We start from the raw sequence: 115,343 nt of genomic DNA, 5'->3' as shown, positions 1-115,343 counted from the left end.
GCGCATGACGCCACCGACCATCAACGTCTACACGCGCATCATCAAGACCAGCTCGCTGGCGGTGCTGATCGGTGTGGTGGACGTGATCAAGGTTGGCCAGCAAATCATCGAACGCACCTACGAGTCAGTGCTGATCTACGGCGTGCTGTTCCTGTTTTTCTTCTTTATCTGCTACCCGTTGTCGGCCGCCTCCAAGGTGCTGGAACGGCGCTGGGCCCAAGCATGAGCGCATTGATCGAGTTCCAGGGTTTCAATAAATACTTCGGCGACCAGCAGGTGCTCAAAGGCATCGACCTGAGCGTGCAAAGCGGCGAAGTGGTGGTGATTCTCGGCCCCAGCGGCTGCGGCAAAAGCACCTTGCTGCGTTGCCTTAACGGGCTAGAAGTGGCCCACAGCGGCAGCCTGCGTTTCGCTGGCAACGAGTTGCTGGATAAAAAAACCGACTGGCGCCAAGTGCGCCAGGACATCGGCATGGTGTTCCAGAGCTACCACTTGTTCCCGCACATGAGCGTGCTCGACAACATCCTGCTCGGCCCACTGAAAGTGCAGAAGCGTGATCCTCGCGAAGCCCGCGAGCAAGCCGAAAAACTCCTGGATCGCGTGGGCTTGGCCGACAAGCGCGACGCCTTCCCGCGCCAGCTCTCCGGCGGCCAGCAGCAGCGCATCGCCATCGTGCGTTCGCTGTGCATGAACCCCCAGGTGATGCTGTTTGATGAAGTCACCGCCGCCCTCGACCCGGAAATGGTCAAGGAGGTGCTGGAAGTGATCCAGGGCCTGGCCCGCGATGGCATGACCCTGTTGATCGTCACCCACGAAATGGCCTTTGCCCGCGCCGTCGCCGACCGCGTGGTGTTCATGGAGGCCGGTCGCATCCTCGAACACAACACCCCCGAAGAATTCTTTACGAACCCGCAAACCGCACGCGCGCAGCAGTTCCTGGAGAAGTTCTCCTTTGTGTCAACACTGCCCAAGAAAACCAAGGAACTGGAGCTGCTATGAAAAAGTTACTGCTGCCACTGTTGGCCGTCGCCGTACTGGCCGGCTGCGATAAAAAGGCCGAAGAGCCTGCTAAACCCGTTGCCGCCGCGAGCTACATCGACAAGATCAAGGCGCGTGACAAGCTGATCGTCGGCGTATTCACCGACAAGCCGCCGTTTGGCTTTGTGAACGAAGCAGGCCGTTACGTGGGCTTCGATACCGACATCGGCCGTCAATTCGCCAAGGACTTGCTGGGCGATGAAAACAAAGTCGAGTTCGTCGCGGTCGAGCCAGCCAGCCGCATTCCGTTCCTGCAGAGCGACAAGGTCGACCTGATCCTCGCCAACATGACCGTGACCCCTGAGCGCAAGGAAGCGGTGGACTTCACCAACCCCAACCTGAAAGTCGCGGTACAGGCCCTGGTGCCGAATGACAGCGCGGTGAAAAGCCTGGATGACCTGGCCACCCGCACCACCATCGTTACCACCGGCACCACCGCCGATATCTGGCTGACCAAGAACCACCCGGACTGGAAACTGCTCAAGTTCGAGAAAAACTCCGAGTCCCTGCAAGCGCTGTCCGCTGGCCGTGGCGATGCCTATGCCCAAGACAACCTGGTGCTGTTCAGCTGGGCCAAGCAGAACCCAGGCTACCGCGTGTTGGAAGAAAAACTCGGCGACGAAGCGCCGATCGCCCCAGCGGTGAAGAAGGGCAACATCGAGCTGCGTGACTGGGTGAATGCCGAGTTGGCGAAGTTGGGTGAGGAGAAATTCTTGCTCAAGCTGTATGACCAATATGTGCGTAAAGAGCTGAGCGATGACACCAAGCCTGAGAGCGTGATTGTTGAAGGCGGTAAGTGGCAGGGTTGATTGGTGTCTGGGTCGAGGGCTCCCCTCGACCTGTCCTCCGAACTGGCGGACTTGCCTATTAGAGGAGCGTGCATCGATTGGGTATCGGTCACTCAGTTCTCCGGGCAACGGTTGGTTGGAGGCATCATGGCTCCTCATCAACGTAATGACCTACCAACCCAAGCCAACGCCAGACTACCTTCTCACCGCCAACCCAAGGCATCTGGGGTTCATCGTCAAACAATTGCAGAGTCCTGGGCTTGTACTCGCAGACCCACAACCCCGGATAGGGACAAGGTTCGCCACTGCGTGCACGAAGGCCACTCACAGCCCAGATCCAGCGAACGACCTGACCTTGATGAAGAGGGAGCCGCTCGTTCAACGTAACTTCACAATCTACACAGCGATCGCGCTCCATTTCCCAGCGACCTGCACGAGGTGCCGGTTCAAGGCTGTTGGCGAAACTGGAAGGTGTTTGATCAAGGTCGCGCTGCCAAAAAACCGCTTCGTCGCCTGACTCGCTGGCGAGGGCTGGCAGGATATCGCCCTGCTTGAAGGCGCGGCGGGAGTACGCCTGATCAGGGACGAACCACAAGCCGGATTGGGTGCACGCCATGCCTGAAACAATGCTAAGCGGCATCACTTTGCTGGAGACCTGTGCTGGAGATATCTCCGGCGGCCTCTTAAATCGTGCTGCCGGCGTCGGCCAATCACTCTCGGTGTCGAAACGAGCCATCCAGCGGCGGCTGTCAGCATCGGTGAAGCGCTCGTTGGGGTCGCCGTCCCATTGGCCGAAGCCGAGCAATCCCAAGTCGTCGTAGCGGATAGGTTTGAGGAGTTTGTTCAGGAGCATGGGCAATTCGGGCACGCCTTGCTCGACGGGGTATAGCTCGGGTTGTTCGCCCAGTTCGATCCACTGGCCGCTGTGTAATTCGGTAATGCTGATGCGAGGGTGGGCGAGTGCTGCGCGTACTTGCTCGCGGGTGAGGTCAAGTTTTTCGCGCCAGTGGTCGGCGAGCAGGAAGGCCCAGGTGGGGGGGCGGATGCCGTTGAGTAGTTCGCTCTGCATACCAAAAGGGAAATCAATATCCAGACCATAGAAGCTGGGAGCCAACGCTCGCTCCCAAGTAGTGATGGCGGACCGTGTGCCGAACTGAAGCGGATTGGCCATGGCAAAGCCGCTGTAGACCTGATGTGCCTTGAGCAGGTCAATGGTCTTGAGTACAAAGCGGCGCCATGCTTCGCGGTTTTCCAACCACCATTGCCAACGGTAATAGAACAAGATGTAGGAATATTCGGTTCTTCTACCCTCATATCTTATGAACCATGTTCGCCAAAAATAACCCGCTGTCGTCGGTGAGGAGGCATGGTTTTTTTCATCGGTGAATTTAAAAACAAAATCCTCTGAGCGGGAGGCTTTCTTGGCCTGCTCGCGTAGATCCGGCAAGCGTGACGAACCGTAAGGATGTGGACGTTCTGAAATCGGATGGGTCCCTATGGTGTAGGGCTTTCCAAGTAATTGCTCAAAAGCTTCGTGAATATCCACCATCAGCAGTGCCGCTTCTTGGTGATTGTCCGGGCCTGGGGGGAAATAGAAACTGATGAAGGGGCTGACGCTGTGCCGCGCTTCGTCAGTGCCCCAATCGGTATTAGGCCATTCCTTTAGTCCCTCAATAAATTCTTCGCGTTCTTCCTCATCAAACAGGTTATGTGTAGTGCTCATACTTACCTCTTGTTCTTGTTACCTTTCACGGTTGACGGCGTCGGCCAATCACTGTCGGTGTCGAAACGGGCCATCCAGCGGCGGCTGTCAGCATCGGTGAAGCGCTCGTTGGGGTCGCCGTCCCATTGGCCGAAGCCGAGCAATCCCAAGTCGTCGTAGCGGATAGGTTTGAGGAGTTTGTTCAGGAGCATGGGCAATTCGGGCACGCTTTGCTCGACGGGATATAGCTCGGGTTGTTCGCCCAGTTCGATCCACTGGCCGCTGTGTAATTCGGTAATGCTGATGCGAGGGTGGGCGAGTGCTGCGCGTACTTGCTCGCGGGTGAGGTCAAGTTTTTCACGCCAGTGGTCGGCGAGGAGAAAGGCCCAGGTGGGAGGGCGGATGCCGTTAAGCAGTTCGCGTTGCATACCAAAAGCATAATCAATATCCAGGCCATAGAAGCTTGGAGCTAATGCCCGCTCCCATGTGGTGACAGCGGAACGGGTACCAAATTCAAGCGGGTTGGTCATGGCAAAGCCGCTGTAAACCTGATGTGCCTTGAGCAGATCAATGGTCTTGAGCACAAAGCGGCGCCATGCATCGCGGTTGTCCAACCACCATTGCCAACGGTAATAGAAGACGATGGATGAATAGCTGGATCTCCTGTGCTCATCTCTTATAAACCACGTGCGCCAGAAGTACCCCGCCGTAGTCGGTGAGGAAGCATGGTTTTTTTTATCGGTGAATTTGAAAACAAAGTGCTCGTAATGCTTGGCTTTCCTGGCCTGCTCACGTAGATCCGGCAAACGTGACGAGCCGTAAGGATGTGGACGCTCTGAAATTGGGTGGGTCCCAATGGTGTAGGGCTTTCCAAGCAATTGCTCAAAGGCTTCGTGAATATCCACCATCAGCAGTGCTACTTCTTGGTGGTTATCCGGGCCAGGGGGGAAATAGAAGCTGATGAAGGGGCTGATGCCATGGGAAGCTTCTTCAGTGCCGGACTCTGAATTGGGCCACTCTTTCAGTAACTCGACAAACAGATCTCGTTCTTCGGAAGTAAACATCTGATGAGTTGTACTCATAAATTAGCTCTTCTTCCTTACCTGTTGGTGTTGCGCCGATTTCTTTTCATCCGCTTCAAAGCCGGTGCAATCTTCCGGCACCCGCAGCAGCACTACTTTTTCTGTGCCGATTTTGTCCCGATTAATGCCGGTTTTCGGTGTCATGAGCTCTACGTAATCCATCATTTGCTTGTTTTTAACCCAATCCCCCGGAAACTTGATCTCAATCGCCGCAAACACATTGTCCGTTTCAAACGCCTCCTGCCGGTACTCAACCACCACCAAGTCCGGAGCCAGACTCTCCCAAGGCCGCGGCCAGAACGGAAACACTTTGCCGAACCGCTTCGGTCGAGTCTCAGGTTCGCCTAACAGGGCTTTTGAGCTGTTACGGTTGTAATTGGGCTCGGCCTTGAGCGGGCTACGCCACTCCAGCACTTCGTCTATCGCCTCAAACAGCAACGAAGCGGTGGTTTGCTTGAGCGCCACCTCGATGGTGGTGGTCACACTGTCGCCGGCGACGCTCTTGCGCAGGCGACGTGGCACCTTGATCGGCATCTGCAGGGCGACGTTGCACACCTGGCTGATGGCCGGGCGGAACGGTACTTTGCGTTCGATGTATTCCCTGAAATTCACGTTTTCATTACCGCGTCGCGAAACGGTGCTATTGCCGCCCCGGTCCACCAGGGCAAAGGTTGAACTCTTGATTTCGATTTCACGGGTCAGCGCTTCAATAGCCTGCTGCAAGACTTGCTTGATAGTGCTTTTGCATTCAGCAATTTCACTGGCGAGCCGCGCCAGGTCGGCTGTGCTCATGGCTGCTTCGTGGGCCTGATATACCCGATAGGCGCGGTATGCACCTGCAAGAAGGGCTGCGGCGGCTGGGGCTGGCATCAGTCAAGGTCTTCCATGTATTGATCAAGAAAATCATCGGGGAAAAGCCCGACGCCATCGTGAACCACGGCTTGCTCTTCAATGAGTACGACGCTGGGTTGCCAGGTTTCAGTGATACGCTGATCATCACGTACGATTGCTTTATGGGCTTGCACGGCGTGGGTCGTTTGCGTCATAGCCCAGTCTGTTTCGCCGGACGAGTGAGTCAGGCCCTCGGCGAGTACGGCAGCGCCATCGGTTATGCGATACCGATAGCCAGAGAAAGCGCGTTGATCGTTCTTGAGCAGCGTATAGCGCCCCAGGAAGTCGCCAGGTGGAGGTGCCGGCGAGCGCTCAAGACTTGCGAATGGATTACCGGTGCCTTTGGCCTCTGCGGTCACCGGTCCTTTGATTTTGATGGTCAGCCCATCAAGGGTAATTCCATCGCCATCAATCGTTATGCTGCCTCCGGGCGCCTTCAGGACGATTCGTTGGCCCGCTGCAACCTCAAACACCGTGGTTTTCTGCGCGATGCCTTCTCCGGCAGCCAGCCGGTAGTGACTCTTTACACAATGATCAACACTCCCGCCGATGCGGATGTCGTGATCAGCGGTGACCGTGTCGAATCGGTTGTTTCCGACTTCCTCGACACGGTCCCTACCGATGTGGGTCCGGTGGTCGCGGCCCAGCGTCTGAAAGCGATCCTGCGCCACCTCAATTCGCTCATCGTTGCCTACCCTTTCACTACGATCGTGGCCAATTTCAATATGCTCGTCGTGCCCGACCTTCTCGCGGCGGTCATTTCCGACGTAAATGCCGTTGTTGTGTTTTATATGGACGTTCTTGTCTTTTTCGGCGTGGATGTACACCTCCTGCTGTCCTTGCTCATCCTCAAAGCGCAGCTCATTGAAACCTGAACCTTTGTGGGTTCGGCTCTTGATGGTCATCCGCGTTTTGTGTTTCGGCAGCTCGTAGGGCGGCAAATTGGTCTCGCGGTAGGTGCGACCCGTGGCAATTGGTTGGTCAGGATCACCATCTTGATAGCTGATAATCAGCTCCTGACCGACCCGCGGCACGGCCATGGCGCCCCAGGTCGCGCCAGCCCAGGACTGAGCCACACGAATCCAGCACGAGCTCTGATCGTTGTTTTTGTCAGAACGGTCCCACGGGAATTGCACCTTCACCCGGCCCCATTTATCGCAATAGATCTCTTCATTCGGAGGGCCGACTACGGTGGCGATCTGCGGGCCGTCGATACAAGGCTTGTCGCGCAGCGGGGCTTTCCAGTCAGAGGTCCAACGAATAGCGGTGGCTTTCATCTCATAAAACGTGCCGGCATTACTGCCGAACGCTTCTTCCTCAAGGCTGGTGTGCTGTTTGCCTTCATGTTCGATGGTGATGGTGCGCCAGCGGTCGTTGAAGTCATCGCGCGGATGACCATTCAAATCGAAAGCCAGCCCCGTTTGCAGGCGCGCATCGTCGCCTTGCAGATGCGCCATCTTGGCGTCACTGCGCAGAGCACTCAGGCGGGTTTTGGTGAAGGGTTTACCAGCAATATCGCGCTTGTAGCGGCCGGGGTAGTCGTAGCGCTCGTAATCCTTGTGCTGGTGGTTCAAATCCTGGTCGCCGGTGGCGGTGTGTTGTTGGCTGTAGCGAGGGTGAGTGAAGGTGTAGTCGCGCTGCACCTGGACGGCGGTGCGCACTTGTTCGGTGTAGTGGAAGCGGTGCAAGGCCGGTTCCATGGAGTCGCCACCGCCCATAGGTTGGTAGGCAACCGGGCAGTGTTGGTGAGTGCCAATGGTGCCCAGGCCGCCAACGCGGTCGGTGAACCACAGCGTGTGGCCATCGGCGCAATGTTCGAAGGTGTAGAGCAGACCTTCTTCGGCGGCGAGGCGGGCGATGAAGTCGAGGTCGGTTTCGCCAGCCTGCACGCAATATTCGCGGGGTTGATGATCGAAGCAGAGATAAGTTTTGACGTCCGTCAGGCGTTGCTCCTTGAGCACGTCAAGGATGATGTCGGGCACGTTTTTGCCCTGGAAGATGCGCCAGTTGGAACGCAGTTCGAAACGCTTCAGCGTCGGTTCTAGCACTACGCTGTAACGGGTACGTCGAAAACCGGTATCGCCTTGGGTGAACAGGCTGACCAGACCGTGGACGTAACGCACCGGTGTTTCACCGCGCCAAATCGTGAACAACGCCGCCAGATCCAGCACACGATTGAAGTCGATGGCGGCGTTGTGGCTGGCAAGTTCCAGCTCTAGTTTAAATGGCTGGGACAGGCCTTCTTCGAACTTGAACGACACTACGTCGAAGGCATCCCCTTTCAAGGGTTCGAAGGTGTAGCGCAGGTCGCTTTGGCGGGGCATCGGAATTCCTTGTCGATCTGTGGTAGCCAGTCGATCACGCACGAAGCGTCTTGGGATCGTGGGTTGCAACGTCTTGACAGCTTCGTTATGCGAGCCACTCTACGCAGGCGTGATTTGAGGCCTCAATAGCGTGGAGACAATCAAGAGGCATCCGACATTGCCGACTGTGATGAGCTGTCGGACATATCCCATCAGTTGCACAAACCGCAACCGACTACCCCGTCCTGTTGATCGACAGCGATGCTCCGCTCTGCACCCGATGGCCTGTTCAAACGTGTCCGACTATGCCGAGCACGACATCAATACCGTCGCCAATACCGCCCGGATCATGGTCCAGGATGTAGCAGATGTGTTTACTGTGATTGAGCGGCGCGGGTTTGATTCACCTGCGGTGAGTTGATGTGATTTGAGCTGTGAGAAAACCCGCTTCGGCGGGGTTTCTGGTTTTTGGGTGGCATGACAGGGTTGATGTTGCTGTACCGCCGTCATCACGCACTCGCTGGGCTCGACGGCTTCCACAACAGTGGTGATCGCGAGGTTGCGATCCTCATTGGCACACTTCAATCACTCCGGCCAATGCCAAGCCGGCGCATCCAGAATCCCTTGCCCCACAATCCGCGTTTCCCCCAACACCTTCTCCAACACAATCGAATTGCACCCTTCATCCTGCTGCAAGGCCGCAATCAACCGACTCGCATGGGACACCACCCACACCTGGCACTGCCGGGATGCCTGGATAATCAAGCGCGCCAACGCCGGCAGCAGGTCGGGATGCAGACTGGTCTCGGGCTCGTTCAGTACCATCATCGTCGGCGGCCTAGGTGTGAGCAGCGCGGCGATCAGCAGCAGGTAACGCAATGTGCCGTCCGACAGCTCCGCTGCCGACAATGGCCGCAGCAACCCTTCCTGGTAAAACTCAATTGCAAAGCGTCCGCCCTGCAACGGTTGGATGTTCAAGCGCGCGCCGGGGAACGCATCGCTTACGGCTTGCTGCAAGGCGTCGGGATCACCGATCTCGCGGATGGTCTGCAACGCTGCTGCCAAATCGCGCCCATCGTGATGCAGCACCGGTGTGCGCGTGCCCAGTTGTGGCTGGCGCACGGGTGCGTCGACATCGCTGCGAAAGTGATCATAAAAACGCCAGCCACGGATGCTTTCGCGCAGTAGCAACACCTCTGGCGAACCACGCAGGCTGCCGACCTGGTCGAACAGGCTGTGGTAGTTGGGCGTGTGCTGGGCCAGTACGTCCCAATTGCGCCCGTCACGTGCCCGCACCATTGGCCCGGAACGCTGCACCAGCAGGCTGGCCGGGCGGTAGATGTGGCCGGCCCAGATGCATTCCTTCTTCACTTCCGGGTCCAGGGAGAAAAAGGACAGGCTCGGCTCGGGCAAACCCAGGGAAATGGCGTAGCTGAAATCTTCCCCGGCAAAACCCAGGCGCAGGCGCTTGACACCTTGGCGCACCGACGACTCTATCGGCACCTCGCCCTGGCGCATGCGTCGGCTGATGCTTTCCGGCCCGGCCCAGAAGGTGGAGTCCAGGCCACCCTCACGGGCCAGCGCGTTGATCACCCCACCTTGGGCAGTTTCCGCTAGCAGGCGCAGGGCGCGGTACAGGTTGGACTTACCGCTGCCATTGGGACCCGTGACCAGATTCAGCCGGTCCAAGGGCACTACCAATTTATTGATCGAGCGGTAATTGGCCACCGCGAGGGTCTTGAGCATGGGCATTCAATCGGCGTGGGAACCATTGGAGTATGGGAGCCTCCATGCAGATAAGGAACCCTGAACTAAGCTCACAGTCGCATACACACTGGCAAGTCGGCATCACGCAAAAGGAGCCTGCATGGGCGGTCGTATTTCCACCTGTATTTTCGGACTTGGCCTACTGACGCTGCTAAGCGGCTGTGGCCAGGAAAAGGCTGAGCCCAAGCAGCATTCACGGGTCTTTGTGCAGACCGTGCAGTCAGCGGATTTTGCTGCAGCGGTCACACTGACCGGGGATATCCAGGCCCGTGTGCAAACCGATTTATCCTTCCGCGTGGGTGGCAAGATCATCCAGCGCATGGTGGATGTGGGCGACCGTGTTACCGCCAAGCAAGTGCTGGCCAAGCTCGATCCCAAGGACTTGCAAACCAACGTCGATTCGGCCCAAGCCCAAGTCGTGGCCGAACAGGCACGTGTCAAACAGACTGCTGCCGCTTTTGTACGCCAGGAAAAGCTCTTGCCCAAGGGCTACACCAGCCGCAGCGAATACGATGCCGCCCAGGCCGCGTTGCGCAGCAGTCAAAGTGCGCTGGCCGCCGCCCAGGCCCAACTGGCCAACGCCCGCGAACAACTCGGCTACACCGCGTTGATTGCCGACGCGCCGGGTGTGATTACTGCGCGCCAGGCGGAAGTGGGCCAAGTAGTGCAAGCCACCGTGCCGATTTTCAGCCTGGCCCAGGACGGCGAGCGAGATGCCGTGTTCAACGTCTATGAGTCGTTGTTGGTGGAGCCGCCGCCTGATGCGCCGATCACCGTCAGCCTGCTGGATAACCCCAGCATCAAGGCCCAGGGCAAAGTTCGCGAAGTGACACCCGCCGTGGCGGCCAACACCGGCACTGTGCAGGTCAAGATCGCCCTGGAGGCGTTGCCCAAAGGCATGCAGCTGGGGTCGGTGGTGAGTGCCACGGCCAACGGCCCGGCCAAGCCCAGCATCGAGCTGCCGTGGTCGGCCCTGACCAAAGACCTCAACGAACCCGCCGTATGGTTGATCGACAGCGACGGCAAGGCGCAATTGCACAAGGTCAGCGTGGCGCGTTACCTCACCGGCAAAGTCATCCTCAGCGACGGCCTCAAGGGCGGCGAAAAAGTCGTGGTCGCCGGCGGGCAATTGCTCCACCCCGGCATGCTCGTGGAAATCGCCCAGCAAGGAGCCCAGCCATGAAGCGCCTGACGGTGTTACTCGCCGCCAGCCTGTTGCTGGTGGCCTGCTCCAAGGAAGAAGCGCCGCCGGAGCCCGTGCGACCGGTGCTGTCCATGGAAGTGAAAGCCGAGGACCAGGAAACCCTCGGCCGCTTCGCCGGTACCATCCAGGCCCGCTATGAAAGCAACCTGGGTTTCCGCGTGCCTGGCCGCATCGCCCGTCGCGCTGTGGATGTGGGCGCCGAAGTGGAGAAGGGGGCCTTGCTCGCGGTACTCGACCCCACCGATCAACAGAACCAACTGCGTGCCGCCCAGGGCGATCTGGCCAAGGTGCAGGCGCAATTTATCAACGCCCAGGCCAATGCGCGCCGCCAGCAGGAATTGTTCAACCGTGGCGTCGGTGCCCAGGCCCAGTTGGATGTCGCCCAGACCGACCTGAAAACCACCCAGGCGTCCCTCGACCAGGCCCAGGCTTCGGTCAACCAGGCCAAGGACCAACTCAACTACGCCGAGTTGCGCACCGACCACGCAGGCATTGTCACTGCTTGGAATGCCGAGGCTGGCCAGGTGGTCAGCGCCGGCCAGCAAGTGGTGACCCTGGCCCGCCCCGATATCAAGGAAGCCGTGATCGACCTGCCCGCCGGCCTTGCCGAACGCTTGCCGCCGGACGTGGTGTTCCTGGTCGCCGAGCAGCTCAACCCCAACGTGCACACCACCGCCATCGTGCGCGAGATCGAACCCCAGGCCCAAAGCGCCACGCGTACCCGGCGCGCACGCTTGACCCTGGCCGAGACACCACCTGCGTTCCGCCTTGGCACGGCGATCAGTGTGACGTTGAGCACCGCCATCGCGCCACGCATCGAAGTGCCCCTAAGCGCCTTGCAGGAGGTCGACGGCAAGACCCGCATCTGGCTGCTCGACACCCAGAGCCAGACCGTGCAGCCGCGTGATGTAACCGTCATCAGCCGTGACGCCAGCAGCGCGTTGCTCAACGGCGGCGTCAAACCCGGCGAACGCATCGTCACCGCTGGCGTGAACAGCCTGAAACCCGGGCAAAAAGTCAAAATCGACGAGGACAGCCCGCGATGAAAGGCAGCTTCAACTTATCTGACTGGGCCCTCAAGCATCAGTCCTTCGTCTGGTACCTGATGTTCGTTGCGCTGCTGATGGGCGTGTTCTCCTACATGAACCTGGGGCGCGAGGAAGACCCTTCCTTCACCATCAAGACCATGGTGATCCAGACCCGTTGGCCGGGCGCGACCCAGGAAGAAACCCTCAAGCAAGTCACCGACCGCATCGAGAAGAAGCTCGAAGAGCTGGACTCCCTCGACTACGTGAAAAGCTACACCCGGCCCGGTGAGTCCACGGTGTTTGTGTTCTTGAAGGACACCACCAGCGCCAAGGACATTCCTCATATCTGGTACCTGGTGCACAAGAAGATTGATGATATCCGCGGCAGCTTCCCCCAGGGTTTACAGGGGCCGTCGTTCAACGATGAGTTCGGTGATGTGTTCGGTTCGGTGTACGCCTTTACCGGCGATGGCCTGACGATGCGCCAACTGCGTGACTACGTGGAGCAAGTGCGTGCCGAGATCCGTTCGGTGCCGGGGCTGGGCAAGGTCGAGATGATCGGCCAGCAGGACGAAGTGATCTATCTGAATTTCTCCACGCGCAAACTCGCGGCGTTGGGGATTGATCAACGCCAGGTCGTACAAAGCCTGCAATCGCAGAACGCAGTGACGCCCGCCGGGGTGATCGAGGCTGGGCCGGAGAGAATTTCGGTGCGCACGTCGGGGCAGTTCGCTTCGGAGAAAGACCTGGCCAACGTCAACCTGCGGCTCAATGACCGCTTCTATCGGCTGGCAGATATCGCTGACATCAGCCGTGGCTACGTCGACCCGGCGCGGCCGATGTTCCGCTTCAATGGCAAACCGGCGATTGGCCTGGCGATTGCCATGCAGAAGGGCGGCAATATCCAGGCGTTTGGCAAGGCCCTGCATGAACGCATGGACGAACTGACCGCCGACCTGCCGGTGGGCGTTGGCGTGCATAAGGTGTCGGACCAGGCGGAAGTGGTGGAAGAAGCCGTCGGTGGCTTTACCAGTGCGCTGTTTGAGGCGGTGATCATTGTGCTGGTGGTGAGTTTTATCAGCCTGGGCATGCGCGCCGGTTTGGTGGTGGCGTGTTCGATCCCGTTGGTGCTGGCGCTGGTGTTCGTGTTCATGGAATACAGCGGCATCACCATGCAGCGGGTGTCGCTGGGCGCATTGATCATCGCCCTCGGCCTGTTGGTGGACGACGCGATGATTACCGTGGAGATGATGATCACGCGCCTGGAAAAAGGCGAAACCAAGGAGCAGGCGGCGACCTACGCCTATACGTCCACGGCGTTCCCGATGCTTACCGGTACGTTGGTGACGGTCGCCGGCTTCGTGCCGATTGGCCTCAACGCCAGCTCGGCCGGCGAATACACCTTCACCCTGTTCGCGGTGATTGCCGTGGCGATGCTGGTGTCGTGGGTGGTGGCGGTGCTGTTTGCGCCGGTGATTGGCGTGCACATCCTCAGCGCCAACGTGAAACCCCACAACGCCGAACCGGGCCGGGTCGGCCGTGCGTTCAATGGCGGCATGCTGTGGGCCATGCGTAACCGTTGGTGGGCCATCGGCATCACCGTGGCGTTGTTCGTGGCGTCGGTGTTTTCCATGCAGTTCGTGCAGAACCAGTTCTTCCCGTCGTCGGACCGTCCGGAAATCCTCGTCGACCTGAACCTGCCGCAAAACGCCTCGATCAACGAGACCCGCAAGGCTGTCGACCGCCTGGAGGCGATCATCAAGGACGACCCGGACATTGCGCGCTGGAGCACCTACATCGGCCAGGGCGCGATCCGGTTCTACCTGCCGCTGGACCAACAACTGGAAAACCCCTACTACGCGCAGTTGGTGATTGTCAGCAAAGGCCTGGAAGAGCGCGGCGAGTTGATCAAGCGCCTGCAAAAACGCCTGCGCGATGACTTCGTGGGTATCGGCAGTTTTGTGCAACCCTTGGAAATGGGCCCTCCGGTGGGGCGACCGATCCAGTACCGAGTGTCTGGCAAGGACATCGACCAGGTGCGCAAACACGCCATTGAACTGGCGACGTTGCTCGATCAAAACACCCACCTGGGCGAGATCATCTATGACTGGAACGAGCCCGGCAAAGTGCTGCGCGTGGACATTGCCCAGGACAAGGCGCGGCAACTGGGGCTGTCGTCCGAAGACGTGGCGCAACTGATGAACAGCGTGGTCAGCGGCGCCTCGGTGACCCAGGTGCACGACGATATCTACCTGATCAACGTGGTTGGGCGTGCCGAAGACGCCGAGCGCGGCACCCCGGAAACCCTGCAGAACCTGCAGATCGTCACGCCTAACGGCACCTCGATTCCATTGCTGGCGTTCGCCACCGTGCGTTATGAGTTGGAGCAGCCGCTGGTGTGGCGCCGCGACCGCAAGCCGACCATCACCATCAAGGCCTCGGTGCGTGATGAGATGCAGCCGACGGACCTGGTCAAGCAGTTGGCGCCGACCATCGACAAGTTCAATGCCGAGTTGCCGGTGGGTTACAAGGTCGCCACCGGCGGCACCGTGGAAGAAAGCGGCAAGGCCCAGGGCCCGATTGCCAGCGTGGTGCCGTTGATGCTGTTCCTGATGGCCACGTTCCTGATGATCCAACTGCACAGCGTGCAGAAGATGTTCCTGGTGGCGAGCGTCGCGCCGCTGGGGCTGATTGGTGTGGTCCTGGCGCTGATCCCCACGGGCACGCCGATGGGCTTTGTGGCGATCCTGGGCATCTTGGCGCTGATCGGCATCATCATCCGCAACTCGGTGATCCTGGTGACGCAAATAGATGCGTACGAGCGCGACGGCTACACGCCGTGGGACGCGGTGGTAGAAGCCACCGAACACAGACGCCGGCCAATCCTGCTAACGGCTGCTGCGGCGAGCCTGGGCATGATCCCCATCGCCCGCGAAGTGTTCTGGGGGCCGATGGCCTACGCGATGATTGGCGGGATTATCATCGCCACATTGCTGACGCTGCTGTTCCTGCCAGCGCTGTATGTGGCCTGGTACAAGATCCGCGAGCCGAAGCCAGACCAACAGGAAAAACACGGTTAAAAATGTGGGAGCGGGCTTGCTCGCGAAGGCGGTGTATCAGTATCAGATGTACTGACTGACACACTGCATTCGCCAGCAAGCCCGCTCCCACATTGGGATCTCCACATGCCATATGGTTTGTGCGAAACCTCCTGGAATCTTTGCCACTGTCGTTTGAGGCCGGGCTGTGTTCTACCCTCCCGACCTCCACCCCAACCGGTCGAACACCATGAACTGGCAACGTCCTATCTTACTGGCCTGCACTTTTCTGCTTTCACCGCTGGCCTGCGCCACTACCGTCCTGGAAAACCCCCTGTGGCGCGTCGAACTCGACCCCGCCACCCTCGCCATTCGCGTCACGCCCAGCGGCCAATCGCCGGTGCAGGCCTCCAGCGGCGTAGCGGCCCGCGTTGTCAGCGAGCTTTCGCAAAGTGCCTTGCAAGCGGATTGGCAATGGGATGAAGGCGCCTTTCGCGTGAACGCCAGCCTTGAACAACGTGACTTAACGCTAACCATCCGCGCGCGGGAGCCCAGCGAACTGCCGATCCTTCAACAACCGGCCAGTGCCATGGGCAAGGGTTTGATCTGGCCGTTAGCTGAAGGCCATTACGTGCCGGCGGGCAATGCAACATGGACGGCATTTCTGCAAGCGCAAGGCAACCTCAACACCACTCAGGACCTGAGCCTGCCGCTGTGGGGTATGGACCACGGTAGCTTCACCTTGAATTGGCTGCTGACCAACCCCTACAACAACCGCCTGCACTGGCAGGACGGCCAGGCCCTGTCAGTGGCTCATGAGTTTACGGCGCTCGACCCTGCTGCGCCCATGACGCTGTTGTTGCACCTGGGCGATGCCGATCCCTTGGCCGGCGCCAAGCGTTATCGCCAGTGGTTGGTGGAGCAGGGGCGCTATGAACCCCTGGCGGACAAGCTGCGCCAGACACCCGAAGCGCGAAAGCTGCTGGGCGCGAGCCATGTTTATGTGTGGGGTAATGATCTTTTGGCCGCGCAGGACGTGCGCGATTGGCCGCTGCTGCTCAAGCGGCTGCGCAATCACGAACTCAAGGGCTTGCTGGACAAGGAAGCCACGAAAGTCCTGGTGCAAAACACTGCGTTGAATCGCTATGAGCAAACGGTGCTGCTGCGTGGGCTCAATGGAGCGATCAACAAAAAAGCACGCCAGAGTTGGCAGGTAGACGAGCCTGATATGTCGCGCCTCGCTGCGCGTTATGGTGAGCTACGCGATCAACTGGCGGTCGTGTTTGCCGGCGCGTTGAGTGATGCCCCTGATACCTGGGGTAGCACGACGATTCAATCGTTGGTCAACGCTGACCTTTCACGCTTGCTGGTGACCCTGGGCGAGGGCTGGGAGGGTGGGCTCTGGCACCCGGAAGCGATCCGCGCGGGTGTCGCTGCAGGGTTTTTGATGGCGCCTTACGACTCTTACGAAACGGCCTTGTCCGCCACGGAAAACCCCGACTGGACCACGGCCCACCTGGGCAGCAAGGCCTATCGCGACTGCGCGATTGTGTTGAGCACCGGCAAGCTGAAAACCGGCTTCCAGCAATCGGGTCACTACACCGACCCGCGCTGTGTGCGGCCGTTGCTCGAAGCCAGGGTGAAGGCAGTCCAAGTCAAGGCTGGCTTCAACGCCTGGTTCCTGGATGCCTACGCCACCAGCATGGTGTTCGACAGCTATCGCCATGGCGCCTCAATGACCCAGGCGCAAAACGCCGAAGGCAATATCGATGCGTCCCGTTGGCTCAATACCACGCTCAAACTGCCCGCCGGCTCTGAAGACGGTAACGCCATCACCGCACAGGGCATTCTGTTCGCCCATGGCATGCAGACGCCGGTGATTGGCTGGGGTGATCCTGCCATGACCCAGGACAAGCAATCGCCCTACTACGTGGGCAACTGGTACCCGCCCGAGCAGCCGACGGTGTTCTTTAAACCGGTACCGCTCAACGAGCCGTTCCGCACCGTGCATTTCGAGCCGAGCATGCGTCTGCCGTTATACCAGGCCGTGTTTCACGGTTCGGTGATCACCACCCATCATTGGCTGTTCGACAGCCTGAAACTCAGCAATGTGTTGGCTGAGAATGAACTGACCCAACTGCTCTACAACGTGCCCCCGCTGTATCACTTGAGTGCGGAGACGGTTAAGCAGCGATTGCCGGTGATTGAGCGCCAGGACCGGTTTTTCCGACCGTTGCATCAGCGCTTGGCGACGCAGGCGATGACCGGGTTTCGGTGGTTGACGGCGGATAGGCAGGTGCAGGAAACCACGTTTGCGGATGGTACGCGGTTGGTGGCGAATTTTGCTGCGATGCCGAGAGAAGGGTATGCCGGGCATAGTGTGACGGCGTTGGTGGAGGGTGAAAAACCTGTGGTGTATCAGGTGAAATAGCGATCGCAGGCAAGCCAGCTCCCACAGGTAACTGCATTCCAAAGTGGAAACTCGGTCAACTGTGGGAGCTGGCTTGCCTGCGATGGGGCCGGTTCAGTCGACACTCATCTACACCTTGCGCCAGACGCTGGCCAGCCAGGGTTGCTGGTCGCGGGGCAATCCCGCCGGCCGATAGTAATGCTCCAACTCCACAAACCCCGCCTCGGCCAGCAGTGCCTGCCACGCCGTCAGGTCGTGATAAGACCCATACCGCGGCCCATTCCAACCCTCCTGGTTCTCACCCCGAGGGTTGGAACTGAACAACACACCCTCAGGTTTCAACGCCCCCTGCAATTGCTTGAGTACACGCGGCAGTTCCTGCTTGGGGATATGAAACAGCACGGCGTTGGCGAAGATTCCATCGAAGCGTTCAGCCGGAAGATCCAGCTTCAGGAAGTCTTGTTGCAGCACCTCACACCCACTGTCCTCGCGTGCCATCTGCGCAAACCGCTCCGAGCCATCCAGGCCCACGGCGATATGCCCCATGCGGGTAAAGGTCTGCAAATCCCGCCCCGGCCCGCAGCCGAAATCCAGCACGGTAAACGGCGCTGAGCCTTGTATATGCCGCAACAGCGCGTCGATGTTCTGACTCACATCGTGGTCGCGGGTGCCTTCGCGGAAGTCCTCGGCAACCTTGTTGTAGTGGCCGAGGGTGGTGGAGGTGATCTGGTCGAGGTCGTCGAGGGCGAGCTTCATGAGGAGTGCGCAGGTAATGGACGTCTCGCGAATATACGTGAATGGGCAGCTTTTGAAGACTTACCTGTTAGTTTTCACAGTATCGCCGTCGCTGCAACCGGGCCATAGTGAGTCGATCCCGCGTCAGTAGCGTAGCCCTCCCATGTCGCTGCACGACACCGCCACACCCACGCTGTTGGTACACGACCCCCGCGCCTTGGTGGTGCGTGGTGTGGGCTACTGCCGTCAACAGCCAGACGAGCTTTTACAGCCGCGCATTACGCGCCAGTGTTTCGATGCTGCCGGTCGCCTGGCGCAGAGTTGGGACCCGCGTCTCTCCAATCCCAACCTGAGCACGGGATACGGCCTCGCAGGCCAGTCGTTGCTTACCGACAGCGTTGACGCAGGCTGGCAACTGACATTGTTCAACGAGGCCCGCCTACCGGTGCTTGCCTGGGACAGCCGAGACAGTGAGTGTCACACCGAGTACGACCCCCTTCAGCGAGTCACTGCGATCCATGAGCGCTGCGGCGAAGGCAGCCTGCAAACGGTCGAACGCATGCTCTACGGTGATGCCGACGCGACCCACAATCGGCGCGGGCAATTGCTGCGCCATGACACACCGGCCAGCAGCCTGAGCATCGCAGGCTACAGCCTTCTCGGACTGCCAATCACCCAGGCCACGCGTGTGCTCAAGTCCCTGGACGCGCCGCATTGGCCAGCGGAACTGCCGGCCCGAGACGATTTACTCGACGATGAGACATTTGTGACGGAGCAGACCTACACCAGCCTTGGCGAATCGCAGGCGCAAACGGATGCCATGGGCAACCTCAGCCTCTTCACGTACACCGTGGCAGGTCAAACCAAAAAGGTGGGTTTGCGCCTGACGGGCGCGGCCCTCGAATGGCTGGTCAGCGTTATTAGCTACAACGCATCCGGCCAGGTCGAGCAGGAAACTGCCGGCAATGGTGTCATCACTACGGCACGCTATGCCGAGGAAAACGGACGTCTTCAACACCTGCTGAGCGAAGACGGTGCAGGCAAGCGGCTTCAGGACCTGCACTACACCTACGACCCGGTCGGCAATATCCTACGCCTAGAAGACCGCGCGCAGCCGATCCGCCACTTCAACAACCGCAAGCTCGAACCGATTAACGACTACCGCTACGACAGCCTTTACCAACTGGTCGAAGCCCGTGGCCTTGAAGTGGTGACGCCCGGCTACGGCCCTGAACTGCCGGTGCTGCAACCGACGCCCCTGGACCCCGCGCAACTGCGCCCCTACACCCAAACCTTCGACTATGACGTAGCGGGCAACCTGAAAGAGCGCCATCACAGCAACGCGCCGACCTTTCGTATGTTCACCTCGGCTACTAGCAACCGCAGCCTGGCGCAGCGCAACGACGGTTCATTGCCGACCGAAGCCGACATCGCCCTAGGCTTCGACGCCAACGGCAACCAGCGGCAACTGATGCCCGGCCAGCAGATGGACTGGGATGCGCGCAACCAATTGAGCCGGGTCACGCAAGTGGCACGTGAAGAAGAGCCGGACGATGACGAGCATTATCGCTATGACCGCCCGGGGCATCGCCTGCGCACAGTGCGCATGGCACATACCCCGCGCCGAACCTTGCGCAGCGAAGTGCTGTATTTGCCTGGCCTGGAACTCCATCGCGACAGCGCCAGCGGCAAAGAGCATCACGTGATCAGTCTGCAAGCCGGGCGCAACCAGGTGCGCGTGTTGCACTGGACCTCTGCGCCACCGGACGGTTTGGTGAATGATCAGCTTCGCTACAGCCTTACGGATCATCTGGGGTCATGTGCGGTGGAACTTGATCACTTGGGCAGGCTGATCAGCCAGGAATGGTATTACGCATTTGGCGGCACGGCATGCTGGGTGGGGCGTAATGGGATGGAGGCCAAGTACAAGACGATTCGGTATTCGGGGAAAAAGCGGGATGCGACGGGGCTTTATTATTATGGGTATCGGTATTACGCGCCGTGGTTGCAGCGGTGGGTTAGTCCTGATCCATTTCTCGCGTTGGACGGGTTAAACCTGTTTTGTATGTTGACCAACAATCCGATCAAGTTTGTGGATGGGGGAGGCTTGATGCGTAGGCTATTTGGTTTGGTTAGCTCAAATGGCCCCATCAGTGACAGCGAAGCAATCGCCGGGCGCATCGAACACTTCAAGCTGTATTTGGTGCCCATGATTCAGCAGCGTCGGGAGAGCGACAAAGAGAGAGCGTTGAAGATGGCAATGAAGATGGAGCGAACCACCGATGTAAAAACGGCAAATGATGCGTTGGCCACTGCTGTACAAGGCTTGGCCGAGGCGCCCCTGACATACAACTTGCCTTCTATGAGTGTCGCCGATCTACAGGAAAGTGGGATGCAAAATGTTTGGGAGCGCGGGACTGCCGAAGAAGACTCTTTGGTGTTCAGAGACGGCTTCGAAACCGGAATATTCAATTATGAACACTCTGACTCGAAAGTGGTGCGCAAGTACGGTGATCGACAGCACAAACGCTTCAACCCTAAGCTACGTCCTCTTTATGGTGCGTTACAGGTGGTCACAGATTCGGCGGCCGGTGGCGCTAAGTCCTATGGAGATGCTGCCTTCGTATTGCACGATGAATCCAGGGAAAGTGTGACCTTACTGGGTAGGGACAGCTTTGACATGGCAGCGTCCCCTGACAATCTAGGAACGTTCAACAATCCATATCCAGTGTTTTTTGAAATGGATCGAGATATGTGGACGGCCTTGACGCAAGGGACTGTTGGGGGGGCCAGGAGACCTGTTGAATACATCGAGTGGCAATCACACGCACCTGTCGAATGGAATGACATGAGCGAGTTGGTGGTTAGCGATTCAACGGTCCTGAGTCAACTATTAAGCCAGGGTGGAGCCAGCAGGTTTCTCGTAGGTCACTCTATTAGAGCGCATGCGCTGAACTAGCGAACTTTACGTCACACGCCAGCAAATTCCGCCCCGGCTTTCAGCGTTTATTCAACACCCGCGCCAACCGATCTCCACCTAACTGAATGAACGCCACCAGCACCACCAGCAACACGATCACCGTCAGCATGATCTGCGTGTCAAACCGCTGGTAGCCATAGCGGTAGGCAATGTCGCCCAGGCCACCCGCACCAATTGCACCGGCCATGGCCGACGAGTTGATCATGGTCACCAACGTAATCGTGAACCCACCGACGATTCCTGGCAGCGCTTCCGGCAACAGCACATGCCAGATGATGTGCCAGCGGCGGCAGCCCATGGCCTGCGCAGCTTCGATCAAGCCGTGATCGACCTCGCGCAAACTCACTTCGGCAATCCGCGCAAAGAACGGCGTAGCGGCAATGGTCAGCGGTACGACGGCGGCCCACACACCGTAGGTGGTGCCAACAATCAGCCGGGTGAAGGGAATCAACGCCACCATCAAGATCAAAAACGGAATCGAGCGGAACAGATTGACGAACGCTCCCAGCACACGATTCAGCGCCGGGGCCTGGTAGATGCCGCCCTTGTCGCTGGTGACCAAAAACACCGCCAGCGGAATGCCCACCAGCAACGCGATCAGCGACGACACGCCGACCATCAACAGGGTGTCGATGGCGCCCTGCAATAAACGATCAAACCACATAGCCCAGCACCTCCGCCTGTTGTGCCCAATTGCCGGCGCGGTTGCGCAGTTCCTCAGCGCTGTGGGTCGAGCCACTCACCGCCAACAATAGTTGCCCCAGGGCGTGCCCCTGGATGCGTTCCACGCCGCCTTGCAGCAAGCGCACGCGGCCACCGAGGGCGCTGAACAGTGCCGCCAGGTCTGGCTCATCGGTATCGCTGCCGGTGAACTGCAAGCGCAGCACCACGGCGGCATCGGCTGATGCCGGTGTAGCCTGCAAACGGCTTTGCAGTTCTTCCGGCAGGCCGTGCTGCAGCGGTGCCAGCAAGGTCTTGCTGACTTCATGCTGCGGGTTGCCAAACACTTGCCACACCGGGCCTTGCTCGACGATACGGCCGTGCTCCAGCACCACCACGCGGTCGCAGATCTCGCGGATCACCGCCATCTCGTGGGTGATCAACACGATGGTCAAACCCAGCCGTTGGTTGATCTCGCGCAGCAGGCCGAGGATCGACTGGGTGGTCTCCGGGTCGAGGGCCGAAGTGGCCTCGTCGCACAGCAGAATCTGTGGGTCATGCACCAGCGAACGGGCGATGCCCACGCGCTGCTTCTGCCCACCGGACAACTGCGCCGGATATGACTTGTGCTTGTCTTGCAAACCCACCAGCTCCAGCAGTTCACGCACCTTTTGCTCGCGTTGCAGCTTGGGCACGCCGGCCACTTTCAGCGGCAACTCGACGTTCTGCCACACGGTCTTGGCCGACATCAGGTTGAAGTGCTGGAAGATCATGCCAATGCGCCGACGCAGGGCTACAAGGTGGTCTTCGTCGTAGTCGCCGATGTCCACTTGATCGATCAGCACTCGCCCGCTGCTGGGTTGCTCCAGGCGGTTGATGGTGCGGATCAGCGAGGACTTACCGGCGCCGCTGCGGCCGATGATGCCGAACACCTCACCGCGCTGGATCGCCAGGTCGATGCCTTGCAGGGCATGTACCTTGCCGTCGTAGGTCTTGCCCAGGTTAATGAAGCGCACGTGGGCGCGGTTTAGGTCAGGGTGCAGTTCTGTCTGCTCGGCGTCCCTGGGCGGCAGGCCCAGGTCGCGCAGTTGAGAGTGGGCGGCGGTCATTTTTTAGCTTCCCAGCCGACTTGGTAGAGCTTGCCGAGGGATTTATCCAACGCGGCGCGCACCACCGGCGAGTGCTGGTAAATGTCGACGAACTTGATCACCCGTGGGTCGGTGGTGCCTTTGGGTTGGGTGACGAACTGAATCACGTATTCCGGATGGTCCAGGCCGTCGAACAGCAGCGCCGACTCGGCATCGAAGGTCTTGGACAGGCGGATATACGCCGGGTAGCCCTGCACGAGGTCGGCATCGTCATAGGCGCGTACCAGTTGCACGGCCTCGACCTGCAGGATCTTGATCTTCTTCGGGTTGCTGACGATGTCTTCTTCGGTGGCCTTGTAGCCCACGCCCGGCTTGAGGGTGATCAAGCCAGCCTTGGCCAGCAGTTGCAGGCCGCGACCGCTGTTGATCGGGTCGTTGGCGATGGCCACGCTGGCGCCTTGGGGCAGGTCATTGATGCTTTTGTACTTCTTCGAGTACAGGCCGACGTTGTTGATGATGCCCGGTGCATACGGCACCAGGTCGAACCCAGCGGCGGCCTTGGCGTTTTCCAGGAACGGGATGTGCTGGAAGTAGTTCACGTCGATATCACCGGCGGCGAGGCTGACGTTCGGTGCGATCCAGTCGGTGAATTCCACCAGTTCGACTTTCAGGCCTTGCTTGCCGGCTTCGGCCACGGCGGCTTCCAACGGGATGGCGAAAGCGGCAGTGGTGCCGACTTTCAACGGCGCGTCGCTGGCGAATACAACCGAGCTGAACAGTCCAAAAGCCAGGGCCAGTGCTTTGACTGGGTGGGAGAGCAGTGTCTTTTTCATTATCAATTTCCAGTCATAAGATTTAGGTCAGAACAATGCGGTCTACTGTGGGAGCTGGCTTGCCTGCGATAGCGGTCTGTCAGGCAACTCTTTTTTGCTGACCTACCGCTATCGCAGGCAAGCCAGCTCCCACATTTTGATTAGTGTCGGTAGGTAGAGCCGGTGTGCTGTTCGGGCAGGCGCGCGGTGTTGTGGAAGACTTTTTCACGCAACGTGCCGGTCTCATACGCGGTCTTGTACGACCCGCGCTTCTGCAACTCCGGCACCACCAGATCGATAAAGTCCACATAGCTTTCCGGCGTCACAATCCGCGTCAGGTTGAAGCCATCCAACCCGGTCTCGCTGATCCACGATTCCAGTTCATCCGCCACCTGTTCAGGCGAACCGACCAGGGTGATATAGCGACCGCCCAAGGCGTGTTGCTCCAGCAATTTGCGCCGGGTCCAGTCGTTGTTCTGCAAGTTCTTGGTGGCCGACTGGATCGCGTTGCTCTTCACGTACTGGATCGGTTCGTCCAGTTCGTATTGGGCAAAATCGATCGCCGTCGACGCCGAAAAATGCGCCACGCCGGCTTCCGCGCTGGCGTAGCTCAGGTACTCGGCGTGCTTGGCCCAGGCCAATTCTTCGGTGGCGCCCACGATCACGTTGAGCCCCATGAACACCTTGATGTCGTCTGGATTACGCCCGGCCTCGACCGCGCTGGCGCGCACTTTGTCCACCTGGATCTTGGTCGAGGCCTTGTTCTGCCCGCTGATGAATACGCACTCGGCATGGCGCCCGGCGAACAGCAAGCCGCGATCCGAGCTGCCGGCCTGGAACAGCACCGGCGTACGTTGCGGTGAGGGTTCGCACAGGTGATAACCCTCCACCTGGTAGAACTCGCCGTGGTGCTCGACCTTGTGCACCTTGCCCGGCTGGGCGTACACCCGCGCCTGTGGATCATTGACCACGGCGCCGTCTTCCCAACTGCCTTCCCAGAGCTTGTAGAGCACTTCCAGGTATTCGTCGGCCTGGTCGTAGCGGCGGTCGTGCTCAACCTGTTCGGTCAGGCCCATGGCCTTGGCGGCGCTGTCGAGGTAGCCGGTGACGATGTTCCAGCCCACTCGGCCACGGCTCAGGTGGTCGAGGGTGGACATGCGCCGCGCGAACAGATACGGCGGCTCGTAGGTAAGGTTGGCGGTGAGGCCGAAGCCGAGATTTTTGGTCACGGCAGCCATCGCCGACACCAGCAACAACGGGTCATTGACCGGCAGTTGGATCGACTCTTTAAGCGGCACGTCGATGGAGTTTTGGTAGACGTCGTACACGCCGACGATGTCGGCGATGAACAAGCCATCGAACAAGCCGCGCTCCAGGGTTTGCGCCAATTCGGTCCAGTATTCAATGGTCTTGTACTGGGTGGACGTGTCCCGTGGATGCGTCCACATCCCGTGGTTGATATGCCCGATGCAGTTCATGTTGAAGGCATTGAGCAGGATTTTTTTCTTGGCCATTTAGATGGTCCCCCGCAGTGGCGGGTTTTCATCGTTGAGGTAGTAATTGCCCACTGCGTGGTACTTCCAGCGCACCGGGTCGTGCAGGGTGTGCACGCGGGCGTTGCGCCAGTGGCGGTCCAGGCCATGTTCGGCCAGGGTTGCCTGGCTGCCGGCGAGTTCAAACAAGGTGCTGCCAGCGGCCAGCGAAATCTCGGTGCTCAAGGCACGCACTTCGGCGACGGCAATCGAGGCAGCAGCGACGGTCTCGGCGTTGCTGTCGGCCTGGGCGCGGTCGAGAAATTCACCTGAGCGTTCCAGCAGCGCTTCGGCGGCGTGCAGGCGGATGCTCAGGTGGCCGAAGCTTTTCAGGGTCAGCGGGTCTTCGGTGGCTTTGTCGTTGCCGGAATCGATCCAGGGGCGGGTCTTGGTGCGCACAAAGTGCAGCGCATCCTCAAAGGCGGCGCGGGCGATGCCGGTGTCGATGGCGGCGTGAAGAATCTGCGCCAGCGGGCCGACAGTGGTCGGACGCTCGAAGGCGCTCTGGAATGGAATCACATCGTGGGCGGCGACCCACACGTTGTCGAACACCACCGAACCGCTGCCGGTGGTGCGCTGGCCGAAGCCGCTCCAGTCGTCGATCACCGTCAAGCCTTCGCTGTTACGCGGCACGAACGCCAGTTGCTGCACACCCTGTTCATCCACTACGGACGTTGGGATGCGCTGGGCATAGATCGCACCGGTGGAGTAGAACTTGCGGCCGCTGATGCGAAAACCATCGCCGTCGCGGGTGATGGAGGTGACGCGGTCGTGGGCGGTCTTGGTGCCCAGTTCGGCCAGCGCATTGCCGAAACGCTGGCCAGCCAGCACCTCGGCGTACAGGCGTTTTTGCTGCGCTGGCGTGCCGTTCACGCGCAGCACTTCGAGTGCGTAGAAATGGTTTTGCGGGATCTGGCCCAACGAGGCGTCCGCCTGGGCGATCAGCGCAATCACCTTGGCCAGGGTGACGTTGGACACGCCTGCGCCGCCGTATTCCTTCGGCACGCTGATGCCCCACAGGCCGGAGCGTGAAAACACGTCCAGTTCGGGTAGGGGCAGGCGGCGTTCGCGGTCGCGCTGGACACTGTCGCGACGGAAGTCTTCGGCCAGGTCGCTGGCGACAATAAGGGCTTGTTCGTCGCTGGTTATGACCGCGACGTGGTGAGAAAGGGTCATGCGTATTTCTCCAGAGGTCTGGTCGGTTAAATCCAGGAATGGCGGGCCGGAAGGGTGCCATTGAGTCGGAAGGCGCCGATGGCGTGATACTTCCACCGCACCGGGTCGTGCAGGGTGTGCACCCGGGCGTTGCGCCAATGACGGTCGAGGTTGAATTCAGCGAGGGTGGCGCGGCTGCCGGCCAGTTCGAAGAGCTTTTCGCTGACCAGCAGCGACACCTCGGTGGTCAGCACTTTTGCTTCGGCCACGGCGATCGAGGCACGGGCTGCGGATTGCGCGGTGATCGGCGCAGCGCTGACCTGGTCGAGCACCTGGCCGGCCTTGCGCAGCAGCGCTTCGGCGGCGTGCAATTCAATCTTCAACTTGCCGATGTCGGCGATCACATACAGGTCATCGCTGGCGCGTTCGACCTTGGCGTCGACCCAGGGGCGCGAGCGCTCGCGGACGAAGGCGATGGTGTCATCCAGCGCACCCCGTGCAATGCCGGCGTCGATGGCGGCCTGGATCAGTTGCGAAACAGCGCCCTGGATATTCGGCGTTTCGCCGATGCGCCAGTTTTCAACGACCAGCTCTGCGTCCACCGGCACTTGGTCCAACAGCACTGTGCCGCTGGCGGTGGTGCGTTGGCCAAAGCCGGACCAGTCGTCCACGATGCGCAGCCCTTCGGTACCACGGCGTACAAAGGCCATGACCTGCTTGCCGTCATCGTTCAGCGCCTTGACCGCGACCCAGTGGGCAAACAGCGCGCCGGTGGAATAGAACTTCTGGCCGCTGATCACATAACCGTCACCCTGGGCAGTGATACGCGCCTTGAGTTCCAGGGTGTTCTTGGTGCCACGCTCCGGGCCGCCATTGCCGATGCGCCAGCCGTCGAGGACGCTCTGGAACAGCTGCTTTTTCTGGCGCTCGGTGGCGGCACCCTGCAACAGGTGCAGGATGCCGAAATGGTTCTGCGGGATCTGGCCGAGGGCCGGGTCTGCCGCGCTGATGATCGCGAACACCTCGGCCAGGGTCACGAAAGACACATGGGGGCCGCCGTATTCACGGGGAATGGAAATACTGCCCAGCCCACTGCGGGTGAACTGCTCGATCTGTGCCCATGGCAGCTTGCGTTGCTGATCGCGCTTGGCGGCTTGCAGGCGCGCCGCCTCGGCCAGCGTATGAGCTGCGTTCAGGGCCTCGGCGTCGTTGCGCAGCACGGTGGCAGGCAACAACAGCGGGGCTACATCCAGATCGCTCTGGTGGGGTGTTTGAGCCAAGTTAGACATCAGCGCCGCTCCTTGGCTGCACGTAATGCCCTGGCGTTATGCACCGGGGTAATTCTGACCATACCGACCTCGCATTCAATGAAATAAAAACAGAAAAATCAGAGATGTCCGGTGGTCCGGTGCATATACCTTAAGCGCGTTAAATATTTAAATAAACGTGCGTTTTGGAATAAGCATAGAAGGTCTGTTACCCCGGCTCACACGGTGAGCCGAGCGTGCGAGGCTGGTAGATCAACATCGCCCCGGCCCTGCGGGATGATGCTGTGGCGGCGATGCGCAACGTGCGCGCCGGCGCCCAGCGTGAGTTATTGCCCACGCGATCCAGAATGCAGTAGGTGACGTCCAGCCGACTGTCATCGCCGGCTTCGATGATGAGCGCCCCAGGCACCCACACCTGTACGGCCAAGCCGACGTTCTTGGCCTGGATCTTCGGCAAATCCAGGCGCGCATCACCCCAGCGCAGGGTGATGGCGTCACCGGTGCTCATGTTCAGATAGGGTTCGATGGTCAGCGGAATACCGCGCCCGACCTGGCTGGCGTTGACGCCGTAACGGCGAATGCTGTCGGGCAGGCCCACAGGCGCGAGGCTCTGGTTTTCATCGCTGTACAACGGCAAGGGCTGGCCACCCGGATACTGGGTCTTCACGCGCACCCGGGTCACTGCCGAACGGGCAGGACTGCGGCCGACCTGCATGACCTGGTAATGCACCTGCGCTGCGCCATCCAGCACGAAACTCTCTGGCACCCGCAGATGGGTAGGCATACCGACCTTGCATGCGGTTACCCGCCGTGAGGCGGCAAAGCAGTTGTTCCAGAACAGCTCGATCAAGTCACCTTCATCCATGCCGGGATAGGGCGCGATGTCGACCTGCAGTTGGGCGGCGGCGAGGGCATTGATGCCGTTGCGCAGGGCTTGGGGCAGCGTCGGGGCGGTGAGCGGGGTGTGCGTCATAAGTAATCTCCTTGATGCAGCCAGCAGCAATCGTTCCGGCTTTTGGCGCGGGTGCGCGAAGGGGCCGAAAAGAACGATTCAGTGAATAGCCGGGATAGGATCCAATCCTCTGGGCGTTAGATAAGAGGGTTGGCAGAGGAGCGTCAATGGAGGCAAAGGGCTAAACGGCGGGTATGGAGATATTCAGAAGGGTCTGACTGGCGGGGGGATCTTAAGAGGCAGGCAGCGGGTTGTTTTACCGTTGGATACGCAGACTTGTTGTAGCGAGCGGGCTTGCCCCGCGCTGGGGGGCGAAGCCGCCCTAAACTCTGGCCGCGAGGTTTAATGGGATAAATTCGGTGCCTGGGTTGGGGCGGCTTCGCCCCCCAGCGCGGGGCAAGCCCGCTCACTACAGAAGCTGCGCAGCATCCGGCTCAGTGAGCGAGGAATTTGCTTAGGAACTGCTTGGTGCGTTCTTCCTTGGGGTTGGCAAACAGCGCCTTGGCTTCGCCTTGCTCAACGATCACGCCCTTGTCGAAGAAGATCACGCGGTTGGCCACATCCCGCGCAAAACTCATCTCGTGGGTGACGATGACCATGGTGCGGTTTTCTTCGGCGAGGCTGCGGATAGTCGCCAGCACTTCACCCACCAATTCCGGGTCCAGGGCAGAGGTGGGTTCGTCGAACAGAATCACCTCCGGTTCCATGGCCAACGCCCGGGCAATCGCCACGCGCTGTTGCTGGCCACCGGAGAGGCGCCGTGGGTATGAGTCCTCCTTGCCCGCCAGGCCCACCCGAGCCAGTAACTTGCGGCCGAGGGCGACCGCCGCATCGTGCGGCATCTTCTTGACCACGGTAGGGCCTTCGATGACGTTTTCCAGCGCCGTGCGGTGGGGGAACAGGTTGAAGTTCTGGAATACAAAACCCACATGCTGGCGCAAGCGCCGCACCAGGCCTTGCTGCTGGTTGATCGGCTTGCTGGTGTCGATCTCGATGTCGCCCACCTTGATGCGACCGCTGGTGGGTTGTTCGAGGAAGTTCAGGCAGCGCAGGAAGGTGGTCTTGCCGGAACCGCTGGGGCCGATGATGGCGATGACTTCGCCTTCCTTGACCTCAAGGTCGATGCCGTTGAGCACCACCTGACCCTTGAATTGTTTGGTCAGTTTTTCAACCACTATCATGCTTCAAGACTCCAGGTCATGCCGGTTGACCCGGTCTTCCAGACGATTTTGCAAATGCGCCAGGAGGCTCGCCAGGATCCAGTAGATCAGGGCGGCGGACAGGTACATGGTGAAGATTTCGAAGGTTCGTGCAGACACCAGTTGAGCCTGGCGGAACAGCTCGGGCACCTGGATGGTGGCGGCTAGCGCGGTGTCCTTGACCAGCGAAATAAAGCTGTTGCCCAACGGCGGCAAGGCCGTGCGCATGGCTTGCGGCAGGATGGCCCGGCGCAGGGTCTGCGCGCGGGTCATGCCGATACTGGCCGCAGCTTCCCACTGGCCGCGCTCGATGGAACCGATGGCGGCACGCAGGATTTCACAGGCGTAAGCGGCCATGTTCAGCGAAAAGCCGATCATGGCCGCCGGGATCGGATCCAGCTCGATGCCCACTTGCGGCAAGCCGTAGTAGATCAAGAACAGCTGTACCAGCAAGGGCGTGCCGCGAAAGAACGACACGTAGACTCGGGCGAGCCAGCTCACCAGCTTGAAGCGCGAAAGACGCATCAAGGCCAGGCCGAAGCCCAGCAGCAAACCGAAGAACATCCCGCCGAGGCTGAGGATCACCGTGTAATACGCGCCCTTGAGCAGAAAGGGCGCGGAGTCCAGCGCGAGTTGGAAACCTGCTTCCATTATTGAGTGACGTCAGCGTTGAAGTACTTCTCGGACAGCTTCTTCAAGGTGCCATCAGCGCGCAGCTTGTCGAGGGCCTTGTTCACCGCGTCGAGCAGTTCTGGCTCGCCTTTGCGCAGGGCGATACCGGCTTCCTGGCGGGAGAAGGCAGCACCGGCGGCGGCAGTGTCCGTGGCTTTCTTGGCGTATTCCAGGGCGGCCAGGCGGTCGATCAGGATGGCGTCGGTACGGCCGATGCGCAGGTCCTGGAACTTGGTTGGGTCATCGTTGTAGGTCTTGATGATGGCTTTAGGCTGATTGTCCTTGAGCCATTGTTCGTAGTTGGTGCCCAGGCCCACACCGACTTTCTTGCCAGCCAGGTCGTCGGCGGTCTTGATGGTGTCGACGTTCTTTTTCAGGGTCAGCGCTTGAATGCCGGAGACGGTGTACGGCTTGGAGAAGTCATACTTCTTCTTGCGCTCTTCGGAGATGGTCACTTGGTTGACCACAGCGTCCAGGCGCTTGGATTCCAGGGCCGCGAGGATCCCGTCCCAAGGCGTGGCTTGTAGCTTGACCTTCACCCCCAGCTCCTTGGCCAGGGCTTCGGACAGTTCCACTTCGAAGCCGCTGAGCTTGCCGCTTTCATCGACGAAGCTGAACGGCGGGTAGGTGCCTTCCAGGCCGATCTTGATCTCGCCTGCTTTCTTGATGTTGTCCAGCTGTTCACCCGCGACCGCTTGGCCGATCAGGCCAGCGCCGAGTGCCAGGCCCAAAGTGCCCACCAGCAATGTGCGACGGAATACAGAAATAGTCATGAAGAGCCCCTGTGTTTTTTGTGTTGTGCGAAGCAGGTGACGCAGTAGTCGTATCCTGCCTTAAAGCGCGTAGCGCGTCTTCGCCTACGGCGCGATGATAGAGCGGGTTTTTAAGACTTGAAAATAATATAAATCTTATTTGATATTCTTTTATTGAATATGTCGCGATTCTAATGTGGGAGCGGGCTGGCTCGCGAAAGCGGTGGATCAGTCAATACATCTGGTGACTGCCAGTCCGTCTTCGCGAGCAAGCCCGCTCCCACATTTGATCCCTGTTCCTTCAGCTGAATGCGGCGCCATAAGCAAACAACGCCGGTGCCCCGCCGGTATGCAGGAAAATGATCGGCCCGTCCTCAAAGCGCTGACGCCCAATGCCATCCAGCAAACCCGCCATGGCCTTGCCAGTGTAGACCGGGTCCAGCAGCAGGCCTTCCTGGCTCGCCAGCAGCTTGATCGCCGCCAAGGTGCCCGCATTCGGTTCGCCGTATCGCGGGCCGAAGTATTCGTCCCACAGGATCACCTTGAACGCCTCGGGAATATCCACGCCCAGCAACTCAGCCGTGCGCTGCGCCAAGCCTTCAACTTTAGGGCGCTGGGTTTCGTCGGTACGGGACACGGTGACGCCAATCACCGGCAGGTTCGGCAGTACTTCGCTCAAGGCCAGCGCCAGGCCGCTGTGGGTGCCGGCACTGCCGGAGGCGAGTACCACGGCGGCAAATTCGATCCCGCTGTCTTCGATCTGTGCGGCCAATTCCAGCCCGGCGCGTACATAGCCCAGCGCGCCGAGGGCATTGGAGCCGCCGATAGGCACCAGGTATGGTTTTTTACCGTTGCTGCGCAGGCGGTCGGCGAGGGCGTTGAGTTGGTCGTCAACGTTGTCCAGGTTCTCGACCAGTTCGACTTTGGCGTCGAACAACTCCAGCAACAGGCGGTTGCCGTTGCCCAGGTAGTTGGGGTCTTCGGTGCCGGTGGGGTTTTCCAGCAGGGCGACGCAGCCCAGGCCGAGCTTGGCGGCCAGTGCGGCGGTCTGGCGCACGTGGTTGGATTGGATCGCGCCAGCGGTCACCAGGGTGTCGGCGCCTTGGGCAATGGCATCGGCGGCGAGGTATTCGAGCTTGCGCAGCTTGTTGCCGCCCATGGCCAGGGGCGTGGTGTCGTCGCGCTTGACGTAGATGTCCCGGCCCAGCCAGGCCGATAGCCGTTCAAGTTTTTCCAGGCCAGTGGCGCCGCCCAGCAGTTCCAGACGGTTAAAGCGGTCGAGCTGTTGTTTGATCATGGCTACGCACGGTTGCTAAGTGATGGGGCGACTATAGGCAGGCACTTTTCATCGGGCAACCGCCAATCACGTTATGCCGGATGGTTCTTAGCATCACACCATTGGTTCTTAAGGGCGGCCAGGGTGCATACCGTAAAGTGATGGGCATTTCGTCAGGAGTGAATACCGTGAGTGAGCGTTCCAGTCATTGGCAATTACAGACCATCGTCAGCCAGTTGCGCGGCGCCCGGGACCAGTGGCGAACGCGCAATGGCCGTTTGAGCGGCGAGCATGGCGGGCGTGAGCTGCCGTCGCGCGAAGCGGTGGCGCAGATTCTTGAATCGCTGTGCGGTGCGCTGTTCCCGATGCGCCTGGGGCCGGTGGACCTGCGTGAAGAAAGTGAAGACTTCTACGTCGGCCACACCTTGGATGTGGCGTTGAATGCGCTGCTCGCCCAAGCCCGCCTGGAGCTGCGCTACGCCGCGCGACAAGGCGCCAAGGATGACAGCGAAGTCGATGCCCTGGCCATCCGCCTGATCCAGGACTTTGCCCTGGCCTTGCCCTCCCTGCGCAGCCTGTTGGACACCGACGTACTCGCCGCTTACCACGGCGACCCGGCCGCGCGCAGCGTGGATGAAGTGCTGCTGTGCTACCCCGGCATCCTGGCGGTGATTCACCATCGCCTGGCGCACCACCTGTACCGCGCCGGGCTGCCGTTGCTGGCGCGCATCAGTGCGGAGATTGCTCACTCGGCGACGGGAATCGATATCCACCCTGGCGCGCAGATCGGCCCGAGTTTTTTTATCGACCACGGGACCGGCGTGGTGATCGGCGAGACCGCGATCATCGGCGAGCGTGTGCGCATCTACCAGGCCGTGACGTTGGGCGCCAAGCGCTTCCCGGCGGACGAGGACGGGCAGTTGCAGAAGGGCCACCCGCGTCACCCGATTGTCGAGGACGATGTGGTGATCTACGCCGGGGCAACTATTTTGGGGCGCATCACCATCGGCAAGGGCTCGACGATTGGCGGCAACGTATGGCTGACCCGGAGCGTGCCGGCAGGGGCGAATATCACCCAGGCCAATCTGCAACACGATGACGGTACGCAAAAGTAAGACGAACACAGACTCAATGTGGGAGCTGGCTTGCCTGCGATATCGGTGGGTCAGCAACTCATGCACTCGCTGGCTCACTGCTATCGCAGGCAAGCCAGCTCCCACATTTTGATTGCATTCCAAGTTTGAGTCAGCAATCGCTGAACGATTTGTCATCCACACACGTCATACCTTTCCTTGAGCTAGTGTAGGAATTACCTACCACTCAGCCCTGCGATTAGTCCCAAACCGCCTATCCATGTTTAACTTGAATGCTCGTTCAAGTTAAACCCGGTGGTTCGCTGCCCGCTCACAACAGGAGGCTTACCTTTGCTGAGTCCGTTTTATACAGCCACATTCCCTACCCTCGGGGTGCACCGTTCATGAGTGCATCGTCCACCCCTGCAAGCGGCCTGGTGCGCATGAATGCGCCGGTCTTCTACTTCGCTGCAACGTTCATTTTGCTGTTCGGTGTCATTGTCATCGCTATCCCGCAACAGGCTGGCGCTTGGCTGCTGGCCGCGCAAAACTGGGCGGCCAACACGGTCGGCTGGTACTACATGCTGGCGATGACCCTGTATCTGGTCTTCGTGGTGGTCACCGCGCTATCGGGCTACGGCAAGATAAAACTCGGTGCCGACCACGACGAGCCCGAATTCAGTTACCTGTCCTGGGCCGGCATGCTGTTCGCCGCCGGGATCAGCATCACGCTGTTTTTCTTCTGTGTCTCCGAGCCGCTGACCCACCTGGTGCAACCACCCCAGGGCGCGCCGATGAACGCCGATGCCGCACGCCAGGCCATGCAGATTCTGTTTCTGCACTGGGGCCTGCACGGCTGGGGCGTATTTGCGTTTGTCGGCATGGCCCTGGCGTATTTTGCCTACCGGCATAACCTGCCGCTGGCGCTGCGTTCGGCGCTGTACCCACTGATTGGCAAGCGCATCAACGGGCCCATCGGCTACGCGGTGGATGGCTTCGGCATCATCGCCACGGTGTTCGGCCTGGGCGCCGACATGGGCTTTGGCGTGCTGCACCTCAACTCCGGTCTCGACTACCTGTTTGGCATTGCCCATACCCAGTGGATTCAGGTCGGCTTGATCACCCTGATGATGGGCGCCGCGATCATTGTCGCGGTGGCGGGCGTCGACAAGGGCGTGCGGGTCATGTCCGACATCAACATGTTGCTGGCCTGTGCGCTGCTGTTGTTCGTGTTGTTCGCCGGGCCTACCCAGCACTTGCTCAACACCCTGATCCAGAACCTGGGCGACTACCTGGGCGCATTGCCGACCAAGAGTTTCGACGTGTACGCCTACGACAAACCCAGTGACTGGCTGGGCGGTTGGACGGTGTTCTACTGGGCTTGGTGGATCGCTTGGTCGCCCTTCGTGGGCCTGTTTATCGCGCGCATTTCCCGGGGCCGTACCATCCGTGAATTCGTGTTCGGCGTGCTGTTGATCCCGCTGGGTTTCACCCTGGCGTGGATGTCGATCTTCGGCAACAGCGCCATCGACCAAGTGCTCAACCACGGCATGGCGGCGCTCGGTCAGTCGGCCATTGATGATCCGTCGATGAGCCTTTACCTGCTGCTGGAAACCTACCCGTGGAGCAAGGTCGTGATCGCGGTCACGGTGTTTATCAGCTTCGTGTTCTTCGTCACCTCGGCCGACTCCGGCACGGTGGTGCTGTCGACCCTCTCGTCCAAAGGCGGCAACGCCGATGAAGACGGGCCCAAATGGCTGCGGGTGTTCTGGGGTGTGATGACCGGGCTGGTCACCAGTGCACTGCTGTTTGCCGGCAGCATCGATTCGTTGAAGTCCGCGGTGGTGCTGACCTCGTTGCCGTTCTCGATGATCCTGTTGTTGATGATGTGGGGGCTGCACAAGGCGTTCTACCTGGAGTCGCAAAAGCAGATTGCCCAACTGCATTCGCTGGCACCGGTCTCGGCCTCACGCAAAGGCCGTGGCGGCTGGCGCCAGCGCTTGAGCCAGGCGGTGCACTTCCCGTCGCGGGATGAGGTGTATCGCTTCCTCGAATCGACAGTGCGCCCGGCCATTGAAGAAGTGACCGCGGTGTTCGTCGAAAAAGGCCTGAATGTGGTGACGCAACCCGACCCGTCCAACGACAGTGTCAGCCTGGAAATCGGCCATGGCGAGGAGCATCCGTTCGTCTACCAGGTACAGATGCGCGGCTACTTCACGCCGTCGTTTGCCCGGGGTGGCATGGGCTCCAAAGAGATCAACAACCGTCGCTATTACCGTGCAGAAGTGCACTTGGCCGAGGGCAGTCAGGACTACGATCTGGTGGGTTACACCAAGGAGCAGATCATCAACGACATCCTCGACCAGTACGAACGACACCTGCAGTTTTTGCACTTGGTGCGCTAGGTTAATAACCTGTTAAAAACCTCGCAAAGCCCCGTTCTACGGGGCTTTCTTAAATATAATTTCATCCGTCATAACCGCGTTTTGACGCGCAACTGTCATCTGGCCACTGCGTAATTGTGTGAAGCGTTTGACGCTTTCATTTCAGAACAGTGACGGAGACCGGTAACAATGAAGACGTTATTAAGCCCTATGGTGGGTGCCGCCATGGCGAGCTTTATGCTGTCCGCCCATGCCGATTTTATCGATGACAGCCACGCCGATGTGACCCTGCTCAATCGCTATCTCAACCAGCAAGGTCGTGATGTGGTGAACAGCAACGCCAAGGCTCACAGCATTCGGGATTGGGGCCAGGGGTTCGAGTTCAACTTCAAGTCCGGCTACACCGACGGACCAGTGGGTTTTGGTCTTGATTTGCAGGCGTTCTACGGGTTGAAACTGGATTCCGGCGGCGACCTCAACGACAAGGATCACCAGGGCCGTTACCCCGGCAGCATGTTCCCGCTGGACAACGGTAAATCCGCCGACCAGTTCGGCGTGCTCAGCCCGACGTTCAAGATGCGTTTCGCCAAGGATGAATTGCGCATCGGTACGCTGTACGGCAACAACCCGGTACTGGCCAACACCGACGGTCGCCTGTACCAACAGACCAACACCGGTGTGCAGTTGGTGTCCAAGGACCTCAGCGACTTCACCTTCACCGGCGGCGATATCCTCAAGACCAAGATCCGCAACGAAACCGGCGACCAGGGCATGATCACGGCCGGCGGCACCAAAGAAAGCGACCGCTTCCTGTTCGGCGGCGCTGACTACACCGGCATCCAGAACACCACGGTCAGCCTGTGGTATTCGAACCTTGAGGACTACTACCAGCAGTTCTTCCTCGGCGCCAAGCGCCATGACGCATTGTCGGTGGGCGCGATCGACACGGATATCCGCGTGTTCCGCAGCCTCGGCGTGGGTGGCAACGCCGATGGCGACAAGGACTATGCAGCCAGCGGTCTCTACGAGGACGGCGTGAACAAGGGCCGCATCAACCAGACCACCGCCAGCTTGCTTGAGAGCTACAGCCTGGACGGGCATACCGTCGGCCTGGGTATCCAGAAGAACAGCGGCGACAGCGACTTCCCGTACCTCGACTCCGGCCTGAACAGCGGCGATAACCGCCAGGGCCCAGGCTCAGGCGCCGACACGCCGGCACTGACCAACATGCAGTTGAACAAATTCCAGCACGCGGGTGAGCGCACCTGGCTGGCTCAGTACAAGTATGACTTCGGCAAGCTCGGCCTAAACGGCCTGACGTTCTCCGCCGCCTACGCCCATGGCGACGACATCCGCACCGCGCAAGGCAACACCAGCGAATGGGAACGCAACGTTGCAGTGGCGTACCAAGTGCCCACAGGTACCCTCAAAGGCCTCGGCGTGACCTGGAAAAATGCCCATGCCAGCCCGGACATTACCGGTGCCACCGTGCAGGATGAAAACCGCTTTTATGTCAGCTACGTCGTTCCACTCTGGTAGGAAATTGCTGTAAAACGGAAGGGCAGACTTAAGCGATTCAGCGGCTTAAAAGGCCTGGGAATAACCTTATTCCCAGGCCTTATTTGCCCTAAGCCCAGAGAGGATTCGATGACGTACATTGCTGCCGAAAACCGCTATGAATCTATCCCGTATCGCCGCGTAGGCCGCAGTGGATTGGTGCTGCCTGCACTGTCCCTGGGGCTGTGGCACAACTTTGGCGACAGCACCCCGATCGACACCCAGCGCGCGCTGCTGCGCACCGCGTTCGACCTGGGTATCAACCACTTCGACCTGGCCAACAACTACGGCCCACCGTACGGCAGCGCCGAGATCAATTTCGGCCGTTTGCTGCGCGAAGATTTCAAGCAGTACCGCGATGAGTTGATCATCTCCAGCAAGGCAGGTTGGGACATGTGGCCAGGCCCTTACGGCCAGGGCGGCGGTTCGCGCAAATACATCCTGGCGAGCCTGGACCAGAGCCTGCAACGCCTGGGCGTCGACTACGTGGACATCTTCTACTCCCACCGTTTTGACGCCGACACCCCGCTGGAAGAAACCGCCAGCGCCCTCGCCACTGCCGTGCAACAAGGCAAGGCGTTGTACATCGGTATCTCGTCGTATTCCGGGGTGAAAACCCGCGAAATCGCGGCCCTGCTCAAAGAGTGGAAAGTGCCGCTGCTGATCCACCAGCCGGCCTACAACCTGCTCAACCGCTGGGTGGAAAAAGACCTGCTGGACACCACCGAAGAGCTCGGTGCCGGGGTGATTGCATTCACGCCGTTGGCGCAGGGTTTGTTGACCGACAAATACCTCAACGGCGTACCGGCGGATGCACGCGTGAACCGCCCGGGCGGCGGGTCGTTGCAGGCCAAGCACTTGTCCGAAGCGAACATTGCCCACGTGCGTGCACTGAATGAAATCGCCCAGCGTCGTGGCCAGAGTTTGGCGCAATTGGCCCTGGCCTGGACCCTGCGTGATCCACGGGTGACCAGTGCACTGATCGGCGCCAGCCGACCGGAGCAGATCATCGAGAACGTCGGTGCGTTGAAGAACTTGAGCTTCAGTGCAGAAGAGCTGGCGGAGATCGACCGGTTTGCCCAGGAAGGCGGGATCAACTTGTGGGAAAAGCCATCCACTGCTGAGTAAAAGGCAGAACGCGGTCAATGTGGGAGCGGGCTTGCTCGCGAATGCGGTGTATCAGTCGCTGAATCTGTTGACTGACACGCCGCCTTCGCGAGCAAGCCCGCTCCCACATTTGTTCTTCAGTGTGGCTTAGAACGGTACGTCGCCCAGAATCGTCGCCCGGTGCATCACCCGCCGCTGGGGCCGGTAATCATCCACCGCGTAATGTTGGGTCACGCGGTTGTCCCAGAACGCTACGTCGTTTTCCTGCCAGCGCCAGCGGATGGTGAACTCTGGCCGTGTCGCGTGGGCGAACAGCAGCTTGAGAATCGCCTCGCTTTCCGCCGGCTCCAGCTCGTTGATCTTGGTGGTAAACCCATCACTGACGAACAGCGACTTGCGCCCGCTCACCGGGTGCGTTCGCACCACTGGGTGTGACAACGGTGGGTTCTTCTTGCGGGTTTCTTCCCAGCGCGCCAGGTCTTCGGCGGTGTTGCCAAAGCGCTCCAAGGGAAAGGATTTGGTGAAATCATGGGTAGCGGTCAGCCCGTCGAGCAAGCGCTTCAACGGCTCCGACAGCGCCTCATACGCGGCAATCCCACTGGCCCACAGCGTGTCGCCGCCAAATGCCGGCAGCAGCTTGGCGCTGAGCACCGCGCCGAGCGCCGGGGTGGGCAGGAAGGTGACGTCGGTGTGCCACACGGCGTTGTCGCGCACGTCGGTGACGGCGGTGTCGAGGATCAGCACTTCGGGCTGTTCCGGCACGTTGGGGTAGATCGGGTGAATATGCAGGTCACCGAAATTCGCCGCGAACCGCGCCTGCTGCTGCGGGGTAATTGGCTGGCCGCGAAAGAACAGTACCGAGTGCGTGAGCAACGCCTGTTCGATGGCGTCGCGCTGTTCGAGGTTCAGCGGCTGGGTGATATCGACGCCACTGATCTGGGCGCCCAGGGCGGTGCTTATTGGGGTAACGGTCAGGCTGCTCATGCGGTTCTCACTCAATGTGCCTGGCCATGCCACGGCACCAATTTACGCTGCAGGGCACGCAGGCCCATTTCCATGGCGAAGGCGATCAGGGCGATAACCAGAATGCCCAGCACCACCACATCTGTGACCAGGAACTGCGCCGCCGACTGCACCATAAAACCCAGCCCACTGGTGGCCGCGATCAATTCGGCGGCGACCAAAGTGGACCAGCCCACGCCCAGCCCGATGCGCACGCCCGTGAGGATGTCGGGCAGGGCGCTCGGCAGGATCACATGGCGAATCAGCTGGGCGCGGGTGGCGCCCAGCGACTGCGCTGCGCGCAGCTTGGCTGGGTCGACGGTGCGCACGCCGGTCGCGGTGGCGATGGCTATCGGTGCAAAGATCGCGAGGTAAATCAGCAGCACCTTGGACAGTTCGCCGATGCCGCACCAGATCACGATCAACGGCAGGTAGGCCAAGGGCGGGATCGGCCGGTAAAACTCGATCAGTGGGTCGAGAATGCCACGGGCGATACGATTGGAACCGATGGCAATCCCCACCGGCACGGCGGTCAGTACGGCAAAACCGAGGCCCAGCCCGATACGGCCCAGGCTCGCACCCAAGTGCTGCCACAGGGTGGAATCCATATAGCCGGTGGTCACCAGCAGCCAGCCTTTTTGCAGCACGGCAGACGGTGGTGGCAGAAACAGCGGTTCGATCAACCCCGTGGCGGTCACGGCCCACCAGAGCGCCAACAAAGTGACCAGCGTCAGCACGCTGATCCACCGCGTGCTCAGGCTGCGACGTACCGGAATAACCGCGTGTACCACCGGCTTGGCGGCGGTGGCGGGAAGTTCGTAGCTGCTCATGCGGACACCTGCCGTTGGGAGAACACTTTGCCCAGTACGTGTTCGCGGGTTTCGATAAAGCGCGGGTCGGACTTGATCGCCCGTGCCGACTCACCGGCGGCGTAGCGCTGGCCAAAGTCCAGGCTCAGGCGTTCGACGATTTGCCCTGGGTTGGGTGCCAGCAGGATCAGGTCGGTGGCGAGGAATACCGCTTCTTCGATGTCGTGGGTAATCAGGAACACCGGCTTGGCCGTGCGCCGCCAGACTTGCAGCAACAGCTCCTGCATCTGTTCACGGGTGAAAGCGTCGAGGGCGCCGAAGGGTTCATCCATCAGCAGCACGCGCGGGTCGGCGGCCAAGGCGCGGGCCAAGCCGACGCGTTGCTTCTGCCCGCCTGAGAGCTGCCAGATACGGCGGCTGTCGAAACCGGCCAGGTCAACCAATGCCAGCATTTCCCGGGCACGTACTTCTCGCTGCGCCTTGGGCACGCCGGCCAGTTCGAGGCCGAAGCCGACGTTGGCCAGCACGTCCTGCCAGGGCAGCAGGGCGTCGTCCTGGAATACCACGCCACGTTCGGCGCTGGGGCCCTTGACCGGCACGCCGTCGAGGGTAATGCGCCCGGAGGAGGGTTCGACAAAGCCGGCAATCAGGTTCAACAGCGAAGTCTTGCCACTGCCGGACGGGCCGAGGGCCACCAGCAATTGCTGGGGCCCCAGGTCGATTGAGATGTCAGACAGTACCGGTTCTGTGGCGCCTGGGTACTGTGCGCTGATGCGCTCCAGTTGTAGCAAGGCCATCGCGATGAACTCCTGATCAGTTAGTAATGAACTTGGCGCTGACGTAAGGGGCGTAGTCCGGCAGCACAGCGTCGACCTTGCCTTGTTCCTTGAGGAACGCAGCGGTATCGGTCACGGCCTTGGTGGTCGGGGCGCCCAACAGGGTCACCTGGTCAGCGGCCAGTGGGTAGACGTTGCCTTGTAGCAGCAGCGGAATATCGCTGGCCTTGGCGCCGGAGAGTTTCACCAGCTTGTCGACGTTGCCTTTGTCGGCGATCCAGGCCTGTGGGTCTTTGCGGTAGGCGGCGTAGGCATCCAGTGTGACCTTGGCGAAGGCGGTGACGATTTCCGGGTGCTTCTCGGCGAAGTCTTTACGCACGATCCAGGCATCGAAGGTCGGCGCGCCGAACTTGGCCAGTTCGCCGGAGGTGATCAGCACCTTGCCGTTTTCCTTGGCCACACCCAGGGCCGGGTCCCATACGTAGGTTGCGTCGATATCACCACGTTTCCAGGCGGCGATGATTGCCGGCGGAGCCAGGTTGAGGATGGTCACTTTCGACGGGTCGATGTTCCAGTGTTTCAAGGCTGCCAGCAGGCTGTAGTGGCCGGTGGACACGAACGGCACGGCGACTTTCTTGCCGATCAGGTCCTGCGGGCTGTTGATCCCCGAGCCGTTGCGGGCGACCAGGGCTTCGGCACCACCGATCTGGGTGGCGACGAGGAAGGTTTCCACCGGCACTTTACGGGTGATCGCAGCGGTCAGCGGGCTGGAACCGAGGTAGCCGATCTGCACGTCGCCGGAGGCGATGGCGGCGATGATGTCGGCGCCATTGTCGAATTTGCGCCAGTTGATCTTGGCGTTGGTGGCTTTTTCATACGCGCCGTCGGCCTGGGCAACTTTGGCCGGGTCTACGGTGGTCTGGTAAGCGACGGTCACATCCGCCGCCTGGGCAAACAGGCTGGCACCGGCCAGGGACAGCGCCGCCAAGAGGCGCAGAGGGGTCAGTAGTTTCAAGGGGGAAGCTCCTCAATCAGGCGGCCGAGGGTCGGCGTGTGAGGAGACTAAATGATCTAAGAACTCGAAAATAAATAACATTTTCGAATTAGCTTATGAGAAGAAAAGTGGACCTCTGTAGTGAGCGGGCTTGCCCCGCGCTGGGTGGCGAAGCCGCCCTATAATCAGGCGCCGCGTTTTTTCAAACTGAATGCGGCGTCCTTATTGGGGCGGCTTCGCCACCCAGCGCGGGGCAAGCCCGCTCACTACAGTCAGTACGTCAGGGTGTTAGTTACTGATCGCCAGGATGCTTGCCTGGTACGACCCTACAAACACATCAAAATCGCCCACTTCGTTCTGCTCCAGCTCCGCCTGCTGCGCCAGCGATGTACGCGCCAGCGTTTCAAAACGTGCCTGCTCCTCTGCCGGCAGCGGTTCGCTGCGGAAATGTTCGGCATGCACCTGGCTCTGGTGCAGGGAGAATTGCGCAAAGCTCTCTTTACGCTCGGCCATCGCTGCCAGCACCTGGGCCGACGGCGTCAGTGAGGGATCCTTGACCTTCGCCAGTTGGGCGTCCAGTGCCTGGCTGTGCTCGGTGATGCCGTGGCTTTCATCCAGCAGCGCAGCCAGCGGTGCGATTTTTTCCAGCAGCTCGGTAGCCCATTCCTTCATGTCCACAGGCTGGCCCTGACGCTGCAATTGCAGGCCCGGACGACGGCCTTCCTTAACCACACTGAGGAAGTTGGAGGTAGCGTTGCCGCACTCATTGCTGGCAAACAGCGGGCTGTCGTTCAGCGCGCAATACAGCAGGAACGCGTCGAGGAAGCGCGACTCTTGCAGGTCGATACCCATCGGCAGGAACGGGTTGATGTCCAGGCAACGCACTTCGATGTACTGGATGCCGCGCGCCATCAGCGCCTGGATCGGCCGCTCGCCGGTGTAGGTCACGCGCTTGGGGCGGATGTTGGAGTAGTACTCGTTTTCGATCTGCAGGATGTTGGTGTTGAGCTGAACCCACTCACCGTCTTTATGCGTGCCGATTTCGACGTACGGCGCGTAGGGCGTTGCCACTGCTTCGCGCAGGCTGTCGGTGTAGCTGTTCAAATCGTTGTAGCACGGCGTGAGGCCGGCTTGGGCATTGCTCTGGTAACCCAGGTCACTCATGCGCAAGCTGGTGGCGTACGGCAGGTAGAGGGTGTCGGGGTCTAGCACTTCCAACTGATGCGAGCGACCACGCAGGAAGCCGGCGTCCAGGGCTGGCGAAGCACCAAACAGGTACATCAGCAGCCAGCTGTAACGACGGAAGTTACGGATCAGTGCGATGTAGGCCGTGGACTGGTAATCGCGGTCGGTGCCGACAAATCCTTCAGTCTCCTTGAGCAATGGCCACAACTGTTCCGGCAGGGAAAAGTTGTAATGGATGCCGGCGATGCACTGCATGGTCTTGCCATAGCGCAGGGCCAGGCCCTTGCGGTACACGTACTTGAGCTGTCCGATATTGGAGGTGCCGTAGTAGGCAATCGGAATGTCTTCCTCGGCCGGCAACGGGCACGGCATCGATGGGCTCCACAGGTACTCGCTGCCGAGCTTGCTGTAGGCAAAACGGTGGATCTTGTCCAGGCTGCTCAGGGTGTCGGCCGGGTTGGGCAGGGCGGGAGTGATGAACTCCAGCAGCGATTCCGAATAGTCGGTGGTGATCTGTTCGTGGGTCAACGCGGCGCCCAGTGCTTCAGGGTGCGGCGTTTGTGCCAGGCGACCTTCACCTGTCACGCGTAGGCATTCACGCTCGATGCCGTGCAAGCACTGCTCTAGCAGGGAGAGGTGTTCGCGCTTGCCAAGCAGAGCCAGGCGGCGGTTGAGAAGTTCGCTCAAGTTGGATTCCTTCACGCGTCAGTCGCCCCAATATGGGGGTGGGCAGGACGGTCTACAAGGGTGAAGTTAAAACTGGCGTTTTCGCCTGGTTAACAGTCGATTTGACCCGCTCTGAAAAAGCCGACTTCACTCCATGAATTGGGCTATAGCGCAGCAAGAAAATTCCGACGCCGTGTGTGCAGCGCCGAAATTAACTCAAATCGAGGGTGGGGAGCTATAGGACAGCGAAGGTGCCTTGTGCTTTTGCGACCAGTTTTTCATCCTGGTACACATCCGCTTCGACCACCAAGGTGCGTCGGCCAGCGTGAATCACCCGGCTGATGCACAACACGTCACCGTTTTCCACGGCACGGATGTAGTTGATTTTGCATTCGATGGTCGCGCTCTGCTGGTCGAAACCATGGGAGCTGGAACAGGCCAGTCCCATCGTTATGTCCACCAGGCTGAAAATCGCCCCGCCATGGAGCTTGCCCGCGCGGTTGCGCAGGTGCGGCTCCAAGGTCAGGGCCACCTCGGCAACACCTTCTTCAAGGCGTTGCAGGCGGCAGCCGATCAGTTCGCTGAACGCGCTCTGGGTCAAACCGGCCGGCATCTCCATCAGCGTTTCTTCAGCTGTTTGGCGTTGGCGAACAGCGAGGCCATGGCGTTGTTGCTCGGCGCGGCAGCTGTCGTTTCCTTGCGCGGCGCATTGTTTTGCGACTGGCGCGGTGCAGAACCTGGGCGGGCGCCACGGGCACCGTCGATTTTCTCGCCGGGGGTGTCGCTCATGCGCATCGACAGGCCAACGCGTTTGCGCGGGATGTCGACTTCCATGACCTTGACCTTGACCACGTCGCCGGCTTTGACCGCTTCACGTGGGTCCTTGATGAATTTCTCCGAAAGCGCGGAGATATGCACCAAACCGTCCTGATGCACGCCGATGTCCACAAACGCGCCGAAGTTGGTCACGTTGGTCACCACACCTTCGAGGATCATGCCCAACTGCAGGTCCTTGAGGTCTTCGACACCGTCCTGGAACTCGGCGGTCTTGAACTCGGGGCGCGGATCGCGGCCAGGTTTTTCCAGCTCTTGCAGGATGTCGGTGATGGTGGGCACGCCGAAGGTTTCGTCGGTGTACTTCTTCGGGTCCAGGCGCTTGAGGAACGCGGCGTCGCCGATCAGCGAGCGAATGTCACGGTCGGTCTCGGCGGCGATGCGTTGCACCAGGGGATAGGCTTCCGGGTGAACGGCGGACGAATCCAGCGGGTTGTCGCCGTTCATCACGCGTAGGAAGCCGGCAGCTTGTTCGAAGGTTTTTTCGCCCAAACGCGCGACCTTTTTCAGCGCGGCGCGGGTTTTGAACGCGCCGTTCTCGTCGCGGTGGGTCACGATGTTCTGCGCCAGGGTCGCGTTAAGGCCGGAGATACGCGCCAGCAGCGCCACGGACGCGGTGTTCACGTCCACGCCGACGGCGTTCACGCAGTCTTCCACCACCGCGTCCAGGCCGCGGGCCAGTTTCAATTGCGACACGTCGTGTTGATATTGGCCGACACCGATGGATTTGGGGTCGATCTTCACTAGTTCGGCCAGCGGGTCCTGCAGACGACGGGCGATGGACACAGCGCCGCGGATCGACACGTCCAGGTCCGGGAATTCCTTGGAGGCCAGTTCCGACGCCGAGTACACCGATGCGCCGGCTTCGGAGACCATGACCTTGGTCATCTTCATGGCTGGGTATTTTTTGATCAGTTCGGCGGCGAGCTTGTCAGTCTCGCGGCTAGCCGTGCCGTTGCCGATGGCGATCAAGTCCACGGCGTGCTTGGCGCACAGCGCAGCCAGGATTGCCAGGGTTTGGTCCCACTTGTTGTGTGGCACATGCGGGTACACGGTGGCGTGATCCAGCAGCTTGCCGGTGGAGTCGACCACGGCGACCTTGCAACCGGTGCGCAGGCCCGGGTCCAGGCCCAGGGTGGCACGCGGGCCGGCCGGTGCGGCCAGCAGCAGGTCGTGCAGGTTATGCGCGAATACGTTGATCGCCTCGGTTTCTGCGCCGTCGCGCAGCTCACCCAGCAGGTCGGTTTCCAGGTGGGTATAGAGCTTGACCTTCCAGGTCCAACGCACGACTTCACCCAGCCACTTGTCCGCAGGACGGTTCTGATTCTGGATGCCGAATTGTTGACCGATCATGCCTTCGCATGGGTGCATGGTGCCCGGCAGTTCGTCGCCGACTTTGAGCGCAGAGCTGAGAATGCCTTCGTTGCGGCCACGGAAAATCGCCAGCGCACGGTGGGACGGCATGCTCTTGAGCGGTTCGTCGTGCTCGAAGTAGTCGCGGAACTTGGCGCCTTCTTCCTCTTTGCCGGCGATAACGCGGGCGCTGAGGATGGCTTCCTGCTTGAGGTAGGTACGCAATTTTTCCAGGAGGCTGGCGTTTTCGGCAAAGCGCTCCATGAGGATGTACTTGGCGCCTTCGAGGGCAGCCTTGACGTCGGCAACGCCTTTTTCAGCGTCGATGAAGCGTGCGGCTTCGGTGTCCGGGGTCAGCGACGGGTCGTTGAACAGGCCGTCGGCCAGCTCGCCCAGGCCAGCTTCCAGGGCGATCTGGCCCTTGGTGCGACGCTTCTGTTTATAGGGCAGGTACAGGTCTTCGAGGCGGGTCTTGGTGTCGGCGAGCTTGATGTCGCGCTCAAGCTGCGGGGTCAACTTGCCCTGTTCCTCGATGCTGGCGAGGATGCTGATGCGCCGTTCGTCGAGTTCTCGCAGGTAGCGCAGGCGCTCTTCCAGGTGACGCAGTTGGGTGTCGTCGAGGCTGCCGGTCACTTCTTTACGGTAACGGGCAATGAAAGGCACCGTGGAGCCTTCATCCAGTAGAGCGACGGCCGCTTCGACCTGTTGTGGGCGTACGCCGAGTTCCTCGGCGATGCGGCTGTTGATGCTGTCCATAAAACCACCTGAAATTCTGAAAGCAGCCCGGCAGGCCCGGAAAACAAGGCCCGGCGGTGCTGGTTGAGCGGCCCGACTGGCGCCGCTGCCTGGGTCAAGAGGCAGCCTATTGACCCTCGAAATCGAAAAAATCACGACAAGCGGGTGAAAAAAAGCCCGGCAGTAAAGGGTAACGATCTGACGTTGCCCTGCACGAAGGCGCCGCATTATAACCAGCGTTCTGCCCTTGGGGGGGATTGCGCCAGCGGTTGCAGGGCACGTGTTCGCTGGCGGTAGAGGAAAAATCTGCTAACAATGCACACGGTGCGTATAACGGCAGCTACGCCATAATGCGCGCCGAGATAAGAGGAGCATCCAATGAGCAGCACTGTACAAACTGCTGAAGGCGAAAAAATTCTCATCGTTGATGACGATCCTGGGCTGAGCAGCCTGCTGGAGCGTTTCTTCAACTCCAAGGGCTACCGTGCCCGCGCGGTGCCAAACACCGAGCAGATGGACCGCCTGTTGGGGCGTGAAGTCTTCAATCTGGTCGTGCTCGACCTGATGCTGCCCGGCGAAGACGGCCTGACCGCCTGCAAGCGCCTGCGCGGCGCGAACAACCAGATTCCAATCATCATGCTCACCGCCAAAGGCGATGAACTGAGCCGCATCAAGGGCCTGGAACTGGGCGCTGATGACTACCTGGCCAAGCCATTCAACCCTGACGAGTTGATGGCGCGTGTCAAAGCTGTACTGCGCCGCCAGGCGCCGCCAGTGCCGGGTGCGCCAGGTAGCGAAGATGAAAGCGTCACGTTTGGCGACTACGAACTGTCGCTGGCAACTCGTGAGCTCAAGCGTGGCGATGAAGTGCACATGCTGACCACCGGCGAATTCGCGGTGCTCAAGGCCTTGGTGATGAACGCACGCCAACCGCTGACCCGCGACAAGCTGATGAACCTGGCCCGTGGTCGCGAATGGGACGCCCTGGAGCGCTCCATCGACGTGCAGATCTCCCGTTTGCGCCGGATGATCGAGCCGGACCCGTCCAAGCCGCGTTATATCCAGACGGTTTGGGGCGTGGGTTATGTGTTTGTGCCGGATGGCACCGCAACCAAGTGACCGATGATTTGCAGAGACGGGTATCCTGGCGTTTGGCTCCATGAGGGGCGACGGGGTGCCCGGCGTCTGCAATTCTGCGAGCGCCGCTCGTTCCTGCAAGGTGTCTAGCTGTCTTCTATGAAAACCCCTCTGTGGTTCCCGCAAAGTTTCTTCTCCCGCACCCTTTGGCTGGTGCTGATCGTCGTTCTGTTTTCCAAGGCACTCACGTTGGTTTATCTGCTGATGAACGAAGACGTGTTGGTGGACCGACAGTACAGCCACGGCGTGGCGCTGACGCTGCGCGCGTATTGGGCCGCCGACCCTGAAAATCGCGAGAAAATCGCCAAGGCAGCGACGTTGGTACGTGTCGCTGGCGCCGGCGTGCCAGAGGGCGAGCAGCACTGGCCCTACAGCGAGATTTACCAACGCCAGATGCAGGCTGAACTCGGTGAAGACACCGAGGTGCGGTTGCGGATGCATGTGTCCCCCGCGCTGTGGGTGCGTGCGCCGAGTCTGGGTGAGGACTGGCTGAAAGTGCCGTTGTATCCGCACCCGCTGCGGGGACAGAAGATCTGGAACGTGCTGGGTTGGTTCCTGGCGATTGGGTTGTTATCCACGGCGTCCGCGTGGATTTTTGTGCGTCAGCTCAACCAGCCGCTTAAACGCCTGGTATTTGCAGCGCGCCAACTCGGGCAGGGGCGTAGCGTGCGTCTTCCGGTCAGTGATACGCCCAGTGAAATGACCGAGGTATACGGCGCCTTCAATCAAATGGCGGAAGACGTCGAACAGGCCGGGCGCGAGCGCGAACTGATGCTGGCGGGGGTGTCCCACGATTTACGCACTCCCCTGACGCGTTTACGGCTGTCCTTGGAGCTGATGGGCAACCATAACGACCTCACCGACGATATGGTTCGCGACATCGAGGACATGGACGCGATTCTTGACCAGTTCCTGGCATTTATTCGCGATGGCCGTGATGAGGTCGTTGAGGAAGTCGACCTTACCGATTTGGTTCGCGAGGTAGTTGCGCCTTACAACCAGAATGGCGAACAGGTGCGCACGCGCCTGGAGCCGATCCAGCCGTTTGCCTTGCGCCGGGTGTCGATGAAACGCCTGCTGAACAACCTGATCGGCAACGCTTTGCACCATGCCGGCTCGGATGTGGAAGTGGCGGCGTACGTGTCCGGTGACAGTGCCGCGCCCTATGTGGTGCTGAGTGTCATGGACCGCGGGGCGGGTATCGACCCTGATGAGCTGGAAGGTATCTTCAACCCGTTTACCCGTGGCGACCGAGCCCGGGGTGGCAAGGGCACAGGCCTGGGCCTGGCGATTGTGCGGCGGATTGCGTCGATGCATGGCGGCAATGTTGAATTGCGCAACCGTGAAGGCGGGGGCCTGGAAGCGCGGGTGCGCTTGCCGCTTGGGTTGATGCTGCCCAGGGATGCGGTCTAAGCAACACACACACAGGTCAAATGTGGGAGCGGGCTTGCTCGCGAATACGGAGTGTCAGTCAACAGATCCATCGACTGAACCACTGCATTCGCGAGCAAGCCCGCTCCCACATTGATTTGCAGTGTTTCAAAAGCTGTGTGTTGTCAGCCCTTACCTTTGGTCCGAGTCATATTCGGCCCACCATTCTTCTCCAGATGCTGAATGATGATCCCCGCCACATCCTTGCCCGTGGTGGTTTCAATCCCCTCCAGCCCCGGCGATGAGTTCACCTCCATCACCAGCGGCCCGTGGTTGGAACGCAAGATATCCACGCCCGCCACACTCAACCCCATCACCTTGGCCGCCCGCAGTGCGGTCATGCGTTCTTCCGGGGTGATCTTGATCAGGCTGGCACTGCCGCCACGGTGCAGGTTGGAGCGGAATTCACCCGGCTTGGCCTGGCGTTTCATAGCGGCGATCACCTTGTCGCCCACCACGAAGCAGCGGATATCCGCACCGCCGGCTTCCTTGATGTATTCCTGCACCATGATGTTCTGCTTGAGGCCCATGAACGCTTCGATCACGGACTCCGCCGCTGTTGCGGTTTCACACAACACCACGCCGATGCCCTGAGTGCCCTCCAGCACCTTGATCACCAATGGCGCACCGTTGACCATCTCGATCAGGTCGGGGATGTCGTCCGGGGAGTGGGCAAAACCGGTGACCGGCAAGCCGATGCCACGGCGCGACAGCAGTTGCAGCGAGCGCAACTTGTCCCGCGAGCGCGCGATGGCCACGGATTCATTGAGGGGAAATACCCCCATCATTTCAAACTGGCGCAATACGGCGCAGCCGTAGAAGGTGACCGAGGCGCCGATGCGCGGGATCACCGCATCGAAGCCTTCCAGCGGCTTGCCCCGGTAATGGATCTGCGGCTTGTGGCTGGCAATGTTCATATAGGCACGCAGCGTGTCGATCACCACCATTTCGTGGCCACGCTCGGTGCCGGCCTCGACCAGGCGGCGGGTGGAATACAGACGCGGGTTTCGCGACAGCACAGCAATCTTCATGCAGCACCTGGGGCAGAAATAGTAGAGACCGGGAACACCGGCTTGTCTTGAACGTACTTGACGCCGGGGTTGACCACCAATTGGCCGTCAATCAGCGCCTTGGAGCCGAGCAACAGGCGGTAACGCATGGCTTTGCGGCAGGCCAGGGTGAACTCCACCCGCCATACCCGATCACCCAACGCCAGGGTGGTGCTGATCACATAGCGCACCTGCGCATGGCCGTTGGAGCTCTTGATGGTTTTCATTGTCACCAGGGGCGCTTCGCAGCGACGGTGACGCAGTTGCACCACGCTGCCCAGGTGCGCGGTAAAGCGCACCCACTTTTCACCGTCGCGCTCAAACGGCTCGATATCGGTGGCGTGCAGGCTGGAGGTGCTGGCGCCGGTGTCGATCTTCGCGCGCAGGCCAGCCACCCCCAAATCGGGAAGTGCCACCCACTCACGCAGACCGACAACGGTCAAATGGTCAAATGTCTTCAATATGGGTAACCGGTAATTCAGAAATGTTTCGTAGTCGTCGAGGACAGTAACGTCCAACTGCTCACGGATTGTGACAATCGCCAAACCTTCGTTGAGGGTTTGGTGCCGAATTCGCGGTATTCACGCAGAATATTCGGTAAATGGCGACAGATATCTCTCAGGCTGCGGTAATCAGCCGCCGGATGGGAAAGCCGCGCAAATCTCGCGGTGTCTGGCGTATCTTAGGTGAGCCTTGAGGTTTATGCGTCGAAGGGTTTCAACGGTAAAGTTGCGACATTTTTCAGAGCGAGGAATTCAAGTGGCTCAAAAGCAGGAAGAGGAAGAGAAGGTCCGTTTGGACAAGTGGTTGTGGGCGGCGCGTTTTTATAAAACCCGTGCCCTGGCCAAGGCCGCCATCGAGAGCGGCAAGGTGCACCATCGCGGTGAACGCTGCAAGCCGGGCAAAGAGCCGCGTATCGGCGATGAGTTCCAGATTCGTACTGGCTTCGATGAAAAAACCGTCGTAGTGCAGGCACTTTCCATCGTGCGCCGCGGCGCGCCCGAGGCGCAGGCGTTGTACGCTGAAACAGAAGCCAGCATCGCCAAGCGCGAAAATGCGGCGGCGATGCGCAAGGCTGGCGCCATGGGTTTGAGCACCGACGGCAAACCGAGCAAAAAGCAACGCCGCGACCTGTTCAAGTTCCGCGGCAGCGGCAACGACGACTGACCTTGTAGTGAGCGGGCTTGCCCGCGCTGGGTGGTGCGACGATTCGACAAGCCCGCTCACTACACGCGTATGACGTTCAGTCGGTTGATCATTGGCACGCGCTTAAGTATTCCAAACACCGGTGCCGTCAGCCGCAACAACCCCTGCGACACCTTCGCCGCAAACGGCGTGTAGTACCCCCACCCTAGCGCCAACAGTGCTAACAGCACCCCACCGATGTAGTCGTCCTGCCCCCAATGCGCACCTGCCACCAGGCGGGGCATCATGAACAGCAACGCCAGGCCCCAGATCACCAGTACCTGGCCCATCCGCTTGGCGAACACCGTCATGAACATTCCCCAGATCAACAACACCGAGGCGTGATCCCCGGGAAAGCTCTGGCTCGAACGGTCCTTCAATTCCCAGGTCTTTTCCAACCCAGGGAAATAGTCACTCATCTGGATTGCGCCGCTGATCACCATCGACGGGCTATGGTGTTGCCAGCCCATTTGCGCGGCGAGTTTGGAAAACAGCATGCGGATGAACAGCAGCAGCAACAAAATGCCGACAAAACCTAACACCGCCTGACGCACCTGCACGGCCTTGAATACCCAATCTGCGCGAATCAGCAGCGTCAGCAGGATCACGCCGACCACCGCATCAAACGGTCGCAAACTGGCGACAGCCCACACGTGTAGCCAGGTTGTATTGCTCGCCAGCGGGTCATTGAGCAGATGAAACAGCCACTCGTCGAATACCACACATAGCATCTGGCCTGTGGGCCATAGCCAAAAACACAACAACCCGATTGCGAGTAGATTGCAAACGGCCCATCGCCCGAGGTTCCACTTGGCTTGGAACAAACCCGGATTGTTCATAAACTGTCCCTCTGTGCTTTAAAAAAACCGCACCAAATTGGTGCTAAAGCGTTTCATTCTATAAACCTTGTAATCAATTTGTCATCAATTCAGATACCCAGACCTATGACTGATCTACCGGATACCGACTTCACCCAACGCTTCATCTTCGACGAGACCGACGCCCGCGGCGAACTGGTGTCGCTGGAGCGCAGCTACGCCGAAGTCCTTGCCAAGCACCCTTATCCGGAGCCGGTCGCGCAACTGCTCGGTGAGCTGATGGCGGCGGCTGCGCTGCTGGTAGGCACCATGAAGTTCGACGGTTTGCTGATCTTGCAGGCGCGCTCCGAAGGTCCGATCCCGTTGCTGATGATCGAGTGTTCCAGCGAGCGTGACATCCGTGGTTTGGCCCGTTACGAGGCTGACCTGATTGCCCCGGATGCCACCCTGTCGGACCTGATGCCTAACGGCGTCCTGGCGCTCACCGTCGACCCGACTGAAGGCCAGCGCTACCAGGGCATTGTCGACCTCGATGGCGAAACCCTGTCGGACTGCTTCACCAACTATTTCGTGATGTCCCAGCAGGTTGGCACGCGTTTCTGGCTCAACGCCGATGGCCACCGCGCCCGCGGCCTGTTGCTGCAGCAGTTGCCGGCCGACCGGATCAAGGATGACGACGATCGTGCGGAAAGCTGGCGCGGCCTCACTGCCCTGGCCGGCACCCTCACGGCCGAAGAATTGCTGGGCCTGAGCAACGAAACCATCCTGCACCGTCTCTATCATGAGGAAGCCGTGCGGCTGTTTGACGCACAGAACCTGCGCTTCCACTGCAGCTGCTCGCGCGAGCGTTCGGCCAATGCACTGGTAAGCTTGGGCCTGGAAGACGCGCAGAACCTGGTGGTGGAGCATGGTGGCAACATCGAGATCGACTGCCAGTTCTGCAACCAGCGCTACCTATTCGATGCGGCCGATGTAGTGCAATTGTTTGCAGGGGCTGGCATCGACACCCCTTCCGACACCCGCCACTAAAACGTTTAAGCACAGGTAAATCACCTGACAAACGCCGGATTAGCGCAGTTCTGACGGGAGGGCCCTACTCTTTTTGGGCTTTTCTGGCATAATCCGGCCCACTTTTTTCGCGGTAGTAGTGCGCAACTTTCTACTACAAAACGTTTGGAGCACTCGGCCATAGGCCGACGGGGAACCTCATGACGCAAGCCAATAACGCCGTATACACCGATCTGAGTGTTGACGATCTGGTCAAAGAAGCCCTGCAGCGCGGTGAAGGCGTGCTTGCCGATACTGGCGCGCTGGTCGTAGAAACCGGTCACCGTACCGGTCGTTCGCCAGTCGACCGTTTCATCGTTGAAGAGCCGACTACCCAGGATGCTATCGCCTGGGGCCCGATCAACCGCAAGTTCCCGGCCGACAAGTTCGATGCCCTGTGGGCTCGTGTCGAGGCCTTCAATAACGCGCAAGAGCATTTCGTTTCCCACGTTCACGTAGGTGCTGCCGAAGATCACTACCTGGCCGTGAAAATGACCACCCAGACTGCCTGGCAGAACCTGTTCGGTCGTTGCCTGTTCATCAACCCGGCACAGTACAACCCGGCCGGTCGTGAAGAATGGCAAGTGCTCAACGTGGCCAACTTCGAATGCGTGCCAGAACGTGACGGCACCAATTCCGACGGTTGCGTGATCCTCAACTTCGCCCAGAAGAAAGTGCTGATTGCCGGCATGCGTTACGCCGGTGAAATGAAGAAAGCCATGTTCTCGGTGCAGAACTTCCTGCTGCCGGCTTCCGACGTGCTGCCGATGCACTGCGCCGCCAACATTGGTGAAGCAGGCGACGTGACCCTGTTCTTCGGTCTGTCGGGCACCGGTAAAACCACCCTGTCCGCCGACGAAAGCCGTTACCTGATCGGTGACGACGAACACGGTTGGGGCGAAGGCGTGGTGTTCAACATCGAAGGCGGTTGCTATGCCAAGTGCATCGACCTCTCCGAGAAGAACGAGCCGGTTATCTGGAAAGCCATCAAGCATGGCGCTGTGCTGGAAAACGTCGTGATCAACGACGCCAAGCACGCCGACTACACCGATGTCAGCCTGACCCAGAACAGCCGTGCCGCCTACCCGCTGGAACACGTTGCCAAGCGTTCCGAGAAGAACCTGGGCGGCGAGCCAAACGCTGTGATCTTCCTGACCTGCGACCTGACTGGCGTGCTGCCACCGGTGTCGATCCTCAGCGAAGAGCAAGCGGCCTACCACTTCCTGTCCGGCTACACCGCTCTGGTGGGCTCGACTGAAATGGGTTCCGGCGGCGGCATCAAGTCGACCTTCTCCACCTGCTTCGGCGCGCCATTCTTCCCGCGCCCAGCTGGCGAATACGCTGAGCTGCTGATCAAGCGCATTCGTGGTTTCGGTTCCAAGGTCTACCTGGTCAACACCGGCTGGACCGGCGGCGGCTACGGCGTCGGCAACCGCTTCAACATCCCGACCACTCGCGGCGTGATCGCAGCGATCCAGAGCGGCGCGTTGATCGGTGCTGAAACCGAACACCTCGACACCATCAACCTCGACGTGCCGTTGGCCGTACCGGGCGTTGAGACTGGCCTGTTGAACCCACGTAACACCTGGGCTGACAAAGCTGCCTACGATGAAGCTGCGAAGGCACTGGCTGGCTTGTTCATCGAGAACTTCAAGAAGTTTGAAGTGAGCGATGCGATCAAGGCTGCCGGTCCTAAGTTGTAAGATTCAGTCGTTGTGAAAAAGCCGCCTCTTGTGGGCGGCTTTTTTGTGCGCGAGAGGTTAGTCAGCGACGTGCAAGACCACCGCGCCGACCAGCACTAATACGACCCCCAGCACTTGCACCGCCGATAGCCGCTCCTTGAAAAACACAAACCCCAGAATTGCCGCGATCCCGCCCGACAACGTACTGATCACCGTCACCACCGAAACCGACCCCGCCATCGCCCCCCATGAAAACGCCGAGAACCCACCCAGGTTCATCAAGCTGGCACCGGTCAACGTCGCGCAGTTTTTCAGTGGCGGGATTTTCAGGCCGTCTTTGACCTTCAATACCATCACTACCAATATGCACAGGCCGACCAGGTAGCCTAGCCACAGCATGGTGATCGGCCCAAGCGCCGGCAGTGTGTAGCGGCCTTGCAACCAGAAACTGGTGCCATACAGCAAAGCGGCGAGCATGGCGTAGGCGATGGACAGGCGTGGGTTCTTGTGGGGCGTGCCGTTGTCCTTGTGGATGCTGGAGAGTATTACGCCTACCACGCACAGGGCGATGCAGCCGAGTTGGATCAGGCTGATGTGTTCGCCGCTGGCCCACGACAGCAGCGTGGTCACTACGCCGTAGGACGTCACCAGCGGCGCGACGATGGCGGCCTTGCCCAGGGCGAAGGCCTTGGACAATGCGAGGGCACCAGACACCGTGAGCAGGGCGGCGGTAATACCCAGCAGCCAGACGCTTAGAGGGGCGTCGAGGGATTTGGACAGGAAGGTAGGAACGATGACCAACAGCAGGGTCATGATCAGGAAGCCTAGGGCTTGGCCGAAGTACACGGCGCGCTTGACGCCCACGGCGCGAGCATTGAGGCCCACGAGAAAATCCGTACCGCCCCAGAGCAGGGCGGCCAGCAGGCCCATTGTTACGTCCATGTAAGGTCCTTGGTGTTGTAAGCGCGGCTCGTCAGGTTAACGCAAAACAAGTGTGGGAGCGGGCTTGCTCGCGAATGCGCAGTTTCAGTCACTGAACAGGTCGACTGATCCACCGCATTCGCGAGCAAGCCCGCTCCCACATTCGATCTACGTTGTGCTTTGGATTAGCACAGTTTTTCGAGAGTCTGCGTGTCCCAGCCATGGGCCTTGATAGCCAGGTGCAGCATGCCAATGGTCAGCGGGATTTTTTTACCGCGGCCCTTGGCGCGGTGTTTGAGGAATACATCGAATACCGGTGGGTTGAAGTAACGGTAAGCATCGTAGTCGCCGAGGTCGAGCTCAAACGCTTGCTCCACGGCTTCCATGAATTGCTTGGTCTCGGCACCGTCGCAGCCCAGGTCGAAGTTGATCGAGGTTTGCAGACGGACGGCCTTGTGTTGGGGCAAGCCGACTTCTTCGTGGAGCAACTGCAGGAGTTGCTGTAACTCGTGGTCATCGGGGAGGTCGGGAGCCAGGTTCATGGTGGGTCACGCAGGAGTGGGTGAGGGCGGTATTTGTTTCGAGTGATGAAGAGTGCCAAGCCTATCAGGAATACACACACAGTTAGGTAGAACCACTGACCAGGGTTCTGTGCGTGAACATACGTAAGGGTCGATTTAAGGCCGTGAAGCCGCCTCCAAGTCCATCAAGCCGCGCCCATAGGCTTCGCTGTTGGCGTAGATACCCGTTCGATTGGCGGTGCTGAGCAGGCGCTCGCGTAGTTGTTGGGGCGTCATTTGCGGGTAGCGACTTTGCAGTGCGGCCAATGCTCCGCTGACCAGCGCAGCGGCTGGCGAGGTGCCCGCAGTCGGGCCATAGCCTCCGTCCTTGCTGGTAGTTAATAAACCTGCGCGGCCATCACCCCCCGGTACGGCGATGCACCATCGAGCGGCCAGGCCACAGTAATTGGACTTCTGGTTGATAGCAGTGCCATCGCTGTTGAGTGCCATGACGGCGATCCAGCCCTTTTCCAATTCGGGCACCAGTGCGGGAAGGCCGGGCTCGGCGAGGGGTTCGCGCTTGATTTCATTTCCGGTGGAAAAGACGAACACGGCGCCATTGGCCACTAGCTTCTTGGCGACCTCCAGCGAATCGCCCATCAGTCGTTCATAGATCGGCAGTTCGTTGGTATTGGCTTCAATAGGGTTGGCCCATGAGTTGCTGAATATGCGTGCGCCTTTTTCATAAGCCTGGGTCCAGGCTTGAGCGATTTCCGTGTCGAAGTAGAAGGGTTCTTTATCGTCGCCAAACCGCATGGGGATCAGTTGGGCCTGGAAGGCAATGCCGTGCATGCCTTGGTCATCTTTGTTGGCGGCAAGAATACCGGCCATTTGGGTGCCGTGGCCCTTGGTGTCGAGGGTGCCGGGCACCTTGCGCACAAAGTCAAAGCCCGGATCGGCAACGCGCCCCTCGAACTCGGGCAATTGCCTGTTCAAGCCCGAATCTATCAGCGCCACCTTGACGCCCTGGCCAGTCCCGCCGCGGGCATATAGGGAGGAGGCCTTGACGATGGGCAAGGCTCTTTGCGCGAAATATTCGGGGGTTTCAAAAGCGCGGGTGTCGAGCTTCTCAGGTGCAGATATCGGAGGGTTGGCGCATCCGAGCAGAACCAGGGGCAGGGCGAACAGACTGGCACGTCGTAGTGTGTTGTAGAGCGGTGGGTGCATGGCTGACTCCTTGTGAGCCGGTTGATCAGGCGTGCTACTGTCTGCGTTTTTGCGCGGGCCTGCTGGTTTTCTCTGTATCAGTTTGTAGCGTTTTATCCCCAGCCTTTCTCGGTCGCTGATCTATGTTTTTGACTCGATACAGCGGTCAACGGAGTGACAGCCTATGCACGACACCCTCCAACAGGTCTTTGGTTATCCACAGTTTCGTTTGGGCCAGGAAAAAACCGTCAGTGCCGTATTGGCCGGCCGTTCGGCGGCAGCCATTTTCCCTACGGGTTCAGGCAAATCCCTTTGTTACCAACTGTCTGCGGTGTTATTGCCACACCTGACACTGGTGGTTTCACCGCTATTGGCGTTGATGCAAGATCAGTTGGACTTCCTGCAGCGTCACGGTATTTCGGCAGGGAGTATCGATTCGGCCCAGAGCCGCGATGCGGCCAACGACGTAATGGCCCGTGCACGTTCCGGTGAGCTGAAGATCCTGATGGTTTCAGTGGAGCGCTTGAAGAACGAGCGCTTTCGTAACTTCCTGCAAAGTGTGCGGATCTCGCTGCTGGTGGTGGATGAGGCGCACTGCATTTCCGAGTGGGGCCACAACTTCCGCCCGGACTATCTAAAACTGCCGGACTACCAGCGTCAGTTCAATATCCCACAAGCACTGCTGCTGACGGCTACGGCAACGCCTAAGGTGATTGCCGACATGCAGGCGAAGTTCGCCATTGCGCCCGACGATGTGGTGACCACGGGCTTCTACCGGCCCAATCTCAACCTGCTGGTGGAGCCGGTGTCCGGTGCGGACAAACGCCGCAGGCTGGTGCAATGGATGAGCGAGCGTGCGGATCAACCGAGCATCGTCTATGTCACTCTGCAAAAAACCGCTGAGCAGATTGCCGAGCATTTGAACCGTAACGGCATCCAGGCCGAGGCTTACCACGCAGGTTTACCCTTTGATAAGCGTGAGGGTATCCAGCAGCGCTTCATGGGTGGGCGCTCCAATTGCATCGTCGCCACCATCGCGTTTGGCATGGGCATCGACAAGAGTGATATCCGCAACGTGGTGCATTTTGACCTGCCCAAGTCCATCGAGAATTACAGCCAGGAAATCGGCCGTGCGGGGCGTGATGGGCAGCCGTCCGACTGCCTGGTGTTGGCCAATCGCGATAGCCTGAATGTGCTGGAAAATTTCGTGTACGGCGACACGCCGGAGCAGGAGGGTATTCTTCGTGTGCTAGAGCAATTACAGGCGGCGCGAAGCGATGGGCAGTGGGAGTTTTTACTGCGCTCGTTATCGGACGACAGCAACATCCGCGAGTTGCCGCTCAAGACGTTGCTGGTGCAGTTGGAACTCAGGGGCGTGATCGCGCCACGCTACGCATTTTATGCCGAATACCGTTTCAAATACCTGATCGAGCCCGAAGCATTGCTGGCTCGATTTTCCGGCGAGCGGCAGCAGTTTGTCGCGGCAATTGTCCAAGTGTGCAAACGGGCCAGAACCTGGGCAACCGTGGATTTCGACGCGCTTTACCAACAGCACAATGCCGAGCGCGGGCGAGTGGTGAAGGCGCTGGATTATTTCCAGGAGCAAGGCCTGATCGAGTTGGAAAGCAAGCAGATGACCGAAGTCTACAGCTTGCTGAACACCGACTTTGATCCACAGGTGTTGAGCGCCGAGTTATACACAGGCTTCAAGCAACACGAAGTCGGGGAGGTGGCGCGGATCCACGCCATGCTTGAACTATTCGCCACTGAACGCTGCTTGGGGCAGCGTCTTGCGCAGTATTTTGGTGATGAAAAAGCGCCCCAGCGTTGCGGGCATTGCTCGGTTTGTCATGGTCACATTGCGCAACTGCCGCAACCACCCGGGTTACCGTCGCTTGTGGATAAAAATTTCTTGGGGCTGTGCGGTGATTTTATCCACAGGCATCATGAACACACCGGTCAGTTGCCTGGTGCGGAGCGCCTGACGCGTTTTCTCGGAGGCATCAGCGTGCCGTTGTTCACCAAGTTGAAGGCGCGGGGGATTCCGGGTTTTGCTGCGCTGGAAGACTATCCCTACGCCGAAGTGCGCGAGTGGGCCGAGACCCATTTGAATGACTTGTAAACCCACCTTCACGAGATGTGCCCATGCCTGATTCAGTGCCACAGCGTGCCGACTACCTTCACTTCCAGCCGATCATCACCCGCTGGCACGACAATGATGTGTATGGTCATGTGAATAACGTGACCTACTACAGCTTCTTCGACACAGCGGTAAACACCTACCTGATCGAACAGGGCGGGTTGGATATCCATGATGGCGAAGTGGTGGGGTTTGTGGTGAGTTCGGCGTGTGATTACTTTGCGTCGATTGCCTTTCCTGAGCACATTGAAGTCGGTTTGCGAGTGGGCAAGTTGGGCAACAGCTCAGTGCAATATGAGTTGGCGGTGTTTAAGGCGGGCGAGGACGAGGCCTGTGCGGCAGGAAGATTCGTGCATGTGTTTGTGGACCGAGGGTCGAACCAGCCGGTGGCGATTCCGGTGATGCTGCGCGAGGCGTTGCAGCGGTTGGTGGTTTGACTGCGATCTGGCAAACAGTGGAGATCAAATGTGGGAGCTGGCAAGCCCGCTCCCACATTGTTAGCCCGCGGGCTTATCGATGGCGGTAGTGGTGCTTATTCTTGCGATGCCCATAAGCATGGCCACGTCCACGATGGTCATCACGGTCATAACGACGGTTGTCGCGACCGCGCGAACGGCGGTCGTCGTCATCGCTCTTGTTGCCCATGTAGTTGCCCAGCGCGCCACCTGCGCCACCGCCGGCGGCTGCGCCGATCAGGCTGCCGGTGTTGCCGCCCATGCTGCGGCCGACCACGTTGCCGCCAGCTGCGCCCAGGGCGCCGCCAATGGCCGCTTCGCCACGGCTGCGTTTGTCCGCGCCGACCGCGCTACCGCCCGCGCCGCCCAGCGCCGCACCGATGGCGGAACCGGTGTTACCGCCAATCTGCTGGCCGACAACCGAACCTAGAACCCCGCCCAATGCGCCGCCCACACCGGCTTCGGTGGTGCCACCGGCCATGGCTGCGCCACTGACCAGGCCAAGGGACAACAAGAGAATCGAGGAGAACTTCATAGGGAGACCTCAAGAGGATGACGGCGCGATCCTGAGGTTGTATCGAGATTGTGGCAATAGAAATCCGACCAGTAACACGAGTTGTACACAATTCTATAAGTTACTGTTTTTACTGGGGAACTTAAGTCGATTTAGAGGGTCTTTAACTACTTCGGAACGGCCGCTTTTATGCAAAAGCGGCCTTTTTTGTGTCCGTAAATCTACGCTGAACGGGCCATGATCAACCCGTTGTCACTTGCTGCCTCTAAACGGATCGCCACGAATTTCGACGTTGGCGTATGGCTGCCATCACCCGTGCTTTCCAGCGGCACCAGTGGGTTCACTTCCGGGTAGTAAGCCGCAGCCTGCCCTGCTGGAATATCAAACGCCAGCAAGGTAAAACCTTTCACACGACGCTCACGACCGTCTTCCCACAGCGACACGATGTCGGCCTTTTGGCCGGGCTTGAAGCCCAGACGGATAATGTCCGCTTCGTTGACGAACAACACATCGCGCTGACCTTTTACGCCACGGTAGCGATCGTCCAGGCCATAAATGGTGGTGTTGTACTGATCGTGGGAGCGCATCGACTGCATGATCAGGTCCGGCACTTGGCCTGTGGCATGGGTGCGTTCGTGAATCAGGTCTTTGGGCAGGATGTTCGGGCGGAAGTTGGCGCGGCCCGATGGAGTGTTCCAGCGACGTGCGCCGGCGGAGTTACCCAGGTAGAAACCGCCTGGATTCTTGATCTTCTCGTTGAAGTCCTTGAACCCTGGAATGGTATCGGCGATCAGGTCGCGGATGCGCCCGTAGTCGGCCACCAGCCAGTTCCAATCCACCGGTTTGCTGCCCAGCGTCGCAGCCGCGATGCCGGCGAGGATGGCGGGTTCGGACTTCATCAGCTTCGACAGCGGCTGCAGTTGGCCGTTGGAACCATGCACCATGCTGAACGAGTCTTCGACCGTCACCGCCTGCGGGCCGTCGGCTTGGATGTCGATGTCGGTACGGCCAAGGCAAGGCAGGATCAGCGCGTCTTTACCGTGCATCAGGTGGCTGCGGTTGAGCTTGGTGCTGATCTGAACGGTCAGGTCGCAGTTGCGCAGGGCTTCGAAAGTGCGTGGGCTGTCTGGCGTGGCTTGGGCGAAGTTGCCGCCCAGGCCGATGAACACCTTGGAGCGGCCTTCAAGCATGGCGTGAATCGCTTCAACCACGTTGTGCCCATTGTCGCGCGGCACCTGGAATTGGAAGCGACGCTCCAGGGAATCAAGGAACGCCACCGGAGGGCGTTCGTTGATGCCCATGGTGCGGTCGCCCTGCACGTTACTGTGGCCACGCACCGGGCACAGCCCCGCGCCTGGGCGGCCGATGTTGCCGCGCAGCAGCATCAGGTTGGCGATTTCCTGAATGGTCGGCACTGAGTGGCGATGCTGGGTGATGCCCATCGCCCAGCACATGATCACGTTCTTGCCTTTGGCGTACATGCGCGCCGCTTGCTCGATCTCAACCAGGGTCAGGCCGGACTGCTCGACGATTTCATCCCAGGAGGTGTCGTCGATCTTGCCCAGGTAATCCAGCACGTTGGCGGTGTGTTCGTTGAGGAAGTTGTGGTCGAACACCGCTTCCTTGCCTTCGGCCTGGGCCTGGCGCTCCCACAGGAGCAGGAATTTGGCCATGCCACGCAAGATAGCCATGTCGCCACCCAGCGCCGGGCGGAAGTAGGCAGTGTTGGTTGGTTTGTCGCCGTTGGTGAGCATTTCAATCGGGTGCTGCGGGTGCTGGAAGCGCTCCAGGCCGCGCTCTTTCAGCGGGTTGATGCACACCACCTGGGCGCCGCGTTTTACCGCTTCGCGCAAGGGTTCGAGCATGCGCGGATGGTTGGTGCCAGGGTTCTGGCCCCACACAAAAATCGCATCGGCATGTTCGAAGTCATCAAAGGTCACAGTGCCTTTGCCGACGCCCACGCTTTGCGCCAGGGCCACGCCGCTGGCTTCGTGACACATGTTCGAGCAGTCGGGGAAATTGTTGGTACCGTAGGCGCGCACAAACAGCTGATACAGGTAGGCCGCTTCGTTGCTGGCGCGGCCCGACGTGTAGAACTCAGCCATGTTCGGGCTTGGCAATGCGTTGAGGTGCTTGCCCACCAGGTCAAACGCGGCTTCCCAACTGACGGGTACGTAACGGTCGGTTTCTGCGTCGTAGCGCATCGGCTCGGTCAGGCGGCCTTGGTATTCCAGCCAATAGTCGCTCTGTTCCAGCAGCGCGGTGACGCTGTGCTTGGCGAAGAACGCAGCGTCTACGCGGCGCTTGGTGGCTTCCCAGTTAACGGCTTTGGCGCCGTTTTCGCAGAATTTGACCATGCCGCTTTCTGGCGAATCGCCCCAGGCGCAGCCCGGGCAGTCGAAGCCGCCGTTCTGGTTGGTCTTGAGCATCATGCGCAGGTTTTTCAGCGCGTTGTCACTGGTCAGCCAGGCCTGCGCCACGCTGATCAATGCACCCCAGCCACCGGCCGCGCCTTTGTAGGGCTTGTAGCGCGGGGTTGGGGTTTGGTCGGCTTGATTATGATTGCTCACGGCTGGTTCTCCATCGCGGGGCTGTAGACCCGCGGCGCACTTTTCTGCGGCAGGTGAATGAGATTGAGGTTATGCCGGCGGGCCCATTGCAGGGCCAGGCCGGTGGGCGACGACAGGCTGACCAACGTCTGGATGCCAGCGCGCAGGACCTTCTGGATCAGCTCCAGGCTGCAACGGCTGGTGACAATCGCCAGGCCGCCTTCGGTCGGAATTTTTTGGCGGATCAGTGCGCCGATCAACTTATCCAGGGCGTTATGCCGCCCGATGTCTTCGCGGCCCAGCAGCAATTCGCCTTGATTGTTCATAAACACGGCGGCGTGCACCGCGCCGCTGTACTGGCCCAATGGCTGAAACGCGCTGATGCGTTGGCGCAGGCCATCAAGCCATGCGGCGGGCGGCAAGGGCGCGCCGGGAAGTACTTGAAGGTCTGGCAGGGCTTGCTCCACCGCCTCTACGCCGCACAGGCCGCAACCGCTGGTACCCGCCAGTTGGCGGCGCTGCTGCTTGAGGTTCCAGAACGAGCGGCTGGAAATCTGCACCTGAGCGTATTGAGCTGAGCCCGAACCGCTGAGTTTGAGGTCATAAATATCGCTAACGTCGGCGATAATGCCGCTTCCGATGCTGAAGCCGACAATAAAGTCTTCCAGGTCGGTGGGCGTCACCAGCATCACCGCCTGGCTGATGTCGTTGTAGGCAATCGCCAACGCCACTTCTTCCGCCAACGCTGTGCTGGCGACTTCGGTGTGCTCGAGATTGCAAAACTGGTAGCTCTGGCTGGCGGATGGCGCGGGCGTTGCGAGGGCGGGCGCCGCGCAAACTGGGCGCTTGGCGTTCATGGGGCAGTACCACCGGCGGATTGATCAATGTTTAGACTAGGCGCGACAAAGGGTCGCGTCTAATCGCCAGTACTGATCTACCGATAGATGCCGTCGATCAAGACGCCTGCAGCGATTTTTGGTACAGCGCAAAACAGGCTTCTGCGAGCGCGGAACGCGGTGCGCTGCGGCGCATGATCAGGCCCAAGCGGGCCAGGGTGTGCGCATCTGCGATAGGTTGCAGGCGCAGGTGTTCGGTCAAGGCGTCGAGGCCTCCGTCCAGCGGCATGACCGCACAGCACAGGCCGCCATGCACAGCTTGTAACAATTGATGCACGGCGTCGGTTTGCAGCAGCGGCTGCGGGTTGAGCCCCCGGCTGTGGAAATTGTGGTCGATGGATTGGCGAAAATGCATGCCGCCGGTGAGCATGCCCAGGGGCAATTCGATCAGCGCCTCCCAGCTCAAGGGCGTGTCACCGAAACTGAAAAACCGTTGGTCGTAGAGCAGGCCCATACGGGTTTCGCCCAAGGCCAGCGAGTCGAATCGCTCGCTGTCCAGGCGTTCCAGATAGGAAACCCCCAAGTCCAGGCGATTGCTTGCCAGTTGCTCAAGGATCTGCTCGGAGCTGAGGGCCGACAGTTCGAAGCGCAGGCTTGGGTGTTCTTTGTGCAGCTTCTGCATGAGTGCCAAGGGGTCAAAGCTCGACAGGGGCACCACGCCCAGGCGCAGTGTGCCCACCAGGTTACCCCGGCAGGCCGCAGCCTCGGCCTGCAAGCCGTCGTAGGCGGCGAGCACCGTGCGCGCCCAGGCCAGGACGCGCTCGCCTGGCGCGGTGAAGCCTTCGAAGCGCTGGCCGCGATTGACCAGCGGCAAGTCCAACTCTTCTTCGAGGCTGCGCAGGCGCATCGACAGCGTTGGCTGGGTAATGTGGCAACGCGCCGCTGCCTGGCCGAAGTGACGGGTCTCGTCGAGGGCGATGAGGAATTTCAGCTGTTTGATGTCCATCTTCGCTCCAGGGCTTATTCCAATGGCGGGGGGATTCTAGCGCGTTTAGGTCTTTGGCCGGCCTGGAACCCAAATCCGTAGGACTGGTCTAGTCTTGGGCATCTGGAATTCAAATACCAAGGAGAGCGCACTATGAGCATTTTTAGCTTTGTTAAGGAAGCTGGCGAGAAGCTGGTCAAGCTGTTGACGCCCGGTAATGCCAACGCCAGTGATGATTTGAAAAAGCATATTGAAGATGTGGGGCTGGGCAACCCGAACGTGCACGCCACCGTTGACGGTGACAAGGTGACGATCAGCGGTGAAGTGGCCAGCCAGGAAGAGAAAGAGAAAATCATTCTGGCAGCGGGCAATATTGCTGGGGTTGCTAGCGTGGAGGACCAGATTACGGTCTCCGGCCCGGTGGTTGCGGCGGCACGTTTTGTTGTGGTGAAAAAGGGCGACACGTTGAGCGCGATTTCCCTGGCGGTGTATGGCAACGCCAACCAGTACAACAAGATTTTCGAGGCGAACAAGCCGCTGTTGTCGCACCCGGACAAAATCTACCCAGGGCAGACATTGCGTATTCCTGAGTAAAACGCAGACCAACATGTGGGAGCGGGGTTGCTCGCGAAAGCGGAGTGTCAGTCACGGAATGTGTGTCTGATACCGCTTTCGCGAGCAAGCCCGCTCCCACATGGGGTTCAGAGTCCGGCAATTAGGTCGCGGTAGTCATCGACCGCCTCGAACTCACCTGTGTCCTTGGCACCTTTTTTACTGTCAGGTTCTTTGACCGCCAGCAAATGGCTCACGCCGTACGCTTTGGCACTGCGCAGAATCGGCAGGGTGTCATCAATAAACAAGCTTCGCGTCGGGTCGAATCCGATATCGGCCTGCAGCGCATCCCAGAATTGCGGGTTTTCCTTGGCGAATCCGTAGTCGTGGGAGCTGATCAAACGTTCGAAATATGGCGCCAGTTCAATGCGTTCCAGCTTCAATGACAGCGAATCACGATGAGCATTGGTGATCAGGATCACCCGCTTGCCGGCCTGTTTGATCGCCGCCAGGAACGTGTCTGCATCCGGGCGCAGCGCAATCAGGTGGGCGGTTTCCAGCTTGAGTTCGCGCACCGGCAGCTTCAACTCCGCGCTCCAGAAGTCCAGGCAATACCATTGCAATTGTCCTGCATTACGCTCGAACAGCGGTTGCAGTTCCATCTCGGCCATGGCCCGGCTCACCCCATGCAACTCGGCGTAGCGCTGGGGCAGATGCTCCATCCAGAAATGGTTGTCGTAATGCAGGTCGAGCAGAGTGCCGTCCATGTCCAGCAGGACAGTATCGATGGCGTGCCAGGGCAAAGAGGGCATGGGTAGTTCTCATGTAAGTAAAGATATCCGACACAGACAATCGGAAAAGCCACGGTATAGTAACCCGATCACGCCAAGGAGCCGCTTATGCGCCAGAAACCCACCGTCCTCGCCCGCGAAATAGTCGCCAGTAGTCGTTTGTTCCGCGTGGAGGAAGTGCAATTGCGCTTTTCCAATGGCGTTGAACGGACCTACGAACGCCTGGTAGGTCGCGGTGCCGGTTACGGTGCGGTGATGATCGTGGCGATGATCGATGACGATCACGCGCTGTTGGTGGAAGAGTACTGCGGCGGTACCGATGAGTATGAACTCTCCTTGCCCAAAGGCTTGATCGAGCCCGGCGAGGATGTGCTGGCGGCGGCGAACCGCGAGCTCAAGGAAGAGGCCGGCTATGGCGCGCGCCAGTTGGAACACCTCACCGAGCTCTCGCTGTCTCCTGGCTACATGAGCCAGAAAATCCAGGTGGTATTGGCCACCGACCTCTATGAAGAACGCCTTGAAGGCGATGAACCCGAGCCAATGCGTGTAGACAAGGTCAACCTGCGTGAGCTTTCGATGCTTGCGCAAAACGAGCAATTCAGCGAAGGCCGTGCCCTGGCTGCGTTGTACCTGGTACGCGATCTGTTGACCCAGCGTGGAGTGTTTAACGCATGAGCGAACTGTTTTTAGGCCACCCGTTTATTGCGCCCGTGATCGAGTTGGCTCGCCAGGCCGGTGAAGTGATTCTGCCGTACTGGCGCGCCGATGTGGCGGTGACCTCCAAAGCTGACGATTCACCGGTGACAGCTGCCGACCTTGCGGCCCATCACCTTATCCTTGCAGGCCTCACCGCACTCGACCCCAGCATTCCGGTGCTGTCCGAGGAAGACGCCGATATTGATCAGAGCGTACGTGCAGGCTGGCAGCGCTGGTGGCTGGTAGACCCGCTGGATGGCACCAAGGAATTTATCGCCGGCAGCGAGGAGTTCACCGTCAATATCGCCCTGATCGAACAGGGGCGCGTGGTGTTTGGTGTGGTCTCGATGCCCACCAGTGGTCGTTGCTACTTCGGTGGTGCGGGGCTTGGCGCCTGGCGTTCGGATGTGAGTGAGCCGCCCAAGCAGATCCAGGTGCGTGAAGCACCGGCGACCGGTGAGTCGTTCACCGTGGTGGCCAGCCGCCGGCATTCCAGCCCCGAGCAAGAGCGGTTGCTGGAGGGGCTCAGCGAAGGGTTGGGCGCGTTGAAGCTGGCGAATATCGGCAGTTCGTTGAAGTTCTGCCTGTTGGCCGAGGGCAGTGCCGACTGTTATCCGCGCCTGGCGCCGACCTCGCAGTGGGATACCGCAGCCGCCCAAGGTGTGCTGGAAGGGGCGGGGGGTGAGGTGCTGGAGTTAAGCGGTGAGCCGTTCAGTTATCCGGCGCGGGCATCGTTGTTGAACCCGTTCTTTTTGGCGTTGCCAGCGAAGGCTGCGTGGCGGGAGCGCTTGCTGGCACTGGCGCGCACTTAAAACCATAGCAGATCAAAATGTGGGAGCGGGGTTGCTCGCGAAAGCGGAGTGTCAGCCACTGAATGTGTTTCTGATAAACCGCTTTCGCGAGCAAGCCCGCTCCCACATTTGGTTTTGTATGAAGGCTTCTAGCGGTGCAGGACGTATTGGCCGGTGAAGGCTACTGCCCGCTCCTCGCCGCCCTCATTCACAATCCACGTCTCCAGCGTCAACCGTGCGCGGCCGTAACGCTTGTACGTCGCCACAAACCGCTTCCACACCTTATCTTCCGGCGCTTGGCATACAATGGTCGCATCGCGCGTGACCGGCAGCGGGTAACTGATCTGCCCTTCCTGAATGACGATATGCCCGTCTTCAATCCCTTCCTCACGCAACTGCAAATGCAGCCAACCCCAGCCCGCCAGCACGGCGCCGCAGTAGAGACTGCCGCCAAACATGGTGCTCTTGTGATTGATATTGGCTTGCAAGGGTAGATGCAGTTCCAGCCTTGCATCTTGCCAGTCACGCACCTTGAGACCCATTTCCCGGGTCAGGGGGATGTCATGGTGAAGGACGGATTCGAGGTAACGGCTGTCGCGGTTCATGGTGAACTCTTTAGAGGGGCTCATTCGTCGTCGGCACTTTGGTTGGCAAAGTTCAGGCCGTGCTTGCGCAATTTGTCGTGCAGGGTCTTGCGCGGTACGCCGAGGGCTTCGGCGAGGCTGCGCATGGAGCCGTGGGGGCGGGTCAGTTCGGCGGCGATCAGGCTTTTTTCGAACTGCTCGACCTGCTCGCTCAGGCCGCCGGGTGTAGAGGTCAGCACGCTGGCGGAAGGGTTGTCCGGCGTGGCATCCAGCGCCAGTTCCAGGCCGAGGGCAAAGCGTTCGGCGGCGTTCTGCAATTCCCGTACATTGCCGGGCCAGCTATGACGCAGCAACAACGCGCGTTGGCCCGGTTGCAGTTCGTGCAATGGCAGGCCGTGGCGGCTGCTGGCTTCGTCAGCGAAATGCTGGAACAGCATCAACGCATCTTCGCCACGCTCGCGCAGCGGCGGAATACGCAGCGGCGCAACGTTGAGCCGGTAATACAAGTCGGCGCGGAAACGGCCCTGGTCGGCGGATTGGCGCAGGTCTTCCTTGGTGGCGGCAATGATGCGGATATCCAGCGGAATCAACTGGTTGCCCCCCAAACGCTCCACCACCCGCTCCTGCAGCAAGCGCAGCAGCTTGACCTGCACATCCAGGCTCATGCTTTCGATTTCGTCCAGGAATAGCGTGCCGCCGTTGGCGAACTCGAACTTGCCGATACGGCGTTTTTGCGCACCGGTAAACGCGCCGGGCTCGTGGCCGAACAGTTCACTTTCCACCACCGATTCGGCCAGCGCGCCGGCGTTGATCGCCACAAAGGGGCCGCTACGCCGACTCGACAGGTCGTGCAGTGCGCGCGCGACCACTTCTTTGCCGGCGCCGGTTTCGCCGAGGATCAGCACATCTGCCTTGGTCGCAGCCAATGCGCCGATCTGCTCGCGCAGACGCAGCATTTGTGGCGAGTGCCCCACCAGGCGCGTGCTCAGTTGTTGGCGATCGCTGAGGGCCAGGCGCAGGCTGCGGTTGTCCAGCACCAGGCGACGCAGGGCCAGGGCGCGGCGCACGCTGTCGAGCAGGGCGTCGCTGGCGAAGGGCTTTTCGAGGAAGTCATAGGCGCCGGCGCGCATCGCTTGCACGGCGAGCGGCACGTCGCCGTGGCCGGTGATCAGCAGCACCGGTAGCTCCGGGTCCTGGCCGTGCAGTTCAGCGAGCAGTTCCAGGCCGTCCATTCCGGGCATGCGGATGTCGCTGACCACCACACCCGGCCAGTCCCGTGACAGGCGCGCAGTCAGGCCGGTGGCTTCGCCCAAAGTCAGGACCTTCAGCCCGGCCAGGTCCAGGGTCTGGCACAGGGCCTGACGCAGGTGTGGATCGTCGTCGATCAACACCACCTGAATCCCGTTATCGATACTCATACGCTGCGGTCCTCGGACGGTTGCAGACTGACGCCCGGCGAGCCGGCACGCAATTTCAAGGTTAACAGCGCACCGCCTTCCTTGTGGTTGGCAAATAGCAGTTCGCCGCCAAAGGCGCGCATCAACGTGTCACAGATCGCCAGGCCCAACCCCAGGCCCTGGGTGCGGGTCTTGGTGGTATAGAACGGCTCACTGGCGCGCCCCAGCGCCTCCATGCAAAAACCCGGGCCGTTGTCGCGAATGTACAGGTTGACGCCCTGTTCGGTGGTTTCGGCACTCAGCCAGAGCTTGCGCGGCGGGCCTTTTTCGGTGAGGGCGTCGAGGGCGTTGGCCAGCAAGTTGCCCAGCACTTGGCGCAAGCGAGTTTCGCCGGCCTGCACCCACAAGGTTGCCTCGGGTAAATCGCGGATCAGTTCCACTTCCATCGAGCGCCGCCGCTTGGCCAGCAATGCCAGGGCATCGTCCAGCGCTGGTTGCAGGGCTACGCTTTCTGGCGCATGGCGGTCGCGGCGGGCGAAGGCGCGCAGGTGGGCGATGATCGAGGCCATGCGCCCGGTCAGTTCGCTGATCAGCTTGAGATTGCCTCGGGCATCGCTGGTACGTTCGTGGTCCAGCAGGATCTCGGCGTTTTCCGCGTAGCTGCGAATCGCCGCCAGCGGTTGATTGAGCTCGTGGCTGATACTTGCCGACATGGTGCCGAGCGCCGAGAGTTTTCCGGCTTGCACCAGGTCATCCTGGGCGCGCACCAACTCCTGCTGGGCGTGTTCGCGCTCCAACACTTCCTGTTTCAGGCGTCGGTTGAGGCCTTCCAGATCGCTGGTACGCTCGATCACCCGCGCTTCCAGTTCACGGCGGGCCTTGGCTTCGAAGGCGATGCGTTCCAGGTAGTGTCGACGGCGCTGCATCATCAGGCCCAGCAGCAACATCAGCACCAGCAATGTCGCACCGCCGACCGCAACCACCGTACGTACGGGACGGGTGATGAGCGAGCGCGGCGCGAGGATTTCAACATTCCAGCCAGTCTCGGCGATGGCCGTGGACTGGCGCAGCCAGGCGGTGCTGCTCAGGGTCAGCGGCTGCGGGTCGCGGGTCGGGTAGGGCTGGATCGCGATAATGGCTTGGCGCTCTTCGGCGGTCAGTGGCCGGGTGGCTCGGAATCGCCATTGCGGGCGCGAGGTGAGGATCACCACGCCGTTATGGTCAGTGACCAGCAGTTGTTCGGGCGTGTTGCCCCACAGGCTTTCGGTGTGGTCCAGGTCGACCTTCACCACCAGCACGCCGATGATGGTGTTGCCATCGCGTACCGCGGCGGCGAAGAAGTAACCGCGCTTGGCCGAGGTGGTACCCAGGCCAAAGAACCGCCCCAGACGCCCAGCCATGGCCTCACTGAAGTACGGCCTGAACGAGAAATTGCGCCCGACGAAACTGTCCTGTTTATCCCAATTGGAGGCGGCGAGGGTCTTGCCGGTGGTGTCCATCAGGTACATCACTTCCACCCCGGCCTGGGCCGCCACGTCTTTAAGCAGCAGGTTGGCATTGACCAGGTTGGTGCTGACGTCGGGTGCATCCAGCGCAGTGCGCAGGGCCGGCAGGTCACCGAGTATTTGTGGCAACACCTCATAGCGATGCAGGGTGCCCAGCAGGTTGGCGACGTACAGGTCGAGGGTCTGGCGGTTCTGCCCTGCCAGTTCGCTGCGGTAATAGCGCTCGGCCAAGTGCTCCAACGGCCACAGCAGCGGCGCCAGGCACAGCGCCAGCAAGGCGAGGCTGCGCCAACGGGGTCTTCGCGGAAGGGGTGGAGTCATGGGAGTCATGCGCCTGTGGGTACAGGCGCATTATGCCTAGTGCTGCTCTGCAAGACACTCGCGCAATGCGTCTTGCCACTGCGGTTGGCTGACGTGCCATTGCTGTTGCAGGCAGCTGCAATCGAGCCGCGAATTCAGTGGGCGCTTGGCGGGCGTTGGGTAGGCGCTGGAAGGGATGGCCTCCAGCTCAGCACATGCCTTGCCCTGGGCGCGCAGGTGTTCGCCAATTGCCTCGGCAAAGCCAAACCATGAGGTTTCACCTCTGGCAGTCAGGTGGTAGATACCCCACGGCCCCGCTTCACCGGCCTGCCAGCGTTCGATCAGGGCGCGGGTACTGGCGGCGATGGTGCCAGCCCAGGTCGGCGCGCCGATCTGGTCGGCGACGATGCGCATGTGGGGCTTTTCCTGCAGCAGACGCTGCATGGTCAGCAGGAAATTCTTGCCGTGGTTGGAGTAGACCCAACTGGTGCGCAGGATCAGGTACTCGCCGTCCACGGCCACAATCGCCCGCTCGCCGTCCAGCTTGCTCTGGCCGTAGACGCCCAGTGGGTTGGGCGTATCGGTTTCGGTGTAGGCCGCAGGTTTGCTGCCGTCGAACACGTAGTCGGTGGAGTAGTGGAACAGCGGAATGCCCAGGGCCTTGGCCTCTTCGGCGAGGATGGCGGGGGCGATGGCGTTGATGGCGAAGGCCGCACCTGGCTCGCTTTCAGCCAGGTCGACGGCGGTGTGGGCGGCGGCGTTGATGATCAAGTCGGGCTTGTGGGCGCGGATTTGCGTGCGAATCTGATCAGGGTTAGCCAGGTCGAGTTGGTCCCGGCCCAGGATGATCAACTCGCCTAGACCTTGAAGTTGCTGTTGCAGAGCGAGGGAGACTTGGCCGTGTTGGCCGATGATGAGGGTTTTCATGGGAAAAGGTCGGCTTCCAGCAGCGGTTTGCCAGCCTGGTCCTTTGTGGACAATTGGGGCGTCTCGGTCAATTCCCAATCGATGGCCAGCGTCGGGTCATTCCACTGAATACTGCGCTCGGCGCTCGGTTGATAGTAGTCAGTGGTCTTGTACAGGAATTCAGCGAAGTCGCTCAGCACTACAAAACCATGGGCGAAACCTTCCGGTACCCACAATTGACGATGGTTTTTCGACGATAGACGTACGCCTACCCACTGGCCGAAGTTTGGCGAGCTGCGGCGAATGTCCACCGCCACATCCAGCACTTCACCTGCGGTGACACGCACCAGTTTGCCCTGGGTATGTTCGAGTTGGTAATGCAGGCCACGCAGTACACCTTTTTGCGAGCGTGAATGATTGTCCTGCACAAATTGGCGCTGGAGCCCGGTGGCTTCTTCAAAGGCACGGGCGTTGAAGCTTTCATAGAAAAAGCCGCGCTCGTCGCCGAATACCTTGGGTTCTAGGATCAGAACGCCGGGCAATGAAGTTTCAATGACGTTCACTGACCCTCTCCTGCCAGCGAGTAAAGGTATTGGCCGTAGCCGGTCTTGCCGAAGTACTTGGCGCGTTCAAGCAAATGATCGCGGTCGATCCAACCATTGCCATAGGCAATTTCTTCAAGGCACGCCACTTTCAGGCCTTGGCGCCGCTCGATGGTTTGCACGTACTGCGATGCATCCAGCAAGCTGTCATGGGTGCCCGTGTCCAGCCAGGCGAAGCCTCGACCGAAGCGCTCCACCTGCAGGTCACCACGGCGCAGATAGGCGTTGTTCACGTCAGTGATCTCCAGCTCACCACGTGCGGAAGGCTTCACCGCTTTAGCGATTTTGATCACATCATTGTCGTAGAAGTACAAACCGGTGACGGCGTAGCTGGACTTGGGCACCGCTGGTTTTTCTTCTATGGACAGGGCGCGGCCTTCACTGTCGAAGTCGATCACACCGAAACGTTCTGGATCCTTGACCCAGTAGCCAAACACCGTGGCACCTTTGCCCCGTTTTACCGCAGCATGCAACTGGGCGCTGAAGCTTTGGCCGTGAAAGATGTTATCGCCGAGGATCAAGCAAACCGGGTCGTTGCCAATGAACGCCTCACCAATCAGGAACGCTTGCGCCAGCCCATCCGGTGTTGGCTGCTCGGCATAACTGAATGTGATACCAAACTGGCTGCCATCCCCCAGCAGGTTGCGGTATTGCGGCAGGTCCGCCGGGGTTGAGATCACAAGGATCTCCTTGATGCCCGCCAGCATCAGCACCGAGATCGGGTAATAGATCATCGGCTTGTCATATACCGGCAGCAGTTGCTTGGACACGCCCAGGGTGATGGGGTGCAGACGAGTGCCGGAGCCGCCGGCCAATACGATTCCTTTCATCATGCGATCAGATCCCTCATGTCGGTGTTGCCCAATCGTTGGCCCTGATAACTGCCGTCCTGGACTCTGCGGCACCATTCCAGGTTATCGAGGTACCACTGCACGGTTTTGCGTAACCCGGTTTCAAAGGTTTCCAAGGGCACCCAGCCCAGGTCCCGTTCGATCTTGCTGGCGTCGATTGCGTAGCGCAGATCGTGGCCGGGCCGGTCTTTGACGAACGTGATCAGGTCAGCGTAATTCTCCACACCGGCCGGGCGTTGTGGGGCCAATTCCTCCAGCAAGCTGCAAATGCTGCGCACTACGTCGATGTTTTTCTGCTCGTTGTGGCCGCCAATGTTGTAGGTCTCGCCCACCAAACCCTGCGTTACCACTTTAAGCAGGGCCCGGGCGTGATCCTCGACGAACAGCCAGTCGCGCACCTGCAAACCATCACCATAGACTGGCAACGGCTTGCCCGCGAGGGCGTTGAGAATTACCAGCGGGATCAGCTTTTCGGGAAAGTGGAACGGCCCGTAGTTGTTTGAACAGTTGGTCAGCAGCACCGGCAAGCCATAGGTGCGGTGCCAGGCGCGCACGAGGTGGTCGGACGCGGCCTTGCTGGCTGAGTAGGGTGAGCTGGGGGCATAGGGCGTGGTTTCGGTGAAGAGGTCGTCCACGCCATGCAGATCACCGTAGACCTCATCGGTGGAAACATGGTGGAAGCGGAACGCGCTTTTATCCGGCTCAGCGAGCGTGTGCCAGTAGCCGCGTGCCGCTTCAAGCAAGCTGTAGGTGCCGACGATATTGGTTTGGATAAAGTCCGACGGGCCATCGATGGAGCGGTCAACATGGGATTCGGCCGCCAAGTGCATGATCGCCTGGGGCTCGAAACGCGCCAGCACCTTGCTGACGGTGGGCTGGTCGATGATGTCAGCTTGGACGAACTCATAGCGGCTATTGGACGCGATGCTGGTCAACGATTCCAGGTTGCCGGCGTAGGTGAGTTTGTCGAGGTTGAGCACTTCATGCTCGGTGTGCTGGATCAGGTGACGTACCAGAGCAGAACCGATAAAACCGGCGCCACCGGTAATGAGAATGCGCATGTCGGAGGCCCTTTTCCTTTTGATGGACATTAAGCGAATGGAGCATAGCTTGTGTTACGCAGCGATGTGTCGGGGGGGTTGCACAACTCCCCTGAACAATGGCGAACTAAGCGCCTGATAAAAACACCGAGGTTGCCCCATGCTGCTCGCCACGCTGATCCACCGCGCCAGTCTACCCTGCCCGCAAGTAGGCCCCGACCAGGCGGCGCGATTGCTTGAGCAGTATTACGGCCTCACGGGCACCTTGCAGTCTTTGGGAAGCCAGCAAGACCTCAACTACAAAGTCGACAGTGCACGCGGGCGGTTTGTTCTGAAAATCTGCCGGGGCGACTATGCCGCCGTGGAGTTGCAGGCCCAACACGCTGCGCTCAATACCCTGCAGGCTGTGCGTGTGCCCAAGGTGATCAAGGCGCTCGACGGCGAAGAGTTGCTGACGGTGACGGTCGATGGCCAAACGTTGCACCTGCGGGTGCTGGACTACATCGACGGCCAGCCCCTGACTCATCTGCCGCACCTGGGCCGCGACGTGATCGCAGGTTTTGGCGACCTGTGTGGCCGCATGAGCCAGGCGCTGGCGTCCTTTAGACACCCGGGCCTGGACCGCACGCTGCAATGGGACCCGCGTCATGCCATTGAATTGATCTCGCACCTGCTGGCCACCTTGGAAAATCTGCCCCACCGTACCGCGCTGGAACACGTAGCCGCTCAGGTCGAAACACGCATCCGGCCCTTGGTCGAACACCTGCCTTGGCAAGCGGTGCACATGGACATCACCGATGACAATGTGGTGTGGCAGCGCGATGCCCAGCGCCATTGGCAGCTTCAGGGCGTGATCGACTTTGGCGACCTGGTGCACACCTGGCGCATTGCCGATCTGTCGGTCACCTGCGCAGCTTTGCTGCACCATGCTGAAGGCGACCCCTTTGCGATCTTGCCGGCGATCCAGGCGTGCCACGCGATTACGCCGTTGCAGCACGAAGAATTGCAGGCGTTGTGGCCGTTGATCGTCGCCCGTGCCGCCGTGCTGGTGCTCAGCAGTGAACAGCAGCAGCGCCTCGACCCGCACAACAGCTACCTGCTGAAAAACGCCGAGCATGAGTGGGAAATTTTCCATGTGGCGACGTCGGTGCCCTTTGAACTGATGGAAGCGGCGATTCTGCGCAGCATAGGGCACACGCCGGCACCCCTGGCCAGTGAGGGCTTTGTGCCTTTGCTGCCTGGATTGGTGGGGCGCGAGTTTGCGTTGATCGACTTGGGGGTACTCAGCCCACATTTTGAGGCGGGAAACTGGGAGCAGGCCGGTATTGATCAACGTTTGTTGCAGGAGGCAGCAGCGGTGCATGGCCTGGCGGCGAGTCGTTATGGGCAATACCGCCTGTCGCGCACCCAGCCTGACAGTGCCCGTGAGCCAGCGACTTTCCCGCTGCATGTCGAGTTGCATGTGCCGCAAGGTACCGCCGTCGAGGCGCCGTTTGCGGGCACTGTGCACCTGGGGAGCGAAGGTGAGTTGCGGGTGCACAACCGTGAGGCAAATGTACGGCTGTGGGGCGTTACGGCGCTGTTGCAGCCTGGTGCCGCCGTACTCAAGGGCCAAGTGATCGGTGAAGTGGCCGGCCCGCTGACCGTACAGCTTTGCCGCACAGACCTGCCGGCGCCGTTGTTTTGTACGCCGTCCCGGGCGCAGGCGTGGCAGGTACTGTGCCCGTCGCCAGCCGCCTTGCTCGGGTTGGCCTGTGACGCAGAACCGGAGTTGGACCCTGAGGCCCTGCTGGCCCGTCGCGCCGCCAGTTTCGCCCGTTCGCAAAAGCACTATTACGCCGACCCACCGCGCATTGAGCGCGGCTGGCGCAATCACCTGATAGACATGCAGGGCCGCTCCTACCTGGACATGCTCAACAACGTGGCCGTGCTCGGCCACGGCCACCCGCGCATGGCGGCCGTGGCGGCGCGGCAGTGGTCGCTGCTCAACACCAACTCGCGTTTCCACTACGCGGCGATTGCCGAATTTTCCGAGCGTTTGCTGGCATTGGCGCCGGATGGCATGGACCGGGTGTTCCTGGTCAACAGCGGCACCGAGGCCAATGACCTGGCGATCCGCTTGGCGTGGGCCTACAGCGGCGGGCGCGACATGCTCAGTGTGCTGGAGGCGTATCACGGCTGGTCGGTGGCGGCAGATGCGGTGTCTACCTCGATCGCCGATAACCCCCAGGCACTGAGCAGCCGTCCGGATTGGGTGCACCCGGTGACCGCACCGAATACCTATCGCGGTGAGTTCCGAGGGCAAGACAGCACGCCGGATTACGTACGAAGCGTGGAACACAATTTGGCGAAAATCGCCGCAAGCAAACGCCAACTCGCCGGCTTCATCTGTGAGCCGGTCTACGGCAATGCCGGGGGAATCTCTTTGCCACCAGGCTACTTGAAGCAGGTGTATGGGTTGGTTCGCGCTCAGGGCGGCGTGTGCATCGCCGACGAAGTGCAGGTGGGTTACGGCCGTATGGGCCACTTCTTCTGGGGTTTTGAGGAGCAAGGTGTGGTGCCGGACATCATCACCATGGCCAAAGGCATGGGTAACGGTCAGCCGCTGGGCGCTGTGATCACCCGTCGCGAAATCGCCGAGGCGCTGGAGGCCGAAGGGTATTTTTTCTCATCCTCAGGGGGCAGTCCGGTGAGTTGCCGGATCGGCATGGCGGTGCTGGATGTGATGGAGGAAGAAAAGCTGTGGGAAAACGCCCAGGTGGTTGGGGGGCATTTCAAGGCGCGATTGGAAGAACTGATCGACCGTCATCCGCTGGTGGGTGCGGTGCATGGCTCGGGTTTCTACTTGGGCTTGGAGCTGGTACGGGATCGAAACACCCTGGAACCGGCCACCGAAGAAACCGCAGTGCTGTGTGATCGCCTGCGGGAACTGGGGATTTTCATGCAGCCCACCGGTGACTACCTGAACATTCTCAAGATCAAGCCGCCAATGGTCACCTCCAGGCGCAGCGTGGACTTCTTTGTCGACATGCTGTCGAAGGTGCTGGATGAGCAGCTGTAGTTAGTCGATTGTTATCGGCTATCTTCTGTAATATTTACAGCCTATCATCTTTAGTGGCTTTTAAAGCCGATTTTTATCCGTTATAAAGTCGACCTCTACCCCATTCGGAGCCCTGATCGCCATGACCACCCTGCACAGCACACCCCGCGCCGATGGCTTTCATATGCCTGCCGAATGGGCGCCACAGACTCAAACCTGGATGATCTGGCCCGAGCGCCCGGACAACTGGCGCCTGGGCGGTAAGCCGGCGCAGGCGGCGCACGTCGCGGTGGCGAAGGCCATTGCGCGGTTTGAGCCAGTGACCGTTGCGGTTTCCGCCGGTCAGTACGAAAACGCCCGTGCGCGCCTGGATGTGCCGAATATTCGCGTGGTGGAAATGTCCAGCGATGACGCCTGGGTACGGGACACCGGCCCGACGTTTGTGATCAACAACAGCGGCGAAGTACGCGGCGTAAACTGGGACTTCAACGCTTGGGGCGGCTTTGACGGCGGCCTGTACGCGCCTTGGAACCGTGATTCCCAGGTGGGCGGCAAGATCCTTGAAATCGAGCGCGCGCCGCGCTATCGCACCGAAGGTTTTGTGCTGGAAGGCGGTTCGATCCACGTCGATGGCGAAGGCACCCTGATTACCACCGAAGAGTGTCTGCTGAACCGCAATCGCAACCCGCACCTGGACCGTGCCGAGATTGAGGCGGTACTGAGCGCCAACCTGGCTGTAGATAAGATCATCTGGTTGCCGGATGGCTTGTTCAACGATGAAACCGACGGCCATGTGGATAACTTCTGCTGCTACGTGCGTCCGGGCGAAGTGCTGCTGGCCTGGACTGACGATGCGCAAGACCCGAACTACGCACGTTGCCACGCTGCCATGGACGTGCTGCAAAGCAGCACCGACGCCCAGGGGCGCCCGTTCACAGTGCACAAAATGCCAATTCCGGGGCCGTTGTATGCCACCGAGGAAGAATGCGCCGGTGTCGATCCGGTGGACGGTACCCAGGAACGTAACCCTACGGTGCGGCTGGCTGGTTCCTACGTGAACTTCCTGATCGTCAACGGCGGCATTATCGCGCCGAGTTTCGACGATCCGCTGGACAGCCAGGCCAAGGCGATTCTGCAGAATCTGTTCCCGCAGCACGAAGTGGTGATGGTGCCGGGCCGTGAGTTGTTACTGGGCGGTGGCAATATCCATTGCCTGACCCAGCAACAGCCAGCTCCGCACAAAAATTGAGTGCAGTTGTAACATCACAACGGCGGTGACCGGGGACTGACCGGTTTCAACGCTCATGCCAAGCCCGCGGCCCTGCAAGGTCGCGGGCTTTTTTGTGTCCGTATGCCTATAAACACGGCACATTGGCATAGCTCTTGTATCGGTGTTGCAACAGTGACCCAAGGCGATGACCGCACAGTTCTGTCATAAACCTTGAGTAAGTTAGCCGCTCACGCAGTAGGAGAGAGCGCTGAAATGAATGCCGACATCAACCTGAGATACACGCGCACGTTCCACCCCTTGCGGGTCAACGGCGACGCGATCCATGCGCTGGGGCTCTGGTTGAAGGAAAACGGCTCGCGGCAGGTCAGGCAGCCCGATCTGCGCAGCATGATGAGTGAACGCTACCCGGTGGGGTTGTTCAGTGAGGATGAGGTGCGTGTGTTGTGCGACCTGCTGAATAACTGAAGAACATCAACAATCAACTGTGGGAGCAGGCAAGCCAGCTCCCACACTGATCGCATTTGCTTAGAAGCTGTAGGTACCCGTTACCACCAGGCTACGCGGCTCGCCCGGCTGAATCTGCGCCACGCTGGTCGCCGACGCGTAGTAGGTCTTGTCGGCGATGTTGTTCAGCGCCGCTCGCACGTCCCATTCCTTCTGGCGCAAACCGACCAACGCATCCCAGCGGCCATAACCCGGCAGCACCACGGTGTTGAGGCTGTCGGCGTAACGGTCGCCCACCAGGGTCAAGCCGGTTTCGGCGTACCAGCCCATTTCCGGCTTCCAGGTAATGAACAGGCTGCCATTGCGCTTCGCCACGTCGCTGACGCGCTTGCCTTCAAAGCCGTTGTTGTCTTTCACCACCGTGGCGTCTTGCAGGCCGATACCGCCGCGTACGTACCAGTTGCCAATGATCTTGCCGGTGGCGGTCAGCTCTACGCCACGTGAGCGTTGCAAGCCGCTGAGCAGGGTGATGGTACGGTCCAGCGGGTCGGCGGTGCGGCGGTTGTAAAGTTCCAGTTCGTACACCGCCAGGGTGGTGCTCAGGCGGTCGTCGAGCCAGTCGCTCTTGACCCCGATCTCCTTCTGCTTGGTCAGTTCCGGGCTCAGGTCGTTGACGCTGCCGGAGGCGTTCGGGGTGATACCGATCACGCCGCCCCCCGCCGGCGAAAACGTCTTGCTCCACGAGGCATAGAACGAGTGATGCTCGAGCGGCGTCCACACCAGGCCGAAACGCGGGCTCGTGCTGTGGCTTGCGACAGCCTGCTGGGCGTTGGTCAGTTTGTTCTTGGTGTCCACTTCAAAGTGGTCGTAACGCAGGCCGGCCAGCACTTGCCACTGGTCGTTGAGGCGCAGTTGGTCCTGCACGTAAACCGCACGGGTTTCGACTTCGGTGTGGGCGTTGCTCCATACGTTCATCCGCCCGGTGTGACTGAGGTTTCGATTGGGCTTGTTGAGATCCAGGCTCGGCACGTTTGTGCCGGTATAGAGTTTGGGATCTCGACGCTGATTGCCCAGTTCAAGACCGGTGAGCAGGCGATGTTCCAGGCCGTAGGTACTGAAACCGCCTTCCAGCTCGACGTTGTTGAAGAGGTTGAGGGTGGTCAAGTCTTGCTGCCAGCGTTGGCGTGTGACGCGGTTGGTCGCTGGGACATAAGCGGTCTGGTAGGTGTTGTCGAAATCACTGTCGAGCTTGAACACACCCAGTGTCTGGCGCAGTTGCCAGTTGTCGTTCAGCTCATAGGTCAGCTTGGAGCGCAGGGACTGGGACTTGTCGTCGATGTAGTCGCGGCTGTCACCGTAGGTGGTGCTGCGGCTTACATCTGCCGGGCGACCGTTGACGCCCGGAATACCACGGTCGGGCGTGCGGTTGTAACGACTGTATTCGTACTGCACCAGCCAGTTGAGGTCCGGCGTGAGCTGCCAGCTCATCGACGGCGCGAACAGTTGGCGATTGCCGCTGACACCATCGCGAAAGCTGTTGTTGTCCTGGTTGCCCATGTTCAAGCGCAGGCTGATGTTATCGGTGGGATCGGTGCTCAGGTCTGCGTACAAACTGCGCAAATCGTTGCTGCCGCCTTGGGCCTCGATACTGGATTTATGCCCCGCCATCGGCAGCTTGCTCACACGGTTGACGATCCCTCCCTGACCGCCTCGCCCGTAGAGCACGGCTGCCGGCCCCTTGAGCACTTCGATGCGCTCGATGTTGTGCAAGTCGCGCACGTACTGGCTGTCGTCGCGAATGCCGTCCAGGTAGAAGTCATTGCTCGCGTCAAAACCACGGATGCGCAAGCTGTCGAAGCGCGTGTCGGCGCCGCTGCTGACGTTGGGAATGCCGCTCAAGGCCTGGCCCAGGTCATTGGTGCCGTAGGAGCGCAGGCTTTCGGTCTTCACTGAGTCGATCGCCTGGGGCACGTAGCGAACCGGTGTGGCGGTGCGGGTTGCGGTGCTGGTTTCCTTGACGCGAGGGTCGTCTTCGTCTGCTTCGGCGCTGATCGAGGTCTCGGGCAAGGTGGTGGCCGCACAGACAAAACCGGCAGACAGCAGAACGGAAAGCCCAAGGGTCATGGGCGTCAGGCGAGGGGCAGGCATGGGGGAATGCATCCGAATTATTAGGGAGGAAATTACGCGCGAATGGTAATGCTTTGCATTTGCGTACGTAATGAGTTCCCAAATGTATCGGCTTTGAAATATGTTACGAAATGTGTTTTTGAGGTCGTAAGGAAGGGGTTTTGGTCGTTTTCAGAAAGGCTATAGGTCGTTGCTTAGAATTATTTCGCCTAAATACAGACGATTCACGAAATTGACACATAGTTCAACGCGCGACTAGGATTGCGCCCAACGCCTGTGGCTAACCGCCATGACTCATCCAATAAAAAAAGGCCCGCGGCATGTTAAGTCGTCCGCGGGCCTTCTTTTTTCCGGAAAAAGTCGACACCAGAAAAGCAACACGGAGCCTGGTGTCACAGCGCGTACTCAACCAGTGATAAGGAATACAAGAAAATGTTGAAGCAACGGATGAGTCTGATCGCTCTGGGGATTTTGAGCGCATCGGCCGCAATGGCAAACGACCAGGAGCAATCCAAGGGTTTCGTCGAAGACAGCCACCTGAACATCGCAGCACGCAACGCTTACATCAGCCGCGACTACAAGAACCACAAGCAAGATAAAGCCGAATGGGGCCAAGGCTTCATCGGCAAGTTCGAGTCCGGCTTCACCCAAGGCACCGTTGGTGTGGGTGTGGACGTGATTGGCCAATACGCTATCCGTCTGGACGGTGGCCGAGGCCGCGCTGGCGCGGGTGGTATCGACTTCTTCAAGACCGGCCCAAGCACCACGCGCGCGGATGGCTCCACTCGCAACGGCGAAGCGGCCGACGATCTGGCCAAGGGCGGCGCAGCCGTCAAATTCCGTGTTTCCAACACTGTGCTGAAATACGGTGACCAGTTCCCGGCCGTGCCGGTTCTGCAGTACGACAACTCGCGTCTGCTGTCGGAAACCTACACCGGTACTTCGATCGTTTCCAAAGAGATCGAAGGCCTGCAACTGGACGCTGGTCACTTCACCAAGGAAGCTCGCAAGAGTGCCGAAGGCACCGACAGCGGCAACCTGAAGAGCATCGACTACCTCGGTGGTAGCTACAAATTCACCGAAAGCCTGTCGGCTGCGCTGTACGCCTCCAACATGCAGGACGTGCTGAAAAAGCAATACGTCAACGTCAACTACGTGCTGGCTCTGCCAGAGAAGCAGTCGCTGACCTTTGACTTCAACGGCTACAAAACCAAGCTGGATCGCAGCTTTGCCGAGCAGCGTGGCGATGGCGACGCGCGCGACAACAAGATCTGGAGCCTGGGCGCCACGTGGGCTGTCGGCCCGCACAGCTTCACCGTGGCTCACCAGCGTAGCACCGGCGACACTGGCTACCTGTACGGTGGCTACCGCGACAATACCAAGGACACCGGTATCGGCGACGGCGGCAACACCATCCTGCTGGCCAACTCCTACTGGTCTGACTTCAACGGTAAGGACGAGCGCTCCTGGCAGGCAGGCTACGGCCTGGACTTCAGCGCCTTCGGCGTGCCTGGCCTGAGCTACAACGTTGCTTACGTACGCGGTACCAACATTGACGACGGCTCTGGCCGTGGCAATGGCACCGAGCGTGAAATCTTCAACCAGTTCAAATACGTCGTTCAGAGCGGCCCAGCCAAAGACCTGAGCCTGCGTGCTCGTGCCTCGTGGTTGCGTGTGTCCAGCAACGCCAGCGACTACAACGTAGGTGGTAACGAACTGCGTCTGTTCGCCGACTACCCGATCAACGTTTTCTAAGTGATCGTGTGTAGCGCCTGATTCAAGGCGATAAAAAACCCCGACTGGTTCGGGGTTTTTTTATGCCGGTGGATCAGTCCTCACGGTGCTGCAAAATCCTGCGTGCCATTGCAGCGTTTTTGTAGTCGAGCATCATCGAAAGCCCTTCGTAGGGCTCGATTTTTTTACCGTCGATGCACAGTTGCGCCATCTGCAACATCAGCTGGCGTTTCTTCTTGTTGACCCGCACACCGGGTACGCCGAACGCGGTTTTACGTGTTTCGGGTAACGGTGCCTCGGGCGTCAGTTGAACCGTCACCCAGATCCCTTGGGCGAACTGCAACGTGATGTCGTCGATATGCTCGATGGGCAACGGTTGCGTCAGGTTGTTGAACACAAAATGCTCAGCCGTCAGGCGTAATGAGGTCTGTGGTGCGCGCTTGAAGCGCCGGATGCCCAGCCATAGAAAACCCACCCCAATGATGCCCAGGCACGCACCTGCGCCGAGCGCTGACAGCGGCGTGCCTTTCAGGCGTTCCGGGGCGAGCCAGGGGCGGCTGATGGCAAACAGAGCCAACAGCAAAAAGGGCAGGCCCAGCACTGCCATCAGCGCGCCGCGCCACTGGCCGCCCTCGCGCAAGCTGCGCTCGCCTTCGGTCGCGGTGGCCAGGGTTTGCAGCAGATGCGTGTGTGCAGATTCTTCAGACGCCAACGTGTCGACCAGGTCGCGGGACAACGCTCCACGCACAGTGCGTGGGGCGCTGAAATACCTATCGATTTGCGCATCTGCGGCCTCGGCATCCACTGCGCGAACGGCGCTATGCACCGCGTCTTCCAAGGTCACCTGCAGCGCTTGCAGGCGTTCCCCATTGGAGGGATGTGAGTCGGTGGGGTGGGGCTGGTGAATCTCCAGCGCCTCAGGTGGCAAGTGCAGCTCAACGGCTTGCATCGCTGTCAGGACGGCGCTGGGCAGATCGGCTTTGGCGGCATTTTCCCACGTCGAGATCAACGCGTTGTCCAGGGGCGCGTGCAGTACCGACACGCGCAATAACGCCGAAGCGGCAGCCGCACTGCCAACCAATCGCGCGCCAGCGGCGTCTGCCAGTAGCTCGCGCTCGCGGCTCCAATGGTTCACCGCATGGTCGAAGTGCTCCATGAAATACACGCCAAACCTGAATGAAGGGCGCATCAGGCGGCCTTGGATTGCGTCGCTGGCCAACATCGTTTGTGCCAACGCACCGAGGCTACGCTGCACGCCATCGTAGATCGGCAAAAAGCGCTGGCTGTACTCCGTGTCTTCTCCGGCAAAATGCGCCAGCTCATGGCCGATCACGGCGCAGACTTCGTCCTGGCTCAGCAAGCCCAGGTGCAGAAATGGCAGATGCAGGGTGCGCCCGCGCAGTGGTGTGTTAGAGGGCAGGACGCTAGCGTCGCTGGAGGTCACGTAAAAACCTTGGGTGAGGCTCACCACGATGTGGTCCGGTGGCAGTGCGCCCAATCGCTCGGCCAGTTCGTTCACCTGCTTCCATAACCCTGGCGCGTCCTCGGGCGTCACGGCCAACCCGAACATCTCCAGGGGCTCGGCCTTGAACATGCCCAGCATGTAGCGCAATTGCTTGAGCAGCAGCCAGATCGAATACAGGCAGAACACAGCGACCACCCCCAGCACCGCCATCAGCTTGATTTCACCGCTGCCTAACCGACCGATATGCCACAGCGCCAGGCCTTCGAAGCTCAAGGCCAACGCAACGGTTGCCGCCATCGCCACGACATGGCTCACCAACCCATAGGGCAATAACCGACTGCCGAGGGAGAACACCTGCAGCAGTTTTTCCCGCGATTGCTGCGCGCGGTGTCCCGCCCAACGCGTGGCGAGCAATGCAGCCGAGCCTATTAATGCTGCGAGCAATCCCAGGCCGATCACCCACGGTGCGATGGCGCGCATTGCACGGTTCACGCGGTGGGCGATGGGCAGTTCGGTCTCGATTTTTTCCAGCCGTGAGAGGGCCAGTTGCACGCTGATCTTTTCATTGACCAGATCGACCATTGCCGCCGGATCCTTCGCCGCCAGCGCCTGTAATTGCTGTTTAGCGATGTCCACATTGATGTGGTAGTCGATCGCGGCGGTGGTCGACTCATCAGCGCGCTGGCGCTCCCAGCCACCCAGGGTGGCCAGCAGCAACGGGAAAATCACCAGCAGGAAGATCAGCTTCAGGGCGTTCATGGGAGTCCGTTCACAACGCGATGACCCTGGTTATACCGAAAAATCGCGCTGCGTGGCTGCCTTGGGGACGCGTGGTGCCTGTTGCTGCAATTGCTCGCGGGCTCGTGAAGCGTTGATGTAGTCGACCAGCAGGTTCAGCACGTCGCTGCTGTGAACACGCTCCCCGTCGATACACAGGTACTCGGCGCGCAAGGTCAGTACGCGGCGCCACTTCTGACGCCACACGCCGGGTACGCCAAAACCTGTGGCACGCGCTGCCGGCCAAGGTGCACCGGGTTCCAGATGCACAAACACGTAGAGCCCAGCACTGTCCACCAACTCCACTTTGGCAATGTCCCGAATCGGTAACGGTTGCGCCAAGTTGTTGTAGAACAGGTGATCCGGCGTGATGCGCAGTGCGGCGAGCGGCGAACGTTTGATCAGCCGGGCACCCCACACCAAACCCAGGCATGCGAGCCCGGCAGCAACCCAGAACGCCAGGACTTTATCCTCGCTGAACCGCCCAGGCGCCAAACCATTCAACATCAGCAGGAACAGCAACAGCGCGGCGCACGGCAACGCGATCGCCACCATCACGATGCCTCTGAGTCGCGCGCCTTCATGCAAGGTGAACTCGCCTTCGACGGCGTTGGCGAGCGTCTCAAGCTCTTCGGTGTATTGCGTGTCTTGATTGACTGCCGCAGTGACCCGCTCAACCGACAGCTGCCGACACAGTGTCAGCGCATCGCTGAACCAGGCGTCCAGCGCCGCGTTCGCCACGGGTGTGCTGGTGCTGCGGGTTGCGCTGGCCAGCACGTCCTGCACCGGCACACCCAGTGCCTTGAGCCTTTCACCGGTGGCCGGCAAGCGGTGGGTAGGATGGGGCAGGGGGTTGATCAGGTCGTGGTTGGACAGCTTCAACTCACGGTGCTGCAACTCGGTGATCGCTTGCCAGGCAATGTCCTCAACCGCTGGCCAGTTGTGCTTGTTCAGGTCGAGATAGGTCTCCAGCAACGTCTTGACCTGCGGGCCGAGCACGGCCATGCGCAGCAGTGCCGAGGCCAGTGTGGTGTTGCCTGCCAGGGTCGCGGCCGCTGCGTCCGCTTCATATTGGCGATTGTGGCCAAGCGATAGGGCTGCGTTGTGCATTTGAGCCAGGAAGTGATTGCCGAACAGCGCCACAGGTTTCAGCAGGCGCGCTTCGAGGGGCGAGCACTCCTGCAGGTTGGCGGCCAGGTTTTCCAGGTTGCGCCGTGCCCCGTCGAACAGTGGCAGGAAGCGCTGGCTGTACTCGGCCTTGTCCCCCACAAAATGTGCCAATTCATGCCCGACAATGGCGCCGACTTCCTCGTGACTCAACAGCGCCAGGTAGCACAGTGGCAGATGCAAGGTGCGTCCCTGCAAAGCCAACCCTTCTGGGTACAACCCGGTGTCGCAGGCGGTGATATGGAACCCCGGCGACAAACTCACCACGATATGCTCAGGCGGTAGCGCGCCCATTTGACCGGCCCATGCCTCTACCTGACGCCACAATTGAGGCGCCTGGTCCGGGCGTACCAACTGGCCGAACATCTGCCGTGGCGACGGTTCGAACATTCTCAGCAAGCCAAGGCATCGTTTGAGCAACAGCCACACGCCGTACAGACAAAAGGCTTCGCCCAGCAGGGCCAGCAGTGCCAGCTTGGCCTCGAAGCTCGATAAGCCCTCTTGCTTCCACAGCGCCAGGCACTCGTAGGCCAAAACCAGCACGACTGCCACCGAGACCGTCACGATATGCCCCACCAGCCAACCTGGAAGCAGCTGTCGCCCCTCCAGGAATGTGCTGATCAGCATCACTTGCGACTGCTGCGCCCGTTTGCCTGCGCGGTGGATCCACGCCAGCGCCCCTGCGCCGATCAAGGTCGACAGCAGCCCGAAGAAAACCACGCCGGGTGCCAGGAACAGCTGCACACGGTTCAAGCCGTGGGCAACGCCCATGGCGTCCATGTCGATTCGCTTTAGTTCCCAGGCGCCGGTGGCGGCGAGCAATAAAGGGAAGACGATCAATAGGGCAATCAGTTTCAACGCGTTCATTGGCATCCATTCGCAACGCAAAAGTAGTGACGGCGTTATACAGAAAAAACGTTGGACGCGGGATGGGCACGAGCCAGTCAGCAGGCCATGCACTTGTTACGCCGCGTCATTAATGAAGTACCTGGCCCCACCTTTATCCCCTGGCAGTGAACTTCTAGATTGGCCTCACCGCCCGTCCATCACCCCGATGGCCGGCCATTGGAGCCACTGCCATGCCCTTTGTCAGCCTGCGCATCACCCGTGACGGCGTTACCCCGGAGCAAAAAGCACAGGTCATCGCCGAGTTCACCGAGACCCTCGAACGCGTCCTGCACAAACGCCCTGACCTGACTCACATCGTCATTGAAGAAGTCGATACCGATAACTGGGGCTACGCCGGCATCACCACCACCGAATACCGCAAGTCCCAAGCCTGAACACCTAACGGAGCATCATCATGAGCAAAGTCGTCATCATTACCGGCGCCTCCCAAGGCATCGGCGCCGCCGTGGTCCAGGCCTATCGCGCCCTTGATTACCGCGTGGTCGCCACCTCGCGTTCGATCCAGCCATCCACCGATCCCAACATCCTCACGGTCGCCGGTGACATCGCCGACCCTGCCACCGCCCAGCGGGTCATTCGCGAAGCCCTGGTCACGTTCGGGCGCATCGACAGCCTGATCAACAATGCCGGCATCTTCATCGCCAAACCCTTCACCGCCTATACCCAGGAGGATTACGCCAATGTGCTGGCGGTGAACCTCAATGGATTTTTCTACATCACCCAACTGGCCGTCGCCGAGATGGAGAAGCAGCGTGCCGGCCATATCGTCAACGTCACCACCAGCCTCGTCGACCATGCCATTGACGGGGTGCCGTCGGTGCTCGCCAGCCTGACCAAGGGTGGGTTGAATTCGGCGACCAAATCTCTGGCGATTGAATACGCCAAGCGTGGGATTCGGGTAAATGCGGTGAGCCCGGGGATTATCAAGACGCCGATGCACGGCGAGCACACCCACGAGGCGTTGGGGCAGTTACACCCGGTTGGGCACATGGGCGAAGTGAGTGATATTGCCCAAGCCATCGTCTACCTGGAAAACGCCGGGTTTGTGACCGGCGAGATCCTGCATGTCGATGGTGGGCAAAGCGCCGGTCACTAGTGCGGATAAAAGTGTGGCGAAGGAGCCAGCTCCCTCGCCACATTTAGCCCGCGTTAGAAATTCCAGCGCGTGGTGACCATCATGTTGCGTGGGTCGCCAGGGTAGGCCGAATCGTAGAAGCCGATGTTGGTGTAGTAGTTCTTGTCGAACACGTTGTTGACGTTCAGGGTCGCCGACAGGTTCTCGGTGATCTGGTAGCGCGCCATCAGGTCCACCAACCAGTACGCGTCTTGGGTGAGCACTTCGGAACGGCGTAGGCCGGCATTGTTGATCGACTTCCAGCCTTCGCTCTGCCAGCGCGCGCCACCGCCAAGGGTGAGTTTGTCCAGCGAACCCGTCAGCTTGTAAGTGGTGTAGAGGTTGATCTGATCTTCCGGCTCCCACGTGGCGATTTTTTTGCCGTTGTCGTCGCGCGCAATCTTGTGGGTGTAGCCCGCTTGCAACTGCCAACCGGTGGCCAGTTCGCCGGAGATTTCCGCTTCGTAGCCTTTGGTCTTGGACTTGGTGCCGTAGTAGGGCGAGTCGTTGATCAGTGCGGCGCCAGGTGAAGTATCGAGTTCCGGGCGGTTGGTCTCGTGCACTTCAAAGTAGGCGAGGCTGGTGTTCAGGGCGCCGTTGAAGAACTCACCCTTGATGCCCACTTCGTAGTTTTTGCCTTCGTCCGGCTCGAGCATTTTGTCGTTGCGGTCGCGGTAGTCAGTCTGCGGCTGGAAGATTTCGGTGTAGCTGGTGTAGGCGGTGAAGTTGTCGTTCAGGTCGTAAGTCAGGCCGGCATAAGGCACGACTTTGCCGCTTTCCTTGGATTTGCTGTTGCCGGTGACTTGATAGTTGGCCAAGCGAGCGCCGAGCAGCAGGTGCATTTCGTCGGTCACGCTGAAGCGGCTGGTGAGGTAGCTGCCGGTCTGGCGAGTGGTCTGGTCGAAGTCGCGATATTTAACCCAGGCCGGCTCCGGAATGTCGCCATCCCACGTGTAGAAATCAGCCGAGTTGGTGCCGCTGGCAAACAGGGCGTTGTAGGCCTTGTTCTTCCATGTGCTGATGGCCACCGACTGACCGAGCACCAGTTCGTGTTCGCGGCCAAACAGTTCAAAGGGCCCGGTGGCGTAGGCGTCGAGGCTGTCGCTGGTGGTTTCGCCCACGTATTTACGTGCAAACAGCGAACTCTGGTTGCCCGAGTCCTGGGACAGGGCGCCCAGCGGCGCGTGATAGGCGTTGATCTGGTGGTTGTACTGGCCTTTGGCGACCCAGCCATTGCTGAAACTGTGCTCCAAGGTGGCGAAGGCGGTGCGTGTGTACTGCGCCCATGAGCCCCATTTCGGGCCGTTGTTGAACGAGCGTGGCAAGTCCAGCTCTTTTCCCTCGGCGTCGAAAATCATGCGGCTGCCGGTCCAGCTGGAACCTTTTGGATCGCTGTCCTGATAGTCGGCGCCGACGGTCAGCAGGGTGTCTTCGTCCAGGTCGGCCTCAAGAATCCCGTAGAACACGCTGGTCTTGCGTGAGTAGTGATCGAGGAACGAGTGCTTGTCGTTGTAGGCCGCGACCGCACGGCCTCGGATGTTGCCGGTTTCGGTCAACGGGCCGCTGACGTCGATCTGCGAGCGGTAGTTGTCCCAGGAGCCGGCGCCCAACTCGATGCTGCCCTGGAAGTCGGCAGTCGGTTTTTTACGGATCAGGTTGAGCGTGCCGCCCACTCCACCCGCGCCGGTGAGCAGGCCGGTGGCGCCCTTGAGCACTTCGATGCGGTCGTACAGCGCCATATCGGTGAGGGTCTGGCCGGCGGAATACTGGGCGTCACGCAGGGTCGGGATGCCGTCGTACTGGAAAGTGTTGATGGAGAAACCGCGCGAGTAATAGTTGGTGCGCTCGCTGTCGTAGGTCGATACGGTGATGCCTGGGGTGTGGCGCATCACATCGTCGATGGAGTTGAGGCCGAAGTCGTCCATGGCTTGGCGCGTGACGACGGAAATCGACTGCGGCGTTTCGCGCGGCGTCAGCACCAGGCGTGTGGCCGTGGCGATGGTGCCGGGAGTATACGAACCCGTGCCTTCGGTCACCGTGCCGAGTTGGTTGGTGGTCACCTGCGTGGCGCCCAACTGCAATGCACTCTGCTCGGCGTTTGCGACCAGTATGTAGCCGCCGTTGCTCTGGCGTTCGGCATGCATGCCGCTGTTGGCCAGCAAACGTGCCAGACCGTCTTCAACGGTGTACGAACCGTTCAGACCGCTGCTGGTGAGGTGTCGAGCCTGTTCGGTGTCGAACGAAATCGTCACACCCGCCTGCACGCCAAATTGCGTCAGTGCCTTAACCAGCGGCCCCGCTGGAATGGCGTATGCCGCCTGGGTTTGTGCCAACGCAGGGGTTGGTATCAACGCCAGGCCGGGTAGGCTGGCGAGGGTCAAGCCAAACAGCGCCAGACGCACGGCGCGCGTCATGGACGTGTTGGCGAAGAGAGGAAGCGGGGGCATTCGGTGATCCTTCCGTTGGGCTGGCAGAAAGTCGCTGCAATAGCGGTTTGTGTCATTGACGGATGAGAATCAAAATCAGCAAGGTTGCCCGACAACAATTTTCACGCGGGTTCGACAGTGGCCCAGTAGCGGGTGACATACCGCACCTTCACCGGCAGGGATTTGCCCAGGTTTTGCAGCACGGTGTCGGTGTCGTCGATACGGAACGCACCCGAGATGCTCAAGCCTTGCACCGCCGGGTCGCAGCGCAGCACGCCAGGGCGATAACGGCTGAGCTCCGTAATGAAATCCCCCAGGCGCCAGTCGTCCACACTCAACATGCCATGCACCCAAGCGGTGGAGCCTGCTGGCAAGGCCGAGGGGGCCTGGATGGCATCACGGTCGAACGCGACCTGCTGGCCGCTCTCCAAACGCAGCACGTGGCCGGGTTGTCGGCGCGGGCGTATTTCAACCGCGGACTCCAGCACGCCAACCTGGGTGTGATCGTCGAATTGACGAACACTGAACTGCGTGCCGAGCGCTTTGATGCTGCCGTCGCCTGTGGTGACGGTGAACGGTCGCAGGGCTGGATCCTTGGCGGTTTGCACCCGGATTTCACCCTGATAGAGCCGGATCAGCCGTTGGTTGGCGTCGAAAAGAATGTCCAGCGACGTGTCGGCGTTCAGCTCCAATTGCGTGCCATCATCCAGGCGCAGCGAGCGACGTTCACGGGGTCCGGTACGTTGCTCGGCCAGCAGGGCGCGGTACGGGACCTGCTCCACCGCCAGCCACGAACACGCGCCGACGGCCATCAGCATGCTCAGGATCTTCAACACCTCACGGCGTTGTTTCTGGGCGGCGCCGAGGCCGGAGAGGGCGGCTTGCTGAGGCATCCTTGCCCATTGCTGTTGCAGCGCCTCGACTCGCCCCCACGCCGCCGCGTGCTGTGGGCAGGCCTGCAACCAGGCCTGCCAAGCGTGTGTGCGTGCCTCGTCAGCCTCGCCGTCATTCAACTGCACGTACCAGGTGGCGGCGGCTTCAAGCGTCTTTAAATCCAGGGAGGGCGGCATCAGCTCTCGACCAGCAACAGGCATTGCGTCATGGCGCGGATCAGATGGTTCTTCACCGTGGTCACCGACACCCCAAAGCGTTCACCGGCGGCGACGTAGTTCAAGCCCTCAAGCTGCACCGCCAGGAAAATCTCTCGCGTGCGCACCCCCAAGTCATCCAGCAGGCTGTCGATGGACACCAGCATTTCAATGATCGACAAACGCACTTCCGGCGACACTTCCACCGGCTCCGGCCGCAGCGCCAGCGCCTGCAGATAAGCCTGCTCGATGGCGCGACGGCGGGATTTATCGATCAACAACGAACGTGCAATCGCACTCAGGTAGCCACGCGGCTCACGGATCGGCGCGCTGTTGCGAGCCGTCATCACACGCAGGAAGGTGTCCTGCGCCAGGTCAGACGCATCCGCCGCGTTCCCCAGCCGTACCCGCAGCCAGCCTTTAAGCCAATTGTTGTGGTCGCTGTACAACTGATGAAGCGCTGAATGATCAAGGGCCGACATGAGCGTGCTACCGATGTGTAAATGGTAATTGCTCTCATTATTGTGATGGCGTGGTTTTATGCAAGAGGCTTTTGTGCGGTGGGATGACCGAATGAGCGGGCGTCCAGCAGTCGACGACCGTGGCTTTGCTGGTTTTACGCTGTCAAATAAATGGCGTGAATCGAGCCTCGAGTGACCGTTTGGCGGCAGACAAGACAAAACGTTGACAGTTCCAAATGGATCCAACATTATTTGCGACGGTTTTGATGGCTCTAAGCCATTAAAATGACATTAATGGCGCAGATTCGTCCCATGCTGTTGTTCTTAAAGAGGTCGGGATGTTGCGACTTGGACCCTGATGGCCAAGCGGCGTCAGTCGGGGTACCCATTAAACACAATTACCTTGTTCGCAGGCTCTTTGATTCACGTCTGCAGTAGAGTCTTTAGGAAGAAAACTTCATGGTCGTTGGACGCGTTCTGGTTACAGGTGGTGCAGGTTTCATCGGTTCACATCTGGTCGATGCCTTGTTGGGCAAAGGCTACAAGATTCGCGTGCTGGATAACTTGTCCACCGGCAAGGTGACTAACCTGCCGATGGATAATGCCGACCTGGAACTGGTGGAGGGTGATGTCGCAGACAGCGCCGTCGTCGAGCGCGCCATGCGTGATTGCAGCGCGGTCGTGCACTTGGCTGCCGTCGCGTCGGTCCAGGCCTCGGTAGACGATCCGGTCGCCACCCACCAAGCCAACTTTGTCGGCACACTCAACGTTTGCCAAAGCATGTTGAAAGCCGGTGTGGTGCGTGTGGTATTTGCGTCCAGCGCTGCCACTTACGGCAACAATGGCGAAGGCACTGCCATTGATGAAGACACTCCCAAGTCCCCGCTGACGCCGTATGCCAGCGACAAGTTGTCGAGTGAGTACTACCTGGACTTCTATCGCCGCGAGCACGGCCTGGAACCAGTGATCTTCCGCTTCTTCAATATTTTTGGCCCACGCCAAGACCCTTCCTCGCCTTACTCCGGCGTGATCAGCATCTTCACCGAACGCGCACTGGCCCGTAAGCCCATCACCGTATTTGGTGACGGCGAGCAAACCCGCGACTTCGTATATGTGCAAGATTTGGTGAGCATTCTTGTCCAGGCGGTAGAGACCAACGAGCCGGCCCTAGGGGCCATCAACGTCGGGCTTAACCGCGCCACCAGCCTCAACGATCTTATCGCTGAACTGGGCGATGCCACGGGCACCCCGTTGAACGTGACCTACCAAGCGCCACGCCAAGGTGATATTCGCCATTCGCGCGCCAACAACGCCCGTTTGCTGGAACGCTTTGCTCTCCCGGAACCGACCTCCATCGGCCAGGGTCTAGCACAGCTCTTGCGTAGTTTGTAATTCGACGGTCACTTCGCCCGACGTTAACGCAGTATCGGCCCAGTCATTTTCAAGAGTGAATTATGGAAATCGTTTTCCGCAGGACGCGTTTGCGCGCGATCGCCGAGCGGCTACTCGCTGCTCTAGCATTGTTCGTTGCAGGGCCAGTTGCCCACGCTGCTGCTTTGCCTCAACCGGCCAGCGTGGCGTTCTGGTACGCCGACCAACCACCGCTGCCAGAACTGTCGCAGTTCGACTGGGCCGTGGTCGAGCCGGGCCATATGACGCCGGGCGATGTGAAAACCTTGCGGGCACTGGGCAGCCAGCCGTTTGCCTATTTGTCCATCGGTGAGTTCGATGGCAACAAGGCCGAAGTCGAGAAAGCCGGGCTGAGCAAAGCGATTTCCCCGGTGCGCAACGACTCTTGGAACAGTCAGGTGATGGACCTCACCTCGACGGCCTGGCGTGAGCACCTGTTCGGTCGCGCCAAGGCCCTCGAAGCGCAAGGTTATGCCGGCCTGTTTCTGGACACCCTCGACAGCTTCCAACTGCTGCCGCAAGCCTCCCGTGAAGCACAGCGCGTTGGCTTGGCCAGCTTGCTGCGTGAGTTGCACAAGCGTCAGCCTAACTTGAAGCTGTTCTTCAACCGCGGCTTCGAAGTGTTGCCCGAGCTGGATGGCGTGGCCGCCGCAGTCGCCGTCGAGTCGATTCATGCGGGCTGGGATGCTTCCGCCAAGCGCTATCGTCCGGTGTCCGAGTCCGATCGCCAGTGGCTCGAAACGCACCTGCAACCGCTGCGCGCCAAGGGCATCCCGCTGGTTGCCATCGACTACCTGCCACCTGAGCGCCGCGAAGAAGCGCGCAAGCTCGCCAAGCGTTTGCGTGACGAGGGTTTCATTCCGTATATCAGCACCCCGGACCTCAACACCCTGGGCATCAGCAGCATCGAGGTTCAGCCGCGCCGTATCGCAATGATCTACGACCCGCGTGAAGGCGCGCTCGAAGACGCTGCCGGCCATAGCAACCTGGGCGGCTTGCTGGAGTACCTCGGCTATCGCGTCGATTACCTGCCCGCCAACAGTGACCTGCCGCAGTACGGCTTCAGCGGTTTGTACGCAGGTGTGGTCACCTGGATGACCAGCGGCCCGCCGCAGGACACGCCCGCGTTCAATCGTTTTCTCAACGCACGCCTGGACGAAAACGTCCCGGTGGTTTTTTTCAGTGGCCTGCCGGTTGAAGACAAGTTGCTGCTCAAGCGCCTGGGCCTGAAGCGTGATGCGCCGCCAGCCACCCAGGTGCTGACCATCACTCACCAGGACAAGGCATTGCTGGGCTCGTTTGAAGCGCCGGTTGTACCGCGCTCCCGCGACCTGGCATCCGTCTCGGTGCTGCCTAACGGCCCAACCCCGGCATTGTCCCTGAGCGGTGCCAATGGCGCTGTGTTCAACCCGGTGGTGGTCGGCAAATGGGGTGGCCTGGCATTGGCGCCTTATATCCTTGAGATCAACAACGAGCGCAGCCGCTGGATTCTCGATCCGTTCGCATTCCTCACCGCCAGCCTGCGCCTGCCGGACCAGCCGCGCCCGGACACCACCACCGAAAATGGCCGTCGCATCGCGACCGTGCACATCGACGGTGATGGCTTCCCGTCGCGCGCCGAAGTGCGGGGCACGCCGTACGCGGGTCGCCACACCCTGGACGACTACATCAAGCCCAACCCGTTCCTGACCTCGGTCTCGATCATCGAAGGTGAGATTTCGCCGCGTGGTGCGTTCCCGTTCCTGGCGCGTGAGCTGGAACCGATCGCCCGCGAGATCTTTGCCAACCCGAAAGTCGAAGTGGCGACGCACACGTTCAGCCACCCGTTTTTCATGCAGCCGGACAAAGCCAAGAAACGCGAGAACTTCAACCCGGAATACGGCTTGAACATGAAGATCGCCGGCTACAACAAAATCGATTTTCGTCGCGAGATCTTTGGTTCGCGCGACTACATCAACCAGAACCTGACCACCCCGCAGAAGCCGGTGAAAATGGTGTTCTGGCCTGGCGACGCGCTGCCATCTTCCGACACCATCAAGTTGGCCTATGACGCCGGCCTGAAAAACGTCAATGGCGCCGAAACCATCATGACCAAGGCCAACCCATCGCTGACGGGCCTGAACCCGTTGCTGCGCCCAACCCCGGGTGGCCTGCAATACTACGCGCCGATTATCAACGAAAACCTCTACACCAACCTGTGGAAAGGCCCGTATTACGGCTTCCGCGAGTTGATCGACACCTTCCAGCTGACCGACAGCCCGCGTCGCCTGCGTGGCCTGCACCTCTACTACCACTTCTATTCCAGCACCAAGCAAGCCTCGATCAAGGCCATGCACGAGATCTACGGCTACATGCGTGATCAACAGCCGATGTCGTTGTGGATGAGCGATTACGTCGACCGCCTGCATGGCCTGTACCAGTCGAGCCTGGCGCGTACCGCCGATGGCGCCTGGCAGATCCGTGGGATGGATGCACTGCGTACCGTGCGCCTGGATGCACAAATGGGCTGGCCGGACTTGGTCAAATCACAAAATATCGCCGGCGTGCGCGACTTGCCGCAAGGGCGCTACGTGGCCCTGAGCAGCGACAAAGCGCTGTTGGTGCTGCGTTCAGACAGGGACCCTCGCCCAGCGTTGGAGGAGGCTAACGTGCCTTTGCTCGATTGGCGCTACCTGGATGATCGTCGCGTGAGTTTCGCGTTTGCCGGTCAGTTTGACCTGGCCTTCTCCGTGCGCTCGGCAACAGCCTGCCGCGTAGAAGTCGATGGGCAGCGATTTGCGGGCAAGGCTTCGGCCGGCCTTTGGACTTTTCAACTACCTATGAAGCAGGTGAGTAATGGTCAACTCCTCTGCAACTAAAAATAACCGCCTGCTCAATCCTTGGGCACTGGCGGTAGTCGCGGTTGCCGTGGGAGGTCTGCTGTGGGCGACCTTCCAGCGTGAAGAAGTGTTCCAGCCCGACGGGCGCGAGCCCGATGCGGTATCGGCCAACTACGCCGAGCTGTTGCTGACAGCGCACCCGGAAGACGACCATTTGCGTCTGCAATTGGTCGACTTGCTGATTCGCCTGGGTGACTACGCCAAGGCACGTGAGCACGTGGATGCCTGGCCCAAGCCGCAGCCGGAAATCCAGGCCTACTACCGCCTGGAACTGGACGCGCTGATCGCCGCCAATGGCAACGATCTGATCGCGCAGCATGCGCTGGTCGAGCGTTTGCAAAGCTTTGATCATCGCAAGTTGCCGGTGGCCCAACTGCAAAGCCTGGCCAAGCTGGCGCTGACCCTGCAGGCGCCGGCGTTTGCCGCCACGGTGTTCGAAGAAATCGCAGGGCGTGACCCGGCGCAACATACCGAAGCCCTTAAATCGGCAGCGCAGTGGTACCTGGCGGGTGAGCAACCGGCACGTGCGGCCGACATCTACTTGCAACTCAAGCGTGACGCCCAGCAGCCTGGCGAACAGCGCGAGTACGCGCAGCTGGCGTTCAACAGCCTGCTTTCGGCTGGCCGAGACGAGCAGGCCGCTAAGGTGCTGGCTGACGAATTGCCCACGCTGACGAACGCAAAAACCGATGTGGCATGGCTGGAGCAGGGCGTTGATATCGCCGTGGCGACCAAGCAATTTGAGCTTGCCCAGCGTGTGCTTCAACAATGGCATGACCTGGAGCCCGACAACCGCAAGATCCTCGTGAAGGAGTTCCAGGTACGCCTGGCCATCAATGACCTGGCGGGTGCGTGGGAGACCGGCCAGGAACTGGTGGTCGATTACCCGGATGACACCGAATTGCTCGAGCAAATGGCCAAGCTCGGTGAATGGCGCGGCGACAACGAAGCGGCGCTGAGCTACTGGATCCGCTTGCTCAAGCTCAAGGAAGACCCGAAAACCCGCGAGCACGCCTGGCGTCTCGCCAGCCAGCAGTTCGATTTTGACCGCTCGATCCCGCTGCTCGCCGAGATCATGCAACAGCGTGCGCTCACCAACATCGAACTGGATGCGTTGATCTACGGTCACGAATCGCGCGGTACCCCCGTCGAAGCCGAAGCCTGGTTGCGCGGCTACTTGCGTAAATACCCGTCGCATCGTCTGGCCTGGACACGCCTGCTGCAAAACCTGGAAAACACCGGGCAATTCGCGGCCAAGGGCAAGGTCTACAAGGACTATGCAAAAAGCTACAAGCTGACCACCGAAGAACTGGTCGATTGGGCCAGTACCGAAATGAAGCTGTTTGATGAGCAAGCTGCTTGGGAAGTGGTGAAGTCGGATAACCCTGCCATTGATGACCCGGAATACTGGCGCACCCGCGCGGCCCTCGCTTGGGATCTGGAACGTGATGAAGACTTGCGCGTCTCCCTGGAGAAGCTGCTGTCACTCAACGGCAAGCTGACCAGTGGCGATGAGAGCCAGTTGATCACCCTGTATCGCACCAGTGACCCGCAGCGCGCCCTCAAGCTGATGGTTGACAGTTGGCACCGCGTCCAAGACCCGCAGCGGTTGGTCGAAGCGCTGCAACTGGCTCAGGAACTGCAGGAGTGGGATCAGGTCGTCGCCTTGTTGGAAGACGCCAAGAAATACCCGGATGCCTATGAGCAAGCCCAGGTTCTGGCGGTGCGCGGCGCGTTGGCGGTGGAGCAGGGCGACACCACCGAGGCCGAGCGTTTGTATCTGCTGGGGCTGTCGCGGTTCCCCGATGACAACCTGTTTCGCGAGCGCCTGACCTGGCTCTACGTCGACCAGGCCGATACGGCGAAGCTCAAGCCATTGCTGACCAAATGGCGCCCCTACGCACGGGAAGACCGTCTGCTGTGGCTGCCGTTCGCCAGTGCCAGCCAACTATTGGGGCGTGATACCGAGGCGTTGGCCTGGTACCGCATGTACCTCAAGCTCAGCCCGAACGACTGGCTGGTGCAGGCCGCGTATGCCGACGCATTGGACACCTCCGGCTATCAGGACGCCGCTCAGCGCTTGCGCTTGAAGTTGCTGCGCAGCCCTGAGGCCGAGAACCTGCAACCGTCGTCGCAGCGCTACGCGATCTGGCTGCGCTTGATGTCCAGCAGCTACTCGCCGCAAAAAGCCCAGCAAGAACTGCTGAAGTGGAAGGACGGTTCGCCGTCGATGAAGCAACTGTGGTTCGAACGCCTGGTCGCTCGCCTGGATGCAACCAACCAGCAAGCACAGAAAGATGACTGGCTGGCCTGGGCGCGTACCCAAGGCCTGAAGGTCGACCGCTACGAGCAGATCCAGGAAGCCCTGCGCAGCCGCAATAAAGCCCAGGTCGAAACCCTGTTGGCCAGCAGCGACTTGAACCCTGCGCAACGTGCCCAGGCACTCAGCCGTTTGGGACGTAACAACGAGGCCCTGGAAACCAACCTGTCTGCACTCGGTGACGACCAGCCAGAGGCAGTGCGCGAACAGCTGCGTCGCCAGGCCGTGGAGATTCACGAAAGCACACCGCAAGGCGCGCTGTTGTCGTACCAGAAGCAAGACTTTGGTGGCCTCTCGTTTGATTCGCCGCGCCTGGAAATCGCCCATAACCTGGGTGACAAATGGTACGCGGACCTTGAGGTGGAACACGGTAACTACAAAGGCGACGATGTGATCTCATCGAGGGTCGGTGACGAGAGCAACGCCGCCCTGACCCTGGTTCGCTCGGTGGAAAACGGCAGTTGGAAATTGTTCGCCGACACCAGCCAGCGCAAGGACAACGACCGCAACGGCTTGGGCCTGTCACGCATGTGGCAATTGGGTTCCAGCCACCAGATCGAGACCGGCCTGGACTGGCATCGCAAGAGCGATGACAGCGGCTACATGCGCGCCTTTGGCGAGCAGGACCGGGCCTGGGTCGGTGGGCGTCATGGCCTGACCGCACGTGACCAGTTGAGCTGGGAAGTGGCGCAGCGTTCGTTCTCGACCCGTGCCGGGGATTCCCTGGGCACCGGCCAGGCCGTGAAGCTGGAGCTGAACCACACGCTGGAATTCGCCGGGCCTAACTGGACCGTGCGCAGCGGTGTGGATTACCAGAAGAACAACGTGAAGGATCGTGACCTGGACTACCTCTCCAGTCGTAATGGTGGCCCGATCAAGATCACCCCTCAGTCGACTGATCCGGATACCGGCGCGCTGGATCCGCTCGACGTGGAAACCGTTACCGCTGGCGACCTACTGCAAAGCCGCTACGGCCAACTCTACGTCGGCACCACCTGGCGTCGCGGCATACCGGGCGCCCTGGTGCGCAGCAAGCCGCAATACACCTGGTTGGTGGACATGACGGCAGGCTGGCAATGGACGGACCAAACCTTTAACTACGGCATCAACACCGGGGTCGGCTTCGAAGTGCTGGGTGATGACGAACTGGCCCTCACCTTCGGTTACCAATCTGCGCCACAGGGCGGAGATGGCAAGTCCGGCGGCACACTGGGTATGAGCTACGGCGTGCGTTTCGGGCGCTGATTACAGAATCTACGGGAGAAAAACCTATGCAAGCAATTCGTAACCTGAGCTTGGCTCTGACAGTACTGTTCGTCGCCGGTTGCTCAAGCTTCACCAGTGAAAACAGCCCGAACCTGCCGCGCAACGCGCAGTGGGGCATCGTGCCGATGGTCAACTATTCCCAGACCCCGCAAGCCGGTGAGCGCAGCGAGCAGATCCTGCTCAGCGTGCTCAGCAGTCACGGACTGCAACCGCGCGTGTACCCAACCAGCACCCAGGGCGAACAAGCGCTGATGGACGACAACGAGCGTCTGAACGGCGCCCTTGAATGGGCACGTGAGCAGAAGCTCGATTACGTGGTGGCCGGTAGCGTGGAAGAGTGGCAGTACAAGAATGGCCTGGACGGCGAGCCGGCAGTCGGCATCAGCCTGCGGGTATTGGAAGCCAACAGCGGTCGCGTGCTCTGGAGCAAAAGTGGCGCGCGCGCCGGCTGGTCCCGTGAAAGCCTGGCGGGCAATGCTCAGACGGTTATCGACAAACTTGTTGGCGCCCTTCGGTTCGAGTGAACGCAATGAATTCTCCACACATGGATTACAGCCTGGCGCCTCGCGCCAGCGGGCCGGTGTCTTGGCTGGAAACGCTTCTGGTGACGGGGTTGGCCATTGGTCTTGGCTTCTGGCTGACCCCCGAAGACCCGTTGCAGATGCACGGTGGTTTCCCCTGGCCGATTCTGGCGCCGCTGCTGTTGGGTGTGCGTTACGGTTTTGTGCGCGGCCTGTTCAGCGCCGCTTTGCTGGTGGCCGCGTTGTTCGCGTTGCGCTACAGCGGGCATGAGGGCTACACCCAACTGGAGCCGTCTTTCATCGTGGGTGTGCTGGTGTGCGGGATGCTGGTCGGTGAGGTTCGCGACTTGTGGGTACGCCGTCTGGAGCGTCTGCAGATGGCCAACGAATACCGTCAGTACCGTCTCGACGAATTTACCCGTGCCCACCAGATCTTGCGGGTGTCCCACGACCTGTTGGAGCAACGTGTTGCCGGCAGCGACCAGAGCCTGCGCAGCTCCTTGCTGGGCCTGCGGGAAAAACTGCGCGGCATGTCGGTCGAAGGCGATGCGCTGAACGAGCTGGCAGAACCGATCGTGGCGATGCTGGGCCAGTACGGCGCCTTGCGCGTGGCGGGCTTGTACCGCGTCGACGAAAGCGAAAAAAATGTACTGCCGCAGGCCTTGGCCATGATCGGCGTCATGGGCCCATTGGGCACCGACGACGGCTTGATCAAGCTGTGCCTGGAGCGTGGCGAGCTGGTCAGCGTGCGTCAGGAACTGATCGACGCGGGTAACTCCGCGCAGTTCTCATCGTTGCAGGCCTGCATCCCGTTGATCGACGCGGAAGGCCGTTTGCTGGCGATCCTGGCGGTGCGGCAGATGCCGTTCTTCGCGTTCCAGGACCGCACGTTGAGCCTCCTGTCGCTGCTGGCCGGCCACATCGCTGACCTGCTGCGCCGCGATCCGCAAGTGCTGAGCCTGCCCGATGCGGATGCCCAGCAATTCACGTTGCAGCTCAAGCGTTCGCTGGTGGATGTGGAACAGCACACCTTGCCGGCCGGGTTGTTCGCGTTCGAGATGACGCGTGCCAACGACGAACTGACGCGCTTGATGGAGCGCAGCCAGCGTGGCCTGGACCTGCACCTGCCGGTGCGCAACAACCGCGACCACCATCTGCTGTTGGTGCTGTTGCCGTTGACCAGTCCGGAAGGCACCCAAGGCTACCTCGCGCGTATCGGCCTGTTGTTGCACGAACACTTTGGCATCGACACCGATTTGGACAGCCTGGGTGTGCGGGTCATGCCTTTCAACCTGGAGCCTGGCTGTGATCGCAACGGGCTGCGTAACTTCCTTTACAACGAGTGTGGCCTGAATGATCAGCAAGTGGCTGTTTAGCGGCGCCGTGTTGCTAGAGGCGGGCAGTTGGGCCAGTTTGTGGCTCGACGCACCGCAGTTGCACCAACTGTTGGTGTTCACCTTCAGTCACGGCCTCGCCTGCGTGATGCTCAGCGGCGCGGTCTGGCTGTTGCTACCGGCGCGCTACCGTGCGCCGCTGCCGTGGAGCCCGTTGTTCATTTTCAGCCTGGCGTTCTTCGTGCCGGTCATCGGTACCCTGGGCGTGGTGGCGTCGATCTTCCCGGCGCTGTACCTGCCGCGCAAACGCGACCAGCAAGCCTGGCAGGCCGTTGGCATCCCAGACCTGCCGTTCCGCGCGCAGGCCCAGACCCGCACGCCGATCTTCGCCGACGGCGGTTTGCAGGATGTGCTGCGTCACGCGCCGAACCCCGATCAACGTCTGGCCGCTTTGTTGGCGACGCGACGCATGCCGGGCAAGGACGCCGTGCCTATCCTCAAGTTGGCCTTGGGTGACCCCAGCGATGACGTACGTCTCCTGGCGTACTCGATGCTCGACAAGCAGGAAAGCGACATCAACCTGCATATCCAGATGGCCCTCGAACAATTGGCCGGCGTGAGCCCGCGAGCCGCGGGCCCGGTGCACAGCATGTTGGCGCGCTGGTATTGGGAGTTGGCCTACCTCGGCCTTGCCCAAGGCAGTGTGCTTGAGCACGTTTTGAACCAAGCCAGTGAACACGCCGAGCAGGGCCTGGCGGCGGGCGAGGGCGGTGAGTTGCTGTTGCTGGCGGGCCGTATTGCCTTGGAGCGCGGTGAGAATGAGCGAGCCGAAGCCCTCTTGCACGAAGCGGAGAGAAACGGTCTAGGCGCCGCGCAATTGCTGCCCTTCCATGCCGAACTGGCCTTTGAGGCGGGTCGCTATCACGAAATCCCCGGGTTGCTCGCCAGCCTTCCGGAAAAAACCCGCCAGCGGCCACCCTTCGCTGAGTTGGTGAGGAGCTGGAATGAATCATAAGGAAGCGACACCGACGGCCGATATCTGCCTGTTGCTGGAAGGCACCTGGCCGTACGTGCGTGGCGGCGTATCGAGCTGGATTCACCAGATGATCCTCGGCCTGCCGGAACTGACTTTTTCGGTGATGTTCATCGGCGGCCAGCGCTCGGCCTATACCTCGCGGCGCTACGAGATTCCCGCGAACGTATTGCACATCGAAGAGATGTTCCTGGAGGACGCGACACACCCCACCGACACCCGCGGCACGCCGCGTGATGCCGACCCGCAACAGCTGGCCGACCTGTATCGCTTTTTGCACCACCCGGACCAGCCCGAGCGGGAACTGGGTGAGCGCATGCTCAATTGCATCGCCGAGGGCCACATGACCCTTGATGACGTACTGCGCAGCCGCGCCAGCTGGGAAACTCTCAGCGAAGGCTACCGCCAGCACTGCGCCGACCCATCCTTCGTCAACTATTTCTGGACCCTGCGCTCGCTGCAGTCGCCTTTGCTGATGCTCGCCGAAGCCTCACGCAAGATGCCCCCAGCGCGGGTGCTGCACTCGATTTCCACCGGTTACGCCGGGCTGCTGGGGTGCATCCTCAAGCATCGCTGGAAATGCACGTACCTGCTGAGCGAGCACGGCATCTACACCAAGGAACGCAAGATCGACCTGGCCCAGGCCACGTGGATCGCCGAAAGCTCCGGCCAGGCGCTGAACCGCAGCCTCGACGGTGGCTCGGGGTATATCCGTACCCTGTGGGTGCGCTACTTCGAACGGATCGGCCAGTTGGCCTACAACAGTGCCGACAACATCATTGCCTTGTATGACGGCAACCGTCAGCGCCAGATCAAAGACGGTGCCGACCCCGCTCGCACGCAGTTGATCGCCAACGGCATCGACCTGTCGCAGTGGGCCAGCGCCATGGAAACCCGTGAGCCGGGCATCGCGCCCGTGGTCGGGTTGATCGGGCGTGTGGTGCCGATCAAAGACGTGAAGACCTTCCTGCGCGCCATGCGTGGCGTGATCAGCGCCATGCCGCACGCCGAGGGCTGGATCGTCGGCCCGGAAGAGGAAGACCCGGAATACGTCAGCGAATGCCGCAGCTTGATGGCGAGCCTTGGGCTTGAAGGCCGGGTGCACTTCCTGGGCTTCCAACGCATCCAGGACATCCTGCCGAAACTTGGCCTGATGGTGCTGACCTCGATCAGCGAGGCGCAACCCCTGGTGATCCTTGAAGCCTGGGCCGCCGGTACGCCGGTCATCAGCAGCGACGTCGGCTCGTGCCGCGAATTGATCGAAGGCGGCAGCGCCGAAGACCGCGACCTGGGCATCGCTGGCAAGGTGGTGGCGATTGCCGACCCACAGGCCACATCGGCTGCCATCCTCGAACTGCTGCGCAGCCCCGAGCGCTGGAAGGCTGCACAGGCCAGCGGCTTGTTGCGGGTCAACCGTTACTACACCGAAGCCTTGATGCTGCAGCGCTATCGCGACCTGTACCAAGCAGCCATGGAGAACAATTAAATGGCCGGTATTGGCTTTGAACTGCGCAAGATCCTCTCGCGCGACTCATACACCGCCACGCTGCACGCCTACGTGTATGCCGGCTTGATCAGCTCCGGGCCGTGGGTGCTGTCGATCATCAGCGTGATGCTGGTGGGCATCATCAGCCTGGGCCTGCTGTTGCCCAACTCACTGGTGGGGCAGTTCCTGGTCACGGTGACGTACCTGATGGCCAGCTCGTTGATCCTGACGGGTGGCCTGCAGTTGTTCTTTACCCGGTTCGTGTCCGACCAATTGTTCGAGCACAAGTACGAGCAGATCCTGCCCAACCTGCTGGGCGTGTTGCTGCTAGTCACCATTGGCGCCGGCGTGCTGGGAGTCATCGTACTGGCGCTGCTGTTCGATCAGCCGCTGATCTACCGCGTGCTGGTGCTGTCGAACTTCGTGGTGCTGTGCAACCTGTGGCTGGTGATCATCTTCCTGTCGGGGATGAAAAAATATAACCGCATCCTCATGGTCATGGTGGTGGGCTACGCGCTGATGGTCGCAAGCGCCTACGCGCTGAGCTTCCTCAAGATGCCCGGCCTGTTGCTGGCATTGCTGATCGGGCACGGTAGCCTGCTGTTCCTGTACCTGTACGACATCCTGCGCGAATACCGTGCCGAGAAGATGATTGCCTTCGATTTCCTCAATCGTCGCAACGTATTCCTCAGCCTGCTGGTGACCGGGTTCTTCTATAACTTCGGCATCTGGGTCGACAAGATCCTGTTCTGGTTCAACCCCGGCACCTCCAACGCCGTCATCGGCCCGCTGCGCGCCTCGATCCTGTACGACATGCCCATCTTCATCGCCTACCTGGCGATCATCCCTGGCATGGCCGTGTTCCTGGTGCGTATCGAGACCGACTTTGCCGAATGGTACGACCGACTGTTCCGCGCCATTCGCGACGGCGAAACCTTGCAGCACATCGGCTCGCTGAAAACCGAAATGACCCTGTCGATCCGCCAAGGCCTGCTGGAAATCTGCAAGGTCCAGGGCCTCACCGTGGTGCTGCTGTTCCTCTTCGCCCCGCGCCTGCTGGAATGGATCGGCATCTCCAGCTACTACCTGCCCCTGTTCTACATCGACCTGATCGGCGTGAGCATCCAGGTAGTGTTCATGGCATTGCTCAACGTGTTCTTCTACCTCGACAAACGCCGCGTCGTGCTGGAACTGTGCGTACTGTTCGCCGTACTCAACGGCGCCCTGACACTGCTCAGCATGCACCTGGGGCCGAGTTTCTTCGGTTATGGGTTTACGTTGTCGCTGCTCGTGTGCGTGTTGCTGGGACTGGCGCGGCTGTCGTCGACGCTGGAAGATTTGGAGTATGAGACGTTTATGCTGGCGCGGTGATTGGCGTTTAGCGGCACGAGAAAAGGCACTTGGCGGATAGCGGCAAGTGCCTTTTTTGTTGCTGGGGGATTGGTTATTGCCCGGTATGGCAAGGCGACTCCAGCACCTTCACCACATCATCAATCACCGCCTTGCTCATCTCCTGCAAGAAGTGCGATGCCCAGGCGTAGCGATCCGTATCACGTGTCATGGCCGCGTCTTCTGCGAGCAACTCGGCAACGTGCAGCAGGTTGGATGCGTGATGCAGAGCGTCAGGCAGGGAAACACCGCTGTTGACGCGGAACAGAGGCTGGTCGGAGTGAAAGGAGAAGGGGGTGACGCCGAGGGTGGTTAGGGCAGATGGATGTGTAGCGGTCATCGGTAAAACTCCCATATCGAGTGAGAGCTACCACATTCGTAATCGTGCGAATGGGCGGCGCTGTGGCGCCTGCATCTTGCCGGGTTCTCAGGCCCGATCGCTGAATTGGCAGCGACGGGGGGGAGAGTAGCGTGGTGGGGGATGGGGAGCAATCGGGAATGTTGATGGGAGAGGGGGGGGGCGGAGTCTTTGGGTGGGCGAGCAGGCAGTTCTTGGAGTTATGATTTCTATGGCTGGGTCATAATTATTGCCAGTTCATAATTTGGAATAAAGACGAGGGGAACAGCAGTTTTTATCGAAAAAAACTGTTCGGTTGGCAAGAGGAGACTTTTAAAGGCGGATAGAGGCAAAAATGCAAACAGTCCAGAAATGACAAAGCCCCCTGAGTTTCTGCAGGGGCATTGTCTTATATGGCGGCACCAGGAGTCGAAAATTACCATAACAACATGAATAATAATGGTTTCCTTTTTAAAGGTTCGGTCGTGTATCCCAAAAACTATCCTCAAGCATCCGCCCGGTCGGTCACAGACGCGAGGAAAGACAAACCTGGATCGAAAAAAATCACCATGCCTCCCATATGGGGCAGTCTCTCGCGCATGCATGGTTGGGGCCCGGCTCTCGGGGGCAGCGGCAGCAAGCAGCCCGAAACGGAACCAGATAGGCATGGAGCAGATGGCTGCGTCGACTCGCGTCATGAGTAGGTCGCCGACGAGGTGATACCGCTTATCGCCCCGTTAGGATTTCATAGCTGAAAGTTACCGCTGAGGGAACGTGTACCGCAGCATTGACCTCAAGCTGCACTCCTTCGATCTTCATGATGCACAAAGCCCCTATTAAATTCATCATTACAACGCTTTGTCCCACGACTGGCTCTACGAATCGCCCTTGTCTCAAAAAAGTCTCAACGGTGCGCGGATCGAAATCGGAAGTCGTGACCAGTCCGACAGCCTTGAGGTCACTATCGATGTATACGTAGACCCCATCACTACCTCGATCGCTGAACTCTACTTTGAACTCGTACTCCCCGTGACCCAATGTGTAGTGTTTGTGGTCTTTGTAGGGAAAAGTGATCCGGTCTTTCAGTGCCGGGTTTGCATAGTTTGCTGGATCGCGCATCGCATCGATTCGCTCAATCCGCGCCATACGTTCAAGTAACACTGCTGCCGAGAGCGCATGCGCTTTGTCGGCTGGCAACCCCTCTATCCATCGCCAGAGATCGTCCATCTGTTCAATCCCAGGGAAGTTATTCAGGTCCGGCTTTGAGTTGAAGTTGAACCCCTTGGGTCCCCGATCAATTAACCAGGCAGGCAAACTAAACCGAGGGTTATTCACGAAAAGAACTGAAAGCCAAGAGACCGGTTGTTCTTCAAATACGCTCCTGATCCACTGGTTTTCGATACCGACTCCTGACCCGGGATGTTGGTCTGCACGGTCAACATAATTCTCGTCGATAATCAGCAGTACCCGATCAGCTTCCGTAACTTCTCGCATGAAACCGCTTAAGCTAGCTCCGTATTCCACGGCACTATCAATCTGCACCGTATAACCGAGCAATCGTAATTGAGTTGCTAATAGCCTAACCCATTCACGGTGAGCGCCCGATGTCCAAGCGTACGAGATAAAAAGCTTAGTCTTCATACGCTACACTCCTATGAGAAATAAAGTTATAAATGATTTTTAGGATGAACGGCTCAAACATCACCGTCAGTTTCACGCTACCAGTCTATAAACTACTCGCCACCTTGTACAGCCTTGCTTGGGCCATAAGTACGGAAAAAACAGGGATAGACTACGATTGATTTAGCGTCTATATATTTATTTGAGCCAGGAACCATGTACTGTCCCCGAATTAGTCTTGATCCTAGTGGATGGAGGTCGCTGTAGAGGGCACTCTAGATAAATCAAAACTGGACTCCGAAATTCCATTTAAGAGTAATATCCGGTGTGGTTATCTTGTTTCTCAGCAACTGCATCGCTGAATCAGCAGCCTTAAAGCAATCATCAGGCAGGCAGACGGCTGTGACGGGCTGGTGCATCAGCACATTTCGTACACGATCTCGGAGATCATCTATAGCTCCGTATTGAGCAGAGCTAATGATACTGTCCTTCTCTAGGTCAATCAGAATTTCATATATTGTAGGTTTTTTGGCTTTTTTACCTTTTACTTTTAGTAGCCATAGCTCTTTAGCTATAGACTCGATCACAAACCAAAGCATTGTAAATGAACCTCTAAAATCGTGATTTTGGTATGCAGATTTGGCCCTAGCGATGAACGCAAGACGTTTAATCAATACAGGATCATCAACGGCTTTCTCAAATTGTTGTAGGGCAGCGCTTATGGTGGCTTTTTTAACTTTGGTAAAGTTCGACCATGTTCCAATGTCGTGATGGCTCACGTGTGCCCCATCCATTACTAGAGATGTACATCTTGCTGCCATTAGAGATATATTATTTGAATGGCTTTTTCGTACAGGTATGCCTCCCCTGAACCCTACTCGACAAGTGTTTGCAATTGAAACTGCGGAAAAAGAAATTTCACCGGAGTCCTGGCATTTTATAGACTCTGACTCTATAAATAACTGCATTACATTTGCATAATCCATATGCTCGTCCCACCATTGAACGGCCTGATTTATTTGGTCTGGATCACTCATTGGCGGTCTTGTTTTGGCAAGTTCTGTCATTCGAAGGAGCATCATTCCATCAATGCATACAGCCGCAGAGAATTTTCCCGTGTGATGCCAGATGACGGGTTCCGGAATTATACCTCTAAGTTTTTTACGCTCGACTTGGTCATCAAAATCAATCCATTCCTCAACCCAAAAGCCTTTCTCATCGTAGAATCCAATAAAATCGTCAATCCCATCGTTCATTGACTCTAAGTTCAAAATTAACATCCATAAAAGCTCACGTGTAAAAACGTAAAAAACGGGGTCACAAAAAAACGGGGTCAGACCATAATTTTCGTTATTTAACTGAAAACATGGTCTAACCCCTATTCCCGCGTTGTCACCTATGATTCAACCTTTACTGATCTTGATTGCATCTGAAATCCAACTTTCTATGTTATTTTTAATATCGTTATAAGCGTCTGAAGCTTTTGGGGTGATACATGGAGGTGTTTTGGATACGCCATTTCGTTTGTATGTAAAGTGATCGAGAGGGTTTTTTCCTTTTTTACCAACTCCGTCGTTAGGGTCCTTGAGGTCGTTTACATGTATCGCGAGCAAACCTTTTTTGTCATTCCATGCTTTTTTGATCTCATGCTTGACCCAAGGCCGTTCAGAAGTTTTTTCACCCACTAGAACAACCACGCAGTCACAGTCTTTCATTTTGCTATCGATCCAATCTTCAATAGCTTTGTCTCCTTTCTTTTTAACAGTCTCCCAATCGTTGGCTTCTACAGGCTGATTGCTTTCTAATGCGCCAATGTTACGCACTAGTTGGGTTCTCATTACGTCATTGTCAAAGTGAAAACTATAAAAAACTTTCGTCTTGGCCATTTTATTTTCCTAGGCGTTGGATGATGTTAATGGTTTTTTTGATTATTTCATGTTGTGTAAGTTTTTCGTCGTTTAGTTCCTTTATTAACGGATAAATCCAAGTGTTTGTTCCGAAATATTTAGTCGGATTCTCTTCCAGTTGTGAAGTTATGATTTTTGCCATATATCCTGTCGCTCCGATAGGGATCGGGATGACGCCATTACCAACCGCAATCTCAAACTCTCGCATTACGCCATTTGCTGGAATGATAGTGCCGTTATCACTTTTTTTATTTCCGAAAATGAAGAGTGCGATCCCCGACAGCGCGATCATTCTTTGGCGATAATCTTCCCATAGGTCTGCGAGATTTTTGTTGTTAGTCTCAAATTGTGGGAAAGGCCTAACAATCAATTGGTCTTCTGAGAATTTTTCAGGGGCAGAGTAGATTGCCTCAAGCGCACCGTTTATTACTGCGCTCCCGACTCCCCATCCAAAACCATTTACAATTCGTAAATTACTGATGATTAGCTTTTTGCTTAGTTCGTGAATAAAAGATTGCGCTTCAGATCTTTGCCAGTCGCCATATTCCTCGGCACTTCCTGATATGAATATAGTTTTCTTTCTGAAACGTATTTCTATCTCCTTAAGTATCTCTGTTATGGTTTCGTATTCGTCTACGAGTACCGTCTGAATTTTATATCTTTTCAGGTCGTTTATTTTAAGTTCTTGTTTTCGGGTTTTATATTTAAATGTTTCGTCGCAGTCATTGCTAAGTCGACTTTCACGTTTCATGAAGCAGTAATGTTGTTTGTTGCTGCTGGTACGAAGCCTGCTTAAAACATAGTCTAAGTTTGGATCGGTGAAGCTGAAGCCGATAAAAAGAAATGTCTTTGATATTAAATCGCCGCTCAGAGCTGTGATGAACTGTTCATGTGTCTTGTAGTATTCTTCATACTGCTCCTTTGCAATTATTGCCTTGGAAGGAGAGCTTGCATCTCCATGCATCTTATAAACGACAACATCTCGTTTAGGTTTAGTGTTCGCTAACTGGTCCACTTCATGCTTTATATCAACAACTTTAAGTGCTTCTTTAAGGCTGTCTTCGATCAAAGTGTCATAATTTGTTGTCCAATATGTAGGTATTGGGAGTCTTGCAAGTATTTTATGGTTGATCGAGCTTTCAGCTTGTTCGGAAAACTCCTCAAGGATTTTTTTTGTTATTCCTGCCTTGCTGGCTCGGTGATTTACATGGTATTGCGCAAGTGAAATTAAGTCGTGTTCATCATCGATTTTTAAACCAAGTTCGTCCGCGATGTCCCTTAGTAGTTCTTTCCAATCTACATAACCTGAACTTTTTGACATCCCTGCGCCAGCAAAGATAGCAACGTTCTTTTCGGCAATATCCTTCACAAACTCTTTTATGAAGGCCTCAATTTCGTGATCGAAAGCCATGTTGTTCTCGTTGTTGAAAGTTGACTGGGTTTAAGTTTTCATCACAGCGCTGACTCGACAATCTTTTGTGTGATGTGTTTGGGTGTGTGGGGTTTTAATCTTTTGCGCGCTAATAGTGTTAAATATGCTTAAACTTATCGGGCTAAGTTTTATTGGCTTTTGTCTGCCTGAAAAAAAATCAACAGTAAGTTGAGGCTTACGCGGTTCTATGCGTTGTTCTGCATGGCAGACAAAAAAAATTTCCGAAGACTGGGAGGCGGTAAAAATGTACACATTGACGTCCTTGTCGCAACCAGCAGCAAGCCAGTGGGTGGCACTATGCTATCCGCGTCTGGGCTGCTCGAATAGGTACCTAGACTAAAGAAAGGCTAATGATCTACCTCAAATTGTAAGACGAGGAACACGTACTCTGAAAAATCTGGCCAGCCTCTCCACCACAAGGAGGTGGGGAGGCCGGCCGGATGATTCTCAGATCTATTTTTGGAAGAAAAGGGGACGAAGAAAAGGGCAGATCTATTCTTAGCCCTCTGCCTGTGCCGTTTTCTGACCTTCGCTTAGCGGATGAGCTGCCAGGATTTTCCCAGGCGATGAGTGAGTAATTGCATGGTCAGAAAATAGTAATAGCGCGTCGAGTCAGTGCGCTGGTTTAGGTGGTGATTCAAAAACCACGCAAGGTGTTTTCTCTGCCAAGTCCATGGATTGTCGCGTTGCCAGCGCTCAGCGATTGCTGATTGGATAGCCTTCGCCTGACGCAGGTGGCGTTGGCGCGTGGTATGCGACCCGGTCAGGACGCCCGCCAGGAACAGATTCATATCGAATGCCGTGCTCATGTCTGACCACCAATGTAAGCGGCCACCACGACGATACGGCCGTGCCCCAGCTCATAGCTGATTTGTGCCCGGGCCTCCTGATCGAGGCGTCGGTCGAGTCGATAGCAATGGCCACCGTTGACGGGCGCGGGATAATGAGTGATTTGTTCATAGCGTTCGCACGCATAGGCCGCCCGCAAGTCGTGAAAGCCTTTGAGGTTAAGCGTGTGGAGGATATCCCGTGCGGGGCGCACGATTCGCTGTTGAAAATCGAGGTAGCTTTCGTTCGGTGCAAGCAGGTTGCGGCTACCGTCGGGCGAGATATGTTCGGCAAACCTCAGTGCATCACGAATATGATCATCTGCCGTAATCCAGCGAGGTGCCGATGCACCTGAGCGGCCACCTTTGGTGCCATCCTGGATGTTGATCTTTCCGTACTGTTCGACCTCACGTTTTAGACGTGGTAGGTCGGTCAAAATGGCCTCACGTAAGCGCATGCCGGTGGCTCGCGCTAATTGAGCGATGGCCGCGGCACGCGGCTGCTGGTGTGCGCAAAGCACCTCTACGACGCTCTTCACATGTTCGCGGTCTTGGCCTTGCGGCGCCGAACGACGAACACTGGTGCGCCGCATTCCTAGCGCCTTGTTCGGACTCGGTACTTTCACATACTGATCACCGCGAAGCGCTGCCAGGGTCCGATTGACGCTGGACAATCGGTTTTGCGCAGTGGCGATGGCGAGATCGCTGCGCTCAACCAGGTGACGCAGATGCTCCGCGTAATCCAGCAAGGTCTGCCGATCAATCTGCCGTGCGTCATTAATTCCCGGGCCATCCTCCGACCGACACCAGCGTACAAACGCCAGCCAACGATCACTGTGTGCTTTGACCGTCGCGTAGTGCCCGCCGCCAAACAGATCACGTAGCGCTTGCGGCCCGGCATAACTCAGTTGCCGGCCATAGCCAAAATTGCGCCCGTCACGTTTACCTACCAGTGCCATGATCGAACTCCTCTCGAAGCCAAAACGTTTCAAACCTTCCTCACGTCATCCCGCCACGAATGTTGAGTGTTATCAGGGATCAAGGCCCCTGCGACCTGTGAGGGTTGTCCTCTAACGCAGGACTGGCGGCTCCTTACGACCGGGAGCTTGGGCATCTCATGATCTGACCTCCTGAGCACTTCCGAAGAAGTGGGCGGGTGGAGGCTGCGCTGGCTGACGAGACCAGTGCCGCGAGATCCTGAGTTGGGTGAAGGCAGTGATGCGGTGACCGGGGCGTGCCTGACTGTCAGTCAGGAGCAGTCCATTCCCTGGGCTGCGGCACCATCATCTGCATCGCTGTTGCTGGTGACTTCGGTGTTTGTCACGCCGATTGTCACAAGGAGGAATGCCGCAAAGCCTTGTACGAGATGGGCTGCAGCAGCGGTTGGAGCGCCGGTCTCTTTCCAGAAGAAAGAGACCGGCGCGGGTTGGCGCAAGGAAATGGCCAAGCGGATAGGTTGCTGCAAGGCAGCTATGAAGGGGTGTGAGTTGCCGCAGTGGGCACTCTGGTAGAAGTAGGCATCCACCACATCGCTGTGACCGTGCGAGCCGCCGGTCGCTAATCGCACTTTGGGAGAACCACCACGGTGTGGCGTAGCCTTAAAGGTTCTGGCTACCTGGGTTGCTGTCAAAGCTACATCTCTGTGGGCGTTTTCCACACTACGCCTGGCTTCAACAGTTTTCGGGCAATCAGCGATTCAGAACCTTACTGATGTCCACCAGCTTTTTTCCGTTACTTTTAGTCAGGTTGTACATTTCGGTAATCAGCGTGTCGATTTCATCAATCAATTCCGAGCGCTCTGCCTTGGTGGCGCTATTGCGCAGGGTGTTAAGGCGGTTGGTGATGATCCGTTTTTTACCGAGCAAGCTGAAGTCTTTCACGCTTCCGTAGATTTCCCAGTATTCATAGCTGGGGTACTTCATTGCGATTTCTGAGATGTTAACGCCGCTTTCCAGCAGTTGATTCATCTCTTTCAGTTCGTGTTGCGCAATGCTCATCAGCGTCTACTCGTCCTTGTGACAGCGAGCGGGGCGCTCGCCAAATCGGATAGAGAATAACTAGCCGAGATACAAAAATGCCACCCTTTTGATATCACTTGTTGACGCGGTTCGTTAGCGCTTGTGAGTGGCTAGTGAAGGGAGTTGGAGTGGCACGCGGCATTTGGATGCTGGTGTGAAGGGAATGATGAAAATGGGTGTCCAGTCCTGAAATAGGTTTACACCTATTTCAGCCTCAAAACGCCCGATGCACCGCATCGGGCGTTTTGTATTTCAGCGATAGATGTGGCCGCTCGCTGTTATAGATCTGCACCGATTGATCCAC

General features: G+C 59.3%; 93 protein-coding genes and 1 pseudogene (1 of these 94 running past the window's edge). 37 read left to right on the top strand and 57 right to left on the bottom strand.

Going from position 1 to position 115,343, the window contains the following annotated elements:
* The 3 genes in view from CFE47_RS11045 to CFE47_RS11035 are tightly spaced (each overlapping or abutting the next) and all read left to right on the top strand, a layout consistent with a single transcriptional unit that may run on beyond the window.
* Positions 1-226: the 3' end of an amino acid ABC transporter permease gene (locus CFE47_RS11045; RefSeq protein WP_017736877.1), read on the top strand. Its footprint begins 434 nt before the window's first position; the window shows 226 of its 660 coding nt (coding positions 435-660); its start codon lies beyond the left edge, outside the window; it ends in the stop codon at positions 224-226.
* Complete coding sequence (locus CFE47_RS11040) at positions 223-999, top strand: amino acid ABC transporter ATP-binding protein (protein WP_286836979.1); 777 nt, start codon at positions 223-225, stop codon at positions 997-999. The genes CFE47_RS11045 and CFE47_RS11040 overlap by 4 nt, the downstream gene beginning before the upstream one ends.
* Positions 996-1,847 (top strand): transporter substrate-binding domain-containing protein, encoded by an 852-nt coding sequence (locus CFE47_RS11035; protein ID WP_286836977.1) that lies wholly within the window; start codon positions 996-998, stop codon positions 1,845-1,847. The genes CFE47_RS11040 and CFE47_RS11035 overlap by 4 nt, the downstream gene beginning before the upstream one ends.
* Before the next feature lie 124 nt (positions 1,848-1,971).
* Here the strand turns inward: CFE47_RS11035 and CFE47_RS11030 are convergent, their stop codons facing one another.
* From CFE47_RS11030 to CFE47_RS11015, 4 genes are all read right to left on the bottom strand, one after another.
* Positions 1,972-3,549 (bottom strand): type VI immunity family protein, encoded by a 1,578-nt coding sequence (locus tag CFE47_RS11030; protein ID WP_286836975.1) that lies wholly within the window; start codon positions 3,547-3,549, stop codon positions 1,972-1,974.
* 2 nt (positions 3,550-3,551) lie between these two features.
* Positions 3,552-4,610: a type VI immunity family protein gene (locus CFE47_RS11025; RefSeq protein ID WP_286836973.1), complete on the bottom strand. Its 1,059-nt coding sequence runs from the start codon at positions 4,608-4,610 to the stop codon at positions 3,552-3,554.
* Positions 4,611-4,613: 3 nt separating this feature from the next.
* Complete coding sequence (locus CFE47_RS11020) at positions 4,614-5,402, bottom strand: VRR-NUC domain-containing protein (protein ID WP_286836971.1); 789 nt, start codon at positions 5,400-5,402, stop codon at positions 4,614-4,616.
* Between the two features lie 77 nt (positions 5,403-5,479).
* Positions 5,480-7,825, bottom strand: coding sequence for a type VI secretion system Vgr family protein (locus CFE47_RS11015; RefSeq protein ID WP_286836969.1), 2,346 nt, complete (start codon positions 7,823-7,825; stop codon positions 5,480-5,482).
* A 185-nt stretch (positions 7,826-8,010) separates the two neighbouring features.
* On the opposite strand from CFE47_RS11015, the pseudogene CFE47_RS11010 reads away from it, so the two are divergent.
* A pseudogene (locus tag CFE47_RS11010) lies at positions 8,011-8,225 on the top strand (fructose-bisphosphate aldolase).
* A 164-nt stretch (positions 8,226-8,389) separates the two neighbouring features.
* Here CFE47_RS11010 and CFE47_RS11005 read toward each other — a convergent pair.
* Entirely contained in the window at positions 8,390-9,550 is a 1,161-nt protein-coding gene (locus CFE47_RS11005) for an AAA family ATPase (RefSeq protein ID WP_286836967.1), read from the bottom strand.
* A 121-nt stretch (positions 9,551-9,671) separates the two neighbouring features.
* On the opposite strand from CFE47_RS11005, the gene CFE47_RS11000 reads away from it, so the two are divergent.
* The 4 genes from CFE47_RS11000 (at position 9,672) to CFE47_RS10985 (ending at position 17,272) form a co-directional block, all read left to right on the top strand.
* Positions 9,672-10,754, top strand: coding sequence for an efflux RND transporter periplasmic adaptor subunit (locus tag CFE47_RS11000; RefSeq protein WP_185704549.1), 1,083 nt, complete (start codon positions 9,672-9,674; stop codon positions 10,752-10,754).
* Positions 10,751-11,821 (top strand): efflux RND transporter periplasmic adaptor subunit, encoded by a 1,071-nt coding sequence (locus CFE47_RS10995; RefSeq protein WP_286836964.1) that lies wholly within the window; start codon positions 10,751-10,753, stop codon positions 11,819-11,821. Before CFE47_RS11000 ends, CFE47_RS10995 begins: the two co-directional genes overlap by 4 nt.
* A complete protein-coding gene (locus CFE47_RS10990) occupies positions 11,818-14,883 on the top strand; it encodes an efflux RND transporter permease subunit (RefSeq protein WP_286836962.1) in 3,066 nt (1,021 codons plus the stop codon). The genes CFE47_RS10995 and CFE47_RS10990 overlap by 4 nt, the downstream gene beginning before the upstream one ends.
* 208 nt (positions 14,884-15,091) lie before the next feature.
* A complete protein-coding gene (locus CFE47_RS10985; protein ID WP_286836960.1) occupies positions 15,092-17,272 on the top strand; it encodes a glycoside hydrolase in 2,181 nt (726 codons plus the stop codon).
* A 108-nt stretch (positions 17,273-17,380) separates the two neighbouring features.
* Here the strand turns inward: CFE47_RS10985 and CFE47_RS10980 are convergent, their stop codons facing one another.
* Positions 17,381-18,007, bottom strand: coding sequence for a class I SAM-dependent methyltransferase (locus tag CFE47_RS10980; RefSeq protein WP_286836958.1), 627 nt, complete (start codon positions 18,005-18,007; stop codon positions 17,381-17,383).
* A 142-nt stretch (positions 18,008-18,149) separates the two neighbouring features.
* On the opposite strand from CFE47_RS10980, the gene CFE47_RS10975 reads away from it, so the two are divergent.
* Entirely contained in the window at positions 18,150-20,945 is a 2,796-nt protein-coding gene (locus CFE47_RS10975) for an RHS repeat-associated core domain-containing protein (RefSeq protein WP_286836956.1), read from the top strand.
* 40 nt (positions 20,946-20,985) lie between these two features.
* Here CFE47_RS10975 and CFE47_RS10970 read toward each other — a convergent pair whose 3' ends face one another.
* The 11 genes from CFE47_RS10970 to CFE47_RS10920 form a co-directional block, all read right to left on the bottom strand.
* Positions 20,986-21,630, bottom strand: a complete 645-nt coding sequence (locus CFE47_RS10970) for a methionine ABC transporter permease (RefSeq protein WP_017736886.1) — start codon at positions 21,628-21,630, stop codon at positions 20,986-20,988.
* Positions 21,620-22,735, bottom strand: coding sequence for a methionine ABC transporter ATP-binding protein (locus tag CFE47_RS10965; RefSeq protein WP_286836953.1), 1,116 nt, complete (start codon positions 22,733-22,735; stop codon positions 21,620-21,622). The genes CFE47_RS10970 and CFE47_RS10965 overlap by 11 nt, the downstream gene beginning before the upstream one ends.
* Complete coding sequence (locus CFE47_RS10960; RefSeq protein ID WP_286836951.1) at positions 22,732-23,547, bottom strand: MetQ/NlpA family ABC transporter substrate-binding protein; 816 nt, start codon at positions 23,545-23,547, stop codon at positions 22,732-22,734. Before CFE47_RS10960 ends, CFE47_RS10965 begins: the two co-directional genes overlap by 4 nt.
* Before the next feature lie 140 nt (positions 23,548-23,687).
* Positions 23,688-25,040 carry an LLM class flavin-dependent oxidoreductase gene (locus CFE47_RS10955; protein WP_286836949.1) on the bottom strand — a complete coding sequence of 451 codons (1,353 nt, stop codon included), beginning with the start codon at positions 25,038-25,040 and terminating at the stop codon, positions 23,688-23,690.
* Positions 25,041-26,234, bottom strand: a complete 1,194-nt coding sequence (locus tag CFE47_RS10950; protein WP_286836947.1) for an SfnB family sulfur acquisition oxidoreductase — start codon at positions 26,232-26,234, stop codon at positions 25,041-25,043.
* A gap of 26 nt (positions 26,235-26,260) precedes the next feature.
* Positions 26,261-27,502, bottom strand: a complete 1,242-nt coding sequence (locus CFE47_RS10945) for an SfnB family sulfur acquisition oxidoreductase (RefSeq protein ID WP_286836945.1) — start codon at positions 27,500-27,502, stop codon at positions 26,261-26,263.
* A gap of 187 nt (positions 27,503-27,689) precedes the next feature.
* On the bottom strand, positions 27,690-28,454 hold the full coding sequence (locus tag CFE47_RS10940; RefSeq protein ID WP_286836943.1) for a hypothetical protein: 765 nt from the start codon (positions 28,452-28,454) through the stop codon (positions 27,690-27,692).
* A 413-nt stretch (positions 28,455-28,867) separates the two neighbouring features.
* The gene (gene tcyN, locus CFE47_RS10935; protein ID WP_286836941.1) at positions 28,868-29,614 is read right to left on the bottom strand and encodes an L-cystine ABC transporter ATP-binding protein TcyN; all 747 of its coding nucleotides are present in this window, start codon (positions 29,612-29,614) and stop codon (positions 28,868-28,870) included.
* A 3-nt stretch (positions 29,615-29,617) separates the two neighbouring features.
* Positions 29,618-30,283, bottom strand: a complete 666-nt coding sequence (gene tcyL, locus CFE47_RS10930; protein WP_105699285.1) for a cystine ABC transporter permease — start codon at positions 30,281-30,283, stop codon at positions 29,618-29,620.
* Positions 30,283-31,077, bottom strand: a complete 795-nt coding sequence (gene tcyJ, locus CFE47_RS10925; RefSeq protein WP_286836938.1) for a cystine ABC transporter substrate-binding protein — start codon at positions 31,075-31,077, stop codon at positions 30,283-30,285. Before tcyJ ends, tcyL begins: the two co-directional genes overlap by 1 nt.
* A gap of 280 nt (positions 31,078-31,357) precedes the next feature.
* Complete coding sequence (locus tag CFE47_RS10920) at positions 31,358-32,353, bottom strand: D-cysteine desulfhydrase (RefSeq protein ID WP_286836936.1); 996 nt, start codon at positions 32,351-32,353, stop codon at positions 31,358-31,360.
* A gap of 167 nt (positions 32,354-32,520) precedes the next feature.
* On the opposite strand from CFE47_RS10920, the gene epsC reads away from it, so the two are divergent.
* The 4 genes from epsC (at position 32,521) to mgrA (ending at position 38,474) form a co-directional block, all read left to right on the top strand.
* A complete protein-coding gene (epsC, locus tag CFE47_RS10915; protein WP_286836934.1) occupies positions 32,521-33,447 on the top strand; it encodes a serine O-acetyltransferase EpsC in 927 nt (308 codons plus the stop codon).
* 401 nt (positions 33,448-33,848) lie between these two features.
* The gene (betT, locus tag CFE47_RS10910) at positions 33,849-35,810 is read left to right on the top strand and encodes a choline transporter BetT (protein WP_185705359.1); all 1,962 of its coding nucleotides are present in this window, start codon (positions 33,849-33,851) and stop codon (positions 35,808-35,810) included.
* A 189-nt stretch (positions 35,811-35,999) separates the two neighbouring features.
* Entirely contained in the window at positions 36,000-37,328 is a 1,329-nt protein-coding gene (locus CFE47_RS10905) for an OprD family outer membrane porin (RefSeq protein ID WP_286837077.1), read from the top strand.
* A 108-nt stretch (positions 37,329-37,436) separates the two neighbouring features.
* Positions 37,437-38,474 (top strand): L-glyceraldehyde 3-phosphate reductase, encoded by a 1,038-nt coding sequence (gene mgrA / locus CFE47_RS10900; protein WP_286836932.1) that lies wholly within the window; start codon positions 37,437-37,439, stop codon positions 38,472-38,474.
* Positions 38,475-38,600: 126 nt separating this feature from the next.
* Here mgrA and tauD read toward each other — a convergent pair whose 3' ends face one another.
* From tauD to CFE47_RS10865, 7 genes are all read right to left on the bottom strand, one after another.
* On the bottom strand, positions 38,601-39,437 hold the full coding sequence (tauD, locus tag CFE47_RS10895) for a taurine dioxygenase (protein WP_185704582.1): 837 nt from the start codon (positions 39,435-39,437) through the stop codon (positions 38,601-38,603).
* Positions 39,438-39,448: 11 nt separating this feature from the next.
* Entirely contained in the window at positions 39,449-40,285 is an 837-nt protein-coding gene (tauC, locus tag CFE47_RS10890; protein ID WP_185704584.1) for a taurine ABC transporter permease TauC, read from the bottom strand.
* A complete protein-coding gene (gene tauB / locus CFE47_RS10885) occupies positions 40,282-41,061 on the bottom strand; it encodes a taurine ABC transporter ATP-binding subunit (protein ID WP_124526214.1) in 780 nt (259 codons plus the stop codon). The genes tauC and tauB overlap by 4 nt, the downstream gene beginning before the upstream one ends.
* Before the next feature lie 16 nt (positions 41,062-41,077).
* Complete coding sequence (tauA, locus tag CFE47_RS10880) at positions 41,078-42,055, bottom strand: taurine ABC transporter substrate-binding protein (protein ID WP_185704586.1); 978 nt, start codon at positions 42,053-42,055, stop codon at positions 41,078-41,080.
* A 267-nt stretch (positions 42,056-42,322) separates the two neighbouring features.
* Complete coding sequence (gene gshA / locus CFE47_RS10875) at positions 42,323-43,906, bottom strand: glutamate--cysteine ligase (RefSeq protein WP_286836926.1); 1,584 nt, start codon at positions 43,904-43,906, stop codon at positions 42,323-42,325.
* Positions 43,907-44,120: 214 nt separating this feature from the next.
* Positions 44,121-44,504, bottom strand: a complete 384-nt coding sequence (locus tag CFE47_RS10870; RefSeq protein WP_286836924.1) for a PaaI family thioesterase — start codon at positions 44,502-44,504, stop codon at positions 44,121-44,123.
* Entirely contained in the window at positions 44,504-46,828 is a 2,325-nt protein-coding gene (locus CFE47_RS10865; RefSeq protein ID WP_185704592.1) for a Tex family protein, read from the bottom strand. Before CFE47_RS10865 ends, CFE47_RS10870 begins: the two co-directional genes overlap by 1 nt.
* A 357-nt stretch (positions 46,829-47,185) precedes the next feature.
* Here CFE47_RS10865 and ompR point away from each other — a divergent pair, with 357 nt between their 5' ends.
* A complete protein-coding gene (gene ompR / locus CFE47_RS10860) occupies positions 47,186-47,926 on the top strand; it encodes an osmolarity response regulator transcription factor OmpR (protein WP_185704594.1) in 741 nt (246 codons plus the stop codon).
* Between the two features lie 117 nt (positions 47,927-48,043).
* A complete protein-coding gene (locus tag CFE47_RS10855; protein WP_185704596.1) occupies positions 48,044-49,357 on the top strand; it encodes an ATP-binding protein in 1,314 nt (437 codons plus the stop codon).
* A 143-nt stretch (positions 49,358-49,500) separates the two neighbouring features.
* On the opposite strand, the gene rimK is transcribed toward CFE47_RS10855, so the two are convergent.
* Both rimK and rimB read right to left on the bottom strand, forming a co-directional pair.
* A complete protein-coding gene (gene rimK, locus CFE47_RS10850) occupies positions 49,501-50,406 on the bottom strand; it encodes a 30S ribosomal protein S6--L-glutamate ligase (RefSeq protein WP_003187674.1) in 906 nt (301 codons plus the stop codon).
* Positions 50,403-50,885 carry a retropepsin-like aspartic endopeptidase RimB gene (gene rimB, locus CFE47_RS10845; protein ID WP_005783815.1) on the bottom strand — a complete coding sequence of 161 codons (483 nt, stop codon included), beginning with the start codon at positions 50,883-50,885 and terminating at the stop codon, positions 50,403-50,405. Before rimB ends, rimK begins: the two co-directional genes overlap by 4 nt.
* Positions 50,886-51,183: 298 nt before the next feature.
* On the opposite strand from rimB, the gene CFE47_RS10840 reads away from it, so the two are divergent.
* Complete coding sequence (locus CFE47_RS10840) at positions 51,184-51,591, top strand: RNA-binding S4 domain-containing protein (protein WP_185704598.1); 408 nt, start codon at positions 51,184-51,186, stop codon at positions 51,589-51,591.
* A gap of 59 nt (positions 51,592-51,650) precedes the next feature.
* On the opposite strand, the gene CFE47_RS10835 is transcribed toward CFE47_RS10840, so the two are convergent.
* Complete coding sequence (locus CFE47_RS10835; RefSeq protein ID WP_286836918.1) at positions 51,651-52,448, bottom strand: phosphatase PAP2 family protein; 798 nt, start codon at positions 52,446-52,448, stop codon at positions 51,651-51,653.
* 105 nt (positions 52,449-52,553) lie between these two features.
* On the opposite strand from CFE47_RS10835, the gene hslO reads away from it, so the two are divergent.
* Both hslO and CFE47_RS10825 read left to right on the top strand, forming a co-directional pair.
* Positions 52,554-53,456: an Hsp33 family molecular chaperone HslO gene (gene hslO, locus CFE47_RS10830; protein ID WP_185704602.1), complete on the top strand. Its 903-nt coding sequence runs from the start codon at positions 52,554-52,556 to the stop codon at positions 53,454-53,456.
* 179 nt (positions 53,457-53,635) lie between these two features.
* On the top strand, positions 53,636-55,177 hold the full coding sequence (locus tag CFE47_RS10825) for a phosphoenolpyruvate carboxykinase (protein WP_286836915.1): 1,542 nt from the start codon (positions 53,636-53,638) through the stop codon (positions 55,175-55,177).
* Positions 55,178-55,234: 57 nt separating this feature from the next.
* Here CFE47_RS10825 and CFE47_RS10820 read toward each other — a convergent pair whose 3' ends face one another.
* From CFE47_RS10820 to CFE47_RS10810, 3 genes are all read right to left on the bottom strand, one after another.
* Complete coding sequence (locus tag CFE47_RS10820; protein WP_286836913.1) at positions 55,235-56,098, bottom strand: EamA family transporter; 864 nt, start codon at positions 56,096-56,098, stop codon at positions 55,235-55,237.
* A 164-nt stretch (positions 56,099-56,262) separates the two neighbouring features.
* Positions 56,263-56,619, bottom strand: a complete 357-nt coding sequence (locus tag CFE47_RS10815) for a DUF1493 family protein (RefSeq protein ID WP_286836911.1) — start codon at positions 56,617-56,619, stop codon at positions 56,263-56,265.
* A 135-nt stretch (positions 56,620-56,754) separates the two neighbouring features.
* Positions 56,755-57,804, bottom strand: coding sequence for a S8 family peptidase (locus tag CFE47_RS10810; RefSeq protein WP_286836909.1), 1,050 nt, complete (start codon positions 57,802-57,804; stop codon positions 56,755-56,757).
* 163 nt (positions 57,805-57,967) lie between these two features.
* On the opposite strand from CFE47_RS10810, the gene CFE47_RS10805 reads away from it, so the two are divergent.
* Together CFE47_RS10805 and CFE47_RS10800 are read left to right on the top strand one after the other, a co-directional pair.
* A complete protein-coding gene (locus CFE47_RS10805; protein ID WP_286836908.1) occupies positions 57,968-59,905 on the top strand; it encodes a RecQ family ATP-dependent DNA helicase in 1,938 nt (645 codons plus the stop codon).
* A 23-nt stretch (positions 59,906-59,928) separates the two neighbouring features.
* Positions 59,929-60,360: an acyl-CoA thioesterase gene (locus CFE47_RS10800; protein WP_286836906.1), complete on the top strand. Its 432-nt coding sequence runs from the start codon at positions 59,929-59,931 to the stop codon at positions 60,358-60,360.
* A 73-nt stretch (positions 60,361-60,433) separates the two neighbouring features.
* Here the strand turns inward: CFE47_RS10800 and CFE47_RS10795 are convergent, their stop codons facing one another.
* The 4 genes from CFE47_RS10795 to CFE47_RS10780 all read right to left on the bottom strand — a co-directional run bounded on the left by CFE47_RS10795 (position 60,434) and on the right by CFE47_RS10780 (position 65,283).
* Positions 60,434-60,913 carry a glycine zipper domain-containing protein gene (locus CFE47_RS10795; RefSeq protein WP_065899612.1) on the bottom strand — a complete coding sequence of 160 codons (480 nt, stop codon included), beginning with the start codon at positions 60,911-60,913 and terminating at the stop codon, positions 60,434-60,436.
* Between the two features lie 200 nt (positions 60,914-61,113).
* Entirely contained in the window at positions 61,114-63,462 is a 2,349-nt protein-coding gene (locus CFE47_RS10790) for an FdhF/YdeP family oxidoreductase (RefSeq protein WP_286836903.1), read from the bottom strand.
* Entirely contained in the window at positions 63,459-64,298 is an 840-nt protein-coding gene (gene fdhD / locus CFE47_RS10785; RefSeq protein ID WP_286836901.1) for a formate dehydrogenase accessory sulfurtransferase FdhD, read from the bottom strand. Before fdhD ends, CFE47_RS10790 begins: the two co-directional genes overlap by 4 nt.
* 97 nt (positions 64,299-64,395) lie before the next feature.
* Complete coding sequence (locus CFE47_RS10780; RefSeq protein ID WP_286836899.1) at positions 64,396-65,283, bottom strand: LysR family transcriptional regulator; 888 nt, start codon at positions 65,281-65,283, stop codon at positions 64,396-64,398.
* 132 nt (positions 65,284-65,415) lie between these two features.
* Between CFE47_RS10780 and lysM the strand changes: the two genes are divergently transcribed.
* A complete protein-coding gene (gene lysM / locus CFE47_RS10775; protein ID WP_185704624.1) occupies positions 65,416-65,856 on the top strand; it encodes a peptidoglycan-binding protein LysM in 441 nt (146 codons plus the stop codon).
* Positions 65,857-65,963: 107 nt separating this feature from the next.
* Here lysM and yrfG read toward each other — a convergent pair whose 3' ends face one another.
* Positions 65,964-66,626, bottom strand: a complete 663-nt coding sequence (gene yrfG / locus CFE47_RS10770) for a GMP/IMP nucleotidase (RefSeq protein ID WP_286836896.1) — start codon at positions 66,624-66,626, stop codon at positions 65,964-65,966.
* Between the two features lie 87 nt (positions 66,627-66,713).
* Here yrfG and nudE point away from each other — a divergent pair, with 87 nt between their 5' ends.
* Positions 66,714-67,280, top strand: a complete 567-nt coding sequence (gene nudE, locus CFE47_RS10765) for an ADP compounds hydrolase NudE (RefSeq protein WP_185704629.1) — start codon at positions 66,714-66,716, stop codon at positions 67,278-67,280.
* Positions 67,277-68,113 carry a 3'(2'),5'-bisphosphate nucleotidase CysQ gene (gene cysQ, locus CFE47_RS10760; RefSeq protein ID WP_286836893.1) on the top strand — a complete coding sequence of 279 codons (837 nt, stop codon included), beginning with the start codon at positions 67,277-67,279 and terminating at the stop codon, positions 68,111-68,113. The genes nudE and cysQ overlap by 4 nt, the downstream gene beginning before the upstream one ends.
* Positions 68,114-68,241: 128 nt before the next feature.
* On the opposite strand, the gene CFE47_RS10755 is transcribed toward cysQ, so the two are convergent.
* Genes CFE47_RS10755 through rfbB form a run of 7 tightly spaced genes read right to left on the bottom strand, consistent with a single transcriptional unit; the run spans position 68,242 to position 75,298 of the window.
* A complete protein-coding gene (locus tag CFE47_RS10755; RefSeq protein ID WP_286836891.1) occupies positions 68,242-68,697 on the bottom strand; it encodes a YiiD C-terminal domain-containing protein in 456 nt (151 codons plus the stop codon).
* A gap of 20 nt (positions 68,698-68,717) precedes the next feature.
* A complete protein-coding gene (locus CFE47_RS10750; RefSeq protein WP_185704633.1) occupies positions 68,718-70,094 on the bottom strand; it encodes a sigma-54-dependent transcriptional regulator in 1,377 nt (458 codons plus the stop codon).
* Complete coding sequence (locus tag CFE47_RS10745; RefSeq protein WP_185704634.1) at positions 70,091-71,899, bottom strand: sensor histidine kinase; 1,809 nt, start codon at positions 71,897-71,899, stop codon at positions 70,091-70,093. Before CFE47_RS10745 ends, CFE47_RS10750 begins: the two co-directional genes overlap by 4 nt.
* A 36-nt stretch (positions 71,900-71,935) precedes the next feature.
* Positions 71,936-72,805, bottom strand: coding sequence for a dTDP-4-dehydrorhamnose reductase (gene rfbD / locus CFE47_RS10740; protein WP_286836887.1), 870 nt, complete (start codon positions 72,803-72,805; stop codon positions 71,936-71,938).
* Positions 72,802-73,347 (bottom strand): dTDP-4-dehydrorhamnose 3,5-epimerase, encoded by a 546-nt coding sequence (gene rfbC / locus CFE47_RS10735; RefSeq protein ID WP_286836885.1) that lies wholly within the window; start codon positions 73,345-73,347, stop codon positions 72,802-72,804. Before rfbC ends, rfbD begins: the two co-directional genes overlap by 4 nt.
* Entirely contained in the window at positions 73,344-74,219 is an 876-nt protein-coding gene (gene rfbA, locus CFE47_RS10730; RefSeq protein WP_286836883.1) for a glucose-1-phosphate thymidylyltransferase RfbA, read from the bottom strand. Before rfbA ends, rfbC begins: the two co-directional genes overlap by 4 nt.
* On the bottom strand, positions 74,216-75,298 hold the full coding sequence (gene rfbB, locus CFE47_RS10725; protein ID WP_286836881.1) for a dTDP-glucose 4,6-dehydratase: 1,083 nt from the start codon (positions 75,296-75,298) through the stop codon (positions 74,216-74,218). Before rfbB ends, rfbA begins: the two co-directional genes overlap by 4 nt.
* Positions 75,299-75,437: 139 nt before the next feature.
* Here rfbB and CFE47_RS10720 point away from each other — a divergent pair, with 139 nt between their 5' ends.
* The 3 genes from CFE47_RS10720 to CFE47_RS10710 all read left to right on the top strand — a co-directional run bounded on the left by CFE47_RS10720 (position 75,438) and on the right by CFE47_RS10710 (position 80,013).
* Positions 75,438-78,338, top strand: a complete 2,901-nt coding sequence (locus CFE47_RS10720; RefSeq protein WP_286836879.1) for an aminotransferase — start codon at positions 75,438-75,440, stop codon at positions 78,336-78,338.
* Positions 78,339-78,459: 121 nt separating this feature from the next.
* Positions 78,460-79,566 carry an agmatine deiminase gene (gene aguA / locus CFE47_RS10715; RefSeq protein ID WP_185704646.1) on the top strand — a complete coding sequence of 369 codons (1,107 nt, stop codon included), beginning with the start codon at positions 78,460-78,462 and terminating at the stop codon, positions 79,564-79,566.
* 234 nt (positions 79,567-79,800) lie between these two features.
* Positions 79,801-80,013 (top strand): hypothetical protein, encoded by a 213-nt coding sequence (locus tag CFE47_RS10710; protein ID WP_286836876.1) that lies wholly within the window; start codon positions 79,801-79,803, stop codon positions 80,011-80,013.
* A gap of 60 nt (positions 80,014-80,073) precedes the next feature.
* Here the strand turns inward: CFE47_RS10710 and CFE47_RS10705 are convergent, their stop codons facing one another.
* Complete coding sequence (locus CFE47_RS10705; protein WP_286836874.1) at positions 80,074-82,140, bottom strand: TonB-dependent receptor; 2,067 nt, start codon at positions 82,138-82,140, stop codon at positions 80,074-80,076.
* A gap of 411 nt (positions 82,141-82,551) precedes the next feature.
* Between CFE47_RS10705 and CFE47_RS10700 the strand changes: the two genes are divergently transcribed.
* On the top strand, positions 82,552-83,874 hold the full coding sequence (locus CFE47_RS10700; RefSeq protein WP_185704653.1) for an OprD family porin: 1,323 nt from the start codon (positions 82,552-82,554) through the stop codon (positions 83,872-83,874).
* Between the two features lie 73 nt (positions 83,875-83,947).
* Here the strand turns inward: CFE47_RS10700 and CFE47_RS10695 are convergent, their stop codons facing one another.
* Positions 83,948-86,077: a M48 family metallopeptidase gene (locus CFE47_RS10695; RefSeq protein ID WP_286836872.1), complete on the bottom strand. Its 2,130-nt coding sequence runs from the start codon at positions 86,075-86,077 to the stop codon at positions 83,948-83,950.
* Positions 86,078-86,107: 30 nt separating this feature from the next.
* Positions 86,108-88,129 carry a M48 family metallopeptidase gene (locus tag CFE47_RS10690; RefSeq protein ID WP_286836870.1) on the bottom strand — a complete coding sequence of 674 codons (2,022 nt, stop codon included), beginning with the start codon at positions 88,127-88,129 and terminating at the stop codon, positions 86,108-86,110.
* Positions 88,130-88,341: 212 nt separating this feature from the next.
* On the opposite strand from CFE47_RS10690, the gene CFE47_RS10685 reads away from it, so the two are divergent.
* The gene (locus CFE47_RS10685) at positions 88,342-88,545 is read left to right on the top strand and encodes a tautomerase family protein (RefSeq protein WP_016979078.1); all 204 of its coding nucleotides are present in this window, start codon (positions 88,342-88,344) and stop codon (positions 88,543-88,545) included.
* 20 nt (positions 88,546-88,565) lie between these two features.
* Positions 88,566-89,267, top strand: a complete 702-nt coding sequence (locus CFE47_RS10680) for an SDR family NAD(P)-dependent oxidoreductase (RefSeq protein ID WP_286836868.1) — start codon at positions 88,566-88,568, stop codon at positions 89,265-89,267.
* Positions 89,268-89,320: 53 nt separating this feature from the next.
* Here the strand turns inward: CFE47_RS10680 and CFE47_RS10675 are convergent, their stop codons facing one another.
* The 3 genes from CFE47_RS10675 to CFE47_RS10665 all read right to left on the bottom strand — a co-directional run bounded on the left by CFE47_RS10675 (position 89,321) and on the right by CFE47_RS10665 (position 93,281).
* A complete protein-coding gene (locus CFE47_RS10675; protein WP_286836867.1) occupies positions 89,321-91,732 on the bottom strand; it encodes a TonB-dependent siderophore receptor in 2,412 nt (803 codons plus the stop codon).
* Between the two features lie 101 nt (positions 91,733-91,833).
* Positions 91,834-92,781, bottom strand: coding sequence for a FecR domain-containing protein (locus CFE47_RS10670; protein ID WP_286836866.1), 948 nt, complete (start codon positions 92,779-92,781; stop codon positions 91,834-91,836).
* The gene (locus CFE47_RS10665) at positions 92,781-93,281 is read right to left on the bottom strand and encodes a sigma-70 family RNA polymerase sigma factor (RefSeq protein WP_286836864.1); all 501 of its coding nucleotides are present in this window, start codon (positions 93,279-93,281) and stop codon (positions 92,781-92,783) included. Before CFE47_RS10665 ends, CFE47_RS10670 begins: the two co-directional genes overlap by 1 nt.
* 438 nt (positions 93,282-93,719) lie before the next feature.
* Between CFE47_RS10665 and CFE47_RS10660 the strand changes: the two genes are divergently transcribed.
* The 8 genes from CFE47_RS10660 to pelG all read left to right on the top strand — a co-directional run bounded on the left by CFE47_RS10660 (position 93,720) and on the right by pelG (position 106,880).
* A complete protein-coding gene (locus tag CFE47_RS10660; RefSeq protein WP_286836862.1) occupies positions 93,720-94,652 on the top strand; it encodes an SDR family NAD(P)-dependent oxidoreductase in 933 nt (310 codons plus the stop codon).
* 62 nt (positions 94,653-94,714) lie between these two features.
* Complete coding sequence (locus tag CFE47_RS10655) at positions 94,715-97,528, top strand: bifunctional glycoside hydrolase/polysaccharide deacetylase family protein (protein WP_286836860.1); 2,814 nt, start codon at positions 94,715-94,717, stop codon at positions 97,526-97,528.
* The gene (locus CFE47_RS10650) at positions 97,506-101,114 is read left to right on the top strand and encodes a tetratricopeptide repeat protein (RefSeq protein ID WP_286836858.1); all 3,609 of its coding nucleotides are present in this window, start codon (positions 97,506-97,508) and stop codon (positions 101,112-101,114) included. The genes CFE47_RS10655 and CFE47_RS10650 overlap by 23 nt, the downstream gene beginning before the upstream one ends.
* Positions 101,115-101,140: 26 nt before the next feature.
* On the top strand, positions 101,141-101,659 hold the full coding sequence (locus CFE47_RS10645; protein WP_185704672.1) for a penicillin-binding protein activator LpoB: 519 nt from the start codon (positions 101,141-101,143) through the stop codon (positions 101,657-101,659).
* A gap of 5 nt (positions 101,660-101,664) precedes the next feature.
* A complete protein-coding gene (locus tag CFE47_RS10640; protein ID WP_286836856.1) occupies positions 101,665-103,032 on the top strand; it encodes a PelD GGDEF domain-containing protein in 1,368 nt (455 codons plus the stop codon).
* The gene (locus CFE47_RS10635; RefSeq protein WP_286836854.1) at positions 103,010-104,005 is read left to right on the top strand and encodes a HEAT repeat domain-containing protein; all 996 of its coding nucleotides are present in this window, start codon (positions 103,010-103,012) and stop codon (positions 104,003-104,005) included. Before CFE47_RS10640 ends, CFE47_RS10635 begins: the two co-directional genes overlap by 23 nt.
* Positions 103,995-105,509 (top strand): GT4 family glycosyltransferase PelF, encoded by a 1,515-nt coding sequence (gene pelF / locus CFE47_RS10630; RefSeq protein ID WP_286836852.1) that lies wholly within the window; start codon positions 103,995-103,997, stop codon positions 105,507-105,509. The genes CFE47_RS10635 and pelF overlap by 11 nt, the downstream gene beginning before the upstream one ends.
* The gene (gene pelG, locus CFE47_RS10625) at positions 105,510-106,880 is read left to right on the top strand and encodes an exopolysaccharide Pel transporter PelG (protein ID WP_185704678.1); all 1,371 of its coding nucleotides are present in this window, start codon (positions 105,510-105,512) and stop codon (positions 106,878-106,880) included.
* Positions 106,881-106,953: 73 nt separating this feature from the next.
* Here the strand turns inward: pelG and CFE47_RS10620 are convergent, their stop codons facing one another.
* The 9 genes from CFE47_RS10620 to CFE47_RS10580 form a co-directional block, all read right to left on the bottom strand.
* The gene (locus tag CFE47_RS10620) at positions 106,954-107,238 is read right to left on the bottom strand and encodes a DUF3077 domain-containing protein (protein WP_286836848.1); all 285 of its coding nucleotides are present in this window, start codon (positions 107,236-107,238) and stop codon (positions 106,954-106,956) included.
* A gap of 723 nt (positions 107,239-107,961) precedes the next feature.
* Complete coding sequence (locus CFE47_RS10615) at positions 107,962-108,876, bottom strand: toll/interleukin-1 receptor domain-containing protein (protein WP_286836846.1); 915 nt, start codon at positions 108,874-108,876, stop codon at positions 107,962-107,964.
* Between the two features lie 263 nt (positions 108,877-109,139).
* On the bottom strand, positions 109,140-110,111 hold the full coding sequence (locus CFE47_RS10610) for a hypothetical protein (RefSeq protein WP_286836844.1): 972 nt from the start codon (positions 110,109-110,111) through the stop codon (positions 109,140-109,142).
* A gap of 147 nt (positions 110,112-110,258) precedes the next feature.
* Positions 110,259-110,741 (bottom strand): TIR domain-containing protein, encoded by a 483-nt coding sequence (locus CFE47_RS10605; RefSeq protein WP_286836842.1) that lies wholly within the window; start codon positions 110,739-110,741, stop codon positions 110,259-110,261.
* A 1-nt stretch (position 110,742) separates the two neighbouring features.
* Positions 110,743-112,173, bottom strand: coding sequence for an SIR2 family protein (locus CFE47_RS10600; protein ID WP_286836840.1), 1,431 nt, complete (start codon positions 112,171-112,173; stop codon positions 110,743-110,745).
* A gap of 554 nt (positions 112,174-112,727) precedes the next feature.
* Entirely contained in the window at positions 112,728-113,003 is a 276-nt protein-coding gene (locus CFE47_RS10595; RefSeq protein WP_286836839.1) for a hypothetical protein, read from the bottom strand.
* A complete protein-coding gene (locus CFE47_RS10590; RefSeq protein WP_286836837.1) occupies positions 113,000-113,980 on the bottom strand; it encodes an integrase domain-containing protein in 981 nt (326 codons plus the stop codon). Before CFE47_RS10590 ends, CFE47_RS10595 begins: the two co-directional genes overlap by 4 nt.
* Positions 113,981-114,270: 290 nt before the next feature.
* Positions 114,271-114,678, bottom strand: a complete 408-nt coding sequence (locus CFE47_RS10585) for a hypothetical protein (protein ID WP_286836835.1) — start codon at positions 114,676-114,678, stop codon at positions 114,271-114,273.
* A gap of 31 nt (positions 114,679-114,709) precedes the next feature.
* The gene (locus CFE47_RS10580) at positions 114,710-115,018 is read right to left on the bottom strand and encodes a hypothetical protein (RefSeq protein ID WP_286836833.1); all 309 of its coding nucleotides are present in this window, start codon (positions 115,016-115,018) and stop codon (positions 114,710-114,712) included.
* Between the last annotated feature and the right edge of the window lie 325 nt (positions 115,019-115,343).

It is taken from the genome of Pseudomonas sp. PGPPP1 (assembly GCF_002255865.1).
In the GTDB taxonomy this organism is placed as follows: Bacteria; Pseudomonadota; Gammaproteobacteria; order Pseudomonadales; family Pseudomonadaceae; genus Aquipseudomonas; species Aquipseudomonas cremoris.
Note: the sequence above shows the minus strand (reverse complement) of the source record. Positions and strands in the feature narration are given on the sequence as shown.

Excerpts from the sequence above, each read along its gene's own strand:
- CFE47_RS11040 (WP_286836979.1), top strand. The coding sequence starts at position 223 with ATGAGCGCATTGATCGAGTTCCAGGGTTTCAATAAATACTTCGGCGAC.
- CFE47_RS11035 (WP_286836977.1), top strand. The coding sequence starts at position 996 with ATGAAAAAGTTACTGCTGCCACTGTTGGCCGTCGCCGTACTGGCCGGC.
- CFE47_RS11030 (WP_286836975.1), bottom strand. The coding sequence starts at position 3,549 with ATGAGCACTACACATAACCTGTTTGATGAGGAAGAACGCGAAGAATTT.
- CFE47_RS11025 (WP_286836973.1), bottom strand. The coding sequence starts at position 4,610 with ATGAGTACAACTCATCAGATGTTTACTTCCGAAGAACGAGATCTGTTT.
- CFE47_RS11020 (WP_286836971.1), bottom strand. The coding sequence starts at position 5,402 with ATGAGCACAGCCGACCTGGCGCGGCTCGCCAGTGAAATTGCTGAATGC.
- CFE47_RS11015 (WP_286836969.1), bottom strand. The coding sequence starts at position 7,825 with ATGCCCCGCCAAAGCGACCTGCGCTACACCTTCGAACCCTTGAAAGGG.
- CFE47_RS11005 (WP_286836967.1), bottom strand. The coding sequence starts at position 9,550 with ATGCTCAAGACCCTCGCGGTGGCCAATTACCGCTCGATCAATAAATTG.
- CFE47_RS11000 (WP_185704549.1), top strand. The coding sequence starts at position 9,672 with ATGGGCGGTCGTATTTCCACCTGTATTTTCGGACTTGGCCTACTGACG.
- CFE47_RS10995 (WP_286836964.1), top strand. The coding sequence starts at position 10,751 with ATGAAGCGCCTGACGGTGTTACTCGCCGCCAGCCTGTTGCTGGTGGCC.
- CFE47_RS10990 (WP_286836962.1), top strand. The coding sequence starts at position 11,818 with ATGAAAGGCAGCTTCAACTTATCTGACTGGGCCCTCAAGCATCAGTCC.
- CFE47_RS10985 (WP_286836960.1), top strand. The coding sequence starts at position 15,092 with ATGAACTGGCAACGTCCTATCTTACTGGCCTGCACTTTTCTGCTTTCA.
- CFE47_RS10980 (WP_286836958.1), bottom strand. The coding sequence starts at position 18,007 with ATGAAGCTCGCCCTCGACGACCTCGACCAGATCACCTCCACCACCCTC.
- CFE47_RS10975 (WP_286836956.1), top strand. The coding sequence starts at position 18,150 with ATGTCGCTGCACGACACCGCCACACCCACGCTGTTGGTACACGACCCC.
- CFE47_RS10970 (WP_017736886.1), bottom strand. The coding sequence starts at position 21,630 with ATGTGGTTTGATCGTTTATTGCAGGGCGCCATCGACACCCTGTTGATG.
- CFE47_RS10965 (WP_286836953.1), bottom strand. The coding sequence starts at position 22,735 with ATGACCGCCGCCCACTCTCAACTGCGCGACCTGGGCCTGCCGCCCAGG.
- CFE47_RS10960 (WP_286836951.1), bottom strand. The coding sequence starts at position 23,547 with ATGAAAAAGACACTGCTCTCCCACCCAGTCAAAGCACTGGCCCTGGCT.
- CFE47_RS10955 (WP_286836949.1), bottom strand. The coding sequence starts at position 25,040 with ATGGCCAAGAAAAAAATCCTGCTCAATGCCTTCAACATGAACTGCATC.
- CFE47_RS10950 (WP_286836947.1), bottom strand. The coding sequence starts at position 26,234 with ATGACCCTTTCTCACCACGTCGCGGTCATAACCAGCGACGAACAAGCC.
- CFE47_RS10945 (WP_286836945.1), bottom strand. The coding sequence starts at position 27,502 with ATGTCTAACTTGGCTCAAACACCCCACCAGAGCGATCTGGATGTAGCC.
- CFE47_RS10940 (WP_286836943.1), bottom strand. The coding sequence starts at position 28,454 with ATGACGCACACCCCGCTCACCGCCCCGACGCTGCCCCAAGCCCTGCGC.
- tcyN (WP_286836941.1), bottom strand. The coding sequence starts at position 29,614 with ATGATAGTGGTTGAAAAACTGACCAAACAATTCAAGGGTCAGGTGGTG.
- tcyL (WP_105699285.1), bottom strand. The coding sequence starts at position 30,283 with ATGGAAGCAGGTTTCCAACTCGCGCTGGACTCCGCGCCCTTTCTGCTC.
- tcyJ (WP_286836938.1), bottom strand. The coding sequence starts at position 31,077 with ATGACTATTTCTGTATTCCGTCGCACATTGCTGGTGGGCACTTTGGGC.
- CFE47_RS10920 (WP_286836936.1), bottom strand. The coding sequence starts at position 32,353 with ATGATCAAACAACAGCTCGACCGCTTTAACCGTCTGGAACTGCTGGGC.
- betT (WP_185705359.1), top strand. The coding sequence starts at position 33,849 with ATGAATGCGCCGGTCTTCTACTTCGCTGCAACGTTCATTTTGCTGTTC.
- CFE47_RS10905 (WP_286837077.1), top strand. The coding sequence starts at position 36,000 with ATGGTGGGTGCCGCCATGGCGAGCTTTATGCTGTCCGCCCATGCCGAT.
- mgrA (WP_286836932.1), top strand. The coding sequence starts at position 37,437 with ATGACGTACATTGCTGCCGAAAACCGCTATGAATCTATCCCGTATCGC.
- tauD (WP_185704582.1), bottom strand. The coding sequence starts at position 39,437 with ATGAGCAGCCTGACCGTTACCCCAATAAGCACCGCCCTGGGCGCCCAG.
- tauC (WP_185704584.1), bottom strand. The coding sequence starts at position 40,285 with ATGAGCAGCTACGAACTTCCCGCCACCGCCGCCAAGCCGGTGGTACAC.
- tauB (WP_124526214.1), bottom strand. The coding sequence starts at position 41,061 with ATGGCCTTGCTACAACTGGAGCGCATCAGCGCACAGTACCCAGGCGCC.
- CFE47_RS10870 (WP_286836924.1), bottom strand. The coding sequence starts at position 44,504 with ATGGAGATGCCGGCCGGTTTGACCCAGAGCGCGTTCAGCGAACTGATC.
- CFE47_RS10865 (WP_185704592.1), bottom strand. The coding sequence starts at position 46,828 with ATGGACAGCATCAACAGCCGCATCGCCGAGGAACTCGGCGTACGCCCA.
- ompR (WP_185704594.1), top strand. The coding sequence starts at position 47,186 with ATGAGCAGCACTGTACAAACTGCTGAAGGCGAAAAAATTCTCATCGTT.
- CFE47_RS10855 (WP_185704596.1), top strand. The coding sequence starts at position 48,044 with ATGAAAACCCCTCTGTGGTTCCCGCAAAGTTTCTTCTCCCGCACCCTT.
- rimK (WP_003187674.1), bottom strand. The coding sequence starts at position 50,406 with ATGAAGATTGCTGTGCTGTCGCGAAACCCGCGTCTGTATTCCACCCGC.
- CFE47_RS10835 (WP_286836918.1), bottom strand. The coding sequence starts at position 52,448 with ATGAACAATCCGGGTTTGTTCCAAGCCAAGTGGAACCTCGGGCGATGG.
- hslO (WP_185704602.1), top strand. The coding sequence starts at position 52,554 with ATGACTGATCTACCGGATACCGACTTCACCCAACGCTTCATCTTCGAC.
- CFE47_RS10825 (WP_286836915.1), top strand. The coding sequence starts at position 53,636 with ATGACGCAAGCCAATAACGCCGTATACACCGATCTGAGTGTTGACGAT.
- CFE47_RS10820 (WP_286836913.1), bottom strand. The coding sequence starts at position 56,098 with ATGGACGTAACAATGGGCCTGCTGGCCGCCCTGCTCTGGGGCGGTACG.
- CFE47_RS10815 (WP_286836911.1), bottom strand. The coding sequence starts at position 56,619 with ATGAACCTGGCTCCCGACCTCCCCGATGACCACGAGTTACAGCAACTC.
- CFE47_RS10810 (WP_286836909.1), bottom strand. The coding sequence starts at position 57,804 with ATGCACCCACCGCTCTACAACACACTACGACGTGCCAGTCTGTTCGCC.
- CFE47_RS10805 (WP_286836908.1), top strand. The coding sequence starts at position 57,968 with ATGCACGACACCCTCCAACAGGTCTTTGGTTATCCACAGTTTCGTTTG.
- CFE47_RS10800 (WP_286836906.1), top strand. The coding sequence starts at position 59,929 with ATGCCTGATTCAGTGCCACAGCGTGCCGACTACCTTCACTTCCAGCCG.
- CFE47_RS10795 (WP_065899612.1), bottom strand. The coding sequence starts at position 60,913 with ATGAAGTTCTCCTCGATTCTCTTGTTGTCCCTTGGCCTGGTCAGTGGC.
- fdhD (WP_286836901.1), bottom strand. The coding sequence starts at position 64,298 with ATGAACGCCAAGCGCCCAGTTTGCGCGGCGCCCGCCCTCGCAACGCCC.
- CFE47_RS10780 (WP_286836899.1), bottom strand. The coding sequence starts at position 65,283 with ATGGACATCAAACAGCTGAAATTCCTCATCGCCCTCGACGAGACCCGT.
- lysM (WP_185704624.1), top strand. The coding sequence starts at position 65,416 with ATGAGCATTTTTAGCTTTGTTAAGGAAGCTGGCGAGAAGCTGGTCAAG.
- yrfG (WP_286836896.1), bottom strand. The coding sequence starts at position 66,626 with ATGCCCTCTTTGCCCTGGCACGCCATCGATACTGTCCTGCTGGACATG.
- nudE (WP_185704629.1), top strand. The coding sequence starts at position 66,714 with ATGCGCCAGAAACCCACCGTCCTCGCCCGCGAAATAGTCGCCAGTAGT.
- cysQ (WP_286836893.1), top strand. The coding sequence starts at position 67,277 with ATGAGCGAACTGTTTTTAGGCCACCCGTTTATTGCGCCCGTGATCGAG.
- CFE47_RS10755 (WP_286836891.1), bottom strand. The coding sequence starts at position 68,697 with ATGAACCGCGACAGCCGTTACCTCGAATCCGTCCTTCACCATGACATC.
- CFE47_RS10750 (WP_185704633.1), bottom strand. The coding sequence starts at position 70,094 with ATGAGTATCGATAACGGGATTCAGGTGGTGTTGATCGACGACGATCCA.
- CFE47_RS10745 (WP_185704634.1), bottom strand. The coding sequence starts at position 71,899 with ATGACTCCACCCCTTCCGCGAAGACCCCGTTGGCGCAGCCTCGCCTTG.
- rfbD (WP_286836887.1), bottom strand. The coding sequence starts at position 72,805 with ATGAAAACCCTCATCATCGGCCAACACGGCCAAGTCTCCCTCGCTCTG.
- rfbA (WP_286836883.1), bottom strand. The coding sequence starts at position 74,219 with ATGATGAAAGGAATCGTATTGGCCGGCGGCTCCGGCACTCGTCTGCAC.
- rfbB (WP_286836881.1), bottom strand. The coding sequence starts at position 75,298 with ATGCGCATTCTCATTACCGGTGGCGCCGGTTTTATCGGTTCTGCTCTG.
- CFE47_RS10720 (WP_286836879.1), top strand. The coding sequence starts at position 75,438 with ATGCTGCTCGCCACGCTGATCCACCGCGCCAGTCTACCCTGCCCGCAA.
- aguA (WP_185704646.1), top strand. The coding sequence starts at position 78,460 with ATGACCACCCTGCACAGCACACCCCGCGCCGATGGCTTTCATATGCCT.
- CFE47_RS10710 (WP_286836876.1), top strand. The coding sequence starts at position 79,801 with ATGAATGCCGACATCAACCTGAGATACACGCGCACGTTCCACCCCTTG.
- CFE47_RS10705 (WP_286836874.1), bottom strand. The coding sequence starts at position 82,140 with ATGCCTGCCCCTCGCCTGACGCCCATGACCCTTGGGCTTTCCGTTCTG.
- CFE47_RS10700 (WP_185704653.1), top strand. The coding sequence starts at position 82,552 with ATGTTGAAGCAACGGATGAGTCTGATCGCTCTGGGGATTTTGAGCGCA.
- CFE47_RS10695 (WP_286836872.1), bottom strand. The coding sequence starts at position 86,077 with ATGAACGCCCTGAAGCTGATCTTCCTGCTGGTGATTTTCCCGTTGCTG.
- CFE47_RS10690 (WP_286836870.1), bottom strand. The coding sequence starts at position 88,129 with ATGAACGCGTTGAAACTGATTGCCCTATTGATCGTCTTCCCTTTATTG.
- CFE47_RS10685 (WP_016979078.1), top strand. The coding sequence starts at position 88,342 with ATGCCCTTTGTCAGCCTGCGCATCACCCGTGACGGCGTTACCCCGGAG.
- CFE47_RS10680 (WP_286836868.1), top strand. The coding sequence starts at position 88,566 with ATGAGCAAAGTCGTCATCATTACCGGCGCCTCCCAAGGCATCGGCGCC.
- CFE47_RS10675 (WP_286836867.1), bottom strand. The coding sequence starts at position 91,732 with ATGCCCCCGCTTCCTCTCTTCGCCAACACGTCCATGACGCGCGCCGTG.
- CFE47_RS10670 (WP_286836866.1), bottom strand. The coding sequence starts at position 92,781 with ATGCCGCCCTCCCTGGATTTAAAGACGCTTGAAGCCGCCGCCACCTGG.
- CFE47_RS10665 (WP_286836864.1), bottom strand. The coding sequence starts at position 93,281 with ATGTCGGCCCTTGATCATTCAGCGCTTCATCAGTTGTACAGCGACCAC.
- CFE47_RS10660 (WP_286836862.1), top strand. The coding sequence starts at position 93,720 with ATGGTCGTTGGACGCGTTCTGGTTACAGGTGGTGCAGGTTTCATCGGT.
- CFE47_RS10655 (WP_286836860.1), top strand. The coding sequence starts at position 94,715 with ATGGAAATCGTTTTCCGCAGGACGCGTTTGCGCGCGATCGCCGAGCGG.
- CFE47_RS10650 (WP_286836858.1), top strand. The coding sequence starts at position 97,506 with ATGGTCAACTCCTCTGCAACTAAAAATAACCGCCTGCTCAATCCTTGG.
- CFE47_RS10645 (WP_185704672.1), top strand. The coding sequence starts at position 101,141 with ATGCAAGCAATTCGTAACCTGAGCTTGGCTCTGACAGTACTGTTCGTC.
- CFE47_RS10640 (WP_286836856.1), top strand. The coding sequence starts at position 101,665 with ATGAATTCTCCACACATGGATTACAGCCTGGCGCCTCGCGCCAGCGGG.
- CFE47_RS10635 (WP_286836854.1), top strand. The coding sequence starts at position 103,010 with ATGATCAGCAAGTGGCTGTTTAGCGGCGCCGTGTTGCTAGAGGCGGGC.
- pelF (WP_286836852.1), top strand. The coding sequence starts at position 103,995 with ATGAATCATAAGGAAGCGACACCGACGGCCGATATCTGCCTGTTGCTG.
- pelG (WP_185704678.1), top strand. The coding sequence starts at position 105,510 with ATGGCCGGTATTGGCTTTGAACTGCGCAAGATCCTCTCGCGCGACTCA.
- CFE47_RS10620 (WP_286836848.1), bottom strand. The coding sequence starts at position 107,238 with ATGACCGCTACACATCCATCTGCCCTAACCACCCTCGGCGTCACCCCC.
- CFE47_RS10615 (WP_286836846.1), bottom strand. The coding sequence starts at position 108,876 with ATGAAGACTAAGCTTTTTATCTCGTACGCTTGGACATCGGGCGCTCAC.
- CFE47_RS10610 (WP_286836844.1), bottom strand. The coding sequence starts at position 110,111 with ATGAACGATGGGATTGACGATTTTATTGGATTCTACGATGAGAAAGGC.
- CFE47_RS10605 (WP_286836842.1), bottom strand. The coding sequence starts at position 110,741 with ATGGCCAAGACGAAAGTTTTTTATAGTTTTCACTTTGACAATGACGTA.
- CFE47_RS10600 (WP_286836840.1), bottom strand. The coding sequence starts at position 112,173 with ATGGCTTTCGATCACGAAATTGAGGCCTTCATAAAAGAGTTTGTGAAG.
- CFE47_RS10595 (WP_286836839.1), bottom strand. The coding sequence starts at position 113,003 with ATGAGCACGGCATTCGATATGAATCTGTTCCTGGCGGGCGTCCTGACC.
- CFE47_RS10590 (WP_286836837.1), bottom strand. The coding sequence starts at position 113,980 with ATGGCACTGGTAGGTAAACGTGACGGGCGCAATTTTGGCTATGGCCGG.
- CFE47_RS10580 (WP_286836833.1), bottom strand. The coding sequence starts at position 115,018 with ATGAGCATTGCGCAACACGAACTGAAAGAGATGAATCAACTGCTGGAA.